Annotated in this window: 99 protein-coding genes, 2 tRNA genes and 1 CRISPR repeat array (1 of these 102 only partly in view); of the genes, 72 read left to right on the forward strand and 29 right to left on the reverse strand. The window is 71.0% G+C overall.

The annotated features are described in order from the left end of the window. The first annotated feature begins 374 nt into the window (after positions 1 to 374). Entirely contained in the window at positions 375 to 1,730 is a 1,356-nt protein-coding gene (locus TBIS_RS02315) for a hypothetical protein (RefSeq protein ID WP_148231435.1), read from the forward strand. Here TBIS_RS02315 and TBIS_RS02320 read toward each other — a convergent pair. From TBIS_RS02320 to TBIS_RS02330, 3 genes are read right to left on the reverse strand one after another with little or no spacing between them, the layout of a single operon-like run. Then, complete coding sequence (locus TBIS_RS02320) at positions 1,669 to 3,357, reverse strand: hypothetical protein (RefSeq protein WP_013130724.1); 1,689 nt, start codon at positions 3,355 to 3,357, stop codon at positions 1,669 to 1,671. The two genes, TBIS_RS02315 and TBIS_RS02320, sit on opposite strands and share 62 nt — an antisense overlap. Continuing rightward, positions 3,357 to 4,034 carry a DUF4352 domain-containing protein gene (locus TBIS_RS02325; RefSeq protein ID WP_013130725.1) on the reverse strand — a complete coding sequence of 226 codons (678 nt, stop codon included), beginning with the start codon at positions 4,032 to 4,034 and terminating at the stop codon, positions 3,357 to 3,359. Before TBIS_RS02325 ends, TBIS_RS02320 begins: the two co-directional genes overlap by 1 nt. Then, positions 4,031 to 4,690 (reverse strand): hypothetical protein, encoded by a 660-nt coding sequence (locus TBIS_RS02330; RefSeq protein ID WP_013130726.1) that lies wholly within the window; start codon positions 4,688 to 4,690, stop codon positions 4,031 to 4,033. The genes TBIS_RS02325 and TBIS_RS02330 overlap by 4 nt, the downstream gene beginning before the upstream one ends. Before the next feature lie 144 nt (positions 4,691 to 4,834). On the opposite strand from TBIS_RS02330, the gene TBIS_RS02335 reads away from it, so the two are divergent. The 4 genes from TBIS_RS02335 to TBIS_RS02350 all read left to right on the forward strand — a co-directional run bounded on the left by TBIS_RS02335 (position 4,835) and on the right by TBIS_RS02350 (position 11,956). Further along, on the forward strand, positions 4,835 to 6,751 hold the full coding sequence (locus TBIS_RS02335; RefSeq protein WP_013130727.1) for a hypothetical protein: 1,917 nt from the start codon (positions 4,835 to 4,837) through the stop codon (positions 6,749 to 6,751). A gap of 111 nt (positions 6,752 to 6,862) precedes the next feature. After that, positions 6,863 to 9,952 carry an ATP-binding protein gene (locus tag TBIS_RS02340; RefSeq protein ID WP_242384300.1) on the forward strand — a complete coding sequence of 1,030 codons (3,090 nt, stop codon included), beginning with the start codon at positions 6,863 to 6,865 and terminating at the stop codon, positions 9,950 to 9,952. Positions 9,953 to 9,984: 32 nt separating this feature from the next. Next, on the forward strand, positions 9,985 to 11,259 hold the full coding sequence (locus TBIS_RS02345) for a Mur ligase family protein (RefSeq protein ID WP_013130729.1): 1,275 nt from the start codon (positions 9,985 to 9,987) through the stop codon (positions 11,257 to 11,259). After that, the gene (locus tag TBIS_RS02350) at positions 11,249 to 11,956 is read left to right on the forward strand and encodes a type 1 glutamine amidotransferase (protein ID WP_013130730.1); all 708 of its coding nucleotides are present in this window, start codon (positions 11,249 to 11,251) and stop codon (positions 11,954 to 11,956) included. Before TBIS_RS02345 ends, TBIS_RS02350 begins: the two co-directional genes overlap by 11 nt. A 373-nt stretch (positions 11,957 to 12,329) precedes the next feature. Here TBIS_RS02350 and TBIS_RS02355 read toward each other — a convergent pair whose 3' ends face one another. Continuing rightward, complete coding sequence (locus tag TBIS_RS02355; RefSeq protein ID WP_013130731.1) at positions 12,330 to 12,692, reverse strand: DsrE family protein; 363 nt, start codon at positions 12,690 to 12,692, stop codon at positions 12,330 to 12,332. Between the two features lie 390 nt (positions 12,693 to 13,082). On the opposite strand from TBIS_RS02355, the gene TBIS_RS02360 reads away from it, so the two are divergent. From TBIS_RS02360 to ygfZ, 10 genes are all read left to right on the forward strand, one after another. Beyond that, positions 13,083 to 13,580, forward strand: coding sequence for a heme-binding beta-barrel domain-containing protein (locus tag TBIS_RS02360; protein WP_013130732.1), 498 nt, complete (start codon positions 13,083 to 13,085; stop codon positions 13,578 to 13,580). A gap of 40 nt (positions 13,581 to 13,620) precedes the next feature. Next, on the forward strand, positions 13,621 to 13,770 hold the full coding sequence (locus tag TBIS_RS19260; RefSeq protein ID WP_158306166.1) for a hypothetical protein: 150 nt from the start codon (positions 13,621 to 13,623) through the stop codon (positions 13,768 to 13,770). A gap of 175 nt (positions 13,771 to 13,945) precedes the next feature. Next, positions 13,946 to 14,356: a Fur family transcriptional regulator gene (locus TBIS_RS02365; protein WP_013130734.1), complete on the forward strand. Its 411-nt coding sequence runs from the start codon at positions 13,946 to 13,948 to the stop codon at positions 14,354 to 14,356. A 97-nt stretch (positions 14,357 to 14,453) separates the two neighbouring features. After that, positions 14,454 to 15,293: an STAS domain-containing protein gene (locus TBIS_RS02370; RefSeq protein ID WP_013130735.1), complete on the forward strand. Its 840-nt coding sequence runs from the start codon at positions 14,454 to 14,456 to the stop codon at positions 15,291 to 15,293. After that, positions 15,290 to 15,652, forward strand: a complete 363-nt coding sequence (locus TBIS_RS02375; protein WP_013130736.1) for an STAS domain-containing protein — start codon at positions 15,290 to 15,292, stop codon at positions 15,650 to 15,652. Before TBIS_RS02370 ends, TBIS_RS02375 begins: the two co-directional genes overlap by 4 nt. After that, positions 15,649 to 16,053, forward strand: a complete 405-nt coding sequence (locus tag TBIS_RS02380) for an anti-sigma regulatory factor (protein ID WP_013130737.1) — start codon at positions 15,649 to 15,651, stop codon at positions 16,051 to 16,053. Before TBIS_RS02375 ends, TBIS_RS02380 begins: the two co-directional genes overlap by 4 nt. Beyond that, a complete protein-coding gene (locus TBIS_RS02385) occupies positions 16,041 to 17,045 on the forward strand; it encodes an ATP-binding protein (protein ID WP_041431120.1) in 1,005 nt (334 codons plus the stop codon). The genes TBIS_RS02380 and TBIS_RS02385 overlap by 13 nt, the downstream gene beginning before the upstream one ends. Further along, positions 17,042 to 18,724: an ATP-binding protein gene (locus TBIS_RS02390; RefSeq protein WP_013130739.1), complete on the forward strand. Its 1,683-nt coding sequence runs from the start codon at positions 17,042 to 17,044 to the stop codon at positions 18,722 to 18,724. Before TBIS_RS02385 ends, TBIS_RS02390 begins: the two co-directional genes overlap by 4 nt. Further along, positions 18,717 to 20,306: a fused response regulator/phosphatase gene (locus TBIS_RS02395; RefSeq protein WP_013130740.1), complete on the forward strand. Its 1,590-nt coding sequence runs from the start codon at positions 18,717 to 18,719 to the stop codon at positions 20,304 to 20,306. The genes TBIS_RS02390 and TBIS_RS02395 overlap by 8 nt, the downstream gene beginning before the upstream one ends. A gap of 10 nt (positions 20,307 to 20,316) precedes the next feature. Continuing rightward, positions 20,317 to 21,375: a CAF17-like 4Fe-4S cluster assembly/insertion protein YgfZ gene (ygfZ, locus tag TBIS_RS02400; protein ID WP_013130741.1), complete on the forward strand. Its 1,059-nt coding sequence runs from the start codon at positions 20,317 to 20,319 to the stop codon at positions 21,373 to 21,375. Between the two features lie 197 nt (positions 21,376 to 21,572). Here the strand turns inward: ygfZ and dtd are convergent, their stop codons facing one another. Continuing rightward, the gene (gene dtd, locus TBIS_RS02405; RefSeq protein WP_013130742.1) at positions 21,573 to 22,013 is read right to left on the reverse strand and encodes a D-aminoacyl-tRNA deacylase; all 441 of its coding nucleotides are present in this window, start codon (positions 22,011 to 22,013) and stop codon (positions 21,573 to 21,575) included. A gap of 225 nt (positions 22,014 to 22,238) precedes the next feature. On the opposite strand from dtd, the gene TBIS_RS02410 reads away from it, so the two are divergent. Continuing rightward, positions 22,239 to 23,177: an asparaginase gene (locus TBIS_RS02410; RefSeq protein ID WP_013130743.1), complete on the forward strand. Its 939-nt coding sequence runs from the start codon at positions 22,239 to 22,241 to the stop codon at positions 23,175 to 23,177. A gap of 144 nt (positions 23,178 to 23,321) precedes the next feature. After that, on the forward strand, positions 23,322 to 24,200 hold the full coding sequence (locus TBIS_RS02415; protein ID WP_013130744.1) for a class I SAM-dependent methyltransferase: 879 nt from the start codon (positions 23,322 to 23,324) through the stop codon (positions 24,198 to 24,200). Between the two features lie 248 nt (positions 24,201 to 24,448). On the opposite strand, the gene TBIS_RS02420 is transcribed toward TBIS_RS02415, so the two are convergent. Then, entirely contained in the window at positions 24,449 to 26,062 is a 1,614-nt protein-coding gene (locus TBIS_RS02420; protein WP_050760410.1) for a DUF2207 family protein, read from the reverse strand. A gap of 60 nt (positions 26,063 to 26,122) precedes the next feature. Here TBIS_RS02420 and TBIS_RS02425 point away from each other — a divergent pair, with 60 nt between their 5' ends. Then, positions 26,123 to 27,091: a magnesium transporter CorA family protein gene (locus TBIS_RS02425; protein ID WP_013130746.1), complete on the forward strand. Its 969-nt coding sequence runs from the start codon at positions 26,123 to 26,125 to the stop codon at positions 27,089 to 27,091. A 15-nt stretch (positions 27,092 to 27,106) separates the two neighbouring features. Here TBIS_RS02425 and TBIS_RS02430 read toward each other — a convergent pair whose 3' ends face one another. The 5 genes from TBIS_RS02430 to TBIS_RS02450 form a co-directional block, all read right to left on the reverse strand. Beyond that, positions 27,107 to 27,448, reverse strand: a complete 342-nt coding sequence (locus tag TBIS_RS02430; protein ID WP_013130747.1) for a DUF2516 family protein — start codon at positions 27,446 to 27,448, stop codon at positions 27,107 to 27,109. 253 nt (positions 27,449 to 27,701) lie between these two features. Beyond that, positions 27,702 to 28,085 (reverse strand): hypothetical protein, encoded by a 384-nt coding sequence (locus TBIS_RS02435; RefSeq protein WP_013130748.1) that lies wholly within the window; start codon positions 28,083 to 28,085, stop codon positions 27,702 to 27,704. Between the two features lie 3 nt (positions 28,086 to 28,088). After that, a complete protein-coding gene (locus tag TBIS_RS02440) occupies positions 28,089 to 28,526 on the reverse strand; it encodes a helix-turn-helix domain-containing protein (protein WP_013130749.1) in 438 nt (145 codons plus the stop codon). A gap of 67 nt (positions 28,527 to 28,593) precedes the next feature. Beyond that, positions 28,594 to 29,493, reverse strand: coding sequence for a M56 family metallopeptidase (locus tag TBIS_RS02445; protein WP_241019842.1), 900 nt, complete (start codon positions 29,491 to 29,493; stop codon positions 28,594 to 28,596). Positions 29,494 to 29,504: 11 nt separating this feature from the next. Further along, positions 29,505 to 29,861: a BlaI/MecI/CopY family transcriptional regulator gene (locus TBIS_RS02450; protein WP_083785199.1), complete on the reverse strand. Its 357-nt coding sequence runs from the start codon at positions 29,859 to 29,861 to the stop codon at positions 29,505 to 29,507. A 51-nt stretch (positions 29,862 to 29,912) separates the two neighbouring features. Between TBIS_RS02450 and TBIS_RS02455 the strand changes: the two genes are divergently transcribed. Then, positions 29,913 to 30,428, forward strand: a complete 516-nt coding sequence (locus TBIS_RS02455; protein ID WP_013130752.1) for an O-acetyl-ADP-ribose deacetylase — start codon at positions 29,913 to 29,915, stop codon at positions 30,426 to 30,428. 67 nt (positions 30,429 to 30,495) lie between these two features. Here the strand turns inward: TBIS_RS02455 and TBIS_RS02460 are convergent, their stop codons facing one another. Beyond that, a complete protein-coding gene (locus TBIS_RS02460) occupies positions 30,496 to 31,362 on the reverse strand; it encodes a hypothetical protein (protein ID WP_013130753.1) in 867 nt (288 codons plus the stop codon). After that, complete coding sequence (locus TBIS_RS02465; RefSeq protein WP_013130754.1) at positions 31,359 to 32,111, reverse strand: SDR family NAD(P)-dependent oxidoreductase; 753 nt, start codon at positions 32,109 to 32,111, stop codon at positions 31,359 to 31,361. The genes TBIS_RS02460 and TBIS_RS02465 overlap by 4 nt, the downstream gene beginning before the upstream one ends. 133 nt (positions 32,112 to 32,244) lie before the next feature. Here TBIS_RS02465 and mshA point away from each other — a divergent pair, with 133 nt between their 5' ends. Genes mshA through TBIS_RS02480 form a run of 3 tightly spaced genes read left to right on the forward strand, consistent with a single transcriptional unit; the run spans position 32,245 to position 34,886 of the window. Further along, complete coding sequence (gene mshA, locus TBIS_RS02470) at positions 32,245 to 33,531, forward strand: D-inositol-3-phosphate glycosyltransferase (protein ID WP_013130755.1); 1,287 nt, start codon at positions 32,245 to 32,247, stop codon at positions 33,529 to 33,531. A gap of 30 nt (positions 33,532 to 33,561) precedes the next feature. Then, positions 33,562 to 34,083: a type III secretion system chaperone family protein gene (locus tag TBIS_RS02475; protein WP_013130756.1), complete on the forward strand. Its 522-nt coding sequence runs from the start codon at positions 33,562 to 33,564 to the stop codon at positions 34,081 to 34,083. 59 nt (positions 34,084 to 34,142) lie between these two features. Then, on the forward strand, positions 34,143 to 34,886 hold the full coding sequence (locus TBIS_RS02480; protein ID WP_013130757.1) for a phosphoglyceromutase: 744 nt from the start codon (positions 34,143 to 34,145) through the stop codon (positions 34,884 to 34,886). Between the two features lie 591 nt (positions 34,887 to 35,477). Here the strand turns inward: TBIS_RS02480 and phoU are convergent. Beyond that, positions 35,478 to 36,134, reverse strand: a complete 657-nt coding sequence (gene phoU / locus TBIS_RS02485; RefSeq protein WP_013130758.1) for a phosphate signaling complex protein PhoU — start codon at positions 36,132 to 36,134, stop codon at positions 35,478 to 35,480. 113 nt (positions 36,135 to 36,247) lie between these two features. Here phoU and TBIS_RS02490 point away from each other — a divergent pair, with 113 nt between their 5' ends. Then, positions 36,248 to 37,423, forward strand: a complete 1,176-nt coding sequence (locus tag TBIS_RS02490) for a sensor histidine kinase (protein WP_013130759.1) — start codon at positions 36,248 to 36,250, stop codon at positions 37,421 to 37,423. A gap of 5 nt (positions 37,424 to 37,428) precedes the next feature. Beyond that, positions 37,429 to 38,109: a winged helix-turn-helix domain-containing protein gene (locus TBIS_RS02495; protein ID WP_482255526.1), complete on the forward strand. Its 681-nt coding sequence runs from the start codon at positions 37,429 to 37,431 to the stop codon at positions 38,107 to 38,109. Between the two features lie 96 nt (positions 38,110 to 38,205). Here the strand turns inward: TBIS_RS02495 and TBIS_RS19265 are convergent, their stop codons facing one another. After that, the gene (locus tag TBIS_RS19265; RefSeq protein WP_158306167.1) at positions 38,206 to 38,814 is read right to left on the reverse strand and encodes a copper chaperone PCu(A)C; all 609 of its coding nucleotides are present in this window, start codon (positions 38,812 to 38,814) and stop codon (positions 38,206 to 38,208) included. A gap of 272 nt (positions 38,815 to 39,086) precedes the next feature. Here TBIS_RS19265 and TBIS_RS02505 point away from each other — a divergent pair, with 272 nt between their 5' ends. The 3 genes from TBIS_RS02505 (at position 39,087) to TBIS_RS02515 (ending at position 40,540) form a co-directional block, all read left to right on the forward strand. Continuing rightward, on the forward strand, positions 39,087 to 39,578 hold the full coding sequence (locus TBIS_RS02505; protein ID WP_013130762.1) for a CarD family transcriptional regulator: 492 nt from the start codon (positions 39,087 to 39,089) through the stop codon (positions 39,576 to 39,578). Positions 39,579 to 39,603: 25 nt separating this feature from the next. Continuing rightward, entirely contained in the window at positions 39,604 to 40,065 is a 462-nt protein-coding gene (ispF, locus tag TBIS_RS02510) for a 2-C-methyl-D-erythritol 2,4-cyclodiphosphate synthase (RefSeq protein ID WP_013130763.1), read from the forward strand. 199 nt (positions 40,066 to 40,264) lie between these two features. Beyond that, entirely contained in the window at positions 40,265 to 40,540 is a 276-nt protein-coding gene (locus TBIS_RS02515) for a GlsB/YeaQ/YmgE family stress response membrane protein (protein ID WP_013130764.1), read from the forward strand. Positions 40,541 to 40,916: 376 nt separating this feature from the next. On the opposite strand, the gene TBIS_RS02520 is transcribed toward TBIS_RS02515, so the two are convergent. After that, a complete protein-coding gene (locus TBIS_RS02520) occupies positions 40,917 to 42,428 on the reverse strand; it encodes a DUF2637 domain-containing protein (protein WP_050760411.1) in 1,512 nt (503 codons plus the stop codon). A 204-nt stretch (positions 42,429 to 42,632) separates the two neighbouring features. Between TBIS_RS02520 and TBIS_RS02525 the strand changes: the two genes are divergently transcribed. The 5 genes from TBIS_RS02525 to TBIS_RS02545 all read left to right on the forward strand — a co-directional run bounded on the left by TBIS_RS02525 (position 42,633) and on the right by TBIS_RS02545 (position 47,026). Beyond that, complete coding sequence (locus tag TBIS_RS02525; RefSeq protein WP_013130766.1) at positions 42,633 to 43,010, forward strand: PPOX class F420-dependent oxidoreductase; 378 nt, start codon at positions 42,633 to 42,635, stop codon at positions 43,008 to 43,010. A 123-nt stretch (positions 43,011 to 43,133) separates the two neighbouring features. After that, positions 43,134 to 44,528: a cysteine--tRNA ligase gene (gene cysS / locus TBIS_RS02530; protein ID WP_013130767.1), complete on the forward strand. Its 1,395-nt coding sequence runs from the start codon at positions 43,134 to 43,136 to the stop codon at positions 44,526 to 44,528. Between the two features lie 22 nt (positions 44,529 to 44,550). After that, the gene (gene rlmB / locus TBIS_RS02535) at positions 44,551 to 45,519 is read left to right on the forward strand and encodes a 23S rRNA (guanosine(2251)-2'-O)-methyltransferase RlmB (protein WP_013130768.1); all 969 of its coding nucleotides are present in this window, start codon (positions 44,551 to 44,553) and stop codon (positions 45,517 to 45,519) included. Between the two features lie 39 nt (positions 45,520 to 45,558). Beyond that, positions 45,559 to 45,631 (forward strand) — tRNA-Thr (locus TBIS_RS02540). Between the two features lie 1,038 nt (positions 45,632 to 46,669). Next, the gene (locus tag TBIS_RS02545; protein WP_158306168.1) at positions 46,670 to 47,026 is read left to right on the forward strand and encodes a PEP/pyruvate-binding domain-containing protein; all 357 of its coding nucleotides are present in this window, start codon (positions 46,670 to 46,672) and stop codon (positions 47,024 to 47,026) included. Between the two features lie 39 nt (positions 47,027 to 47,065). Here TBIS_RS02545 and TBIS_RS02550 read toward each other — a convergent pair whose 3' ends face one another. Further along, the gene (locus TBIS_RS02550; protein ID WP_013130769.1) at positions 47,066 to 47,950 is read right to left on the reverse strand and encodes an NAD-dependent protein deacetylase; all 885 of its coding nucleotides are present in this window, start codon (positions 47,948 to 47,950) and stop codon (positions 47,066 to 47,068) included. A gap of 205 nt (positions 47,951 to 48,155) precedes the next feature. Here TBIS_RS02550 and TBIS_RS02555 point away from each other — a divergent pair, with 205 nt between their 5' ends. The 8 genes from TBIS_RS02555 to TBIS_RS02590 all read left to right on the forward strand — a co-directional run bounded on the left by TBIS_RS02555 (position 48,156) and on the right by TBIS_RS02590 (position 56,362). After that, positions 48,156 to 48,611 (forward strand): winged helix-turn-helix transcriptional regulator, encoded by a 456-nt coding sequence (locus TBIS_RS02555; RefSeq protein WP_041431891.1) that lies wholly within the window; start codon positions 48,156 to 48,158, stop codon positions 48,609 to 48,611. A 355-nt stretch (positions 48,612 to 48,966) separates the two neighbouring features. Then, positions 48,967 to 50,727 (forward strand): glycosyltransferase family 2 protein, encoded by a 1,761-nt coding sequence (locus tag TBIS_RS02560; RefSeq protein ID WP_013130771.1) that lies wholly within the window; start codon positions 48,967 to 48,969, stop codon positions 50,725 to 50,727. A 72-nt stretch (positions 50,728 to 50,799) separates the two neighbouring features. After that, on the forward strand, positions 50,800 to 51,831 hold the full coding sequence (locus tag TBIS_RS02565) for an energy-coupling factor ABC transporter permease (protein ID WP_013130772.1): 1,032 nt from the start codon (positions 50,800 to 50,802) through the stop codon (positions 51,829 to 51,831). Between the two features lie 257 nt (positions 51,832 to 52,088). Next, on the forward strand, positions 52,089 to 52,847 hold the full coding sequence (gene cbiQ / locus TBIS_RS02570; protein ID WP_013130774.1) for a cobalt ECF transporter T component CbiQ: 759 nt from the start codon (positions 52,089 to 52,091) through the stop codon (positions 52,845 to 52,847). A 379-nt stretch (positions 52,848 to 53,226) separates the two neighbouring features. Next, positions 53,227 to 54,042, forward strand: a complete 816-nt coding sequence (locus TBIS_RS02575) for an energy-coupling factor ABC transporter ATP-binding protein (protein WP_013130775.1) — start codon at positions 53,227 to 53,229, stop codon at positions 54,040 to 54,042. A 32-nt stretch (positions 54,043 to 54,074) separates the two neighbouring features. Further along, positions 54,075 to 54,854, forward strand: a complete 780-nt coding sequence (locus TBIS_RS02580; RefSeq protein WP_013130776.1) for an SDR family NAD(P)-dependent oxidoreductase — start codon at positions 54,075 to 54,077, stop codon at positions 54,852 to 54,854. A gap of 11 nt (positions 54,855 to 54,865) precedes the next feature. Beyond that, a complete protein-coding gene (locus TBIS_RS02585; protein ID WP_013130777.1) occupies positions 54,866 to 55,630 on the forward strand; it encodes a crotonase/enoyl-CoA hydratase family protein in 765 nt (254 codons plus the stop codon). 99 nt (positions 55,631 to 55,729) lie between these two features. Then, a complete protein-coding gene (locus tag TBIS_RS02590; RefSeq protein ID WP_013130778.1) occupies positions 55,730 to 56,362 on the forward strand; it encodes a rhomboid family intramembrane serine protease in 633 nt (210 codons plus the stop codon). 498 nt (positions 56,363 to 56,860) lie between these two features. On the opposite strand, the gene serC is transcribed toward TBIS_RS02590, so the two are convergent. Then, the gene (serC, locus tag TBIS_RS02595; RefSeq protein WP_013130779.1) at positions 56,861 to 57,973 is read right to left on the reverse strand and encodes a phosphoserine transaminase; all 1,113 of its coding nucleotides are present in this window, start codon (positions 57,971 to 57,973) and stop codon (positions 56,861 to 56,863) included. A gap of 289 nt (positions 57,974 to 58,262) precedes the next feature. Next, positions 58,263 to 59,369, reverse strand: coding sequence for a citrate synthase 2 (locus tag TBIS_RS02600; RefSeq protein WP_013130780.1), 1,107 nt, complete (start codon positions 59,367 to 59,369; stop codon positions 58,263 to 58,265). Positions 59,370 to 59,542: 173 nt separating this feature from the next. Between TBIS_RS02600 and pdxH the strand changes: the two genes are divergently transcribed. After that, positions 59,543 to 60,187 (forward strand): pyridoxamine 5'-phosphate oxidase, encoded by a 645-nt coding sequence (gene pdxH, locus TBIS_RS02605; protein ID WP_013130781.1) that lies wholly within the window; start codon positions 59,543 to 59,545, stop codon positions 60,185 to 60,187. Positions 60,188 to 60,205: 18 nt separating this feature from the next. On the opposite strand, the gene TBIS_RS02610 is transcribed toward pdxH, so the two are convergent. After that, positions 60,206 to 60,832, reverse strand: a complete 627-nt coding sequence (locus TBIS_RS02610) for a UdgX family uracil-DNA binding protein (protein WP_013130782.1) — start codon at positions 60,830 to 60,832, stop codon at positions 60,206 to 60,208. A 77-nt stretch (positions 60,833 to 60,909) separates the two neighbouring features. On the opposite strand from TBIS_RS02610, the gene TBIS_RS02615 reads away from it, so the two are divergent. From TBIS_RS02615 to TBIS_RS19400, 3 genes are all read left to right on the forward strand, one after another. After that, complete coding sequence (locus TBIS_RS02615) at positions 60,910 to 61,614, forward strand: iron-dependent transcriptional repressor DtxR (protein WP_013130783.1); 705 nt, start codon at positions 60,910 to 60,912, stop codon at positions 61,612 to 61,614. A 123-nt stretch (positions 61,615 to 61,737) separates the two neighbouring features. Further along, positions 61,738 to 63,972 (forward strand): SpoIIE family protein phosphatase, encoded by a 2,235-nt coding sequence (locus tag TBIS_RS02620; protein ID WP_013130784.1) that lies wholly within the window; start codon positions 61,738 to 61,740, stop codon positions 63,970 to 63,972. A gap of 382 nt (positions 63,973 to 64,354) precedes the next feature. After that, positions 64,355 to 64,870: a CRISPR direct-repeat array (repeat unit 31 nt; unit sequence GTTGCGATCCCTCTAGGGGTGATGAGCGGAC). A gap of 302 nt (positions 64,871 to 65,172) precedes the next feature. Then, a complete protein-coding gene (locus tag TBIS_RS19400; RefSeq protein ID WP_013130785.1) occupies positions 65,173 to 65,337 on the forward strand; it encodes a hypothetical protein in 165 nt (54 codons plus the stop codon). Positions 65,338 to 65,526: 189 nt separating this feature from the next. On the opposite strand, the gene TBIS_RS02625 is transcribed toward TBIS_RS19400, so the two are convergent. Beyond that, positions 65,527 to 66,672: an acyl-CoA dehydrogenase family protein gene (locus TBIS_RS02625; RefSeq protein ID WP_013130786.1), complete on the reverse strand. Its 1,146-nt coding sequence runs from the start codon at positions 66,670 to 66,672 to the stop codon at positions 65,527 to 65,529. 223 nt (positions 66,673 to 66,895) lie between these two features. Here TBIS_RS02625 and TBIS_RS02630 point away from each other — a divergent pair, with 223 nt between their 5' ends. The 5 genes from TBIS_RS02630 to TBIS_RS02650 all read left to right on the forward strand — a co-directional run bounded on the left by TBIS_RS02630 (position 66,896) and on the right by TBIS_RS02650 (position 72,759). Continuing rightward, positions 66,896 to 68,338 carry a hypothetical protein gene (locus TBIS_RS02630; RefSeq protein WP_013130787.1) on the forward strand — a complete coding sequence of 481 codons (1,443 nt, stop codon included), beginning with the start codon at positions 66,896 to 66,898 and terminating at the stop codon, positions 68,336 to 68,338. Beyond that, entirely contained in the window at positions 68,319 to 69,425 is a 1,107-nt protein-coding gene (locus TBIS_RS02635; RefSeq protein ID WP_013130788.1) for a class F sortase, read from the forward strand. Before TBIS_RS02630 ends, TBIS_RS02635 begins: the two co-directional genes overlap by 20 nt. 238 nt (positions 69,426 to 69,663) lie before the next feature. Continuing rightward, complete coding sequence (locus TBIS_RS02640) at positions 69,664 to 70,563, forward strand: hypothetical protein (protein WP_013130789.1); 900 nt, start codon at positions 69,664 to 69,666, stop codon at positions 70,561 to 70,563. Between the two features lie 13 nt (positions 70,564 to 70,576). Continuing rightward, positions 70,577 to 71,473 (forward strand): class F sortase, encoded by an 897-nt coding sequence (locus TBIS_RS02645; RefSeq protein ID WP_013130790.1) that lies wholly within the window; start codon positions 70,577 to 70,579, stop codon positions 71,471 to 71,473. Between the two features lie 140 nt (positions 71,474 to 71,613). Beyond that, positions 71,614 to 72,759 (forward strand): acetyl-CoA C-acetyltransferase, encoded by a 1,146-nt coding sequence (locus TBIS_RS02650; RefSeq protein ID WP_013130791.1) that lies wholly within the window; start codon positions 71,614 to 71,616, stop codon positions 72,757 to 72,759. 435 nt (positions 72,760 to 73,194) lie between these two features. Here TBIS_RS02650 and TBIS_RS02655 read toward each other — a convergent pair whose 3' ends face one another. The 4 genes from TBIS_RS02655 to TBIS_RS02670 form a co-directional block, all read right to left on the reverse strand. Continuing rightward, positions 73,195 to 75,066: an acyl-CoA dehydrogenase family protein gene (locus TBIS_RS02655; RefSeq protein WP_013130792.1), complete on the reverse strand. Its 1,872-nt coding sequence runs from the start codon at positions 75,064 to 75,066 to the stop codon at positions 73,195 to 73,197. 840 nt (positions 75,067 to 75,906) lie between these two features. Further along, a complete protein-coding gene (locus tag TBIS_RS02660; RefSeq protein ID WP_041431126.1) occupies positions 75,907 to 76,638 on the reverse strand; it encodes a class I SAM-dependent methyltransferase in 732 nt (243 codons plus the stop codon). 355 nt (positions 76,639 to 76,993) lie between these two features. Next, the gene (locus TBIS_RS02665) at positions 76,994 to 78,172 is read right to left on the reverse strand and encodes an adenosine deaminase (RefSeq protein WP_083785201.1); all 1,179 of its coding nucleotides are present in this window, start codon (positions 78,170 to 78,172) and stop codon (positions 76,994 to 76,996) included. 337 nt (positions 78,173 to 78,509) lie between these two features. Further along, positions 78,510 to 79,715 carry a pyridoxal phosphate-dependent aminotransferase gene (locus TBIS_RS02670; RefSeq protein ID WP_013130795.1) on the reverse strand — a complete coding sequence of 402 codons (1,206 nt, stop codon included), beginning with the start codon at positions 79,713 to 79,715 and terminating at the stop codon, positions 78,510 to 78,512. 267 nt (positions 79,716 to 79,982) lie between these two features. Here TBIS_RS02670 and TBIS_RS02675 point away from each other — a divergent pair. From TBIS_RS02675 to TBIS_RS02720, 10 genes are all read left to right on the forward strand, one after another. Further along, positions 79,983 to 80,055, forward strand: a tRNA-Trp gene (locus TBIS_RS02675). A gap of 76 nt (positions 80,056 to 80,131) precedes the next feature. Continuing rightward, positions 80,132 to 80,389 (forward strand): preprotein translocase subunit SecE, encoded by a 258-nt coding sequence (secE, locus tag TBIS_RS02680; RefSeq protein ID WP_013130796.1) that lies wholly within the window; start codon positions 80,132 to 80,134, stop codon positions 80,387 to 80,389. A gap of 72 nt (positions 80,390 to 80,461) precedes the next feature. Continuing rightward, positions 80,462 to 81,202 (forward strand): transcription termination/antitermination protein NusG, encoded by a 741-nt coding sequence (nusG, locus tag TBIS_RS02685; protein ID WP_013130797.1) that lies wholly within the window; start codon positions 80,462 to 80,464, stop codon positions 81,200 to 81,202. A gap of 127 nt (positions 81,203 to 81,329) precedes the next feature. Continuing rightward, positions 81,330 to 81,761, forward strand: a complete 432-nt coding sequence (gene rplK / locus TBIS_RS02690) for a 50S ribosomal protein L11 (RefSeq protein ID WP_013130798.1) — start codon at positions 81,330 to 81,332, stop codon at positions 81,759 to 81,761. Positions 81,762 to 81,918: 157 nt separating this feature from the next. Further along, a complete protein-coding gene (gene rplA, locus TBIS_RS02695; RefSeq protein WP_013130799.1) occupies positions 81,919 to 82,632 on the forward strand; it encodes a 50S ribosomal protein L1 in 714 nt (237 codons plus the stop codon). Between the two features lie 628 nt (positions 82,633 to 83,260). Further along, positions 83,261 to 84,130, forward strand: coding sequence for an SCO4651 family lipoprotein (locus TBIS_RS02700; RefSeq protein ID WP_013130800.1), 870 nt, complete (start codon positions 83,261 to 83,263; stop codon positions 84,128 to 84,130). 226 nt (positions 84,131 to 84,356) lie between these two features. Then, complete coding sequence (gene rplJ / locus TBIS_RS02705) at positions 84,357 to 84,881, forward strand: 50S ribosomal protein L10 (RefSeq protein WP_013130801.1); 525 nt, start codon at positions 84,357 to 84,359, stop codon at positions 84,879 to 84,881. 75 nt (positions 84,882 to 84,956) lie between these two features. Further along, the gene (gene rplL, locus TBIS_RS02710; protein ID WP_013130802.1) at positions 84,957 to 85,358 is read left to right on the forward strand and encodes a 50S ribosomal protein L7/L12; all 402 of its coding nucleotides are present in this window, start codon (positions 84,957 to 84,959) and stop codon (positions 85,356 to 85,358) included. Between the two features lie 937 nt (positions 85,359 to 86,295). After that, positions 86,296 to 89,763, forward strand: coding sequence for a DNA-directed RNA polymerase subunit beta (gene rpoB / locus TBIS_RS02715; RefSeq protein WP_013130803.1), 3,468 nt, complete (start codon positions 86,296 to 86,298; stop codon positions 89,761 to 89,763). Between the two features lie 24 nt (positions 89,764 to 89,787). Further along, the gene (locus TBIS_RS02720) at positions 89,788 to 93,660 is read left to right on the forward strand and encodes a DNA-directed RNA polymerase subunit beta' (protein WP_013130804.1); all 3,873 of its coding nucleotides are present in this window, start codon (positions 89,788 to 89,790) and stop codon (positions 93,658 to 93,660) included. A gap of 180 nt (positions 93,661 to 93,840) precedes the next feature. Here the strand turns inward: TBIS_RS02720 and TBIS_RS02725 are convergent, their stop codons facing one another. The 4 genes from TBIS_RS02725 to TBIS_RS02740 form a co-directional block, all read right to left on the reverse strand. After that, the gene (locus tag TBIS_RS02725) at positions 93,841 to 95,055 is read right to left on the reverse strand and encodes a coproporphyrinogen-III oxidase family protein (RefSeq protein ID WP_013130805.1); all 1,215 of its coding nucleotides are present in this window, start codon (positions 95,053 to 95,055) and stop codon (positions 93,841 to 93,843) included. A 218-nt stretch (positions 95,056 to 95,273) separates the two neighbouring features. Next, entirely contained in the window at positions 95,274 to 96,446 is a 1,173-nt protein-coding gene (locus tag TBIS_RS02730) for a cytochrome P450 (protein ID WP_013130806.1), read from the reverse strand. After that, positions 96,447 to 97,631 carry a cytochrome P450 gene (locus tag TBIS_RS02735; RefSeq protein WP_241019846.1) on the reverse strand — a complete coding sequence of 395 codons (1,185 nt, stop codon included), beginning with the start codon at positions 97,629 to 97,631 and terminating at the stop codon, positions 96,447 to 96,449. It lies immediately after the preceding gene. A gap of 56 nt (positions 97,632 to 97,687) precedes the next feature. After that, positions 97,688 to 98,377 carry a TetR/AcrR family transcriptional regulator gene (locus tag TBIS_RS02740; protein ID WP_013130808.1) on the reverse strand — a complete coding sequence of 230 codons (690 nt, stop codon included), beginning with the start codon at positions 98,375 to 98,377 and terminating at the stop codon, positions 97,688 to 97,690. A gap of 511 nt (positions 98,378 to 98,888) precedes the next feature. Here TBIS_RS02740 and TBIS_RS02745 point away from each other — a divergent pair. The 13 genes from TBIS_RS02745 to rpsJ all read left to right on the forward strand — a co-directional run. Continuing rightward, entirely contained in the window at positions 98,889 to 99,038 is a 150-nt protein-coding gene (locus TBIS_RS02745; protein WP_013130809.1) for a thiomuracin/GE37468 family thiazolyl RiPP peptide, read from the forward strand. An 84-nt stretch (positions 99,039 to 99,122) separates the two neighbouring features. Next, a complete protein-coding gene (locus TBIS_RS02750; protein WP_013130810.1) occupies positions 99,123 to 101,699 on the forward strand; it encodes a lantibiotic dehydratase in 2,577 nt (858 codons plus the stop codon). Continuing rightward, positions 101,696 to 102,592, forward strand: coding sequence for a thiopeptide-type bacteriocin biosynthesis protein (locus TBIS_RS02755; protein ID WP_013130811.1), 897 nt, complete (start codon positions 101,696 to 101,698; stop codon positions 102,590 to 102,592). Before TBIS_RS02750 ends, TBIS_RS02755 begins: the two co-directional genes overlap by 4 nt. Then, complete coding sequence (locus tag TBIS_RS02760) at positions 102,592 to 103,668, forward strand: thiopeptide maturation pyridine synthase (protein ID WP_013130812.1); 1,077 nt, start codon at positions 102,592 to 102,594, stop codon at positions 103,666 to 103,668. The genes TBIS_RS02755 and TBIS_RS02760 overlap by 1 nt, the downstream gene beginning before the upstream one ends. Then, the gene (locus tag TBIS_RS02765) at positions 103,665 to 105,041 is read left to right on the forward strand and encodes a SagB/ThcOx family dehydrogenase (RefSeq protein WP_013130813.1); all 1,377 of its coding nucleotides are present in this window, start codon (positions 103,665 to 103,667) and stop codon (positions 105,039 to 105,041) included. Before TBIS_RS02760 ends, TBIS_RS02765 begins: the two co-directional genes overlap by 4 nt. Continuing rightward, complete coding sequence (locus tag TBIS_RS02770) at positions 105,038 to 106,921, forward strand: YcaO-like family protein (protein ID WP_013130814.1); 1,884 nt, start codon at positions 105,038 to 105,040, stop codon at positions 106,919 to 106,921. The genes TBIS_RS02765 and TBIS_RS02770 overlap by 4 nt, the downstream gene beginning before the upstream one ends. Then, positions 106,914 to 108,887, forward strand: coding sequence for a TOMM precursor leader peptide-binding protein (locus tag TBIS_RS02775; protein WP_013130815.1), 1,974 nt, complete (start codon positions 106,914 to 106,916; stop codon positions 108,885 to 108,887). The genes TBIS_RS02770 and TBIS_RS02775 overlap by 8 nt, the downstream gene beginning before the upstream one ends. Positions 108,888 to 108,943: 56 nt before the next feature. Further along, positions 108,944 to 110,227 carry an amidohydrolase gene (locus TBIS_RS02780; RefSeq protein WP_158306169.1) on the forward strand — a complete coding sequence of 428 codons (1,284 nt, stop codon included), beginning with the start codon at positions 108,944 to 108,946 and terminating at the stop codon, positions 110,225 to 110,227. A 407-nt stretch (positions 110,228 to 110,634) separates the two neighbouring features. Beyond that, positions 110,635 to 111,009 (forward strand): 30S ribosomal protein S12, encoded by a 375-nt coding sequence (gene rpsL / locus TBIS_RS02785; RefSeq protein ID WP_013130817.1) that lies wholly within the window; start codon positions 110,635 to 110,637, stop codon positions 111,007 to 111,009. 1 nt (position 111,010) lies between these two features. Then, positions 111,011 to 111,481, forward strand: a complete 471-nt coding sequence (gene rpsG, locus TBIS_RS02790; RefSeq protein WP_013130818.1) for a 30S ribosomal protein S7 — start codon at positions 111,011 to 111,013, stop codon at positions 111,479 to 111,481. Positions 111,482 to 111,562: 81 nt separating this feature from the next. Then, positions 111,563 to 113,614 (forward strand): elongation factor G, encoded by a 2,052-nt coding sequence (fusA, locus tag TBIS_RS02795; RefSeq protein WP_050760615.1) that lies wholly within the window; start codon positions 111,563 to 111,565, stop codon positions 113,612 to 113,614. Positions 113,615 to 113,728: 114 nt separating this feature from the next. Then, positions 113,729 to 114,922, forward strand: a complete 1,194-nt coding sequence (tuf, locus tag TBIS_RS02800; RefSeq protein ID WP_013130820.1) for an elongation factor Tu — start codon at positions 113,729 to 113,731, stop codon at positions 114,920 to 114,922. 248 nt (positions 114,923 to 115,170) lie between these two features. Continuing rightward, positions 115,171 to 115,343 carry the 5' portion of a 30S ribosomal protein S10 gene (rpsJ, locus tag TBIS_RS02805; RefSeq protein ID WP_013130821.1) on the forward strand. Its footprint extends 136 nt past the window's final position, so only the first 173 of its 309 coding nucleotides appear in the window; it begins with the start codon at positions 115,171 to 115,173; its stop codon lies off the right edge, out of view.

Consider the following 115,343-nt stretch of genomic DNA (forward strand, 5'->3'; position numbering starts at 1 on the left):
GGCCGCCGCCGGTTCGGCCGCTGCCGGTTCGGCCGGGACGGCATCCCCGGTGGCCGTCTCAGCCGCTCCTCGCGGACCGGGTGGAGTTCTGCGCGTTCCATGGGACGCGCGTTTTCTCAGCGGTCTGATCCGGTCCGAGGGCACGTGCGTCCCGGCGGTACGGCAGGCTCCGTGACCATGCCACGGTCATTCCGGACCGCGGTCACGCGCTCGCCCGTCGTGCAGCTTGACGAGCGTGTCTTCGCCTCGGTGACCAGGGAAATCGTCATGCGCGGCCGGGCCGTCGACCACCGCGACCGGTGCGGAGCGGGGATCATCGGCGGGTCGCCGGAAGCGGTCGCAGCCGGGCAGAGGCGCCCGATAGTATGCGGCAGGTGTCCGGAACATCCGCGCATGCCGTCGCCGACCAGCCCGCCGTGCGCCGGAGACCGGCGTGGCTGCTCTCGCCGTACGCGTTACCGCTCCACGCGCTGCGCATCGCCGGAGCCTGTGCCTTACCGCTGATCATCTGGTTTTCCCTCGGCCGTGTCATCCGGTGGGGGCTCCTGCTCCTCGCGGCGACCATCTCGCACGGCGAGTGGTACCAGGCTCGGCTGGTCGTCGTGATGTTCCTGTTCACCCTGGTCGTGATGGCCTCGCTCGTCACGACCATCGGCATGCTCTACATCCTCCGCGGCGCCCTGATGGAGACCCAGGCCCGCCGCGCGGCGGGTGAGGCGCACGAGAGCCTGCTCAACGCCCTCAACCGGACCGCGCTCGTGTTCTGCGGGATCTACCTGACCTGGGGGTTCCTCGCCGAGGACGCGCGCGACTTCATGAACATCGACCTGCTCCGGCAGCCCGACCGGATCTTCATCGACGCGTTCGCGGGCGAAGAGAGCACCGTGATGCGCGGGCTCATCGGCCTCGACCTCATTGTCTCCGCGGTGACCATGGCCGTGGCCTGGGTGGTGAAGACCCTCTTCGCCCGCCGTCACGAGGCCGGCCGCGGGCGGTTCTCCGGGGTGATCGCCACCTGCGGGGAGCTCGCTTTCGTGCTGTACGGGCTGAACGCGGTGACCACGGTCTTGGGCGCCCGGTCCGACTGGGTCGGCAGCCGGGTGGTCATCGTGGCCTGGCAGGAGTGGATGGAGAAGGCCAGGGAGAGCATCCCCGGGTGGAAGTCGGTCACCGACTTCATCGGGGAGGTCTGGCCGTACGTGGTCGACGCGCTCGTCCTCCCGCTCACCTGGCTGACGGTCGGCATCCTGGTCTACGGCGCGTACGCGGAGGACACCCGCACCACGATCCGGGGGACGCCGCTGGAGCGCGCCGCGGCGCCCCTGGAGCGCCGCACCCACGCCCTGACCCGGCGGGCGCTCGACAGGCTGACCGAGGGGTGGACGAGCCGCTGGATCCCGCTGCTCCATTCACTCCGGCTCACCATGCGCGGCGGCGCCCCGCTGTTCGGCATGTTCGCCCTGTGCTACGTGGGCCTGCACATCGGCGGCATCTACCTCGAGCGCGCCGGCCGGTACCTGCTGGACACCGGCGAGCCGTACTTCTGGATCTTCACCAGCGTGCCCATCGAGTTCGTGTCGGAGCTGATCGTCACGACGCTGAGCATGTGCCTGATCGCCGCGACCTTCGATCTCGCGGCCACCCGGGACCGGCTCGCCCGCGCGCAGGTCAGCGCCGGAAGCGCAGCACGTGATCGTTCCTCTCCTGAGACTTCGCCGCTGCCTTCATGAAGTCTTCCGTCGACTGACCGGGCACGTCCCGGTAGGTGCTCGGCCGTACCAGCAGCTCGACCTCGTCGGCGACCTCAGGCGGGGCCACGCCGATGAACTCCATCCGGTAGGTCACGCCGATCCGGTTCTGCTCGGTCGACGGCGGGGTTTCGTTGCTGAGCTCCTCCATGCGCCAGGTACGGCCGGCCCGGTCGGTCAGCATGACCTCCGGGGTGCCGTGGCGGATGGCGCCCTCCTGGTCGAGCGCGGTCCGGGTGATGACCGCCTTCAGCCACTTGCGATCGGTCGAGCCCGGTGAGCTGTCCGGCGGCGGGATCTCGAACAGGGTGGCCCGCCACTCCACGTGCTGCCAGACCATGGACTCGCCCTTCGGCACGATGTGCACGTGGTCGGCCGGGCGCCCGTACCGGTACACGCTGTAGTGGAACCAGCCGGGCACGCCGACGGCGAGCGCGACGGAGAGCACGGCCGCGCCGCCGAGCAGGATGGTCCGGCGGGCCCGCGACGTGCCCTTTCCGGTGCCGGGGGCCGCGCCCTCCTGGGCGGCGGCGCCGCTCTCCGCCGTGGCCGGCGGCTCCGGCCGCCCCGGCCCCTCGGCCTGCTGCGGCGGCTGCGGTGGCAGGGTCCGGGTGCCGCGCAGCGCGGGGAAGGGCTGGGTGGACCGGTCCTCGTCGTCCTCGGGCGGCCAGACCCGCTTGTCCTGCGGCGGGCGGACCCGGCTGGAGGCCGGTCTCGGCTCCTGGGCGGGCAGGCGCCCGCTGTAGGTGATGTCGGGCGATCCTTGGGACGGCAGCGGTCCGCTGTAGGTGATGTCACCGGGCTGGGGCTCGCCGCCGGGTTGCGGCCCTTGAGCGGGCAGGGGAGCGCCGTAGGTGACGTCGTCCGGTCGTGGTTCCCCGCCGGGCCGCCCGCCCTGCGGCGGGAGAGCGGCGCTGTACGTGATGTCCGGCGGGGGTGGCGTGCCATGAGCGCCCTCGCCCGGCTGGGCGCCCGGGACGGGCGGCGCGGGCTCGTAGGCGGGGTCGCCGGGCTGCGGCGGGAGCGCGGCGCCGTAGGTGATGTCGCCGGGCTGCGGCTCACCGCCGGGGTGTGATCCCTGCGGGGGCGGGGCGGCGCCGTAGGTGATGTCCGCCGGTTGGGTCCCAGAGGACGGCGCAGGAGTGGAATACCCGCCCTCTCCGGGCTGCTGCCCGTGCGACGGCGCAGGGGTGGGGTACCCGCCCTCCCCGGGCCGCTGCCCGTGCGACGGCGACGGGGCGGGGAACCCGCCTTCGCCCGGCTGCGCCGCCAGGGACGGGCCGGGCTGCGCCGCCGGGGGCGGAGAAGCGGGCGCGGAGTGCGGACCCTCGCCGGGCCGGGGGCCGTGCGGCTGCACGGGGAAGTGGTAGCCGAGGTCGCCACGGTGCCCGCCGGGGTGCGGCCCATACGGCAGGTCGGCCGGCCCGCCCTGGGGGTACGGCCCGTGCGCCGGCGCCCCGCCGCCCGGCGGCTGGGCGGGCATGCCGAAAGCGCCGGAGGTCCCGGCGGACGGATCGGCGTCGGACGGCCGGTCCGGCGGGAGGACGTACCACTCCTGCCCCTCCGGCGTGTTCCCGCTCGGTGTCCCGTTCCTCGGCGGCTGGCTCATCACTTCTTGTTCACCAGTGTGTGGTACTCCTCTGCCTCGTCGATCAGCCGAGCGGCGGCGCCGCCGGTGAGCCCGAGATCGATCTCCGTCTCCGGCTGGTACAGGTCCACGACGAGGAGGCCGGCGGGCGGGGCGAAGACCAGCCGCGCCCCCGGGACGGCGTCCTTCGGCACCTCGTAGACGAGCACCCCGCTCGACCAGAGCCCCGGCTGGATCCACTTGCTGAACAGGGTGAGGCTGCTGTCGACCTTGTCCGTCGGCCAGTAGACGCGGTCATCCCTGGTGCGCAGGACCGGAGGGCTGCCCTGCGAGAGCCGGAACGGTTCGCGCACGCCCCGGGCGGAGATGTTCACCACCAGGAACAGGTTGCTGGTCCGGACCTGGATCGTGTCGCCGACGCCGAAGTTCTTCGTGTCGACGGAGAGCGCGGCCTTGATCCAGTTCACCTTGACGCTGTACCGCGAGGTGTGCACCACCTCGCCGATCCGCCCGTGGACGGTCAGGTTGGAGAGCTGCTCCTCGTACGACGGCTCGAAGGTCTGCGCGTAGACCGCGGCCGCGGCGAGGGCGAGGCCGATGAGCCCGCGGGCGATCCTCCGGCCGGCGCCCGCCTTGGCGGGCCGGGCCTCCGCGGCCGGTCCCTCCACGCTCGGGAGCTGCGGCTGCGTGACCGTCATTGCCCCTGCTCCTGCCGTACCGGAAGGGTGATGCGCGCCGCCACGGTGGGCGTGAACTCCTCGTCGTCCAACTCACCGGCGAGCCGCCATTGCCGCGTCTTGTCGCGGAGGCCGATCTCCTCGTACACGAAGCTGCCGACGTCGATGGTGATCTCGGAAGGGGCGGGGTCGGTGGGCTTGAGGTCGTACTTCACCACCACCGTCGTCGTGATGCCCGGGTGGAGCTGCCGGCTCTGGACGCCGTAGCTGAGCACGTAGACGCTCGGGCCGTACTCGGACTTGATCTCCGGGGCGATCCTGAGCAGTGAGCTGGCGAACTCCCCGAACCCCATGGACGGCTTGGCATCGGGCTTGGGGATGCCGCCGACCGGTGCGGTCTCGTTGCTCACGTTCTTGACCTTGAGCACGAGCTGCAGGCTGCGCTTGGGCGTGCCGTACCGGTCCTGTTCCGTGGTGTCGATCGCCTTGATGAACTGCGTGCTGAACCGGCCCTGATCGATGATCTTCCCGGGGGCGACCTCGGGAGGCGGCTTCTCCGGCGCCTCCTGCAGGCCGCCGAGCAGCGCGGTGACGCCCAGGCCGGCAGCGGCGATCGCGATGGCTGCCGGGATGAGGATCGGGCGTCGGCGGCGCTTGCCTCCGCGGGATGAGGTCATGCCAAGGGATGGTAGTACGACGCCCTTGCGGCACTTGCCGGATCTATGGCACGGCCATGGGAGAAATACGTCTGAATGGCGAGAAGCCCACACCGGTGAGGCGTGGAGATCCTAGGCTGGGATCGAGGCGGACATGGAGGGCTCGTGGGCGACCCGCACCCTGATCATGCCCAGCTTCAGGCTGATCGGATATACCTGGGCTGGCAGTATGCGCAGTTATATCCGGATCCCGGACCGCCGCCCAAGCGTCCTCCCAGGGAAGAGATCCCCGAAGAGCCGCTCGACGACGAGTGGTTACGCCGCCAGCGGTTTCAGGAGGATCTGTTCAACCGTCCGGTCCGGCTGCTGCGCACCTCGGCGGCGATGATCGCCGCCCTCATCCTCCTCCTCGGCGTCACCGGGGTGCTGATGTGGCCCCTCGTCCTGCTCGGCCTCGCCGCGGCCGGCGGTGTCGCGCTCATCTGCAGTTACGCGATCTACAAGGGCAGGCGCACCGTGGACGCGCGGATCGAGGAGCGCCGGGAGCGGCTCCAGCGCGAGCGGGAGCGCCGGAAGCGGGAGCTCCTCGCCGCCGAGGAGGAGCACGCGGCGAAATACCGGGAGTGGGCTGAGCGGAAACGCCGGTACGAGGAGCAGGTGACCTGGTATGCGGTTACCGTGCCCGACGACATCGACCGGATCGACGTGGCCGGCGGCACCCTCGCCGGATGGTCCGCCCTGATCACCTTGGTCGGCGCCACCCGGCTCCACAGCGGGGGCGATCTGACCGTCCTCGACCTCTCCGAGGGGGCGATCGCAACGGACCTCATCGAGCTCGCCAGGCGCGGCGGCGACAAGCCGCTCGTCTGGGTGCTCCCGGCCGACCTGCCGCGCCTCGACCTGGGCGCGCGGCTGGGGCCGGAGGCCTTCGCCGACGTGCTCGCGCACGTGGTGAGCGTGAGCGAGGAGACGGGGAGGGACATCGGGTTCGACAACGCGATTCTGGAGCGGGTGCTCCAGGTTCTCGGCGAGGACGCGACCATCAGCCAGGTGACCGCCGCGCTGCGGGCCCTCGCGCAGGTGGGCGACCCGCGCGATGACATGCGGCGCGGCCTGCTCACCGCGGCCCAGCTCGAGCGGATCGGCACGCTCTTCGGCCGCGGGGTGGCCGACCGGGTGGTCATCGAGCGGGCCTGGGCCATGGAGTCCCAGCTCCGGAAGCTGGAGCCGCTCGGCTCGGAGGCGGTGCCCCTGCCCCCCGCCCGCCTGCGGGTGATCAGCATGGACCGGCAGGCGGGGGTGTTCGGGAACCGGGTCCTGGGCACCTACGTGGCCACCGCGCTGACCCACCTGCTCCGCAGGTCGCCGGCGAACCGGCGGCCCTGGGACCACACGATCATCGTCGCGGGGGCCGACAAGCTCCGGGGCGACGTGCTCGACCGGCTCATGGACGCCTGCGAGACGTCGCGCACCGGGCTGGTGTTCACCTACCGCACCCTCACCCCGACCGTGCGGGAGCGCCTGGGCCGCGGCCACGCCGCCGTCGCCTTCATGCGCCTCGGCAACGCCGAGGACGCCCGGGTGGCGAGCGAGCACATCGGCACCGGGCACCGCCTGGAGCTCGCCCGGCTCACCGAGCGGCTCAGCGCGTCCGCGGGCGGGATGGCCGGCCGGTACACGTCGACCGTCGGTCCGCAGCAGGCCTCGGCCGGGGAGCGGAGCGAGGGCGATCTCCGGGAGGACATCACCCGGTCGACCGAGTGGGGGCGGCGGGCCACGGAGGTCGCGCACGGGGCGCCGCACCTGTCGCGCGAGTTCCTGGTGGAGCCGCACCAGCTCCAGCAGCTCCCCACCACCTCGGTCATCGTCACGCACGCCACGGCCGAAGGCCGCCGGGTACGGCTCGCCGACGCCAACCCGGCGATCCTGACGTTCCCCAAGAGCACGCTCCGCGACATCGATGAGGTGTTGCGGGCCCTGCCCGACGGTGGAGAGGAAGAGGCGTCCCCCGCCGGCGCGGACGCCCCGCCGCCCAACCTGGGGCCACCGCCGCCCCGGCTCGACTGGCGGAAGCGACCATGACACCGTTCACATTGGGTAACGGCATCGTCAACCGGGCTGTGTCGGCGTGTTCGGTGAAGGAATCTCTCCCCAGTTCGTCGTCACCTGAGGGGTCTCATGCATCCGTTCCCCTTGAGCGGGCCGTGGTACCGGATCCAGGCGATCACCGCCCCCGCGCGTAGCCCGTCCGCGGAGTGGGACTTCGTCACCGTGCTTCCCGCCGTCCTCTCCGCGGCGCAGCGGAACCGGCCGTTCGTCATCGGCTGGCTGTCGCGAGGGGCGGGGGCGCCGTTAGAGCTGATCACGAACGCGGGGCCGCTGGAGCCGCCCCGCCAGCCCAAGCGCGCCGCCACGACCGGCGACCCGCCGCCCGCGGGCCCGCAGCCGCTGCTCTTCCCCGGCGGCGCGCGGGGCGTGGAGATCGGCGACGACTGGCTCGCCGATCTGGCCGACCTGGTGTGGACGCCGTGCCCGGGCCGGCAGGCGCCGCCGCTGCAGGGCCGGGCGGGGACGGACGCCGAGTCCGGCCGGCCGACGCTGTTCGAGTCGACGCTGGTCACCCTCATGTCCCGGCCGTTCGCCTGGCTGGTGATCGCCGAGCCGACCGACCTGCTCGACGCGGAGATCGCCCACCTGCGCACCCAGCTCAACGTGCTCCGGCAGTACGGCGACGCCTCCGAGCGGTCGCGGTTCGACGTGGAGCGGGCGGAGCGGCGCATGCAGGAGCTCGACGCGTTCCGCGAGGCCGGGCTGTGGAACGTGCGCGTGCTCGCCGGCGCGGCGAACGCCGAGGAGCTGCGGCAGATCGCCCCGGTGCTGGTGGGCTCCGTGGAGATGAGCCACCACCCCTACCGGCTGCGCACCGCCCTGTCCGGGGCGGGCCTGGCCGGGAAGGACTCCGGCCCGGGCGCCGGCCCGGTGTACGCCTTCACCGAGGCGCTCTCCCTCGACCTGCGCGACCCCACCGACGGGGCGGCCACCCCGTTCGCGGCCACGGCCGGGGCGCTCGCCGCGCTCGCCGGGCTGCCGCACCGGGAGGTGCCCGGGGTGCGGGTGCTCGACGCGGGCTTCTTCGACGTGACGAGCGAGGCCGAGGTCGACGGCAGCTCCGAGGTGATCGATCTCGGGACGATCGTGGACGGCCAGGACCGGCCGGTGGGAACGTTCCGCGTGCCGCTCTCCACGATCAACCGCCACGTGTTCGTGACCGGCGCCACCGGGTCGGGCAAGTCGCAGACGGTGCGGCACCTGCTCGAGCAGCTCACCGAGGCGGGGATCCCGTGGCTCGCGATCGAGCCGGCCAAGTCCGAGTACGCGGCGATGGCCGGCCGGATCGAGCACCTCGCCCCGCTGACCGTGATCAACCCGTCGGCGCCCGACAACGTGCCGATCAGCGTCAACCCGCTCGCGCCCGAGCCGGGCTACCCGGTGCAGGCGCACATCGACATGGTCCGCGCGCTCTTCATGGCCGCGTTCGACGCCGAGGAGCCGTTCCCGCAGATCATGTCGCTGGCGCTGCAACGGGTCTACGAGGCCAACGGCTGGGACGTGGTCACCGGGGCCGGCATCCCCGGGGCGGCGGTGCAGCCGGCCGTGCCCACGCTTGAGCAGCTCCAGCAGCACGCCCTCGAGGTGATCCAGGAGATCGGCTACGGCAACGAGGTGCAGGCCGACGTCGAGGGCTTCATCAGCCTGCGGCTGCGCAGCCTGCGGGTGGGGAGCGCCGGCCGGTTCTTCGAGGGCGGCCACCCCGCGGACATCGGCGGGCTGCTCCAGCGGAACGTGGTGCTCGCGATCGAGGACGTGGCCAACGACGAGGACAAGGCGTTCCTCATGGGCACGCTGATCATCCGGATCGTGGAGCACCTGCGGATGCGCGCCCGGCAGGAGCCGCGGGAGGAGCTGGCCGGGGGCCTCCGGCACGTGATCGTGATCGAGGAGGCGCACCGGCTGCTGCGGAACCGCGGCGCGGGCCGGGCCTCCACCCACGCGGTCGAGCTGCTCGCCGGGATGCTCGCCGAGATCCGGGCGTACGGCGAGGGCATCATCGTGGCCGAGCAGATCCCGACCAAGCTCGTCTCCGACGTGGTGAAGAACACCGCGCTCAAGATCGTGCACCGGCTGCCGGCCGAGGACGACCGGCGGCTCGTCGGGGCGGCGATGAACCTGAGCGAGGACCAGTCCCGCCAGGTCGTCTCGCTGCGGCCCGGGTACGCGGCGGTGTTCGCCGACGGCATGGACCGCCCGCTTCGGGTGAAGATCCCTCTGGGGGAGGACCGGGAGCGGCCGATGCTCAGCCCGGTGCCGCCGATCCGGGGCCGCCGGTCGGCCGCCTGCGGGCGCGAGTGCCGTACCGGGAAGGCGTGCACCCTGGTCGAGCTGCGGGAGGCGGACCTGCTCGCCGCCGCCCCCGAGTGGGCGTGGCTGCGGATCTGGACCGACACGGTGATCCTGGCCTTCGTGACGAACCGGCCGCTGCCGGGGGTGCCGCGGGTGCTCGCCGACATCTGGGCCGAGCTGCCGCCGCGGCGCCGGGAGTGCCTGCTCGCCACGCTGATCGAGCGCTCGGTCTCCCGCCGCGCCTGGTCGCTGCGCACCTGGTTCGACCCGGCGCTGCTGACCGAGCGGGCCGCGGAGGTCGCGGCCGGGCTGCTCGACCCGGAGAGCGTGGAGGGCGAGCTGCCGCCCATGCGGCCGGGCGACCGGCCGGGCCCGTCGTGGGTGATCCCGCAGGTGCGCTGGCTGCACGAGGTGGAGCGGCTCTTCCCGTACGGCCGGCCCGCCCCGGACCTGCGCGACCCGGCGCCGCCCATGGAGTATCCGCTGTTCGGCACCGACCCGGCCGGGCGGCCGTACCCGCACCCCGGGGTGAACGGGTCGGTCCAGCCCGAGGGCAAGGGGGAGGGCGCCGTGGCCGTGGGGGCGCGGGTCGAGCTGCTCGGCCACCGGGCCAAGGCGCTCCGCCACCACCCGCTGTCGATGGAGGTCGACCGCAACCGGGCGCTCGCCTGGCGGGTGATCCTCGGCGACGACGAGCACGAGGGGATCCAGCGGGACATCACCATCGTCGCGATCGGGGTCGAGCCGCATGAGCGGCTCCGGTTCGTGGCGCAGACGATGGGCGCCTCGTGGCTGGAGACGGTCCTGTCGTGGCCGCGGCGCTTCGTCCTCCCGTTCGACGGTGACGCGCCGACGGAACTTTCCTTCCCTGATGCGGGATGAGCGGGGGCGGATCGCCGCAATAGGATCTCGACATGAGTCAGCTTCCGTTGCGGGCGCAGCTCGCCACCGCGCTGGGCCGTACCGCCGCGACCCTGTCCCGGGCCACCGGCCGCGGCGACGGCTCGGTGATCGGCGGCAGGATCGGGCTCATGCTCGACCCGGACCTGCTGCGCAAGCTGGCGGCGCACCGCAAGCTCGCCCTGGTCAGCGCGACGAACGGGAAGACCACGACGACCCGCTTGATCGCCGCGGCCCTGCAGGAGCTGGGCGAGGTGGCGACCAACGCCTTCGGGGCGAACATGCCGGCGGGTCACGTGACGGCCCTCGCCTCGGCCAAGAACGCGCCGTACGGCGTGCTCGAGGTGGACGAGAAGTACCTCCCCGAGGTGCTCGACACCACCGGGGCGCAGGTCGTCTGCCTGATGAACCTCAGCCGCGACCAGATGGACCGGGCCGCCGAGATCTGGCTGCTGGCCCAGAAGTGGCGCCGGGCGCTCAGCGGCAAGCCCGCCCACGCGATCGCCAACTGCGATGACCCGCTGGTGGCCTGGGCCGCCAGCACCGCCGCCCGGGTCACCTGGGTGGCGGCCGGGCAGCGCTGGCGGGAGGACTCATGGTGCTGCCCGGAGTGCGGCGGCCCGCTCGACCGCCCCGAGCCGGGGACGATCGGCCAGGGGATCGGGGTCTCGTCGGCCGCCGGCGCCATGTGGGCCTGCCGGGAGTGCACCTTCCACCGCCCGGAGCCGAACTGGGTGCTCGACGGTGAGGAGGTCATCGACCCCCGGGGCACGCGCTGGCGGCTGGACCTGCAGCTTCCCGGCCAGGCGAACCGGTCGAACGCGGCGATGGCCCTCGCGGTCGCGGCCGCCTTCGGCCTGGAGCCCGCCCGGGCCCTGCCCCGGCTGCGCACGGTGACCTCGGTGGCCGGGCGGTACACCACGGTCGAGCGGGACGGCCGGGTGCTGCGGCTGCTGCTCGCCAAGAACCCCGCGGGCTGGCTCGAGGCATTCGACGTGACCGACCCCGCGCTTCCGGTGATCCTCTCGGTCAACGCCCAGGTGCCGGACGGCCGCGACACCTCCTGGCTGTGGGACGTCGACTACGGCGTGCTCAAGGGCCGCCCCGTGGTCGTCACCGGCGAGCGCCGGCTCGACCTGGCGCTCCGGCTCCACGTGGCCGGGGTGCCGTTCCAGCTGTGCGACTCGTTCGGTGAGGCGGTCTCCGCCGTGCCCGCCGGCCGGGTCGACGTGATCGCCAACTACACCGCGTTCCAGCAGATCCGAGCGGAGTTCGGCCGTGCAGTCTGACCTGTGCCTCGTCTGGATCTATCCCGACCTGCTCAGCACCTACGGCGACCAGGGCAACGTTCTGGTGCTCGAGCACCGGGCGCGGGCCCGGGGGATCCCGGCCCGGACGATCCACGTCCGCTCCTCCGACCCGGTCCCCCAGCAGGGGCACATCTACCTGATCGGAGGCGGTGAGGACCGGCCCCAGATCCTCGCCACCGAGCGGCTGCGCCGGGACGGCGGCCTGCACGCCGCGGTCGCCAACGGCGCGGTGGTGTTCGCGGTCTGCGCGGGTTACCAGCTCATCGGCCGGGTGTACGCCGGGGACGAGGGCCAGCCGGTGGAGGGCGTCGGCCTGCTCGACATCAGCTCCGGCCGCGGCCAGCGGCGGGCCGTGGGCGAGCTCGCCGCCGAGCCCGACCCCGCGCTCGGCCTGCCCACGCTCACCGGGTTCGAGAACCACATGGGGGTGACCACGCTCGGCCCCGGGGTGCGGCCGCTCGCCCGCACGGTCGCCGGGGTCGGCAACGGCGACGGCACCGAGGGGTGCTACGCGGGGCGGGTGGTCGGCACCTACATGCACGGCCCGGCGCTCGCCCGCAACCCCGCCCTGGCCGACCTGCTGCTGAGCTGGGTCGTGGGGGCGCTCCCGCCCATGGACGACACGTGGTACGAGCGGCTGCGCCAGGAGCGGCTCGCCGCCGTGCTCTCCAAGTGACGGAACGCCGCGGCCCGGTGGGCCTTCGGTACGGCGCCGCCGGGGAGCGCCGCCGCGCCGTGGCGCGGACCGGCTGAGGCGGCCGCGCCGCGGCCCCGCTCCCGGTCCTTGCCGGCGGCGGAGGCGCGCCGGAGATGCCCCTCCGGGCCGAGGGCGCGCGGGGAGGCGTGGGCAGGCCGGCGCGGCCTCACCCGTGGTCTCTCCATGGCGCCACCGGGCGTACCCGGGAGCTCAGCGCGTGGCCGTCACGGAGCAGCGCGAGCAGGCCGGTGCGGTCCCGCGCGTGGTCCCTCCGCCGCGGTGCCGGGGCGTACCCGGGAGCCCAAGTGCGCGGCCGTGAATGGGCGACCGGGCCGGTGCCGGCACGGCCGCCTCAGTAGACGAGGGCCTGCGCCCCCTCGGCGAGCACCTCTTCGACGAACGTGGGCGCGCCCGCGATCCGGATCCCCTCGATCACGTCGTCCACGGTGATCCCGCGGCGGGCGGCGCACTGGGTGCACAGGGTGACCTTGCCACCGGTGAGCACCGCATCGAGCAGGTCCTCCAGCGGGGTCGCCTCCGGCAGGCGGAACTCCTTCGCCCGGCCGGGGAGCGCGAACCAGGCGGACTCGCCGGTGAGCCAGAGCGAGACCGGGACACCGCTCGCCACCGCGGCCGCCGCCACGGTGAAGGCCTGGTTGCACCGCTCGGGCGCGTCCATGCCCGCCGTCACCTTGATCACAAGAGAGCGTGCCATGCTCGCAGCCTAGTCCGGCCCCGCCGCCCTCGGTGGAGCGGCCGCCGTGTCCGCCGGATCGGCTCCCGGATCGGTGGACGCATGGCATCGGTGGACGCCGGGCATCTGTGAACGCCGGACGGGGGCGGCCGATGGCGTGCGGCCACCGATCCGCGGCATCCAGGCCACCTTTGCCGGTGCTCATGCCCGTGGGCCGGGCGGGATGCCGGTGGGGCGGGCGGGATGCCGGCGCCCGCCGGCCGTACCGCAGCCGCGGGGCGTCCGCGCCGGCGGCGGTGACGTGCCGATCGCGCCCGCGCCGGCGGCGAGGGCATGCGCCGCGTCGCCGGGTCGGCCGTACGGCCCGTAGCCATGCCGCGGGCACCCGTCCGGGCCTCTAGGCTCGGGTGCATGGACGTTCACCCCGAGCTCGAACCGATCGCATTCCTCCTCGGCCGCTGGGAAGGCGCGGGTGTGATCGGTTATCCCACGATCGAGAGCGCGAACTTCGGCCAGGAGGTGGTGTTCGGGCACAACGGGAAACCGTTCCTGACCTACCAGAGCCGCACCTGGCTGCTCGACAGGGACGGCAACCGGGTGCGCCCGCTGGCCATGGAGTCCGGCTTCTGGCGGATGCTGCCCGACCGGCAGGTCGAGGTCTGTCTCAGCCACCCGACGGGCATCGTGGAGATCTACGTCGGCGAGGTCGTCTTCCACAAGATCGAGCTGCACACCGACGTGGTCGCCCGTACCGTGACCGCGAAGGAGTACAACGCCGGGCGCCGGCTCTACGGCCTGGTCAACGGCAACCTCATGTACGCCTTCGACATGGCGGCGATGGGCCAGTCGCTCCAGGCGCACGCCTCGGCCGAGCTGAAGAAGGTGGCGGACTTCGTCCCCGGCGAGTGACCCCGCCCGCGGCGTGGGAAGCGCCGGAGTGGGCCTGCGGGTGGAGAAGCGTGAAGAACCCCGGGCGCGCTTCCGCCGGAGGCGGGCCGGTTGGACCTGGGCCGAGAGCGTGCTCGGCCACCGGCTGCCCGGGGTCCGGTGCCTGCTGTGGATTCGCCGGGACGTCACCGACATCCAGGCGGAGGCCTAGACGGGGGCGTCCTAGCGGACAGTCACCTCGCCGGTCCGATAACTGTCGATCATTGTCTGGACCACCTCCTTTCTGGCGTGCTTGCACGCTATGCGACCGGATCCGGAAGGGCAATCGAATATTCCGCCGATCCGGGCGCAGGACTCCCAGAGGCGGCGAACCGTAAACTCGGGTCATGGCCAAGGCATGGCACGAGGAACTGCGGGCGCGCGGTTACCGGATCACCCCTCAGCGGCAGCTCGTGCTCGAAGCGGTCGCCAAGCTGGGGCACGCGACGCCGGAGGACATCTGTGCCGAGGTCCGGGAGACGGCACGCGGGATCAACATCTCGACCGTCTACCGCACGCTCGAGCTCCTTGAGAAGCTCGGCCTGGTCACGCACACGCACCTCAACCGGAACGCCCCCACCTATCACCTGGCCTCCGAGGCCGATCACGTGCACCTCGTCTGCCGGGGCTGCGGGGAGGTGACGGAGGTCTCGCCGGACATGGCCGCGGGGCTCGTGTCGAGCCTCGAGGAGAAGCTCGGTTTCGAGACCGATATCAGTCACCTCACCGTCTACGGCCACTGCCGTAACTGCCGTTGATTCTTCGTAATTTTTATCTAATTTGTCATGGTTTGTCCTATATTGTCGTGCCTGTACTGTGGCGCCAAGGGGGCATTGCCGGCGCTGAGGAGTAGTAGTGACCGTCCAGGCAGAAGCAGCCATCCGGCGCACCAAGGAACTCTTCCTGGAGCAAGACGGACGGCTGCTCGATCAATGGTCCGAAAAGGCGAACATCTCCGCCGATGAGCTCCGCGAGCTCTACCGTGCCCTGCGCACCGCGCTCTCCGGCAAGGAAGAGGACTTCACCGACGTACGCGGGCTGCTCGCCGAGTTCTCCCGGACCCGGGTCCGGCAGGGGTACACGCCCTCGGAAACCGCGCGGACGGTGTTCGCGCTCAAGGACGCGATGTACGAGATCGTCGAGGCCGACGGCAGCCCCGAGGCGCTCCGCGGGTTCGCGTGGTTCTCGCGGCTCGTCGACGACCTCGGCCTGTTCACCTTCGAGACCTTCTCCAACGCCCGGGAGAAGATCATCCTTGACCAGACCGAGCAGCTCCTGGAGCTCTCCACGCCCGTGGTGAAGCTGTGGGAGGGCATCGTCGCGGTGCCGCTCGTCGGCACCCTCGACTCGGCCCGGACCCAGGTCGTGATGGAGAAGCTGCTGCAGACCCTGATGGAGACGGGCTCACAGCACGCCGTCATCGACATCACCGGGGTCCCGGCCGTGGACACCCAGGTCGCCCACCACCTGCTGAAGACGGTGATGGCGGCCCGGCTGATGGGCGCCGAGTGCGTGATCTCCGGGATCCGCCCGCAGATCGCGCACACCATCGTCACGCTCGGCATCGAGTTCGGTGACATCGTCACCAAGGCCTCGCTCGCCGACGCGCTGGCGCACGCGCTCCGCAGAAGCGGCGCCGAGATCAAGGTCAACGGCCGCCGGCCCGACGAGGAAGAGACCGAGAGCAGCCCATGACCCGCCCGCCGATCCTGAAGCTGGGCGACATCCTGATCGTCTCGATCCAGACCGACCTCGACGACCAGGAGGCCGTGGCGCTTCAGGACGACCTCGCGGAGGCCGCCGTCGCCTCGGGGGCGCGCGGCGTCATCATCGACATCACCGCCGTCGACGTCGTCGACTCCTTCATCGGCCGCACCTTCGCCACCATCGCCGCCATCACCCGCATCCTCGACGCGGAGACCGTGGTGGTCGGCATGCAGCCGGCCGTCGCGATCACGATGGTGGAACTGGGGCTCTCCATGGGCGGGGTGCGCACCGCCCTCAACCTCACCCAGGCCATCGAGATGCTCAACCATGCCCGGAGCCCTGGGTGAGCACCGAGCCGCAGGAACTGACCATCGCCACCAACGGCGACATCGTCCAGGCGCGCCGGCAAGTCCGGATCGCCGCGGCGGAGCTGGGGCTGTCGCTGGTCGACCAGACCAAGGTGGTGACCGTGGCGAGCGAGCTGGCCCGGAACGCCCTGGTGCACGCGGGCGGCGGCCACATGCGGGTCGAGGTCGTGCACAACGGACCCCGCCGGGGCCTTCGGCTGACCGTGGTCGATGAAGGGCCCGGCATCGAGGACATCGAGCAGGCGCTGACCGAGGGCTTCAGCACCGCCAACGGCCTCGGGCTGGGCCTCAGCGGGTCGCGCCGCCTCGTCGACGAATTCGACCTGGTCTCGGCACCCCAGCAGGGCACGCGGGTGACGGTGATCAAATGGGCGCGGTGATGGACGGCCGGGCGGACGTGTGGATCCGCACCGAGGACCCGAGCGCGGTCGGTGCGGTCCGCCGGGCCGCGGCCGAGCTCGCCAGGGAGGCCGGTTTCGACGCGACCCGGACCGGTGAGGTCGGGGTGGCCGTGACCGAGGCCGTCTCGAACCTGGTCAAGCACGCGGTGGACGGCGTCGTCCTGCTCCGCCCGCACCCGGAGATGGCCCGCGCGGTGGAGCTCGTGGCCATCGACAGCGGGCCCGGCATCGCCGACCTCGGTCAGGCGCTGCGCGACGGCTACTCCACCACCGGCACCCTGGGGATCGGCCTGGGGGCGATCCGGCGCCTCGCCTCACGGCTGGACGCCTACTCCCTCCCGGGCCGGGGCAGCGTGCTCGTGGCGGTCTTCACCCCGCACGGCATGCCGGCGCCGCCGCAGCGGTGCAGCGGGCTGTGCCGCCCGATCGGGGAGGAGGTGGTGTGCGGGGACGCCTTCGCGTTCGTGGCGACCGAGGACTCGGTGATCGTCACCGTCTGCGACGGGCTGGGGCACGGCGGTGCCGCGGCACAGGCGTCCCAGCAGGCGGTACGGATCTTCCTCAAGCAGCCGCACATGTCACCCGCCGAGATCCTGGAGCGCGTCCACCGCGGGCTGGGGCAGACCAGGGGCGGCGCGGTCGCGGTCGGCCTGGTGCGGCCGGGGTCGGTGTCCTTCGCCGGGCTGGGCAACGTCTCCGGGTTGATCGTCACCGCCGAGGGCAAGGTGGCGATGACCTCCCAGCCGGGGATCGCCGGCCACCCGGGCGGGCTCACGCACCAGTACGAGTACCCGCTGCCGCAGCACGCGGTCGTGGTCTTCCACTCCGACGGTCTCTCGGACCGCTGGGAGCCCACGACCTTCCCCGGCCTGCTCACCCACTCGCCGGCCGTCATCTGCGCCACCCTGCTGCGCGATGTGGGCACCCGGCGGGACGACGCGTGCGTGGTGGCGGTGAGGGCGCGGCCATGACCGGTGAGGAGATCACCCGGGTCGGCTTCGGGGATGACCAGGACGCCTTCGCCATCCGGCGCCTCGCCCGGGAGATCGCCGAACGGGTGGGGCTGGAGGCGCAGGACCGGATCCGGATGGCCACCGCGCTCAGCGAGATCGTCCGGGAGGTGCTCGCGCTCGGCGGAGAGGGGGTCGTGATCATCAGCCTCACCGAGGAGAGCCTGATCATGACGGTGGACTACCGCGTCGGCGAGGACCTGCGGCAGAGCGAGGGGATGGCGCTCGCCGGGCGTCTGGTCGACGAGGTCGTCCACGCCGAGCCCGGGAGCATCACCCTGGTCAAGCGCGTGCCGGCCCACGTCGCCCGGCGCTCGCCGGCCGAGGTCCGCGCCGGCCTGTCACCCGTGGTGCGGGTCACCGCCATGGACGAGCTGCGGGAGCAGAACCGGGAGCTCGCCGGCACCCTGGAGGAGGGGCAGCGGCTCAACGTCGAGCTGACCGAGACGAACAAGGGCATCCTGGCGCTGTACAACCAGCTCTCGGCCGAGCTGGAGGAGACCAACCGCGGCGTGGTCGCGCTCTACGCCGAGCTGGAGGAGAAGTCCGCCCGGCTCCGGGAGCTGGCCGAGGCCCGGCAGCGGTTCTGGGTGAGCGTCAGCCACGAGCTCCGCACCCCGCTCAACTCGATCATCGGGCTGGTACGGCTGCTGCTCGGCCCGGGCGGGGAGCCGCTCAGCGAGGAGCAGGAGCACCAGATCCGGCTGATCGGCTCCTCGGCCGAGACGCTGCTGGCCATGGTGAGCGAACTGCTCGACATGGCCAAGGCCGAGTCCGGGCGGATCCAGCCGCAGCCGGTGGCCGTCGATGTGGCGGCCCTGGCCGAGGAGGTGTGCACGGCCCTGCGTCCGGCCGCGCCCCACCGGGTGGCCCTGATCGTCGACGTGGCCGCCGACGTGGGCGAGATGTTCGCCGACAAGGCGATCCTCGCCCGGATCCTGCACAACCTGCTCTACAACGCGCTGAAGTTCACCTACGAGGGCGAGGTACGGCTCAGCGTCCGCCTCGACCCGGACGCGGGCGACGTCGTCTTCACCGTCGCCGACACCGGGATCGGCATCCCGGCCAAGTACCTGGAGCGGGTCTTCGAGGAGTTCTTCCAGGTCCCCGGGCCGGTGGCGGTCAAGGCCGAAGGGAGCGGGCTCGGCCTGCCGTACGCGCGGCGGCTCGCCGAGGCGCTCGGCGGCACGCTCACGCTGACCAGCCGGGAGGGCGAGGGCACGACCGCCACGCTCCGCGTGCCGCGGCGGATGGCGCGGCCGGAGGTGAACCGGGTGCTGATCGCGGACGGCGACGCCGGGTTCCGCGCCGCGGCCCGGCGGCTGCTGACCGGCTTCGCCACCCACGTGATGGAGGCCGCCGACGGGATCACCGCCCTGCAGCTCATGACCGCGCACCCGCCGGACGTGGTGTTGATCGACGAGTTCCTGCCGCGGATGGACGGCGCCACCCTGCTGCAGCGGATGGCCGAGGCCGCGCGGCTCCGCGACGTCCCGGTGGTGGTCGTCGGCTACCCCTCCCAGCAGGCGGACCGGGGATTTCCGGTCCTGAGCCGGCAGGAGCTCGACCGGGACCGGCTGCTCGCGACGATCCGGGCGGTCCGGGCCGCCCGAACGGGTGGGGGGCCGGAGCATGGGTGACACGCGGGCCACGGTGCTGGTGGTCGACGACACGCCCACCAAGCGGTACATCCTGTCGAGCTGGCTCCGCCGGGCCGGGCACCGGGTGGTGGAGGCCACCGGCGGCGGCGAGGCGCTGTTCCTCGTCGGGGAGGTCAAGCCCGACCTCGTCGTCCTCGACATCCGCATGCCCGACATCAGCGGATTCGAGGTGTGCGAGCGGATCAAGGGCGACCCGGCGACCGCCGCCATCCCGGTCATCCAGGTGTCGGCGGCCGCGATCGCCGCGTCCGACCGTACCGAGGGCCTGGAGCGCGGGGCGGACGCGTACCTGACCGAGCCGATCGAGCCGGACGAGTTCACCGCGACCGTCGAGGCCACGCTGCGCTACTACTGGGCGCGGCGGCGGGCCGAGCGGATGGCCGCGCGGCTCGCCCAGCTCGTCGAGATCACGCTGCGGATCAACGAGGCGGAGACCTTCGACGAGGTGCTCCGGGTGGCGGCCGGCGGGGCCGCGCAGATGCTGGAGCGGCCCGCGGGCCTGCTCGCGCTCGCCCCGAACGGGAAGACACGCGCCTACATCGCCCGGCCGGGCCGGGAGACCACGGCCATGTCCGCCACTCCGGGCAGCCTCGACCGGCTCACCGGCCGCTCCCTGGGGGAGGCGGCCGGGGTGCGGCTGCTCGAAACCGGCGTGGACGAGTGGACGCGGATCGTGCCGGGCTGCGGGATCACCTCCGGCGTGCGGGGCGTGGTGTGCCGGACCAAGACCGGCCGGCCGCCGGTCTACCTCGGCGTGGCGAGCCGGCCGCCCATGGACGAGGGCGACACGAACCTCCTCCGCCAGCTCGGGCAGGCGCTCGCCCTGGCCGTGGACGCGCTGCGGGCGTACACCGAGGAGCACACGATCGCGCTCACCCTGCAGCGCAGCCTGCTGCCCAGGCGCGTCCCCGACATCCCCGGCCTGCGGATCAGCGTCCGCTACCAGCCGGCCGCCAAGGAGGTGGGCGGGGACTTCTACGAGGTCCTGCCGCTCGGCGAGCGGGTGCTGGTCGCGCTCGGCGACGTCCAGGGCCACTCCCTGCACGCGGCGACCGTGATGGCGGAGCTGCGGCACGCCCTGCGCGCCTCGCTGCTCGACAAGGTCGACCCGGCGCATTCGATGGGGCTGCTCAACACGGTGCTGCGCCGCTACCACCCGCTGATCACGGCGACCGTCTGCCTGCTGCTCATCGCGCCGGCCACCGGGGAGGTGGAGCTGGTCAACGCCGGGCACATCCCGCCGCTGCTCGCCGGGAAGGACGCGCGATACCACCCGTTCGGCGACCTGATGCTCGGCGTCACCGACGAGACCTACCGCGTGGAACGGCTGATCCTGCCCGAGGACGGCACCATCCTGCTCTTCACCGACGGGCTGATCGAGGACCGGGGCCGGATGCTCGACGACGGCCTGGAGACCGCCCGGCGGCTCGCCGAGGACGTGGGCGACGACCTCGACGCGTTCTGCGACCGGCTCATCGGCGCGTTCGGCGCCCGGGAGGACGACTTCGCCCTCGTCGCGGTGCGCCGCACCGGAGAGCGGAAGCCGTACCCGAGCGAATAGCCTGGGAGCCATGCGGAGCCCACTGCTGGACGCCCTAGGCGCGGTCCCCGGTGAGCGGCCGGACGAGACCGTCGCCGCCCACTACGGAGACCCCTACGCCGAGCAGCGCGCGCTCGTGCGCGGGGAGGCGCTCACCGACCGGAGCAACCGGGGGGTGGTGCGCGTCTCCGGTCCCGATCGGCTGAGCTGGCTCAACAGCCTCAGCTCGCAGAAGCTCGACACCCTCCGGCCCGGCGTCCCCACCCAGACGCTGATCCTCGACCCGCACGGCAGGATCGAGCACCACCTCACCCTGGTGGACGACGGGACGGCGGTGTGGGCGCACGTGGAGCCGGGCACCGCGGCGGACCTGATCGCCTTCCTGGAGAAGATGCGGTTCATGCTCCGGGTCGAGATCGAGGACCGGACCGCCGAGTACGCGGTGGTCTCGGTGGGCGCGCCCGGCACCGAACCGGCGCCGCGCACCCTCCCGGAGGGCATCATCGCGATCGGCGGCGACCTGCTCGTGCCGCGCGACCGGCTCGCCGGGATCGCCGATGAGCTCGGGCTGCGGCTCGCCGGGCTGTGGGCGTACGAGGCGCTGCGGATCGCCGCGCACATCCCCCGCCTGGGCTTCGAGACCGACCACAAGACCATCCCCCACGAGGTCGGCTGGATCGAGAAGGCGGTCCACCTCAACAAGGGCTGCTACCGGGGCCAGGAGACGGTCGCCCGGGTGCACAACCTCGGCCACCCGCCGCGCCGGCTCGTCTTCCTCCACCTCGACGGCAGCGTCGACATCCTGCCGCCGCACGGCGCCCCGGTCACGCTCGCCGGCCCGGCCGCGGCCGCCGGGGAGCCCGGGGCGGAGCCGGACGCCGGCGACCGTGGGCAGGTGGGGTTCGTCGGCTCGTCGGCCCGGCACTACGAGCTCGGCCCGATCGCCCTCGCCCTGGTGAAGCGGACGGTGCCGGTCGACGCACCGCTGCTCGCGGGTGGAGTGGCCGCGTCGCAGGAGGTCATCGTGCCGCCGGACGCCGGGCGGAACGTGAAGATCGACCCCGCCCTGGCGCGCCGCCGCCTCCGCTGAGGACCGCCCGGCGGGCGCCTGAGGACCGCCCGGCGGGCGCCGTCCACGGGCGCCCGCCCGCGCGCGGGAGTGCCCGCCGGCGCGGGCCCGCCGGCCGTGCGCCGCGCCGTCGCGCGGCGGTGAGGCGGAGGCCGATCCGGTCCCGCACGTGCGGGCCGCGGCGGTCAGGCATCCCATCCGGCAGGGCCGCGCGGCGGTCAGGCCGAAGGCGCGTCGACGTGGAGGACCAGGGTGACCGGGCCGTCGTTGGTCAAGGTCACCTTCATGTCCGCGCCGAACACCCCGGTCTCCACCCGGGCGCCGAGCGCGCGCAGCTCCTCGACCACCGCGTCGACCAGCGGCTCGGCCACCGGGGCCGGCGCCGCCGCCTGCCAGGTGGGCCGGCGGCCCCGCCGGGCGTCGCCGTACAGGGTGAACTGGCTGATCACGAGCAGGGGCGCGTTCAGGTCGGAGCAGGACTTCTCCCCGTGGAGGATGCGCAGCCCCCACAGCTTGGCCGCGAGCCGCGCCGCCTCCGCCCGCCCATCGGTGTGGGTGACTCCGACGAGGACGAGCAGGCCCGGCTCGTCGATCGCCCCCACGACCTTGCCGTCGACCGTCACAGACGCCGAAGTGACCCGTTGCACGACCGCACGCATGGCCCCGAATTGTGCCACGCCATGCCGTACGGCCATGCGGCCGGCCGGGTCCGGGATCCGGGGCGCCGCGCGCCGGTCCCGGATCCCCGGGCGTGGTCACCGGTCCCGGGTGCCCTGAGGCCGGCCGCGGCCGGCTCGGTGACCGCCGGCGCAGCGATCGGCAGACCGGCCGCCCACCGGGAGCGGCCGGACGGGTCCCCTCGGCGCGTGCATAGACTGCTCGGCATGCCTGAGCTGGTCGTCGAGGTGGTCCGTTCGGGGTTCGTGGAGTGCGTGCACCGCGTGCGGGTGCACGTCGTGGACGCGCAGGGGGAACCGGTCATGGTGCGCGGGGACACCGCGGCCCTCGCCTCCCCGCGCTCCGCGATGAAACCCCTGCAGGCGCTCGCCATGCTCCGCCACGGCCTGCCGCTCACCGGCGAGCTGCTCGCGCTCGCCTGCTCCAGCCACTGCGGGGAGGCCTTCCACGTCGACGGGGTGCGGAAGATCCTGGCGTCGGCCGGGCTCGACGAGTCCGCCCTGCGCTGCCCCCCGGACCTGCCGTACGACGAGGAGTCGCGGCTGCGGGTGATCCGTTCGGGCGGCACCGCGGAGCGGATCTACATGAACTGCTCCGGCAAGCACGCGGCGATGCTCGCCACCTGCGCGGTGAACGGCTGGCCGCTCGACAGCTACCTGCACCCCGGCCACCCGCTGCAGCGGGCGATCCGCGCCGCCGTGGAGGAGTTCACCGGGGAGCGGATCGCGGCGACCGGGGTCGACGGCTGCGGGGCGCCGCTGCTGTTCGTGTCGATGACCGGGGTGGTGCGGGCCTACCGCCGGCTCGTGCTCGCCGAGGGCGGGCCGGAGCGGCGGATCGCGGACGCCATGCGCGCCCATCCGGAGTGGACCACGGGTACGGCCCGGCCGGAGACCGTGCTGATGCGGGCGATCCCGGGGCTGCTGGTCAAGTCCGGGGCCGAGGGGTTCGTGGTCTGGGCGCACTCCGACGGCCGCGCCGGCGCGGTGAAGGTCGAGGACGGCGGGGAACGGGCGCGGATGCCGGCGACCGTGGCGGCCCTGCGCGCCGCCGGGCTGGACGCGCCCGAGCTCGCCGGGCTCGCGACCGCCCCGCTCTTCGGCGGCGGCGAGCCGGTCGGCGAGGTCCGGGTCCGGCCGGCCTGACGGAGCCTTCGGCGTACCGCTCGCGCGGCCGCGCACCGCACCTCTTCGATCGGTATCAAATGGATATTTGATATATGTCGAAAAATTTTTTATTCAATGATATGATAGCCAAAATTACAAAAATTAGGCGGTAGTTTCTCCGTCATGCGAAATGACGGAGAACCGAGCATGACCGCGCTCATGGCCGCGGCGGCCCGGGCGGCGCATCTGATCGTCGATGAAGAGCCGCACATCTTCCGCGACACCCTGGCCTACCGGTTGCTCGGCGAGCGGGCCGAGACGCTGGTGGGCTTCCACCGTGCCCATGGCACGGAGCCGGTCCTCGCGGGCGCCCGGACCGCGGCGGTCACGCGCAGCCGCTACACGGAGGACCGGCTGACCGAGGCGATCGGCCGCGGAATCGGCCAGTACGTGATCCTCGGCGCCGGGCTGGATTCGTTCGCCTACCGGTCCCCGTACGCCGGGAAGATCCGCGTCTTCGAGGTCGATCACCCGGACACCCAGGGGTGGAAGCGCGCGCTGCTCACCGCGAGCGGGATCCCCACGCCGCCCTCGCTGCGCTTCGTCCCGGCCGATCTGGAAGAGCAATTCGACCGTCTCGCGTACGGCGGGCTGGACCCCTCCCGGCCGGCGTTCGTGAGCTGGCTCGGTGTCACCATGTACCTCACCCGCGGTGCGGTGGAGCGGACGCTCGCGTGGCTCGGCCGCCTCGCGCCCGGCACGGAGCTCGTCGTGGAGTACCTGCTCCCCGAGGCGCTGTGGGACGCCGCCGGCCGGGAGTACGCGGAGCACGTCCGGGCGGCCGCGGCCGGATTCGGGGAACCATGGGTGACCTTCTTCGCCCCCGAGGAGATGTCCGCCCTGCTGGAGAGGCACGGGTTCGAGGTGATCGAGCAGGCACGGCAGCGCGAGGCGATCGACGCCGCCCTGTGGCACCGGTCCGATTCGCTGAGCGCCTGCGACCTGTCGGTCTTCGCCCATGCCCGGGTACGCCGCGATCCGGCCGCGGGCGGCGGCGCCTGACTCCTCCGCGGCCGGCGCCGGTTCGCCGATCCCGCCCACCGGCGTCGGATGTGGCGCGCCCCACCGGCGCCGGCCGGGGCGCCGGTGGGACGGGCACGCGCTCGCGACGCCGCACCGCCGCGCGCGGGCTCGCCGGCCGCCGGCCAGGCCCGGGCGCCATCGCCGGCCCGGCGGCCTCCGCCGGCGCGCCGGGCGGACCTCCCGGCCGCAGGCGCCCGCGCGGGCGGGTTCGCCGGCCGCGGCGCGGGCTACAGCGAGCGGAACCGGCGGCTGGCGGAGATCGCGCCGGAGGTGGTCACCGTGAACGTCCGCATCGAGTCGGCGAACTTCGACAGATCCCACTCGGCGGGGCCCTGGTACCAGTACAGGTGGTCCGCCCGCTCGCCGTTGCCGGTGAACGAGCTCACCACCCTCGCCCAGGGGTCCACGTTGTCGAAGATCACGGCGTACGGCAGATAGCGGGAGAACAGCTCGATCCGTCGCTCCGGCGGCACGTCGTCGATACCGCCCTCCGCCAGGTACCGGCGGAAGCCCAGGGTGTGCGCGAGGGCCGCCGACCCCTTCGCGGTCTTCGCCGGCATGAACTGCCCGCCGTACGCGAGCGCCGCGCCGGCGATGATCACGGCGAGGCCGAGCAGTCCGTACGTGGTGAACCAGGCGAGCAGCACGGTGCCCAGCACGCCGATCACGATCGTGATGATCCCCAGGGTGGTCCACCGGGAGCGGACGGAGTCGGGCCGCCTGGCGAACCAGCCCTGCCGTACCACGTCCTCGTAGAGCGCGTCCCGGACCGCGTCGAGCCTCTCGGCGAACGAGCCGTGGAGCTCCGACAGCAGCACCGAGTCCCGGCCGTCGAAGAGCGCGTCGTAGAGGGCGCGCTCGTAGGGGAGGAGCTCGTCGACCCGGGCGCCGGGCAGCTTGACCAGCCGCCAGTCCGGGGCGTCGTACGCCTGCCGGGGCTGCTCGTCGATCCGCAGGTAGCCGCGGACCGCGAGGTCGAGGATGGTGGCGGTGACGTCGACGACGTCCGCCTGCTCGTCGATGAGGGTGCCGATCTGTCCCGGCCGCACGCCGTCGGGCGGGGTGAACACGCCGTTCCGGTGCCCGCTCAGCGGGCCGGACTCGGTGCTGATCACCCGGGCGTCCCGGCCGCGGGTCCAGTAGAGGAGGCCGACGCCGCCGAGGAGGACCACGAGCAGCGCGGCGAGCGCCGTACCGGTGACCGCGTTCAGGGTGAAGGCGGTGGAGAGCTCGAACCGGCGCTCCAGGATCGGCTGGGCCTTGGCCGCCCCCTGGGGGAAGCCGACGGCGACGGTGAGGAGCTCACCGGCGCGGAGGTTCTGCTGCTCGAACGTGGCCGAGGCGCCGGTGTGGTCCATCGAGGCCGAGGTGCAGCCGATGACGGAGGACGGCGGCCCGGCGAAACAGGACAGGTGGTGGATGGGCTGAGGGCCGGTGACCGTGACCGTGGCGCTCTCGGCGGGGCCCGCCACGGGGAACCAGCGCAGCTCCACGCTGCCGGGCAGCGGGGTGACCGCACCGGTGACGTCGTACTCCACCGTGCCGCTCTTGGCCATCGTCAGGGTCTGCCCGTCGAACGAGGCGCCCTTGACGTTCGAGATCCGGTAGAGCCGGTCGCGGGTGTCGTCGTACCGGGTGCGGGTGATGAGCTTGCGCTGGACCGGTCCGCCGGCGAGGGTGACCGACTCCTTGACGTGGAGCACGCCGTCGGTGCGCAACTCCATCGTCACCTCGGTGGCGGTGATCCGGCCCGGCGCCTCGTCGGCATGGGCCGGAGCCGCCGCAAGGACGGCAAAGGGGAGCAAGATCAACAATCTTAATCGGCGTGCCAAATTCACCACGAGGTAGCACCTTAGCGTCGTCCCGCCCGGCGGGCCGGGATCTCGATAGGCTTGCCGGACGTGGCACGTTCCCGGCTGTACCGCAACGGGGCGCTGGCGGCGGAGGGCTTCCCGGCCGCCGAGGTCGCCGGCCTGATCCGGGATCCGTCGGCGGTGGTGTGGCTCGACCTGTGCGCGCCCGGCCGGGAGGAGCTCGAGGCCCTCGGCGCGGAGCTGGGCGTCCACGAGCTCGCCGTGGAGGACGCGGTCAAGCGCCGGCAGCGGCCGAAGCTCGACGCCTACGACGGGCACCTCTTCCTCAGCGTGCACGCCGCCCGGTTCGACGCGGGGTCGGGCGGGCTGCGCGTCGCCGAGGCGGCCGCGTTCGTCGCCCGCAACGTCCTGGTGACCGTCCGGGAGCCGGACTTCCCGATCGACGAGGTGGTCCGCAGGTGGGACGAACAAGCGGGCCTCGCGGCGCACGGGGTGATGTTCCTCCTGTACGGCCTGCTCGACTACGTGGTGGACACCCACTTCGACGCGGTCGAGCGGATCGACGACGAGGTCGAGGCGCTGGAGGAGACGGTCTTCGGCGACGGGCCGGTGACCCCGGCGGATCAGCGGCGCGCGTACCGGATCCGCAAGAGCCTGGTGCGGCTGCGCCGGATCGTGGTGCCGATGCGCGAGGTGGTGAACGGCCTCATGCGGCGGGAGGAGGAGCTCGGCGACGGCCGCATGCGGCCGTACCTGCTGGACGTGTACGACCACGTGCTGCGGGCCACCGAGTGGACGGAGTCCCTCCGCGAGCTGCTGGCCGACATCCGGGAGGCGCACCTGACCATGCAGGGCAACCGGATGAACATGATCATGAAGCGGGTGACGAGCTGGGCGGCGATCATCGCCGTGCCCACGCTGATCACCGGGTTCTACGGGCAGAACCTGCCCTTCCCCGGGTTCGGCCAGGTGTGGGGGTTCTGGGTGTCCAACGCGCTGATCGTGATCGCCTCGGTCACCCTCTACCTGACGTTCCGCAGCCGCGACTGGCTGTGACCCGTTCCCGGGCGATCACCAGGGGCCGTACGGGCCCTCGCTTCCGCCGCTGCGGTACATGGTGACCGCGGGCTTCACGTCGGCGAGGTAGATGCCGGAGGCGATGATGGCGGCGATGGTGAAGATGTTCGGCAGCCCGGTCCCGATCCCGCCGTAGTTGACGGCGGCGGCGAAGGTGAACAGCGTCGCGAAACCCAGGATGATCAGCCAGAGCTGCTTGGTCTGCTTGCCCGCCGCGGCGAAGGCTCGCGCCGGAATCCGCACCGCGTGCACGAGCGCCCAGACGGACATGACGAAGGCCGTGACCGAGATCAGCCAAAAGATAAGGCTCAAAATGCTGTTCACCGGTCCGAACATGGACTCTCCCGCACGGTCATGGTCATGGACGTCCCCAAGACTAATGCGCGCTCCCAGGAGGTGCGCCAGACCGGATCCCGTGGCGGGAGCCCGGGACACCGGCCGGATCGCGCGGGCGGGCCGCCGCCTCCGGAACCGGATCCGCGCGGTCCCCGGCGGCGGGGCACACGGAGGACGCAGGGCGGCACGGCCCGCCGCCCGGAACGCGAACGACCCGCCCCGGAGGGCGGGTCATCCTCAGTTCCGGACCACGTCAGCGCCGCGACCCGGCCTTGGCGCGGGTGCTCTTCTTGCTCTGCTCGGCGGCGCCGCGCTCGGCCTCCTTGGCGGCCGCGGAGAACTCGCGCGCGGCGGACTGGGCGACCTTGGTGAGCTCGCGCGCGGTCTCGCCGCTCACCCGGCCCACGACCCGCTGGCCGCGCGCGGCCAGCTCGTCGTAGAGCCGCGTGAGGCGCTGCGCCGCGGAGTCGGCGTACTTGCGCGCCTTCTCGGGCATGTCCCGGGCCACGGTCTCCGCCTTGCCCTGCACGGTGAGCGCGTACGACCGCGCCTTCTCCAGGGCGAGATCGCCGGCGCCGGTGAGGGCGTAGAACGGTTTCGAGCGTGTGATCTTCTTGACCTCGGTCGCGAGGGTCATCGGCTATCCTTCCTGCGATTCCGGTGTGACGCCGTCACGCGAGGAGGCCGGGTCGCCATCCCCGAGAGGCTCAGCCGATGGCCGCGGCTGAGCGGAGGCGGCCCGGTTCTCCTTGCGGAACGATTCGTAGATGTCGATGAGGACCTGGCGCTGCCGGGGGGTGAGCGTCATGTCGGCACGGATCGCGGTCAGCACGTCGCTGGTGCCGTCGCCGTTCTCGATGAGGCCCGCCCGCTCGTAGAGCGCCTGGGCCGAGATGCTCAGCGCCTTGGCGATCTGGTTCAGGATCTCGGCGCTGGGCTTGCGCAGACCTCGCTCCACCTGGCTGAGGTAGGGGGTGGACACGCTCGCCTGGGCGGCGAGCTGGCGCAGCGAGATCTTCGCCTGCTGCCGCTGCTGACGGATGAACTCACCAAGCGAGCCGACCTTCGGCAGTTCCATGCCTCCAGTCTGCCTCGCCCTGTTTGCAGTTGCAACCGTAATGTATAACTAAAGCAAACGCTGGCGTTCAGCCGGGGAGGAACCACAGGGCCGGCGCGGAGGCGGCGAGGGCGACCGAGGCGGCGAGCAGCAGGAACCGCTGGGCCGGCGGCAGCGCGGACTGCGGACGGAGCAGCCGCTCCACCCGGGCCATCACGCTCTCGGCGGCCGAGGCGCCGAGCGCACCCTGCGGAACGGGCACCGCGGCCGTGCCGAACCGGAGCAGCGCGCTGGCCAGCCGCTTGGGGCAGCACCGCTGCCGGGCACGGTCGTCGGCGGCCATCTCGACCAGCAGCTCGACCGAGGCCTGCGCGTCCCGGACCAGCCCGGACCAGGGCAGGGCCCGGCGGAGCGCGCCGAACGGCAGCAGCACGAGGTCGTGCCGCTCGCGCACGTGCGCGGCCTCATGGGCGAGGACGGCGTCCAGCTCGCCGGGGGAGAGCAGGCTCAGCGTGCCGTCGCTGATCACGACCTGGGACTTCAGCCCGGGCACGCAGTACGCGGCCGCGGCCGGGAAGTCCACGACGCGCACGCCGGGGACCGACGGGTCCTCCCGCGCGATCAGCGCGAGCAGGTCACGATGCCGCCGCCGGGCCCGCAGCGTCTGCACCGCCGCCACGATCGGCACGGCGATCAGCACGGCGAGCAGGGCCAGGCCCAGGACCAGGGCGGTGAGCCGCGCCACGTCGTGCGGGCTCTCCACCCCGCCGTACTCCGGCGCGGTGACCATGGCGGCCATGCCGTAGAACACGCCCTTGCCGTACGGCTCGAGGGCGAACGCGAGCAGCGCGCCGATGGTGGCGAGCCCCCAGGCGACGCCGATCGCCTGCCACAGGAGGATCCCGATGTGCGGGGCTCGGTGGGTCCACTTGGCCGCGGTCAGCCGCTTGGCGGCGAGCACACAGCCCATCGCCAGCGCAGCTAACACAGCCGCGGCTATCACCGCTTCTCCAGCTCCATCAGTGCCTTGCGCAGGACCTCGGCCTCCGCCCCGGAGACCGAGCGGGCGAAGTGGGTGAGCGCGGCGTGGCGGTCACCGGTGAGGTCGAGGGCTTCGAGCATGAGCTCGGCGACGTACGCGTCCCGGCTCGCCGCCGGCTGGTACCGCCAGGCGCGGCCGTCGCGGGTGCGGTTGAGGAACCCCTTGCGGACGAGCCGGTCGAGAACGGTCATCACCGTGGTCGGCGCGAGTTCGCGGTCCTCGATCCGGCGGCCTACCTCGCGGGCGGTCAACGGAGTCTCCGCCGCCCACAGAATGTTCATGATGACGCGCTCGAGCTCACCCAGTCCTCTCACGTTAGTTAGGGTACCTGCGTTTCCGCACCCTCCGGCTGGGAGGTTTCCGCAATGGCGCTCATTCTCGTTCAGGGCGATATCACGCAGCAGCGCGTGGACGCCATCGTGAACGCGGCGAACTCCTCGCTTCTCGGCGGCGGCGGCGTGGACGGGGCGATCCACCGCCGGGGCGGCCCCCAGATTCTCGAGGAATGCCGCATCTGGCGCGCGACCCAGTACCCGGACGGCCTGCCGACCGGGAAGGCCGTGGCCACCACGGCGGGGCGGCTGCCCGCGCGGTGGGTGATCCACACCGTGGGGCCCGTGTATTCGCGGAGCGAGGACCGTTCGCACCTGCTCGCCTCCTGCTACCGCGAATCGCTCCGCATCGCGGACGCCCTCGGCGCGCGGACCGTTGCCTTTCCCGCCATCTCCACCGGCGCCTTCGGCTGGCCCATGGAGGACGCCGCCCGGATCGCGCTCACGACCGTACGGCGGGCCGACCCCGGCATCGACGAGGTGCGGTTCGTGCTTTTCGACGCCGAGGCCTATTCCGTGTTCGAGCGCGTGCTGAAGGAGATCAAATGAGCGGGCGGGGAATTCCCCGGTCCGGCGCGCCCGGGAATTCCCCTCGCGATTGATCTCCGCGGGCCGGTCACGGGGCCACGGCCGACCAGGGGAGGGTGAGCTCGCCGAGCCGCCACCGGGAGCGCCCGCCGAGCGGGGGCGCGGTGGCCACCGGCCAGTCCCGCGCGAGCAGCTCGGCCGTCTTGATCCACCGCTGCCGCATGCCGAACGCGCCGAACGGCGCGCACGCGGCCCACGCCCGGTCCCAGTCGGTGAGGAAGGCGTGGATCCGCTCCCCGGGGACGTTGCGGTGGATCAGCGTCTTCGGCAGGCGCTCGGCGAGATCCGACGGGCGCTCGAAGCCGGTGAACCGCGCCGCGAACGTGAGCGTCCGTGGCCCCTCGGCGCCGAGGGCCACCCAGGTGGCCCGGTGGCCGACCTCCGAGCAGGTGCCCTCGACGATCACGCCGTCCGGGTGGATGCCGGAACGCAGCAGGTCCCAGTGGGCCCAGGCCGCCTCCTCCTCGTACTGCCGCAGCACGTTGAACGCGCGCACCAGCAGCGGCGGCCGGCCGACCGGCAGCTCGAAGCCCCCGAGGGTGAACGAGAGCCCTTCCCGCTCGTACGGCTTGGCCGCGGCGACCCGGGCCGGGTCGATCTCGACGCCCACGACCTCCACGCTCGGGCACACCCGCCGCAGCCGGGTGAACAGCTCCAGCGTGGTGACGTGGGACGCGCCGAAGCCGAGGTCCACCACGAGGGGCGGCGCGGCCGAGCGCAGCAGCGGGCCGTACACCGCGGCGATCCACCGGTCGCAGCGGCGGAGCCGGTTCTGCCCCGTGGTGCCGCGGGTGATCATCCCGATCGGGCGGGCCCGCGCACCGGCCCGCGATCGTGGATCGAGGACGTGCGCGCCCCGGCCGGCCCGCCGGTCCGCCGGTGCGGTGAGGCTCATGCGTCCTGGGTCACCCGGTGCACCTTGTGCTGCGCCGCCTGGGCGCGCGGCCGTACCACGATCTGGTCGATGTTCACGTGCGGGGGACGGGTGACCGCGAAGGCGATCACGTCGGCGATGTCGTCCGCGGTGAGCGGGTCCGGCACGCCCTCGTAGACCTTGGCCGCCCGCTCGGCGTCGCCCCGGAAGCGGGTGAGCGAGAACTCCTCGGTCTTCACCATGCCCGGGGCCACCTCGATCACCCGGACCGGCCGGCCGCACAGCTCGAGCCGGAGCGTCGCGGCCATCGAGGCCTGGGCGTGCTTGGCCGCGCAGTATCCGCCCCCGCCCTCGTACGAGACGTGCCCGGCGACCGAGGTGACGAGCACCAGCACGCCGTCCCCGGACTCGATCAGCTTCGGCAGCAGCGCCCGGGTCATCCGGAACGTGCCGAGCACGTTCACGTCGTACATGCGCTGCCAGTCCTCGACGCTCCCCTCGGCGACCGGCTCCAGCCCGATCGCGCCGCCCGCGTTGTTCACCAGCACGTCGCAGCGGTCGAGCGAGGCGGCGAGGGCGTCGACGGACTCCTGGGAGGTGACGTCGAGCGTCACCGGGATGATCCCGTCGACCTCGGCGGCGAGCTTCTCCAGGCGATCCCGCCGCCGCGCCCCGGCCACGACCTGGTACCCCTCGGCGGCGAGCCTGCGGGCCGTCGCCGCGCCGATCCCGCTGCTCGCGCCGGTCACCACCGCAGTCTTCTTCGTCACCCCACAGTCCTTCCGCGTCGTCTTCCGCTCCGGCTGAGCCGATCCTCCCATTGGCCGCTTTCCGAGCGATCTGACGGTCCAGGGGAATCTCGTGAGACTTCTTAGGGTTATCAGCCTTTCGGAGGTGGTTCGGGTGGCGGCCAGACGGCGTCGGGTCAACCGAGTGGCGACGATCAGCGTACACACGTCCCCGCTGGACCAGCCCGGGACGGGCGATGCGGGCGGAATGAACGTCTACATCGTCGAGGTCGCCAGACGCCTCGCCGACCTCGGCATCGAGGTGGAGATCTTCACCCGCCGGACCGCCCGCGACCTGCCGCCGGCCGTCGAGCTCCACCCGGGCGTCCTCGTCCGGCACGTCACGGCCGGGCCGTACGAGGAGCTGGACCGGGCCGACCTCCCCGGGCAGCTCTGCAGCTTCCTCTCCGGCGTGCTGCGCACCGAGGCGATGTACGAGCCCGGGCGCTACGACGTGATCCACTCGCACTACTGGCTCTCCGGGCAGGTCGGCTGGCTCGCCAAGGAGCGCTGGGGCGTGCCGCTCGTGCACACCATGCACACCATGGCCAAGGTGAAGAACCTGCGGCTCGCCGAGGGCGACAAGCCGGAGCCCGCGATCCGCGTGCTCGGCGAGGAGCAGGTCGTCGACGTCGCCGACCGGCTGGTCGCCAACACGGTGACCGAGGCGCGGGAGCTGATCGAGCTGTACCACGCGCCGCCGGAGCGGGTCACCGTGGTCAACCCGGGCGTCAACCTGAACATCTTCCGGCCCGCACCGAAGGCCGCGGCCCGCCGCCGCCTCGGCCTGCCCGCGGACGCGCGGGTGCTCCTCTTCGTCGGCCGCATCCAGCCGCTCAAGGCCCCCGATGTGATGCTCAGGGCCGCCGCCATCATGATCGCCGAGCGGCCCGAGCTGCGGTCCCGGCTGATCGTCGCCTGCGTGGGCGGCCCCAGCGGCAACGGGCTCGCCCGCCCGTCCCTCCTCGCCGACCTCGCCGCCGAGCTCGGGATCGCCGACGTGGTGCGGCTCGAGCCGCCCGCCCCGCAGCCCGAGCTGGCCGACTGGTACCGGGCCGCCGACCTCACCGTGGTGCCGTCGCACAACGAGTCGTTCGGGCTGGTCGCGTTGGAGTCCCAGGCGTGCGGCACGCCGGTCGCCGCGGCCTCGGTCGGCGGGCTGCGCACCGCCGTACGGCACGGCGTCTCCGGCGTGCTCGTCGACGGGCACGACCCGCGGCAGTGGGCCGCCTCCCTCGCCGAGCTGCTCGACGACCCGGACCGCCTCGCCGCGCTCTCCGCCGGCGCGGTACGGCACGCCGCCCGGTTCGGCTGGTCGGCCACGGCCGCCCGGCTCGCCGAGGTCTACACGGAGGCCCTGGAGCGGGTCCACCGCACCGTCCCGGTCGGGGCCAACTCCTAGCGGTTCAGCGCCGGCTCGTAGGGTGGAACCATGAGGTCGGACCTGGAAGGCGTGATCGAGTCGGCGCTTGCCGCGGCCGTGCTCTCGTACGAGCGCCCGAGGCCCGGGGCCTTCCTCGTGAAGCTCCCCGGGCAGCACAAGCTCGCCACCATGACCTGGCTCATCCTCGGCGACCAGGCGCTCAACATCGAGGCGTTCTTCTGCCGCAAGCCGGACGAGAACCACGCCGAGTTCTACCGGTGGCTGCTCCGGAAGAACGGGTCGATGTACGGCGTGCACTTCGCCCTCGACGAGATCGGCGACGTGTACCTCGTCGGCCGGATCCCGATCGACGCGGTGACGCCGGAGGAGATCGACCGGCTGCTCGGGTGCGTGCTCACCTACGCGGACGAGTCGTTCGAGCGCGCCATCGAGCTGGGGTTCGCCTCCTCGATCCGCCGCGAGTGGGAGTGGCGCGTCAAGCGGGGGCGAGTCTTTGGCCAACCTCCGGCCGTTCGCCCGGGTCGTCGAGGCCGGCTCGGGGAGTTGACGCCCGGACGATCGATCCGGTGAGCCGCGGGCCGATCGACCCGTCAGGCCGCGGGGAGGCGCGTCCCCATAGGATGGGCGCCATGGCGACTTTGGTCCTGCTGCGGCACGGCGAGAGCGAATGGAACCTCAAGGGGCTGTTCACCGGCTGGGTGGACGTCACCCTCTCACCGGCGGGTGAGGAAGAGGCCCGCAGGGGCGGGCGGCTCCTCGTCGAGAAGGGCATCTACCCGGACGTGGTGCACACCTCCGTGCTCACCCGTGCGATCAAGACGGCGAACCTCGCTCTCGAGGCGGCCGGCCTGCTGTGGCTCCCCGTGAAGCGCTCCTGGCGGCTGAACGAGCGTCACTACGGCGCGCTGCAGGGCAAGGACAAGGCGCAGACCCGCGCCCAGTTCGGTGACGAGCAGTTCATGCTCTGGCGCCGCTCCTACGACGTGCCGCCGCCGCCGATCGCCGACGACGACGAGTTCTCCCAGCGCGGCGACCGCCGGTACGCGAACCTGCCGCCCGAGCTCATCCCGCGGACCGAGTGCCTCAAGGACGTGGTCGCGCGGCTGCTGCCGTACTGGTACGACGAGATCGTCCCGGACCTCGCCGCGGGCAAGACCGTGCTGGTGGTGGCGCACGGCAACTCGCTGCGCGCCCTCGTCAAGCACCTGGAGGGCATCAGCGACCAGGACATCGTCGGGCTGAACATCCCGACGGGCATCCCGCTCCGTTACGAGCTCGACGAGAACTTCCGGCCGAAGGGCCCGGGCGAGTACCTCGACCCCGAGGCCGCCAAGGCCGCGATCGAGGCGGTCGCCAACCAGGGGAAGAAGTAACCGCCGCGACGGCCGGCCCAGGCGCGGGGCGGGCGGGCCCGGGCCGGCCGATGATCATCACGCCCCGCGCGGCGGGGCGCATCGGCTCGTCTCCCTCGCCGCGGAGCTCGCGGTACGGCGTGCCCACCCGGCCGGTGGCGGAGATGAGCGCCACGGCGAAGCCGGACCGCCGGCCGGATGCGGCGCGCCGGCGGGTGGCGCGCGCACGCGATCGTTGGGCTGCGCGCAGCCGATCGTGAGGCTTCGGTGGTGGGGCGGTCCCCGGTGCGTCGCGTGGCCCGCCCCACCGGGCCGGGCGTGGGCGAGGCGTGTTCCGAAGTCCCAGCCCCCGAACCAGGGCTTCGCCGGGGCCGCGTCCCGCGGGTCGCGGCCGCCTCGGTGTCCAAGGTTCATTTCTCCGCGGCGCGACCGGAGGTGCGCCGCGCCGAGTGAGGTTGGGTTCCCCGCGGCGGCCGGGGATGCCGGGATCCCCTGCGGCATCGCGGGTGGAGGTCAGGCGTCGCCGGCCGGAGAAGGCTCAGCCGGATGGCCTCGCCTCCGGGCCGTACCGGCGGGCCACCGGCGCCGGGCCGCCATCGCCCGTGAGCGGGCTCAGCCCGCGCCATCGGCGTCGCGGTCGCCGGTGGCCAGGTAGATCACGTCCTGGGCGATCCGCACGGCGTGATCGGCGTACCGCTCGTAGTACCGGCCGATGAGCGTGACGTCGATCGCCGCCTCGACGCCGTGCGGCCAGTCCGCGGAGAGCAGGACGCGGAAGAGCCGCCGGTGCAGCCGGTCCATCTCGTCGTCTTCCTTGACCAGCCGCCTGGCGAGATCCACATCGCGCGACTCGATCACGGAGGCGGTCTTGCTGATCAGATCCTCGGCGATCGCCCCCATCTCGGCGATGGTGTCCCGCACCTCGGCCGGGACCGCCGGCTCGGGATGGCGCATTCGCGCGATCTTGGCGATGCGCTCCGCGTGATCGCCCATCCGCTCGAGATCCGCCGAGATGCGCAGAGCGGTGATCACGGTGCGCAGATCGACCGCCACGGGCTGCTGGGTGGCGAGCAGCAGCTGGATCGAGGAGTCGACCTCCGCGTAGCGCCGGTCGATCTCCGCATCGTCGGCGATCACGCTCTCCGCCAGCGCCAGGTCGGCGCCGAGCAGCGCCGTCGTCCCCCGGGACATGGCCGACCGCACGAACCTGCACATCTCGAGAAGGCGCGCGGTGAGGGCATTGAGCTCTTCGTGATAGGCGTCGCGCATGCCGCCACGCTATTCAGGAAATGGTTAACGCCACCTGACCGCAATATGAACATTTCCGGAAACGCGTGCGGGGCGCCATTTGCACGTGATGATCAGCGAAAAAGCGGCATAGCATGCTGAGAGTGAATGAGTTGCTGGCGAGCCTGGCGGCGATGGGCGGATTCCTCGTCGGCGCGTTCGTCATGCTCGCGATCGTCCGGACCCTGGAGTTCAGCATGCGCCAGCGCGATCGGGGGGACGACCTGGCGCCGGGGGTCGCCTCCGTCCTCGCCGTCCTGCCATCCTCCGCCGTGGTGCTCGACCGCGACGACCGCGTGCTCCGGGCGAGCCCGGCGGCACGCGCGTTCGGCCTGGTGCGCGGCGACACCCTGATGGCCGCCGAGCTCCTCGCCATGGCGCGGAAGGTCCGCCGGGACGGGGAGATCCGGGAGAGCGAGATCGAGACCAGGGGCGGCAGGTTCGGGCAGGACACCACGACCTTCGCGGTCCGGGTGGCCCCGCTCGGCACCGACGGGCAGGTGCTCGTCCTCGCCGAGGACCAGACCGAGCGGCAGCGGGTCGAGGCGGTCCGCCGGGACTTCGTGGCGAACGTCAGCCACGAGCTGAAGACCCCGGTCGGCGCGCTCAGCCTGCTCGCGGAGACGGTCATGGCGGCGGCCGACGACCCCGAGGCGGTGCGGCGCTTCGCCGGCCGGATGCAGCACGAGGCGGCTCGCCTCACCAACCTCATCCAGGACCTGATCACGCTCTCCCGGATCCAGGGCGGGGAGCCCATCCCCTCACCGGCCCCGGTCCTGGTCGACGACGTCATCCGGGAGGCGATCGACCGGTGCAACACCAAGGCCTCGGCCAAGGGCATTCAGCTCGTCACCGCCGGTGCCCAGGGCCTGCAGGTGTGGGGCGACGATGACCTGCTGGTCACCGCGCTCCGCAACCTGATCGACAACGCCATCGCGTACAGCCCCGAGAAGACCCGGGTCGTGGTGAGCTCCCGGTCCGCGCACGGGCACGTGGAGGTGAGCGTGGCGGACCAGGGCATCGGCATCCCCGAGGAGGCCCAGCAGCGCATCTTCGAGCGGTTCTTCCGGGTGGACGCCGCCCGGTCGCGGGCCACCGGCGGCACCGGGCTCGGGCTCGCGATCGTCAAGCACGTCGCCGTCGCGCACGGCGGCGAGGTCACGGTGTGGAGCAAGGAAGGCTCCGGATCGACGTTCACCCTCCGGCTCCCGGCGTACGCCGGTGAGCCCGCCTCATCCCGAACCGACACCCCTGTGGAGGCCGCTCAGTGACCCGCGTGCTCGTCGTCGAGGACGAAGAGTCGTTCTCCGACGCCTTGTCGTACATGCTGCGCAAAGAGGGGTTCGAGGTCGCGGTCGCGGCCAGCGGACCCGAGGCGCTGGAGGTCTTCGACCGCGAGGGCGCCGACCTCGTCCTGCTCGATCTCATGCTCCCGGGCCTGCCGGGGACCGAGGTGTGCCGCTCGCTCCGGCAGAGGTCGAAGGTACCGGTGATCATGCTCACCGCGAAGGACAGCGAGATCGACAAGATCGTGGGCCTGGAGCTCGGCGCGGACGACTATGTGACGAAGCCGTTCTCCTCCCGGGAGCTGGTGGCGCGGATCCGCGCCGTGCTCCGCCGCCGGGGCGACGCCGAGGAGCCCTCGTCCTCGGTGCTCGCGGCCGGTCCGGTCCGGATGGACGTCGACCGGCACGTGGTGACCGTGCGCGGGGAGAAGGTCCAGCTCCCGCTGAAGGAGTTCGAGCTGCTCGAGGTGCTGCTCCGCAACGCCGGGCGGGTGCTCACCCGCGGCCAGCTCATCGACCGGGTCTGGGGCGCCGACTACGTGGGCGACACCAAGACGCTCGACGTGCACATCAAGCGGCTGCGGGCCAAGATCGAGCCCGATCCGTCCAAGCCCCGGTACATCCTCACCGTCCGCGGCCTGGGCTACAAGTTCGAGACCGCGGAGAACTGACCCCGGAAACGCGGAGAACCGACCCCGGAAACGATGAGGGGCGTACGGCGGTGCCGTACGCCCCAGGCCGTTCAGATCTCGCCGCCCGGTGCGGCCTCACGGCTCGGTGGTCGGGGAAGGCGAGGGCTCCGGGGTCTCCGTCGGGGTGGCCGCGGTCTCGGTCGGCTGGGGCGCCGGCGGGAGCGTGGCGAACTCACGGCTGCGCGTCACGACCGGCACGGTGAGCGGGATCTCGCCGGCGTTCTGGAACTGCAGCCTGAGCTGGATGTACTCACCGCCCCGCAGCGGCTGCTTCAGACCCTGCAGCAGCGCCCCGGTCGTCCGGGCGAGCCCCTCCGAGGTCACCTGGACCGGGCCGGGCAGCGTGACCTGCGTGGCCTTCTGCTCGTCAGGGGTGACCGCGGTCAGGGTGTCCGTGCCCCCGCTGGTGGTGAGGGTGAGGTAGAGCGGAGCCGAGCCGCCGGCCGCGATCTGCGCCCCCGAGTCGGGCCCGAGGATGAAGGCCTGGGGCACCTGGATGCCCTTCACTTCGTACGGATTGCTGAACGGTCCGTCGGACTCGGCGCTAATCAGGACACCGGCCTCGGTGGGAGCGTACGGTTTGTTGGTGTTGGCGGTGAAACCGGCGCCACACGCGGCCAGGGCAGGGATGACGGCGGCGAGAAGCGCTCCTGCGGCGATCGCCCTGCGTCTGCTGCTGGTCACGGTGCAAGTCTCCTTGGTACGCACGTAGATGGGCAGCACACACCTTATCCACGCCCACGGGAGGTCTGGTGGGCGCTCCCCGCCGGTACGGCGGTCGCGCCCCGGGTTGACAGCGGTGCAGGTCACGCCATGTACCGAAATGCCGGTTCACATCGTTGACGGCCTGTCAAGACCCAAAACGCGGCTTTGACCTGCAGTTATGTTCCTTTCACTGTTCCGGGGGGCGCGAGGCGCGTGGTACTCTCGAGTACAGCGGAAGGGGTACTCGTCACATGACTTTCAAGGTCGGCGACACGGTCGTCTACCCCCACCATGGGGCTGCTCGCATTGAGGCCATCACCACCCGCACCATCAACGGTCAGGAGAAGACCTACTTGGTGCTGAAGGTCGACAAGGGCGACCTTACCGTGCAGGTTCCCGCGGAGAACGCAGAACTCGTCGGGGTGCGCGATGTCGTGGGCCAGGAGGGCCTCGAGCGCGTCTTCGACGTGCTGCGGATGCCGCACACGGAGGAACCGACCAACTGGTCGCGGCGCTACAAGGCCAACCTTGAGAAGCTGGCGTCCGGTGACGTCAACAAGGTGGCCGAGGTCGTCCGTGACCTGTACCGGCGGGACAAGGAGCGCGGCCTCTCGGCCGGTGAGAAGCGAATGCTCGCTAAGGCGCGGCAGATCCTGGTGAGCGAGCTGGCGCTGGCCGAGAACACCAACGAGGACAAGGCCGAGGCCCTGCTCGACGAGGTGCTGAACTCGGCGAGGTGCTGATCTCCTGAACGCGACGGCACCACGGGTGGGTATCGGAGTCGATGTCCATCCGTTCTCTCCCGGAAGAGAGCTCTACCTCGCCGGTCTGCACTGGCCGGGTGAGCCCGGACTGGCCGGTCACTCCGATGGGGATGCGGCGGCACACGCGTGCTGTGACGCCCTCCTCTCCGCCGCGGGACTCGGCGACCTCGGCGGATTGTTCGGTACGGCCGACCCACGCTGGGCGGGGGCGTCCGGTGCCGTGCTCCTGGAGGAGACGGCCCGGAGAGTGCGAGCCGCCGGATTCGAGATCGGCAATCTGGCGGTCCAGATCATCGGCAACCGCCCTAAGGTGGCGCCACGCCGTGCCGAGGCGGAGAAGGCCCTGGGCGCGGCCGCCGGTGCACCGGTGAGCGTGGCCGCGACCACCACGGACGGCCTTGGCTTGACGGGAAGGGGCGAGGGCATCGCGGCGATCGCCACCGCCATCGTCTTCCCCCGGTCTTAAGGACCTAACCGCATACGTCAACCGCATCAACGCCTGGGTGTCCTCTTAAGGCGTGAGGCGGCGGCTCAACGAGGCGCGGGACGAGCCGTCGCCTCTTTTCTTTTTCCCGGTTTCTCCTCTCCCATCGGCATATTTCCCGGGCTGGGGGTACATCCACACCGCGGCCCTCAGGGGCGCCCCTGCAGACCGGGAGGTCGAGATGACGGCGATTATCGGCGCGATCATCATAGGCGCCATCGTTGGCGTGATCGCGCGCTTGCTGCTGCCGGGTAAGCAGCAGATCACCTGGGTGTGGACGATCGCCATCGGCATCGTCGCCGCCCTGATCGGCACCGCCCTCGCTCAGGTCATGGGCGTGGCGACGACCCCTGGCATCGACTGGATCGAGCTCTTCATGCAGATCCTGCTCGCGGTCGTGGGTGTCGCCCTGTTCAGCGGAATCCGGGGCCGGAGCCGGGGCAGGTCACGCGTCTAACCGGCAGTGACGGGTGTCCGGCGGGCAAGCGTCCGCCGGGCTTTCGTATGTGAGCGGGTCACGCGGATCCGGGCGGCCGGCGATGCCGGCCCGCCCGGTCACGGCGGCACGCACCCCGGACGCCCGGCGGTCGTCGAAGCGGTGCTCGGCGCCAGGGCGGCCCAGAACGAGCCGATGGTCACGGCCTGGCAGGCCTCGGCGGACGCGGGCGTCGTGCGGCGTCGCCCGGCGGCCCGGCACATCCGAGACCCGCAGGGGACGCCCCCCGAAGACCTGGCCGGCCGGCCCAGGAGACCCGGTCGCCCGGCACACCGGCTTCGGCGACCTTCTGACGGACCGGCCCCGGTTCACCACCAGCCAAGCCGCCCGCGACGGCTCAGCGGGGCGGCCGGGGCGTGCTCCGCATCCGGCCCGAGGGCGGCTGGAGCGGGACCGTGGGCTCTGCGGAGGAGTCCTCGGGCTGTGCGCCGGGTTCTTCGGTGGCGGGCTGCGCCGCCTGCTCCGCCTTGGCGGCCCGTCCCCGGCGGGGCCTCCGGACCGGCTGGGTGTCCTCTGCCTCGGGCTGCGCCGGTGCGCCGCCGGTCTCCGGATCCGCGGCCGAACCGGACGCGGTCTCAGCCCTCGCGGACGGGGATGCCGCCGGCTCCGTGGACGAGGCCGGTGCCGACGGGGAGGCATCGGCCGTGGCCTGCTCCGCGGCCTCCTGGGACCGCTTCGGGTAGACGAGCACGTCGCCCTTGGGCGGGCGCCTGAGGTCGCCCCAGCGGAGCGGCCGGGTACGCCCGGGCGCCTGGGCCGGATCCGGCTCCGGGGCCTCGGCGGCGGCCTCCGGGGCTTCGGCGGCGGCCGCAGACCGGCGCGCCCTCGCGGACCGTGCCCTCGCAGACCCCGTGTCGGACCCGTCCTCGCGGCGATCCCCGCCGGCCGGCTGAGCCTCCGCCTCGGGCGCCTGCGGGGATTCCGGTTGAGGCGCGGTCCGGGCCGCGCTCTCGGCCGGCTCGGCGGCCTCGGGCTCGGGTGACGGCGTGCCCGCATCCGCCACGGGGGCGGTGGCCGGGGCCGGCTCCGCACCGGGCGTGGCGGCGTCGTGCGGCTCCTGCCGGCCGGGGGAGGCCGTGCCGGTCTCCGCCGCCGGGTCCGCCGGGGCCGGGCTCTCCGCGCCGGACGGCTCGTGGGAAGGGGGCTCCGTGGCGTCCGGGCCGCCGGCGGGCCGGTCCGGGGGCTCGGCCGCGGCGTGCTCGTCTCCGGAGGGCTCTGAAGCGGCGAGGGCGGTGCCGGAGGCGGTGGGCTCATCCGCCTGCGCCGCCGGCCGTACCTCTGCCGTCTCGGCGTCCGCGGTGCGGTCGCCGGCCGGTCCCTGCGCGTCTCCGGCGTCCCGCGCCTGCGGGCCGGCCTGCCGTACCTCTGCGGGCGGCTCGGCGGGCTCCGGCCGCGCGGGCTCGAACGGCAACAGGTCGTCGGCGCCGGCCGTACCGTCCGGCTCGACCCGGTTCGCCCGCGCGTGCGCGAGCAGGAGCAGCAGCAGCCATAAGCCGATCGCGAGCATCACCCACGGCAGGAGCGCGATCACGATCGAGGCGGTGTGGGGGTCGAGGGTGAGGCCGGCCGCCATGGTGCTCGTCGTCGCGGCGGCCGCGACCAGCAGCACGCACAGGACGAACCCCGCCTGGAACAGCAGCAGCCGGGACCCGCCGCGCACCAGTGGCAGGGTCAGCAGCGCCACGGCGAGGAGGACGTCGAACGCCGCGGGGTAGAGGGCCGCGAGCTCGGCCGGGGCGCCCCCGGCCAGGGCGAACGCGCGCAGGTCGTCGAAGGAGAGCGCGCAGGCCGCCACGGTCAGCGCGGCCAGGGCGAGGGAGGCGGCGCCGATCGCGAGGCGCCGCAGCACCGTTGCGAACGCGGACGGCCGGCGTGCGGGGGGTTCGGCGACGCCGGGTCGAGCGGGGGGGATGGCGTCCATGACGATGGGAGCCTACAGAATCGGACCGATAGATCCAGCGTTCCCAAGACACCGGATGCGCCGATGACCCGGGCGAGGCCTTCGGGGCGGTGGCATGATCGGGCTTGTCGGCGCCGATCAGAGGGAGGAACGTTGCTGCCGGACTCCGCCCGTGAGCTCTTCGACGGTGTCAACCACGCGACCGTCGCGTGCCTCAACCCGGACGGCTCGCCGCACACCTCGGTGGTCTGGGTGAAGACGGACGGCGGCGACATCCTCTTCTCCACGGTGAAGGGCCGCCGCAAGCACCGGAACATCCTCCGGGACCCGCGCGTGTCGATCCTCGTCATGGACTCCGGGAATCCGTATCGGTACGCCGAGGTCCGCGGAATCGCGACCATGATCGACGATCCGGAGGCGGATCTGATTCAGGAGCTTTCCCGCAAGTACACGGGCCGGCCGTGGGATGTCCACCCGGACGGCGAGCGGGTAATCGTGCGAATCACGCCGAAAAAGGTATTCGTGCGTTGAGTGGTGCCGATGGGCAGGTCGAGGGCTCCCGGGGTGGTGTGACGCGGCCCCGGACGCCAGCCGTCCGGGTCATGACTCCACAAGTAGGCCTGTCCTGTGCGAATAGGCATTAGCCTTGCCTTTGTGAGCCTGCACCTCTACGACACCAGCACGCGTACGGTCCGCGAATTCGTGCCGATCAACCCGGGACGGGTCTCGATATATCTGTGCGGCGCGACCGTTCAGGCTCCGCCGCACATCGGCCACATCCGGTGCGGCGTCGCCTTCGACGTGCTGCGCCGGTGGCTGATGCGGCTGGGGTACGACGTGACGTTCTGCCGGAACGTCACCGACCTCGACGACAAGATCATCAAGGTGGCCGCCGAGGAGGGGGTGCCCTGGTTCGTCGTCGCCGAACGGAACCAGCGCCTGTTCACCTGGGCGTACGACCAGCTCGGCTGCCTGCCGCCGACGGTCGAGCCGCGGGCGATGGGCCACATCCCGGAGATGATCGAGCTGATCAAGCGGCTCCTCGACAAGGGGCACGCGTACGTCGCAGGCAACGACGTCTACTTCGACGTGCGCTCCTTCGCCGACCGGTACGGCAGGCTCTCCAACCAGAGGCTGGAGCACATGCGGCCGGCCGGGGACACCGAGAACGAGTCGCTCAAGCGCGATCCCCGCGACTTCGCCCTGTGGAAGGGCGCCAAGCCGGGTGAGCCGAGCTGGCCGACGCCGTGGGGCCGGGGCCGCCCGGGCTGGCACCTCGAGTGCTCGGCCATGGCGACCAAGTACCTCGGCGAGACCTTCGACATCCACGGCGGCGGGGTTGACCTGATCTTCCCGCACCACGAGAACGAGATCGCCCAGTCGCAGGCGGCCGGTGACGGGTTCGCCCGCTACTGGGTGCACAACGGCCTGCTCAAGGTCGGCGGCGAGAAGATGAGCAAGTCGCTCGGCAACTCGCTGCTGATCTCCGAGATCCTCCGCAAGGTGCGGCCGATCGAGCTGCGGTACTACCTCGTCGCCGCCCACTACCGCTCGGAGCTCGACTACTCCGAGGAGGCGCTCAAGGAGGCCGCCGCGGCGTTCCGGCGGATCGAGGGGTTCGTGAACCGGGCGGCCGAGATGATCCACGACGTGGACGCGGCCGCGCCGCTCCCGCAGCCCTTCGTCGACGCGATGAACGACGACCTCAACGTGCCCCAGGCGCTCGCCGTGGTCCACGAGGTCGTCCGCGAGGGCAACATCGCGATCTCCCAGGTCAACAAGGAGCAGGTCGCCCGGCTGCTCGCCGAGACGCAGAACATGCTCGACGTGCTCGGCCTCGACCCGCGCGCCGAACCCTGGCGGTCGCGGAACGGCTCCGCGATGCGGGAGGTCGTGGACGCCCTGGTCTCCATCGCGCTCGAGCAGCGCCAGGCCGCCCGGGCGAGGAAGGACTACGCCACCGCGGACGCGATCCGCGACCGGCTCGCCGCCGCCGGCATCGTGGTGGAGGACACCCCGCAGGGCACGCGCTGGGAACTGGCACGCTAGCGCCGGCCGTAGGCTAGGTCCCATGGCGCGAAAGACTTCAGGGAAGCCCGCGAAGAAGCAGAAGGGCTCCGGCGGCAAGATCAGGGGCTCCCTGGAGGGCCGTGGGCCGACGCCGCCCGCTCACATGCGGCACTGGTACAAGGAGCGGGTCCGGGCCGCCGAACGGCAACGCAAGGCCGCAGCCGCCGCTCAGGCGCCCGCCCTCGCCCGCACGCCGAGCCGTCCCTTCCTCGAGGAGGGGGCGGAGATCATCGCCGGCCGCAACCCGGTGGTCGAGGCGCTGCGCGCGGACATTCCGGCCCGCGTGCTGTACGTGGCCTACCGCATCGACACCGACGACCGGGTCCGTGAGGCGATCAAGATCGCGGCGGACCGGGACATCCCGATGGTCGAGGTCTCCCGGGACCGGCTCGACCAGCTCACCGGCGGCGCCGTGCACCAGGGCATCGGGCTCGAGATCCCGCCGTACGAGTACGCCCACCCGGACGACCTGGTGGAGGCGGCCCACCAGGCGGGCGAGGTGCCGCTGATCGTCGCGCTCGACGGCGTGACCGACCCCCGGAACCTCGGGGCGATCGCCCGCTCGGCGGCGGCCTTCGGGGCGCACGGGATCGTCGTGCCCTCCCGCCGGTCGGTCGGGGTCACCTCCGGGGCGTGGAAGACGTCCGCCGGCACCCTCGCCACTCTCCCGGTCGCCCGCGCCTCCAACCTCACCCAGACCCTCAAGGCGTACCGCAAGGAAGGCCTGTTCGTGGTCGGGCTGGACGGCGACGCCAAGGAGGAGATCGCGGACAACACGCTCCTCACCGAACCGCTCGTGCTGGTCGTCGGCTCGGAGGGCAAGGGCCTCTCCCGGCTGGTGCGCGAGACCTGCGACATGCTGGCCCGCATCCCCATGGGGGAGAGGGTCGAGTCGCTCAACGCCGGCGTGGCGGCCGGGATCGCGCTCTACGAGATCGCCCGGCGGCGTCGTCAAGCGGTGACACAGTGACGTGGCCTTCCTCGGCCTACTAAACTCTTGTGATGACACGCCGCCTTAGCTCAACCGGCAGAGCATCTGTCTTGTAAACAGAAGGTCTGGGGTTCGAGTCCCCAAGGCGGCTCTCGCAGGTGAGGCCCCTGGCCCGTGGTCCGGGGGCCTTTATTCGTGTCCGGGATCTTTGCGCGCCGCTCATGCGATCCGCCGGCATGGCGGACCTGATCGTGAGCGTCCCCTGCAGTTGAGGATCACGGCGTTCGTCCGGGCGACGATGGTGTGGGCGCGGCCGGGCCGAGCGGTGTGGGCGCGGCCCGGCCGAGCGGTGTGGGCGCGGCCCGGCCGAGCGGCGATGCGGGGATGCCCGAGTCTGCCGGGCGCGGCCTCGACGTGATCCGTTCAGCGGTTCATCGCCGTGTCCCGGTGGCGTCCGGAGCGCGGTGCCACGTCAGCGCGGTCGCGAGACCTGACGGCGGATCGGCTTTCTCGTCTCTGTGAAACGCCCATCATGATCCGTGCATGTGCCTAAGCTCCCGCTAAGTCCACGAAGAGGGGCATTTCCGCCCGCCGGCTGTGACCTCTGATTCGGCAAGCTTTACGGGCGACCATGGGTGCTCAAGTCTGTCTCGCGGCCGGGCCCCTGTGCAGAGATGTGGTCTGTATTTCGGATCACCGCTGGGCCACAGCTCGCTGACCATGATCTGCCCCGGTGGTCGCCAGGCAGCACAGGTCAGGGATGACGGTTCAGGGTCACTCACCCCTGAGCCGATGAGCTCGGTCGGGCGGAGAGCCGCATAGCGGCTGGTAGGTGATCATCTACCGGGCCGGCGTGCGCTGCATCACCCTTGATCAGCGGTGGGTGGCCTTCAGAAATGCACGCTGGAAGACGCCGCGTTCCGCCCCGGTCGGCCTATCCGAGATTCGCGGCTGTGGGATCGCGACGTGGCGGCCTTGATTCGTCCCTTTTCGCTACTCCGGTTCGCCATTTCCGGGGGATCTACCCCGGATGTCGTTGGAAGTTCTGCTCACCGGCCGGTGAAACACGGGCGAACCGCCGCGTCGCGGTAAATCGAGCGGCGGCCGCGCATCGGCGATGCCGGTGAGCCGTTGTCCCCGGGCTTCATGTTCCGCCCCGATCGACGTGATCGGAGCGAGCCCTCAGCCGGTGAGACCTTGGGTGATCGAGGCGGTGCGCGGCCTGTGCGCACCCCTGGTCGACGGCCGGGTGGTGCCCGAGCACGTGGAACTCGCCCGCGACGGCTCCGTGCGGAGACGCCGGCCCGCCCGCCAGGCCTTCGCGGCCAGGTTCGACCCGGTACGACGGGCGGTGGTCGAGGAGGAGACGGCTGAACCGCCCCATCTGGACACCGAGCGGCTCGACGCGGTCCGGGTGAGCGTGCTACGGGCCGCCCAGGTGCTCGGCACTCCGGTGGACATCGAGTGGAGCTGGCACCCGGCCACCGGGTTGACCATCCTGCAGGCCCGGCCGATCACCGGCCGCCGCAGCGCCCTGGGCCCCTGAACGCGGCCGCGCCGCGCCCGGGCGCCGGACGGCGCCTCCTCACCAGGCCGCGTCGAGCCTGGCGAGCAACCGGGGGAGCGCCGAGCCGAGCCGGGCGTCGATGGTGACCAGGGCGTGGGCGTCGCCCCGGGTCGGGCCCTGATTGATGATCGCGATGGGGATCCCGTGATCGGCGGCGTGCCGTACGAGCCGGTACCCGGACATCACCGCGAGCGAGGAGCCGAGGACGAGCAGCAGCCCGGCGCGCTCGGCCAGCTCCAGACAGGCCGCGACCCGGTCCCGGGGCACGTTCTCCCCGAAGAACACCACGTCGGGCTTGAGCACCCCGCCGCAGGACGCGCAGTCCACCACCCGGAAGCCCGCGATCTCCTCGTCGGAGAGCTCGACGTCCCCGTCCGGGTTGACGGCGCCGGCCCGGGCGGTCCACCCGGGGTTGGCCTCCCGGAGCCGCCGGTCGAGCACCTCCCGCGGGGTGCGCTCACCGCAGCCGAGGCACCGCACCCGGCTGAGGCTGCCGTGGAGCTCGATGACGTCCCGGGCTCCGGCCGCCTGGTGGAGGCCGTCGACGTTCTGCGTGATGATCCCGGCGACCAGGCCGCGGCGCTGCAGCTCGGCCACGGCGTGGTGGCCGGCGTTGGGGCGGGCCTCGGCCATGTGCCGCCAGCCGAGGTGGCTGCGCGCCCAGTACCGCCGGCGGGCCGCCGCGCTGCCGATGAACGTCTGGTACGTCATCGGCTGGGACCGGCGCAGCCGGCCGTTGACCCCGCGGTAGTCCGGGATGCCGGACTCGGTGGACAGGCCGGCCCCGCTCAGCACGACCACCTCGCCGTCCGCGACGAGGTCGGCGAGCAGCCCCATGGGATCGACGGTGCACGGCCGCGCGTGCGCCGTGCCGACGCCGCCGGCCGCGAGTCCGTCCGCCACCTCGGTCACCGCTCCATGGTGCCCCAGGTTCGCGGCAGGAGGTACCCGGCAGGCCGCTCACCGGGCGAACCGCCAGGTCTCACCGCCCCCTCCCGGCGGCATCCCCACCGTGCCGCATATCGCGGAAGAAGTGACCGTCCGCATGGTGGGACGCATGGGCCTCAAGCGACGGGAGTGGTTCTCCCGGGTGATTAAGCTACGGAACGTGCCAAGGGAGGCTCGGCCGCGCGAGTGCTCCATTGCCGACACATTGGACCTGGTCGGCGAGCGGTGGAGTCTGCTGGTGATCCGCGAGATCAGCTACGGCGTGCGGCGCTTCGACGGCATCGTGCGCCACACCGGCGCTCCCCGGGACATCCTCACCACTCGCCTGCGCAAGCTAGAGGCCGCCGGGGTGATCCGGCGGGAACAGTACCGGGATCACCCGGTTCGCTACGAGTACCACCTGACGCCCGCGGGTGCCGAGCTGTTCGACGTCCTGCTGATGCTGATGAAGTGGGGCGACCGGCATCTCAACTCCGGTGACCCGCCGGTCCGGTGGCACCACTCCTGCGGGGAGGTCCTCGACCCCGTGGTGGTCTGCCGCCACTGCGGCGGCGAGGCCCGTACGGGTGCGCATTCCCCCATCGGCCGGGGCGTCGCCACCCCGGAGCGGATCTGACCGCGGAGGGAACGGCGCGAGGCCCCGCGGCCACCGGGCCCACCCGAGGCGGCCCGGCGTGCCCGCGTGCACCCGGGTAGGCAGCCCACCATGCCCCGGCCGCCGGGCGCACCCGGCGCCCGGGATGATGCGCGCCACATTTGTGATCTTCGCGGATCCGGCGCCGAGCGCGGTTCGTCGTAATTGATGTGGGGGACGGCACGTCCGGTACAAAGCGGACGGCCGTGCGGCTCACCGGCTCGGGCGGCGTTCCGGAGAACTCCGCGCGCCGCTCGCTTGGCGACGGGTTTGCCCGCGGCACGCCGGGCCTTGAAATCCCAGGTCGGGGCAGTGGGGCGGCACATAATGGGGGGCGATGGAGGCGGAGGGTGTCGGCGCGGTCGACGTCAGCGTGGTCGTGCCAGCGTACGGCTCCCGCACGTCTCTCGACCGCTGCCTGACCTCGCTGCTGGTGCAGCGCGTCCGCAAAGAGATCATCGTGGTCGATGACGGCGCGTCCGAGGAGGTCCGCCGTCTGCTCCGGCTCTACGCGGTGTACCACCCGGGCGTGGTCCGGGTGATCCAGGAGCCGGGCCCCGGGCTGCCGGGCCGGATGCGCAACCGGGGCCTGGACGCGGCGCGCGGCCGCTTCGTGTACTTCGGCGATCCCGAGGAGGAGCTCGGCCCCGAGGTGCTGGGCCGGATGCTCGCGGTGGCGGACGGGCAGGGCGCCGACATCGTGCTCCGGGCGGCCGAGGGCCGGGCGTTCCCGCGGGCCGCCGCCCGGGAGGCGTTAGCGGACGGCTCGGTCTACGACGACCTCACCTGCGCCAAGCTGTTCCGGCGGTCGATGCTCGAACGGCATCGCATCCGCTTCGACGAGACCCTCCGGATCGGCGAGGACATGGTCTTCGCCGTCCACGCGTACTGCCACGCCGAGGTGATCTCGGCGGTGGCGGTGGGGGAGCGCGGCGGCCCGCCGTCCCGCCGCGAGGAGCCGTCCGGGGACCCGCTCGCCTGGCTGCAGATGATCCGTGTCCCGCTCGCGGTGCTGGGGCGGCACGTCCCGCCCGGCCCGCTCCGCGACCGCCTGCTGGCGCGGCACTTCCGGCTGGACGTCCTCTCCCAGCTCGGCGCCCCGTTCCTGGCGGCCCGGGAGGAGGACCGGGAGAAGATCGTCGCCGAGACGGCGGACATCTGCGCGCAGTGGCTGACCCGGGGCGTGCTGGACCTGCTGAGCCTCACCGACCGGGCCCGGGTCGAGGCGCTCGACGACATCACGCACCTGGTACGGCTGGCCGAGGTGGAGCAGGCGCGGCTCACCCACCGGCTGACGGGCCTGGAGTGGCAGGGCGACCGGTTGCTGATCTGCGGGCGGGTCGCGCTCGACGGCATTCCGGGCCGGCCGGGGCTGATCCTGCGGGAGCGGGCCTCCGGCCGGGAGTGGCGGCCGGGGGTGACGAGCGTCGCGGACCTGATCTGCGCGGTGATCCCGGCGCGGTCGCTCCCCGCTGGGGTGTGGGACGTGCACGCGGTGGTCGAGTGCCACGGCACCCGCCGCACCGCCCCGTTCGGGCAGGTGCGCGACGCGAACGTGACTGTGCCGCGCCTGCGGTTCGCCGGCCGCCGGGTGGTGGGGCCGTTCTTCACCCCGGACGGCCGCCTGGGGGTGGACGTCGGCGGGCACGTGATCCGGGTCCCGGGTTCGGTACGGCTCACGCGCACGGAGTGGGTCGGCCGGCGGTTGCGGGTGGACGGCCGGGTGCGGGTGGCCAAGGCCCCGGCCGCGCCGGCGGTGCGGCAGCTCGTGTGGCGGGAGCGGACCTCCGGGCTGGAGGTGCGCGAGCCGGCCGCGGTGACCGGGCCGGGGACGTTTAGCGCGCAGACGTGCGGGTTCTGGCCCGGGGTGTGGGACGCCTACCTGGAGCTCGACGTGGGCGGCCCGCCGCTGCGCTTCCCGGTGAAGGTGGACTGCCCGGAGAACCTGGGCCGATCTTTGCGCTGGTGGCGTGGGCCGGTGCGGTGGACGGCCCGGCCGTACGCGACGGCGGTGAACCGGCGGCTCAGCACCTCGGTGGTGGTGTCCTCCCCGCGGGTGGTGTTCCGCAGGCTGGTCCGCCGGATCCGCCGGACCTAATTGCAAAGACTTTGCAACTGCAAGCGATCGCCCTAGAGTTGGGACAAACCGCCCACTCGTAGGGGATGAGACATGCACGTTCCAGACGGATTCTTCAACCTTCCCGTGTCCGTGGGCACCGGGCTGGTCGCGGCGGCCGGGGTGGCGGTGAGCCTCCGCGGCGCCCGGCGCGAGCTCGACGACCGGACCGCGCCGATGGCGGGCCTGGTGGCGGCGTTCATCTTCGCCGCGCAGATGCTCAACTTCCCGGTCGCCGCCGGGACGAGCGGGCACCTGCTGGGCGGGGCGCTCGCCGCGATACTCGCCGGGCCGTACACGGCCGTGTTATGTCTCGCCGTGGTCCTCCTCGTGCAGGCGGTCTTCTTCGCCGACGGCGGCCTGACCGCGCTCGGCGTCAACATCACCCTCATGGCCATCGTCGGATCCGCGGTGGGCTGGGGCGTCTTCCGGCTCGTCACCCGCGGCCGGCCGCGAAGCCGCGCCGTGGCGGTGGCCGGTTCGTTCCTCGCCGCGCTGGTCTCCGTGCCGGTGGTGGCGCTCGCGTTCACGCTGCTGTTCTGGCTGGGCGGCACCGCCCCGATCGACGTGGCGGCCGTGGCCGCCGCGATGGGCGGCGTCCACGTGCTGATCGGCATCGGCGAAGGCCTGATCACCGCGCTCGTGGTGAGCGCCGTGCTCGCGGTGCGGCCGGACCTGGTGTACGGCGCGCGCGGGCTGGCCGGCCCGCTGGTGCTGCGCACCTCCGAGGGGGAGAAGGTGGTCACCCCGGAGCAGCCCGACGCGCAGCCCGCCCGGACCGGCCTGCGCCCGTTCCTCCTCGGCGGCGGGCTGGTGGCGCTGCTGCTCGCCGGCGTGGTCTCCCTCTTCGCCTCCTCCGCCCCGGACGGCCTGGAGCGCGTGGCGGAGGACAAGGGCTTCGACACGGTGGCGCAGCCGCACCCGCTGGAGGACGGCCCCATGGCCGACTACGCGGTCAAGGGCGTGGAGAACGAGATGCTCGCCACCGGGGCGGCCGGGGTCATCGGGGTCGGGATCACGGTCGTGGCCGGCGGCCTGATCTTCACCGCGGCGCGGCGCCGGAACCGGGACAAGGCGGCGGCATGACCCCGCCCATGGGCGGCGCGACCCCGTGGACGCGCGGAACGCCCCCGGGGGTGGCCGGCGCGGCCGTGAACGGCACCGCGGGCCCCGCCCACGCCGGCCGCGATGACACGCCGAGCGCCGCCGTGCGGCCCGGCGCGGTGAGCCCCGTTCGCGTGGTCCGGCCGTCCCCGTCCGGGAGGCGCGGATGAGCGCCCCGTACATGGCAGGGAGACGCGGATGAGCGCCGGTCGCGTGCCCTACGTGGCCGGGAGGCGCGGATGAGCGCCGGGCACCGGCTCCACCTCCCGGGCGACACCCCGGTCCACCGGCTGCCCCCGCAGTGCAAGCTCGCCGCCACCCTGGCCTTCGCCGTCGCGGTGGTCGCCACCCCGCGCGAGCGGTTCTGGGCGTTCGGCGTGTACGCGCTCCTGCTCGCGGGCGTGGCGCTCGCCGCCCGGGTGCCGGCCGCGTTCCTGCTGCGCCGGATGACGATCGAGGTGCCGTTCGTCCTCTTCGCCGTGGCGATCCCGATCATCGGCATGGGCGAGCGGGTCGAGGTGCTGGGCGTCCCGCTGAGCGTCGAGGGCCTCTGGGCGAGCTGGAACATCCTCGCCAAGGCGACCCTCGGGGTGGCGGCCTCGATCCTGCTGGCCGCGACCACGGAGCCGCGGATGCTGCTCTACGGCGCCGAGCGGCTCCGCCTGCCGCAGCTCATGGTGCAGATCGCGATGTTCATGCTCCGCTACCTGGACGTGATCCTCGATGAGATGCGGCGGATGCGGATCGCCCGGGAGTCGCGGGGCTTCGTGGCCCGGGACCTGCGGCAGGCCCCGGTGCTGGCCAAGTCGCTCGGCGCGCTCTTCATCCGCGCCTACGAGCGCGGGGAGCGGGTGCACATCGCCATGCTGAGCCGCGGCTACACCGGCCGGATGCCGGTGATCGACGAGCTGCCCGCGTCGGGCCGGCAGTGGGCCGCCGCCGCGTCGGTCCCGGTGCTCGCCGCGGTCACCGCCGTGCTCGCGTGGACCCTGCCGTGACCGGCACGCCCGCCGGCGGCCCGCACCGGGAGGCCGCCGGCCCGGCCGGCACGTGACGGGCAGGCAGGGCGTCCAGGCGCGGACCGGTGCGAGTGAAGGAGCCGCTTCCCGGCCTTGGCCCGGCGGGTCACGGTCTCGCGGGCCCGGTAGCGCGCGAGGGAGCCGGCCCGGTCCGCGACGGAACCGGCACGGCGCCGACCGAAGGAGCCCGCCCCGGCCGGGCCGTCCAGGCACCCGCCCGGCGCGGGAACGCGGAGGAACTCATCCGGCGCAGGGAAGGAGCCCGATGGTGACCACCCGGGAAGCCGCGGTACGGCCGGGCGCATACCCTGGTGACGTCCCCGCCGGAGGCGGCGGAGAACCGGACAGGAGAGGGAGAATGAGCGGCCCGGCCGGTGAGCGGCACGCGGAGGGCGCGGAGCGCGCGGCGGGCGCGCCGCCCTCGCTCGTCGTACGCGACCTCGCCTACGCCTACCCGGACGGCACCCAGGCCCTGTTCGGGGTGAACTTCACGATCCGGCGCGGCGAGCGGGTCGCGCTGCTCGGCCCGAACGGGGCGGGCAAGACCACGCTCGTCCTCCACCTCAACGGCATCCTCACCCCCGGGCACGGGACGGTGGAGGTGGCCGGGATCCCGGTGCGCAAGGACACGCTCCGGGAGGTCCGCCGCCGGGTGGGCCTGGTCTTCCAGGACCCTGACGATCAGCTCTTCATGCCCACCGTGCGGGAGGACGTCGCCTTCGGCCCGGCGAACCTCGGGGTGCGCGGCGCCGAGCTGGAGCGGCGGGTGCGGGACGCGCTGGCCCGGGTCGGCATGCTCGACGCGATCGACCGGCCGCCGCACCACCTGTCGTTCGGGCAGCGGCGCCGGGTCGCGGTGGCGACCGTGCTCGCCATGGAGCCGGAGATCCTCGTGCTCGACGAGCCCTCGTCCAACCTCGACCCCGCCTCCCGCCGCGAGCTCGCCGAGATCCTGAAGAGCCTGGACGTCACCGTCCTGATGGTGACCCACGACCTGCCGTACGCGCTGGAGCTGTGCGAGCGGTCGCTCATCCTCTCCGGCGGGGTGATCGTCGCGGACGGGCCCACGGCCGAGCTGCTCGCCGACGCCGACCTGCTCGCCGCCCACCGGCTCGAGCTGCCGTACGGCTTCAGCGTCCCGGCGGCGCAGCGCTCGTTTACCCACCCCGCGTAGAACTTGATTCGGTCGTCGGTTATGGTCGCGGTATGGATCTGAACGGAGCAGCTGCGATCGTCACGGGCGGCGCGAGCGGCCTCGGTGAGGCCACCGCCCGTGAGCTGGCACGAATCGGCGCCACGGTGCTCGTCGCGGACATCAACGCGGAGCGGGGCAAGAAGATCGCCGACGAGATCGGCGGTGTGTTCGCGCAGACCGACGTGGCCGACGAGGCCTCGGTGCAGGCCGCGGTCGACGCCGCCGTCGCCACCGGCAAGCCGCTGCGCGCGGTGATCAACTGTGCGGGCATCGGCTGGGCCGAGCGGACCGTGAACCGGGACGGCTCGCCGCACAGCCTCGCCTCCTACCGCAAGGTGATCGACGTCAACCTGATCGGCACCTTCAACTTCATGCGGATCGGCGCGGCCGCCATGGCCAAGACCGACCCCGTGGACAGCGACAACTCCCGCGGTGTGATCATCAACACCTCGTCGGTCGCCGGCATCGAGGGCCAGACCGGCCAGGTCGCCTACTCCGCGTCCAAGGGCGGCATCATCGGTATGACCCTGCCGGCCGCCCGTGACCTGTCGGTCATCGGTGTCCGCGTGCTCACCATCTGCCCGGGCATCATCGACACCCCGATCTACGGCACCATCGGCAGCAAGGACGTCGAGGAGTTCAAGGCCCGGCTCCTCGCCCCGGTGGCGTTCCCGAAGCGCATGGGCCGCCCGGAGGAGTTCGCCCACCTCGTCCGGTCGCTCATCGAGAACGACTACATGAACGGCGAGGTCATCCGGTTCGACGCCGGTATCCGGTTCCAGCCCAAGTGAGGGTGGCGCCCATGGCTGACGAGGTTCTGGTAAGCGTCGACGGCGGGGTCGGCGTCATCACCATCAACCGGCCGCAGGCCAAGAACGCGGTGAACGCCGCCGTGGCCCGCGGGATCGCCGACGCCATCGACGATCTGGACGCCCGCAAGGACGTGTCCGTGCTCGTCCTCACCGGGGCGGGAGGCACGTTCTCCGCGGGCATGGACCTGAAGGCCTTCCTCGCGGGCGAGCTGCCGATGATCGAGGGGCGCGGCTTCGGCGGCATCACCGAGGCCCCGCCGAAGAAGCCGATCATCGCCGCCGTCGAGGGGTACGCGCTCGCCGGTGGGTTCGAGCTGGTCCTCTCCTGCGACCTCATCGTCGCCTCCGAGGAGGCGAAGTTCGGCCTGCCGGAGCCCAAGCGCGGCCTGGTCGCGGCCGCCGGTGGGGTGATGCGTCTGCCGCGGCGTATCCCGTACCACATCGCGATGGAGATCGCCCTGACCGGTGACTTCTACCCGGCCACCCGGCTCCACGAGCTCGGGCTGGTCAACCGGATCACCCCGGCGGGCAAGGCGCTGGAGGAGGCGACCGAGCTCGCCAAGAAGATCGCGGCCAACGCCCCGCTCGCTCTCGCGGCGACCAAGAAGATCATGGTCGAGTCGATCGACTGGTCGCTCGACGAGATGTTCGCCAAGCAGGACGAGATCACCGGTCCGGTGTTCACCTCGAAGGACGCCATGGAAGGCGCGGCCGCCTTCGCCGAGAAGCGCGCGCCCGTCTGGAAGGGCGAGTAACCGTCGCCTCCCCGTTCCCCCGCGGGCCGCGCACCCGTCCCGCGGGGGAACGGGACCCCGGGCCGCCCGCGATCCGGCCCGGCTGCGTACGGTAAGGGTATGGGAGATTACTGGCCGAGCGTCCCGCCTCCGCCGCGGAACCCGGGCAACCGCCTCGCACACGGCCTGGGTGGGGCACTGGGCGGTATCAGCCTGGTGGTCCTGCTCGTGGCGGCGATGTGGGTCATCGAGATCGTCGACACGCTCTTGTTGGGCCAGCTCGATCAGCTCGGCATCATCGCCCAGGAACCGTACGGCCTTCCGGGCATCCTGTTCGCGCCGTTCCTGCACGCCGGGTTCGGCCACCTGATGGCGAACTCGGTGCCGCTGCTCATCCTGGGCTCGCTCGCCGCGATCCGGGGGGTCGGCAAGTTCGTCACGGCGAGCTTCCTGATCACCATGGTGAGCGGGATCGGCGTCTGGCTCACCAGCCCGCCGAACACGCTCACCCTGGGTGCGAGCGGCCTGGTGTTCGGGTACTTCGGCTATGTCGTGGCCCGGGGCCTGTTCGACCGGCGGCCGCTCGACATCGTCCTGAGCGTGATCGTCGTCCTGCTGTACTCGTCGCTCCTGCTGGGCGTGCTGCCCGTGCAGCCGGGCGTCTCCTGGCAGGGCCACCTCTTCGGCCTCATCGGCGGTGTGCTCGCCGCCTGGCTGCTGCGCAGACGGCGATACCGGCCCCTCTACTACTGATCGGGGCGGTCCCGCCCTCCCAGGGCCTGAGTGACGGCGCGGCCGGCGCGTCCGCGGCCGTGGGCCGCCCGGCCGCCATGACCGCCCGGATGCCATGACCCGCCCAAAGGGTCCGGTCGCGCGTGTCCGCCGCCAGGTCCGGGGCACGTGATCTTCGAATCGTGAAGCCACCCGTCCCGTACCCGGCCTGCCCGCGGGCTCAGCCCTCCAGCGCGTACCGCATGAACAAAAACCCTGGCGCTCGCCGCCGGGAATGGCCTTCTACGGCCCGTAGACGCCCCTACGGAGCCGTTTCCGGCGGTTCGGGTCCCTTCCCAGCCGAGGCGGCGGTACGGGGTGCGTGGAAACGCTCAGACGCCCGGCGGGATCCGTGCGCTCACGGTCTGACCGGGCGCTGCCGTACCTCCGGCGCGTCGCCGTGCCGGCCGCGGCGGTCGCGGCCGGCCGGAGCGTACGCGGAGCCCCGCGGCCGGTGGCGTCCCGGCCGCGGGGGTGAGCTCAGAGCCGCTCGACCACGTAGTCGATGCAGGCGGTCAGCGCCTCGATGTCGGCGGGGTCGATCGCCGGGAACATCGCGATGCGGAGCTGGTTGCGGCCGAGCTTGCGGTAGGGCTCGGTGTCGACGATGCCGTTCGCCCGGAGGACCTTGGCCACGGTGGCGGCGTCCACCCCATCGACGAAGTCGATGGTGCCGACGACGTTGGACCGCTGGGCCGGGTCGGCCACGAACGGCGTGGTGTAGGAGGTCTTCTCCGCCCACGTGTACAGCCGCGACGCCGAGTCGGCGCAACGGGCCGTGGTCCACGCCAGGCCGCCCTGGGAGTTCATCCAGTCGATCTGCTCGGCGAGCAGGAAGAGCGTCGCGACGGACGGCGTGTTGTAGGTCTGGTCCTTCTGCGAGTTGTCGATCGCGGTCGGCAGGCTGAAGAACTCGGGGATGTACCGCCCGCTGCCGGCGATCTCCGCGGCGCGCTCCAGCGCCTTCGGCGACATCAGCGCGATCCACAGGCCGCCGTCGGAGGCGAAGCACTTCTGCGGCGCGAAGTAGTAGACGTCGAACTCCTCGGCGCTCACGGGCAGGCCGCCGGCGGCGCTGGTCGCGTCGACGAGCACGAGCGAGTCGTCATCGGCGACGCGCTTGATCGGCATGGCGACGCCGGTCGAGGTCTCGTTGTGGGTGAGCGCGTAGACGTCGACGCCCTCCTCGGCGACGGGCGTCGGGTGGCTGCCGGGTTCCGATTCGATCACCGTGGGCTCGCTCAGCCACGGCGCCTTCTGCGCCACCTTGGTGAACTTGCTGGAGAACTCGCCGAACTTCAGGTGCTGAGACTTCTGCCTGATCAGCCCGAACGCGGCGATCTCCCAGAACGCGGTGGTTCCGCCGTTGCCGAGGACGACCCGGTATCCGTCGGGCAGCGAGAACAGCTCGGTGAGCCCGGCCTTGATCCGGGCGATCAGGCTCTTGACCGGCTTCTGGCGGTGGGACGTTCCGAGCACGCTCGCCCCCGACGCGGCGAGGGCTGCGAGCTGCTCGGGGCGTACCTTGGAGGGCCCGGAGCCGAACCGGCCGTCCGCGGGCTTGATGTCGGCGGGAATCACTATGTCAGCCACGGATGCAAGCCTAGTGACCTCGCCAGATGCTCTGGACGCAGGGCAGCCGGTTGCGCCAATATAAGAAGCCCTGATTTCTCGAGCCGGAAACTTCGGAGATATTTCCGATCGGGGCGGCCTTCCCGCCTCCGCGGACCGTGGATCACGGCCGCCGAGGCGTCGCGGCCGTCGCCGGGGAGGCGGGAAAGGCCGGACTGCGCGAGCCGTACCCGTCAGCGGCCCCTCCCGGGGCAGAGCCGCTGATCGAGACGGCGGGAACGGGTGTGATGCCGGTGAGGCCCGGAGCGGATCAGAGCTTGCCGATCACCTCGGCGGCGCCGGGCACCTCGTTGATCGAGCGCTGGGACGGGCCCACGTACCGGGCGCTGGGGCGGACCAGGCGACCGGTGCGCTTCTGCTCGAGGATGTGGGCGGCCCACCCGGCGGTCCGGGCGCAGGTGAACATCGACGTGAACATGTTCGCGGGCACCTCCGCGAAGTCGAGCACGACCGCGGCCCAGTACTCCACGTTGGTGGCGAGGACGCGGTCGGGCTTGCGGGCCTGCAGCTCCTCGAGCGCGGCCTTCTCCAGCGCGGCGGCGACCTCGTACCGCGGCGCACCGAGCTCCTGGGCGGTACGGCGGAGCACCCGGGCCCGCGGGTCCTCGGCGCGGTAGACCCGGTGGCCGAAGCCCATGAGCCGGTTGCCCTTGTCCAGCTCGCTCTGGACGTACTTCTTGGCGTCGCCGATCCGCTCGACCGCCTCGATCATGTGGAGCACCCGGGCGGGGGCGCCGCCGTGCAGCGGGCCGGACATCGCGCCGACCGCGCCGGACAGGGCGGCGGCCACGTCGGCGCCGGTGGAGGCGATCACGCGCGCGGTGAAGGTGGAGGCGTTCATGCCGTGCTCGGCGGCGGAGGTCCAGTAGGCGTCGATGGCCTTGACGTGCCGCGGGTCGGGCTCACCGCGCCACATGATCATGAACTGCTCGACGATGGTCTTGCCCTCGTCGACCAGCCGCTGCGGGACCATCGGCTTGCCGAGGCCGCGCGCCGACTGGGCGACGAAGGAGAGCGCCAGCATCGAGGCGCGGGCGAGGTCGTCCCGGGCCTGCTGATCGTCGATGTCGAGCAGCGGCTGGAAGCCGAAGGCCGGCCCCAGCAGGGCGAGCGCGCTCTGCACGTCCACCCGGACGTCGCCCGAGCGGACGGGCAGCGGGAAGGCCTCCATGGCCGGCAGGCCGGGCAGGAAGCTGTTGTCGACGAGGAGGCCCCAGACGTGGCCGTACGAGACCTTGCCTACGAGCTCCTCGATGTCGACGCCCCGGTACCGCAGGGCGCCGCCCTCTTTGTCCGGTTCCGCGATCTCGGTCTCAAACGCGACGACGCCTTCGAGCCCGGGTTTGAAGTCGGACATTCTCGGCCGCCTCCCTCTCTGAGTTCAGAGCCTTGATGTCGAGATACCGGCGGGTCAATTTAACCCTTTCGGTTCGGATGCGGCTCCGCCACCCCTCCCTATAAGCGCTCTCCCAGGTCGGATGGTGGTACCCCGGATCCGGCCAACTCTGAGGCGCGCGAGAATACCTTCTCGTGGACAGCGCTTCCCACCTGCCCGGACTCCGCAGCGCTTACGACGGTGAGCCGCTGATCGAGTCCGACATGGCCGACGATCCCCTGGACCAGTTCACCGAGTGGTTCGCCGACGCCGTCGACGCCCGCCTGCCGGAGCCGAACGCCATGGTGCTCGCCACCAGCTCGGCCGGGGGCCGCCCGTCGGCGCGGCTCGTGCTGCTGAAGGGCTACGACGAGCGCGGCTTCGTCTTCTTCACCAACTACGAGTCCCGCAAGGGCCGGGACCTCGCCGAGAACCCGCGCGCCTGCCTGCTCTTCCCCTGGCACGCGATCCGGCGGCAGGTCCGCATCGAGGGCACCGTGGTACGGCTCCCGCGCGAGGAGAGCGAGTCCTATTTCCATTCCCGCCCGTACCGCTCCCGCATCGCGGCGTGGGCGTCCCGGCAGTCGGCGGTGCTGGAGTCCCGGGCGGTCCTGGAGGAGCGGTTCCGGCGGCTCGCCGAGCGGTGGCCGGAGAACCCGCCCATGCCGGACTTCTGGGGCGGCTTCCGGGTGATCCCGCAGGAGATCGAGTTCTGGCAGGGCGGGGCCGACCGCATGCACGATCGGATCCGCTACCGGCGCGGCCGTGACGCGTGGATCCGCGAGCGCCTCGCCCCGTGACCGGTTCCCCGTCCGCGTTCACCGGCCGCCCAGCCGGGCGGCGACCCGGACGTCGGCGAGGAACCCCTCGTAGGCCGGGCCCCGCTGCCCGGACGGGGCGCGCAGCACCGCGGACGGGTGGATCGTGGCCACGTAGTACGACCCCACGCCCCGGGGGATCGGCTCGCCGCGGCGCCGGGTCACCCGGAAGGCCGGGCCGAGCAGCGCCCGGGCGGCGGTCGCGCCGAGCACCACCGTCACCACCGGATCGACCACCCGCAGCTCGGCGGTGAGCCACGGCCGGCACGCCGCGATCTCGGCCGCGGAGGGCCGCTCGTGGATCCGCCGTTTGCCGCGCGTCTGGAACTTGAAGTGCTTGACCGCGTTGGTGAGGTAGACCCGGTCCCGGTCGATGCCCGCCTCCTCGATCGCCCGGGCGAGCACCCGCCCGGCCGGCCCGACGAACGGGGCGCCCTGCCGGTCCTCCTGATCACCGGGCTGTTCGCCGACGAACATGAACGTTGCATCGGGCGGCCCGGTGCCGAATACGGTTTGGGTAGCGTTGCGGTAGAGGGAGCACCCCTGGCACCGGCGCGCGGCCTCCCGCAGCGCGGGCAGGCTCGGCTCACCATCCGGAAGGAATCTCTTATCTCCGCTGTTTCCCATTGAAATCGCTTTCCCCAATAAGGTCGGCTGCGAGCGCGGGGAGGTCGTAGCATCGGTTAACAAGGGCTGGAGGAGTCTTGACCTCGAACGGGCTGATCGACACGACGGAGATGTACCTCCGGACGATCTTCGAGCTGGAGGAAGAAGGCATCGTTCCCCTGCGTGCGCGCATCGCCGAGCGGCTTCAGCAGAGCGGGCCGACGGTCAGCCAGACGGTGGCCAGGATGCAGCGCGACGGCCTGGTGATCGTGCACGACGACCGTCACCTCAGCATGACCGAGACCGGCCGCCTGCTCGCCACCCGCGTGATGCGCAAGCACCGCCTCGCTGAGTGCCTGTTGACCCAGGTCATCGGCCTGCCGTGGGAGGAGATCCACATCGAGGCGTGCCGCTGGGAGCACGTCATGTCCGAGCAGGTGGAGAGGCGCCTCGTCGATCTCCTCAACGCCCCGCGCTACTGCCCGCACGGCAACCCCATCCCGGGGCTCGCCGAGCTCGGCGTGCCGGAGGCGGAGCCGGCCGGGGAGGAGAAGATCTCCACCATGGCGAGCGTCGCCACGCAGGAGCCGACCAAGGTCGTCATCCGCCGAATCAGCGAACAGGTGCAAAGCGATCCCGCCCTCATGCTTAAACTCAAGCAAGTTGGGATACAACCCGGACGCGAGGTAACGCTTGCGACGAGCGACGACGGTGTGCGGGTGACGGGCGATGACCAGGCGGGCGGCACTGATATGGACCTTCCGCGCGGTGTCGCCGCACACCTTTTCGTCGCCAGCGCATGACGGAAAGAGCTGTGCCTGCTTGAATTCGATAGGTAACCCCGTTTCTCCAACCACACCACTACCCCGAGCAGGAGCGACCGTGGCCGTTGATGCGAGCGCGCTGCCCCGAGGGGTGGTCGTGGAATGAGATCGTGGGGTGACCTGCCGCAGGACATCACGGAGCGGATGACCGCCGAGGCGATCCTCGAGCAGACGGACATGGCGGTCGTCGTCGCCGACCGGTTCAGCAACATCCTGTACTGGAACCCGTTCGCCGAACGGCTGTTCGGCAAGTCGGGCAAGCCCACGGCCAAGGACTCGCTGGCCAACCTCGGGATGGCGGACAAGGACCGCCCGGTCGCCGGCGAGCTCGCCCGGCACGTGCTCCGCGGCGGCGTCTGGGAGGGCACCTTCGACGTCATCCGCGGCGACGGCACCATGGTCTACGTCCGGGCCCAGGCCGTGCCGATGCGCCACCCGTCCGGGTCCGTCTCGGGGATCGTGCTCACGGCCCGCGAGGCCATGCGCAGCAACGAGCGGGAGAAGGACCGCATCGGCCTGCTCGAGCGCATCGGGGAACGGCTCGCCGGCTCGCTCTACCTGGAGGAGACGCTCGACCGGGTCGCCGACGTCCTCGTCCCGCAGTTCGCCGACCACTGCTTCATCGAGCTCTTCGAGGGCAACCGGCTGATCCGCAAGGTCTCCCGGCACGCGCACGGGTGGCAGCCGCCGGCGGACGCCTGGAAGGGCGTGGGCGACGAGATCAACTACCCGCCCGGGCACTATGCGGAGAGCGCGCTCCGCTACCAGGAGACCGTCCTCGTCGAGGACTTCTCCCAGGTGAGCTTCCCCGCGACCAGCGAGGCCGCGGCCCGGGTCTGCGCGGAGGTGGGGATCACCTCGGCGATCGCCGCCCCGCTCTGCGCGCGCGGCGAGGTGCTCGGCCTGCTGTACCTCGCCCTGTCCAACCTCTCCGACCGGAGCTCGCACCACTACGACTCCTTCGACCGCGACCTGGTCGGCGCGATCGCCACCCGGGTCGCGCTCGCCGTCGACAACGCGCTGCTGTTCGAGGAGGAGCGGCACACCGCCGAGTCGTTCCAGAAGCACCTGCTGCCCCGGGACTTCCCGGAGTTCGACGGCCTGCAGGTCGCCGCGTGGTACTACCCGGCCGCACCCCTTCCGTCCCGCGGCCAGGGCATCCAGACCCAGGTCGGCGGGGACTGGTACGACGTGATCCCCCTCTCGGCCGGCCGGGTCGGCATCGTGATCGGCGACGTGGAGGGCCGGGGCGCCAAGGCGGCCGCGATCATGGGCCAGCTCCGGGCCGCGCTGCGGGCGTTCGCCACCGACGACAAGCCGCCGGCGGACATCCTCACCAAGCTCGACGAGTGGACCCGGATCGTGGTCGAGCCCGAGCGCGACGAGTACGGCGCCGACGTCAGCAGCCCGCCGATCGTCACCTGCCTGTACATGGTGTACGACGCGTGGTCGCGGCAGCTCTCCTACGCCAATGCCGGGCACGCGCCACCGCTGCTCATCGTCGACGGCACCGTGCAGGAGCTCGACATCAGCGAGGTCGGCCACCCGCTCGGCGTACGGGCGAAGGGCATGCACGCGGACCTCGTCTACAAGGAGGAGACGCGGACCCTGCCCCCGGGCGCGACGCTGCTCCTCTACACGGACGGCCTCGTCGACCGGCGGCCGCCGCGGGACGCGGACGGCACCCCCATGTCCGACGACGACGCGCTGCGCACGCTCTGCGACACGCTCGCCAAGGTCGCCAACGAGCCGGTCGAGCGCATCGCCGAGGCGGCGAGCCGCGCCATCCCCGGCGAGATCGACGACGACATGGCGATCCTCGTGGTCCGGTCGGTCGACGACGATCTCGAGTTCGAGGAGCGGACCTTCCCCGCGCAGCCGATCATGGTGGGGGAGGCGCGCCGGATGGCGGCCGAGGCCTTCGCCAGCTGGCAGGTCCCCGAGGAGCGGGCCGAGCTCGCCTGCCTGCTCGTCTCCGAGGTCGTCACCAACGTCGTGCTCCACGCGGCGAATTCGAACGTGCCACGCCGGGCCCTGGTGCTCGACGGTCCGCCGCTGCCGTTCGACGAGTCCTGGGACACCTGGGACTTCCCGGGCGCGGACGACGAGGTCGTCGGCGACAAGGAGTTCACCCTCCGGCTCCGCCGGGGCAAGAAGTCCATCTGGGTCGAGGTGTTCGACCAGGACCTGCGCCTGCCGCGGATCCGCAGCGCCGGGGAGAACGACGAGGGCGGCCGCGGGCTCTACCTCGTCGACCAGCTCGCCGCCCGCTGGGGTTCCCGCCCCACCCGGGACGGCAAGGCCGTCTGGTTCGAAATCAACATCAGCGGCCACTGACCGGGCGCTTTCACCCGCTTAGCTGATTCTGCGGCTTCGGGTGACCATCTGCGGTGGTATTTGGCTTATTAAGTCTACTTTGAGGCATTTCGTGTTTTATTTTTGGTGCCCTGCTTTTTGGAATTGCATTCCTGTAGCGTAATGAGAGGACTCGCCAGCGTGGCCGACCGGTACGACCAGGTGCTGATGTTGCGATCCCTATAGGGGTAATGAGCGGACGACAAGGCAGCCCGGATCGTGAACGGGTACCTGTGTTGCGATCCCTCTAGCGGGTTGATGAGCGGACCCGGGTCCGGCAACGTCTGGTACGTCGGCAGGTGCAACTGGTTGCGATCCCTCACAGGGACTGGCGCCCCGCATGGGCGCTCGCACTCACCAGGTAGTTGCGATCCCTCCAGCGGTAATGAGCGGACTTGTACTCGCGTTGGCGCAGCTTGACGAAACCGCTCCATTCGTTGCGATCCCTCTAGGGGTAATGGGCGGACAGAAGGGCAAGAGCGCGGCCGCGGCGGGCCGGATCATGTTGTGATCCCTCTAGGGGTGATGAGCGGACTGGAGTCCGAGGACGGGCAGCGGCACACCCGAATCGAGGTGCGCGTGTTGCGATCCCTCTAGGGGTGATGAGCGGACCTGCGGATCATCGCATATATCAACGCCTCCAAGTCGTTGCGATCCCTCTAGGGGTGATGAGCGGACATGACAAATTTTTCCGGATCCATCGCGTACCATGAGATGTTGCGATCCCTCTAGGGGTGATGAGCGGACCCGCACCTGCTGGGACCTGGGCGACCCTGCCTCGCACCGTTGCGATCCCTCTAGGGGTGATGAGCGGACGCTGACCGTCCTGCCCGTGCTCCCAGTAGCCATGTTGCGATCCCTCTAGGGGTGATGAGCGGACCCCAAGGTAAAGTCGCAGGTCGCGACCGGTGTGGGCGGGTCCGCTGGGCCCGGATTTGCAGCAGACCGGCGGTTGTGCAGAAGTGCAGGTCAGAAGGGTCAATTGTCCGGTCGCCACGGCTCACAAGCTAGCGTTGTCGATCTTCCCTCGGCGGCAGGTCACGGGTGCGAGCTCCCCCCAGGGGTCGGCGGTCCCCGTGGCCGGCCAGGTCACCCGGCCGGCGCGGCCGGTGCCGCCACCTGGCCGCTGTGATCCGGCAATGGCCGTGACCGGGCGGCAGGGCGGGCCCCATACTGGATCAAGTGGACTCCGGACTCATCCTCCTGGTTTTCTTAGCGTTTCTGTTCGCCTGGGCGCTCAACCGGGTGCGCAGGTTCTTCAAGCTGACGCCGTTGCGCTACGCGGGCGTGATGGTGGTCTTCATCGTCGTCATGCTCCTGCTCTGGGGGCAGGAGCAGATCCGCTGACCGAGCGGCCCGCGACCGGCTCGTGGTCACGAATCTCCGGCGCGCACGCCCGGCGATGAGCGCACCGGACCGCTGGACCGACCAGTGACGCTGGTACGGCACGCCGGGACGTCGATGGCACGCCGAGACGCCGGCGGTGCGGTCCACCGGCGCCCCGGCCAAGCCCCTACGTCGGTCAGATCCCGCGGGTCAGAAGCCGAACGAGCGTCCGATGATCTCCTTCATGATCTCGTTCGTGCCGCCGTAGATGCTCTGCACCCGGCCGTCGAGCCAGGCCTTGGCCACCGGGTACTCGAGCATGTAGCCGTACCCGCCGTGGAGCTGCAGGCAGCGGTCGATGACCTTGTTCTGCAGGTCGGTGGTCCACCACTTGGCCTTGGCCGCGTCCACGGCCGTGAGCTCCCCGGCGTTGAGCGCGCGGATGCACTTGTCCACGTAGTGCCGGGCGATCTCGACCTCGGTGGCGAGCTCGGCGAGGACGAACCTGGTGTTCTGGAAGCTGCCGATGCTCCGGCCGAACGCCTTGCGGTTCCGGCAGTACTCGATGGTCATCTCCAGGACGCGCTCGGACGCGGCCACGGCGGCGACCGCGATCGACAGCCGCTCCTGCGGCAGGTTCTGCATGAGCTGGATGAAGCCCTGGCCCTCCTCCGGGCCGAGCCGGTTGGCGACGGGCACCCGGACGTTGTCGAAGAACAGCTCGGCCGTGTCCTGAGCGTGCAGGCCGATCTTCTCCAGGTTCCGTCCCCTGGTGAAGCCCTCCATGCCGCGCTCGACCACGAGCAGGGTGATCCCACGCGCCCCGGCGGAGGGGTCGGTCTTGGCGACCACGATGACGAGGTCGGCGTTGATGCCGTTGGTGATGAACGTCTTCTGGCCGTTGAGCACGTAGTGGTCGCCGTCGCGGATGGCGGTGGTCCGGATGCCCTGCAGGTCGCTTCCCGCGCCGGGCTCGGTCATCGCGATCGCCGTGATGAGCTCGCCGGAGACGAACCCGGGCAGCCAGCGCTCCTTCTGCTCGTCGTTGGTGAGGTCGAGGAGGTACGGGGCGACGACGTCGTTGTGCAGCGAGAACCCGAGGCCGCTCGCACCGGCGCGGATGATCTCCTCGTCGAGCACGGCGTTGTAGCGGAAGTCCCTGATGCCGGATCCGCCGTACTGCTCCGGCACGGACAGCGCGAACAGCCCCAGCTCGCCGGCCTTCTTCCAGACGTCGCGGGGGACGATCCCGTCCTTCTCCCACTGGGCGTGGTGGGGGACCACCTCGCGGGCGAGGAACTCGCGAACGGTGTCGCGGAAGAGCAGGTGCTCTTCCTCGAAGAGGTCGCGCTGCATCGGGTTACGCCTCCTTGGGTCGTTCGGCACGACCAGAATACTGTTCTGGTTTCGATCGGTCGATCGTCCCGGTTTGGATACGTCCTGGTGAAAGGTCTCAACTAAGCCACCTTTGGCGGATGTGGTCATGCCGTGAGGCGTACCGGCCTAAGATCTACTGACGCTTTACCGTTTCTCGCTTTACGTCGTCAGCCGGTCGGCATCGCGAATCACGGAGCATGCGGTGAGTCAGTGGACAGCGAGGCGGCGCAGAGGTCTCGCCGCCGCGGTGGCGAGCGTGGTCGGCGGGATGCTCCTGGCCACCCCGGCGACCCCGGCCCAGGCCCAGACCGCCGAGATCGACCTCACGTATCGGTGCCGAGGGGGCCTCGTCAGCAGCACACCGGTTCAGCTCAAGGCCACCCTCACCGTGCAGACCGCGCTGACCGTCGGGCAGCCGCTCGACATCCGGTGGGACATCAAGTACGCGGACACGTCCCGTTTCGTCTCCCCTGACTACTTCGCCGCCGGCGGTCGGCTCTCGGCGACCGGGGCCGTGAAGGTCACCGGCCAGCAGTGGTCCGGAGAGCTGCACTCCTCCGGTGCGCAGGAGCAGGAGCAGCTGCGCAAGGGTGATGCCCTGACCCTGCCGTCGCTCATCTCGGGCGCGGTGAGCACGACCCAGCCCGGCACGTTCGAGATCGTCCCGGAGCGGCTCACCCTGGGGTTCATACCGCCCGCGTCGGAACGGATCGTCAACGACGACGACCCCGCGGTCACCTATCACGGGGATCATTGGCGCGACGACAACGACCGCCCCGCCCACTTCAACGACATCCACAACGACGTGCACGCCACCGACAAGGCGTGGCATCGGGTGGAGTTCAAGTTCACCGGGACCGGGGTCGATTTCATCACAGAGCAGGACCACCGGGCCGGGCGGCTGGAATTCAAGATCGACGGGCGGCCGGGCGTCCCGCAGCACGCCGACGCCTCCAAGGACGAGAACGGCAACCCGGTCACCGTCGTGAACCGCGGCAACCACACCCTCTGGAGCGTGCGCGGCCTGCCGTACGGTGAACACACGCTCGAGATCACGAACACCGAGGACAAGTGGGCGATCGTCGACGGCTTCCGGGTGGTCACCGAGGAGCTGCTCGACCCGCCGAGCCAGTTCCGGGTCACCTGCACCGCGGTGAACAAGCCCACCGCGATCCGCGTGGTGATCAGTGAGGGCGGCGCCGGGAGCCCGTCGAACGGCCCGGGCAACGGCGGTCCCTCGTCCACGCCCAGCGTGTCCCCGAGCAACGGCAACGGCGGGAACGGCGATGGCGGCGGGAACGGCAACGAGAGCCCGTCGCCGGGCCCGTCGGACGGCGGGCAGAGCCCGAGCCCGGGCACGTCGGGGAGCCCGACCCCGAGCGGCAGCCCCAGGCCGACGGTGACGACCACGGTGACCGCGACCGCCACCCCGACCGTCGCCCAGGTGCTGGTGACGCCGCGGGGCGGGGTGCAGACCGGTGAGGCCCCGGCCGGGAACGCCGCGGGCGCGGCCATGCTCCTCGGCTCGGGTGGTCTGCTGCTCGCCCTCGCCGCGGGCAGCGGGGTGGCGCTGGCTCGGCGCCGGGCCGCGCACGCGACCGGACCGGCGGCCGGAGAGGGCGGCGATGAGCACCACACCGGGTGACGCGCCCACCCCGGAGGAGCAGCCGGCGGCCTCGGGTGAGGGCGTGACCCCCGGTGCCGCGTCCGGGGAGAGCGCGTCCGCCGGGCCGACCGGGCATCCGGCCCACCGGCCCGCGGATCCCGCACCCGCCGGTCCGTACGGCACGGCCGAGGGGAGCCCGGGCGCGCCGCAGACTCCGGCACCGCCGCAGTCCCCGGCGGCGCCGCAGATGCCGAGCTCGCCGCATGTGCCGGCCGTACAGCACGTACCGGCCGCCCAGGCGATGCCGGCCGCGCAACCGGTGCCTGCCGCGCAACCGGTGCCGGGTGCGGCGCCGGGCCGCAGGTCGCTGCCCCAGCCGGTGCTCGCCGGCATGCTGATCGCCGGATCGCTCGGCGGGATCGTCGCGGTGATGGCCGGGACGCTCGCCCTGCTCTCGCCGTCCGCCGAGGAGGCCGATCCGGTGAACGCCCAGCGGGCCGGGGTGAGCGGGGCGGCCCTCGCCCCGACCGTCGGCCCGGGCGGCACCGATCAGCCGCTGACCGCCGCCGCGGCGACCGCGCCGCCGCCGGATCCCGCGGCCCGGCCGCGCCGGCCGCTGACGCTGACTCCGAAGAACGCCTCGGCCGCGCGGATGACGCTGGCGCGGACGAAGGGCAGGCCGGTGCGGATCCGGATCCCGGCGATCGGCGTCTCCGCGCCCGTGGAGCCGGTGGGGGTGGACGCGAAGGGCGAGATGCAGGTTCCGCCGCTCAGCAAGCCGAACCTCGTCGGCTGGTACCGGCTGGGCCCGGCGCCCGGGGAGCAGGGGCCGGCCATCCTGCTCGGCCACGTGAACACGCGCGCGGGCGCGGCCGTGTTCTACCGGCTGCGCGAGCTCAAGCGCGGCAACAAAATCGCGATCCGGCGGGCCGACGGGAAGACCGCGATCTTCACGGTGGACGGGATCGAGCAGGTGAGCAAGCTGACGTTCCCGACGAAGCGGGTGTACGGCAACACCGCCACCGCGTCGCTCCGGCTGATCACCTGCGGCGGGCTCTACGACGCCAAGACCCACCACTACACCGACAACGTGATCGTCTACGCCACGCTGACCTCGGTCGTCTGAGCCGGCCCGGGGCCTCGCCCTTGCGGGTCCGGCCGCGCGGCCCCGTGCCGGACGTCCTTCCGGGCCCGGCCGTACGCCGCGCCGTCCTGTGATCTTCAGCGATCTTCGGGTGATCTGTGACGTTCCAGCAGGCTTCTGGGACGATCATTAAGAGATGCCGATTATCATCACTTTTCTTTAGGATCTGACGACGGGAAGACCATTTCGTCAGATCGTGGCAGGCCCACGGATGACGGGGATGGGAGCGAGGTCAGTGCGCGAGTCGAAGGCGACCGGCCGGATCGCCGCGCGGGCGGCCCTGGCCGGCGCGATCGGTGCGAGCGTCCTGCTCGGCGGTGGTTTCCTGATCGAGGCGGATGCCGCCCCGGTGACCGTCGCGTACACCTGCACGGCGGCGCAGTCCAGGGCCACCCACGCGCCCGAGCTGACCGTCTCCCTGGCCGGGCCGGCGAGCGCCGCGCCGTCCCAGCCGGTCACCGTGGTCTGGGCGAACACCCAGCCGACCGAGCCCGGGAAGTTCCTGCCCGCCCCCGGGCCGATCCCCGCCACGCAGCCGATCACGCTCACCGGCCAGCTCGTGGTCGCCGGCCCGTCGGCGACCACGACCGCGCAGGCGGCGGGGAGCTCCACCCCGGGCCTCGAGGTGCCGAGCGGTGTGCCGGTCCCGTTGCCGCCGATGACCGCCACGGTGACCCCGGCGGCCGCCGGAGCCATGACGATCACCGCTCAGGCGTTCACTTTGCAGCTCAGCACCGGTGACACGCCGGTCACGTACTCCTGCACCCCGGCGCCCGGCGCGACGCCCGCGTCGCACGTGGTCACCGTGGCCGCGGGGCCGGTCACCTCGCCGACACCGTCGGGATCGGCGTCACCGTCCCTCCCCACCTCGCCGAGCCCGACCCCGAGCCCGACCACGCCCCGGCCGACCCGGACCGTGTACAAGACCGTGACCATGCAGCCCACCCAGGGCGTCCAGGTGACGCGCACGCCGAAGGGCGGGGCGAACACCGGGGGCGGCGGTGAGGCCGGCCCGGACGGCCGGGTCCTGATCCTGACCGGTGGCGCGCTGGTCCTCGCGTCCGCGGCGGGCGGTCTGGCGCTCCGCGCGCGGACCCGGGGCGTACGGCAGCGCTCGTGACGGGGAGGCCGCCATGACCATGCCTCCCGCTGGTCAGTACCCGCCGGGCCCGCCCCATGGCGCGCCGATCGACCCGAACCTGCCGGCCGGGCCACCACCGGTCCTCCAGCCGGTCGTCCTCCCGCCGGTGGTGCCGCAGGCACCGGTGCCGCCGGAGCCCGAGCCGGTGGCCGGGAGCGCCAGCCTGGCCCTGCGCGGGGTGCTCCTCTTCGCCGCGGTGGCCGGGATCATCACGGTCATCATCGGGGTGATCTCCGTGGTGAGCTCGCCCGAGGAGTACGCCGCCCCGGATCGCTCGACGATCAGACTGCAGCGGGAGGAACCCGGCGGGCTCGCCCCCTCGGTGGGGCCGGGCGGTCCCGGGGAGCCGCTCACCCAGGCGGCCGCCACGGCACCGCCCCCGGTCCCGGCCGAGCCGCCGGCCGCGCCCCTCCAGCCCGCCACCCCGAAGCGGCTGATCATCCCGAAGCTCGGGGTGGACGCGCCGATCATCTCGGTGGGGACGGACCGGAACGGCGAGCTCGAGAGCCCGCCCATGGACGAGCCGAACCTCGTCGGCTGGTATAGGGGCGGGCCGACCCCGGGCCAGGCCGGCCCGGCCGTACTGCTCGGGCACAAGGACACCCGCACCCGGAGCGCGGTCTTCAGCCGGCTGCACGAGCTGCGGTACGGCGACCGGATCGAGGTCGTCCGGATGGACGGGACCGTGGCGGTCTTCACGGTCGGGGGCGTGGAGCAGGCGAGCAAGGACACGTTCCCCACCGAGCGGGTGTACGGCCGGACGGAGTACGCCGAGCTCCGCCTCATCACCTGCGGCGGGGTGTACAACCGGGTGAGCGGCCACTACCTCGACAACGTCATCGTGTACGCCCGGATGACCGCCACCGAGCGGGTGGACCGCGCCTCCTGAGGATCGCGCCTGCCGAAGCCCTCCGGCCCGATGGCCGTGGTTTCCGGTCGTCCGGTATCGGATCGGATTCGACCGTTTGCCGGCGGAGTGCCGAGGGGTACGCTTCAAACCGAATACTGCTCGGTTTCTATGGAGGCATCGTGGCAGAGGCGTACATCGTGGGCGCGGTCCGCACCCCGGTCGGCAAGCGGAACGGCGGGCTGTCCACGATCCACCCGACCGATCTCGCCGCTCACACCCTCGCCGCGCTCATCGAGCGCACCGGCGTCGACCCCGCCGCGGTCGACGACGTGATCATGGGCTGCGTCTCGCAGATCGGCCCTCAGTCCCTGGACATCGCGCGCAACGCCTGGCTGAGCGCCGGGCTGCCGGAGAGCGTCCCCGGGGTCACGATCGACCGGCAGTGCGGCTCCTCGCAGCAGGCCATCCACTTCGCCGCCCAGGCCGTGATGTCCGGCACGCAGGACCTCGTCGTCGCGGCCGGTGTGGAGTCGATGTCCATGGTGCCGATCGGCTCCAACGTCACCATCCCCCTGGAGAAGGGCATGCCCTTCCCCTACGGCGAGAAGTGGGTGGAGCGGTACGGCAACCAGGAGATCTCCCAGTTCCGCGGCGCCGAGCTGATGTGCGAGAAGTGGGGGTTCTCCCGCGAGGACCTGGAGAAGTACGCCCTCGAAAGCCACCAGCGGGCCTCGAAGGCGATCGCCAACGGTTACTTCGCCGAGCAGATCGTCCCCATCAACGGGGTCGAGCACGATGAGGGCCCCCGGCCCGACACCAGCCTGGAGAAGATGGCCGCGCTCCCGACGCTGCGCCCGGACGGCAAGATCACCGCGGCCACGTCGTCGCAGGTCTCGGACGGCGCCGGCGCCGTGCTGATCGCCTCGGAGCGGGCGGTCCGCGAGCACAACCTCACCCCGCGGGCCCGGATCCACACGCTGGCGCTCGCCGGCGACGACCCGGTCTACATGCTCACCGCGCCGATCCCGGCGACCAAGAAGGCGCTGCAGAGGGCCGGGCTGAGCATCGACGACATCGACGTCATCGAGATCAACGAGGCCTTCGCCCCGGTGCCGCTCGCCTGGCTCCGGGAGATCGGCGCTGACCCGGCCAAGACCAACCCGAACGGCGGCGCGATCGCGCTCGGCCACCCGCTCGGCGGCACCGGCGCCATCCTCATGACCAAGCTCCTGCACGAGCTGGAGCGCATCGGCGGCCGGTACGGCCTGCAGACCATGTGCGAGGGCGGCGGCCAGGCCAACGTCACGATCATCGAGCGTCTCTGAGCGGGACGGACGTGCCGCCCTGCCATGACCGGAGACCGGCGGGGCGGTAGGCCTACGGGCCCGCCGCCCCGCCGGTCGCGTCTTGTGGCCGGGTCGCGTGTGGTGGCCGGTCGTGTCTCATGTGGGCTCGGGCGCACCGGAACCGGCCCGGCCGAGGGCCTCTCCGCCACCTCGGGAGGCCCACCTCGGGCGGGCCGTCGCGCGGCCTCCGGGCCCCGGAGCGGCCGCGCCGGCCGTACGGCCCCGCCGTACGCCGGCCGCCGCAGCCGCGATGGTCCGTCTTCGTACGGATGGCCCGTTCGGCCGGCACGTGGCCCGCCGGGCCGTGGACCGGCCGGCCCCCGTCCTTGGCCGGTCCGAGTGATCGGCCCGCGCCGGCCGGGCCGTACCGCCCGGGGGAGGGGCGTGGCGCCCCTGCTCGCCCGGGCGCCCGGTTCAGCCGATGTGCCGGTGGACGTCCGGCCGCTCGGACGGCCCCGGCCGGGCCGGCGCCACCCACGGGCCCTCGATCGACGGGTCGAGGATCCCCTCCTCGACGAACAGGTAGTCGCCCTCCAGCACCCGGCGCGCCAGCCCGGTGTCCTCGGCGTCGGTGTTCACCCACAGCCGGCGGAAGAGGTCCTTCACCCGCAGCCGGGCCTGCCGGCAGAACACGTCGGCGATCGCGTACGCGCCCGGGCCCGCCTTCGCCGCGTCCTCCTTGGCCCGCACGCACACCGCGGTCATCGCGTACAGCTCAGCCCCGATGTCCACCAGCCGGGCGAGGAACGCCTGCCGGTGCTCCAGCCGCCCCTGCCAGCGGGACATGCCGTAGAAGGTGTTCCGGGCGAGCTTGCGGCTGGTCCGCTCGACGAAGCGCAGGTGCCGGGCGACCGGGCCGAACGCGGCGTACGCCGAGGGAAGCTGCCCCGACCCGGCGAGCAGGCTCGGCAGCCACTTCGCGTAGAAGCCGCCCGCCTTCGCCGCCGCCCGGCCCTTGGTCTTCAGGTCGGCCTTCGGGTCGATGAGCGCGCCCGCGACCGAGAGGTGGGTGTCCACCGCCTCGCGGGCGATGAGCAGGTGCATGATCTCGGTCGAGCCCTCGAAGATCCGGTTGATGCGCAGGTCGCGCAGGAACTGCTCGGCCGGCACCCCGCGCTCGCCCCGGGCGTGCAGCGACTCGGCGGTCTCGTACCCGCGCCCGCCGCGCATCTGGACCAGCTCGTCCATGGCGAGCCAGGCCATCTCGGTCGCGTACAGCTTGGCGAGCGCCGCCTCGATCCGGATGTCGTTGCGCTCGTCGTCGGCGAGCCGGCAGGTGAGGTCGACGATGGCGTCGATCGCGTACGCGGTGGCGGCGATGAAGGCGATCTTCTTGGCGATCGCCTCGTGCCCGCCGATCCGCTTGCCCCACTGGACCCGCTGATCGCCCCACTCCCGGGCGATCTTGAGCGCCCACTTCACCGCTCCCGCGCAGGTGGCCGGGAGCGACAGGCGGCCGGTGTTCAGCGTGGTCAGCGCGATCTTCAAGCCCTGGCCCTCGCGGCCGATGAGGTTCTCCGCCGGGACCCGGACCTGGTGGAACCGGGTCACGCCGTTCTCGATGCCGCGCAGGCCCATGAACGAGTTCCGGTTCTCCACCGTGATCCCGGGGGAGTCGGCCTCGACCACGAAGGCGGAGATCTTCTCACCGGTGCGGGCCATGACCACGAGCAGATCGGCCACCACCCCGTTGGTGGTCCACAGCTTCACGCCGTCGATGACGTACGAGTCGCCGTCACGCACCGCGGTCGTGGACAGCCGCGCCGGGTCGGAGCCCACGTCCGGCTCGGTGAGCAGGAACGCGGAGATCTCACCGCGCGCGCACCGGGGCAGGAACCGCCGCTTCTGCTCCTCCGTGCCGAAGAGCTGAATCGGCTTGGGCACCCCGATCGACTGGTGCGCGGAGAGGAGGGCGCACAGCGCGGGGGAGTACGAGGCGGTGAGCGCGAGGGCCTTGCAGTAGTGGTAGTGGCTCAACCCGAGCCCGCCGTACTCCTCGCCGATGGTCATCCCGAACGCGCCGATCTCCGCCAGCCCTTTGACCACCTCGTCGGGGATCATGGCGTTCCGCTCGATGGCCATGGGGTCGACCCGTTCCCGCAGGAACTCCGTGAGCACCCGCAGGAACTCCTCCCCCTTGGCGACCGCGGCCTCGGGCTCGGGCGGTGCGGGGTAGACGAGATCGAGCCGGAAATCACCCAGGAACAGCTGCTTGCCGAAGCTCGGCCTGATCCACTGCTCGCGGGCCTCCTCGGCGACTTCCCGCGCCTTGGCGTAATCGGTCATCACGACCTCCTCAGCGGCTGGCATGCCCCGCCGAATCGCGTGCCGCCTCCGGCGGGCCGGCGGCCGCCTCGCGGCGTGTGGTCCCCCTGGGCGGGGCACCAGGTACCGCTATGTTTACCCGCGAGTAGCTTGATCAGCCCTTCCCCGATGCCGGACTGGCGGCATGGCTGACCTGCGAGAAGAGCCGGACGACGGGGCGGTGGGCACACTCCGGAACCGCCCGTGTGGCCGCGCCGGCGATGGGCGGTGAAAGGTTCACGAGCGGGTGCGGCCGCATTCCCAGCGGAGGTACGGCCGAGCCCTCAGAGCGGTACGGCCGCCGGCCAGGGGAGAGCCGGCCAGGGGAGAGGAGCACCCCGGCGGTACCGGCCCGGGCCGGTCAGGGAGGCCGGGCCGTTCGGAGAGGCCCGCGCGGGGGGCGGCCGTGCCGGTCGAGAGCGCTCATGTGGTGCCGGGAACGCCGCCGGTCGGCGGTACGGCGAGGCCGGGTGTGGGTGTGCGGGACCACGCTCTGGAGGGATGCCAGCGGCGCCGGCCAGGGCGCCCATCAGGCGGATGACCTGCCAGGGAGGAAGGGGTAGGCGGGTAAGACGGCCACGCGGGCGGTCAGCCCGGGCCGCAGGCCATGTGGGAGGTCGGCTCTGGCCACCGAGCCATGGGGATGACCATGCCGGGGAACGGCCGGGCGAGCGGCCGATCGATGAGGCCGGCCAGGTGGACGGTCAGCCGGGGACGCGGGCCATGCGGACGGGGTCGGCTCTGGACACCGAGCCATGCGGATGACCGTGGCGGGGAACGGCCGGGCGAGCGGCCGATCGATGAGGCCGGCCAGGTGGACGGTCAGCCGGGGACGCGGGCCACGCAGAAGACGGTCTGCCCGAAGGGCGGCCGGATGAAGCGCTCGATGAACCGGGTGAGCGGCACCACCGTCCGGTCGTAGATCTTCACCAGCCGGGGGTCGGGGTAGCCCACGCCGCCCCGCTTGACCGCCGCCCACCAGGCGATGCCGCCGAGGAAGTTGATCGGCTTGAGGACCTCGATGTCGAGCCCGGCCGCGGTCACGGTCCGGCGCAGCGTGGTGGGGGTGTACCGGGTGACGTGCCCCACCTTGCGGTCGAAGTCGCCGTAGAGCTGCATGTACCCGGGGACCCAGATGACGATCCGTCCGCCGGGGACCGTCACCTTGGCGACCGACCGCAGGGCATCGACGTCCTCCGCGATGTGCTCGAGGACGTTCATCATCACGACCGACTCCACCGGCTCGTCGAGCGGGACCTCGGCGGGCAGCGCGAACTGGAGCACCGAGACGTTGCCGTGGCCGGCGAACCGCTCCCGGAGCCGCTCCACGCAGTAGGGGTCGAAGTCGCTCACCACGAGCCGGTCGACGCGCGGGAGGAACTGCTCGGCGAAGTGCCCGAGGCCGGACCCGATCTCCAGCATCGACCGTCCGACATGCGGCGCGACCATGTCGAACTCGTACCGCCGGTAGTTCTTCGCCTCGTCCCCACCGAGGTGGTTCTCCAGGGCGTCGTCTCCGGCCGCCGGCTGAACTACCCGGTCATATCCAGACATCAGATCCTCATTCACGCGCTGACGGTCGTGGCAAGTGTAGTTGGCGATCATCGAGGAGCCCGGATCGCCGGCACGGGTTCGATACCCGCCTGCAAGCCGGGCCGTACGCCCGGCACCGGGGGAGGGGCGCATCGCCGGACGCGCGGGACGAGCTCCGCCATGGCCCGCCGGGCGAACCCATCCCAACCGTAACGCGAACCGCGCCCCGGGACCGGGTGGCTCCGCCGGCGAGCGACGGGCCGCCGTCCCCGAGGTGGGCCGGACGAGGCACAACGCGCCCATGCTCCGCGGGCCGTTCCCGATCTCGGCGAACCCGCCGGACGGCCGGAAAACGCGCCCGCGCTCCGCGGGCCGGTCACGCCGGTTGCGCCATGAGACCCGGGGCGGGTGCCGGCACGGGAGACCCGCCCGGGGCTGGCCCGGCCGCGGCGGGTTCCGCGGGGACGGGCTCGGCCTGCGACGGTGCGGCGGGGACGGCCTCGGCCGGGGAGACGGGCTCGGGCGGGGAGACGGGCTCGGGCGGGGAGGCGAGCCACGCGTCCACCTCGGCGAGGAGCTCCTTCTTGACCGAGTCCGGGGCGGCCGACGCCCGGATCGACTGCCGGGCCATCTCGGCGAGCTCGGCGTCGCTGAAGCCGTACACCTGCCGGGCCAGCTCGTACTGGGGCAGCAGCCTGGCCCCGAAGAGCAGGGGGTCGTCGGCGCCGAGCGCGATCGGGACGCCCGCGTCGAACAGCCGCCGCAGCGGCACGTCCTCGGGCCGCTGCGCCACGCCGAGGCTGACGTTGGAGAGCGGGCAGACCTCGCAGGCGATCTGCCGTTCGGCGAGCCGCTCCATGAGCCAGGGGGACTCGGCCGCGCGCACGCCGTGGCCGACCCGGTCGGCCTGCAGGTCCTCGACGCACTCCCGCACGCTCGACGGGCCGAGCAGCTCGCCCCCGTGCGGTACGGCGAGCAGGCCGGCGCGCTTGGCGATCCGGAAGGCGTGATCGAAGTCCCGGGCGCGACCCCGGCGTTCGTCGTTGGAGAGCCCGAACCCCACCACGCCCTTGCCCACGTACTGGGCGGCGAGGCGGGCGAGCGTCCGCGCGTCGAGCGGGTGGCGGGTGCGGTTCGCCGCCACGATCACCGCGATGCCGACGCCCGTGTCCTTGGAGGCCCGGTCGGCCGCGTCGAGGATGAGCTCCAGGGTCGAGGTGAGCCCGCCGAACCACTGGGCGTACCCGGACGGGTCGACCTGGATCTCCAGCCAGCGGGAGCCCTCGCGCGCCTCGTCCTCGGCCGCCTCCCGGAGCAGCCGCTGCACGTCCTCGGGGCGGCGCAGCACCGAGCGCGCGATGTCGTAGAGGCGCTGGAAGCGGAACCAGCCCCGTTCGTCGGTCGCCCGCAGCCTGGGCGGCCACTCCCGGACGAGCGCATCGGGCAGATGGACGCCGTGCTTCTCGGCCAGCTCGATCAGCGTGGCATGCCGCATCGAGCCGGTGAAGTGCAGATGCAGATGGGCTTTGGGAAGCCTGTCGAGCGGACGAGCCATTCGCTTATCGTGCCGCATCCCGGCGGCGGCCCGTGGCGCGTTTCGGCGAAAGCCCGGGCGCCGCCCGACCGGCGCGCCCGGACCCCGGCCGGGTGATCACCGAGCGCGTCACCGGGCCGCGCGCCTTCCCGGGCGCACCGGGGCGGGGCGCCCGGCGGAAACGGCCACCGGGGACGGCGGCGCGGCACGTGCCTCACGCCCCGGGCTCAGGGAGAACGGGCTCAGGGAGACCGGGACCGGGGAGCCCGGGACCGGGGCGCGGCGGAGCACACGGGGCGCGCGTGGACGGCACACGGGACGGCCGTGCGCTCCGCCGGTCCGTTCCGCTCGCCAGGGCTCAGCGGGCCTCGGCGAGGAGCTTCGCCACCCGGCTGACCCCCTCGACCAGGTCCTCGTCACCCAGCGCGTACGACAGGCGGAAGTACCCGGGGGTGCCGAACGCCTCGCCCGGCACCAGCGCGACCTCCGCCTCCTCCAGGATGAGCTCGGCGAGCTCGGTGGTGGTCTGCGGGCGCCGGCCGCGGATCTCCTTGCCGAGCAGCGCCTTCACCGACGGGTAGGCGTAGAACGCGCCCTTCGGCTCGGGGCAGACCACGCCCGGGATCTCGTTGAGCATCCGGACCATCGTCCTGCGCCGGCGGTCGAACGCCTCGCGCATCCGCTCCACCGCCGACAGGTCGCCCGAGACCGCGGCGAGCGCGGCGGCCTGGGCCACGTTGCAGACGTTCGAGGTGGCGTGCGACTGCAGGTTGGTCGCGGCCTTCACCACGTCCTTGGGGCCGATCAGCCAGCCGACGCGCCAGCCGGTCATCGCGTAGGTCTTGGCCACCCCGTTGAGCACCACGACGCGGTCGCGCAGCTCGGGCACGAGCGTGGCGATGCTGGAGAACTTCGCGTCGCCGTACACGAGGTGCTCGTAGATCTCGTCGGTGACGACCCACAGGCCCTTCTCCGCCGCCCAGCGGCCGATCTCCGCGACCTGGTCCGGCGAGTAGACCGCGCCGGTCGGGTTGGAGGGCGACACGAACAGCAGGGCCTTGGTGCGCTCGGTGAGCCTCTCCTCGAGCTGGTCGACCGAGGCGAGGTAGCCGGTGCTCTCGTCGGTCACCACGTCGACCTGCACACCCCCGGCGAGCTTGATCGCCTCCGGGTAGGTGGTCCAGTACGGCGCGGGTACCAGGACCTCGTCGCCCGGGTCGAGCAGGGTGGCGAACGCCTCGTAGACCGCCTGCTTGCCGCCGTTGGTGACGAGCACCTGGGACGGCTCGACCTCGAAGCCGCTGTCCCGCTTGGTCTTCGCGGCGATCGCCTCCTTGAGCTCGGGGAGGCCGCCGGCCGGGGTGTACTTGTGGAACCTGGGGTTACGGCAGGCCTCGACGGCCGCCTCGACGATGTAGTCCGGGGTCGGGAAGTCGGGCTCACCCGCGCCGAAACCGATCACCGGGCGGCCCGCCGCCTTCATCGCCTTGGCCTTGGCGTCCACGGCCAAGGTCGCCGACTCGGAGATTGCGGAAATGCGCGCAGAGATGCGAGGACGGGTCATGCGTCCATCGTCCCAGACGCGGTGGCCGCACGGCCCGGATACCCCGTCTTCTGTGGATCGTTTTCCCGGAATTCCGGCATCCCGCCTGAACTGGGAAAACACGCGCCGGGACAGCGGGACGGCCGGGCGCGCGCGGCGGTAGGGTGAGTTCCGCGGACCGCAGGGTTCGACGAAGTGGCGGATTCCCCGTACACTTCAGCGTCTAGCGGGCCACGTGAGGAATGTCGCCCAGCGCGGAGATTCCTCGGGTATCGTGGTTCCTGGCTTAGGGCACTGGCGCAAGTGGTAGCGCACCGGTCTCCAAAACCGGCGGTTGGGGGTTCGAGTCCCTCGTGCCCTGCGGAGTGCGGTCCGCGCACGTGGGCGTGGCGAGCGCGCCGCAAGCTGCGACGGACACGACGGATCAGGTGAGGGCTGTGGCTATCGACACCCGCGGCGAGACCGCCGGCAAGCCTGGCAAGGCGGCCGGACAGAAGAAGGCCAAGCGCACCTCTCCCGTGCTCTTCTACCGGCAGGTCGTCGCCGAGCTGCGGAAGGTCATCTGGCCCCGCCGCAACGAGCTCATCACCTACACGGCGGTAGTGCTGGTCTTCGTGCTCATCATGGTCGGGATCGTCTTCGGGCTCGACACCCTGATGGGGAAGGTAGTGTTGATGGTCTTCGGCGGATCCTGATCCGCCCTCCGAGACTTCCACCACACGCCACCGCATCGATCGAGAGGGAAGAGTCCCGTGCCCGAGTCCCAGATGCCGGCCGAAGGCTCCCGCACAGAGTGGGAGGCCGAGCAGGACGAGGTCGTGGAAGAGGCTGGCACCAGCGCCGCCGATTCGACCGCGGGTGAAGCGAACTCGGCTGAGGACGCGTCCACGGCCGATGGCGAGGGTGAGAGCGCCCCGGATCCGGTCGAGGAGTTCAAGGAGAAGCTTCGCGGGCTGCCCGGCGAGTGGTACGTCGTGCACTCGTACGCGGGCTATGAGAACCGCGTCAAGCAGAACATCGAGAGTCGGATCATCTCCCTCAACATGGAGGACTACATCTACCAGGTTGAGGTGCCGACTCACACCGTCACCGAGATCAAGGGGGGCAAGAAGACCCCGGTCAAGGAGCGCGTCCTCCCGGGCTATGTGCTGGTCCGCATGGTGCTGACCGATGAGTCGTGGGCCGCGGTCCGCAACACGCCCGGTGTGACCGGTTTCGTCGGCCTCTCGAACAAGCCGAGCCCGCTCGGTCTCGATGACGTCGCCCGGCTGCTCGCGCCGGAGCCGGAGGAGGAAGAGGCCGCTGCGAAGGCGTCGGCCAAGTCGGCGGCTCCCGCCGTCGAGTTCGAGGTCGGCGAGTCGGTCACCGTGATGGACGGGCCGTTCGCGACGCTGCCCGCCACGGTGAGCGAGGTCAGCCCCGAATCGCAGAAGCTCAAGGTGCTCGTCTCGATCTTCGGTCGGGAGACGCCGGTCGAGCTCTCGTTCGACCAGGTCGCGAAGCTCTGACGTCTCGCCGATCCGTCGCCTCGCTTAGACTCGATAGCCGTTCTCGCGTCCTCACGGGAGCCGGTCTGCGGACCGGTGCCACCTGCCCGTGAGGATTTGTACGACCAAAGGACCCGGAGAAGGACAAATGCCTCCAAAGAAGAAGGTCGCGGCCCTGGTGAAGGTCCAGCTCCCCGCTGGGCAAGCCACTCCCGCGCCGCCGGTCGGTACCGCTCTCGGTCCGCACGGCGTCAACATCATGGAGTTCGTCAAGCAGTACAACGCTGCGACGGAGTCCCAGCGGGGCAACATCATCCCCGTTGAGATCACCATCTACGAGGACCGCTCCTTCACCTTCGTCACCAAGACGCCGCCGGCGCCGGAGCTGATCAAGAAGGCCGCCGGTCTGCAGAAGGGGAGCGCCAACCCGCACCGCGAGAAGGTCGGCAAGATCACGCGGGAGCAGCTCCGCCAGATCGCCGAGACCAAGATGAAGGACCTCAACGCCAAGGACCTCGACGCGGCGGAGCGGATCATCGCGGGCACCGCCCGGTCCATGGGCGTCACCATCGTCGACTGAGACCCTCGGGTGGGCCCCCGCGAGCGGGGCAGGCGGCGCGAGGGGAGCGGGGTGCGACGCCCCGGCCTCGAGCACGCTCCGCCGAGGATGAGAAAGCCGAGATCCCGGTGGCAGGGCCGGCGCTGGCCCGGACCACCAACTCCTTGAGGAGCATCACGTGAAGCGCAGCAAGAACTGGAGGAACGCGGCGGCGCTGGTCGACCGCGAGCGCCTGTACAGCCCGCTGGAGGGCATCCGGCTGGCGAAGAAGACCGTGACCACGAAGTTCGACCCCACGGTGGAGGTCGCCATCCGGCTGGGGGTCGACCCGCGCAAGGCCGACCAGATGGTCCGCGGCACCGTGAACCTCCCTCACGGCACCGGTAAGACCGCCCGGGTCCTGGTCTTTGCGACCGGTGAGCGTGCCGAGGAGGCGCGCGCGGCGGGCGCCGACATCGTGGGCGGCGACGAGCTCATCCAGGAGGTGGCCAACGGCCGCCTCGACTTCGACGCGGTCGTCGCCACCCCTGAGCTGATGGGCAAGGTCGGCCGCCTCGGCCGCGTGCTCGGCCCGCGTGGGCTCATGCCGAACCCCAAGTCCGGTACGGTCACCACGGACGTGGCCAAGGCCGTGCGGGACATCAAGGGCGGCAAGATCGAGTTCCGCGTCGACCGCCACGCGAACCTGCACCTCATCATCGGCAAGGCGTCCTTCGACGAGCGCCAGCTCCTGGAGAACTACGCCGCCGCCATCGACGAGGTGCTGCGTCTCAAGCCGTCCGCGGCGAAGGGCCGCTACATCAAGAAGGTCACCGTGGCGACCACCATGGGCCCCGGCATCCCGATCGACCCCAACGTGACGCGCAACATCACCGCGGAGCTGGGGTCCTGAGCGGACGGTCGTCCGGGTGATCCCGTAATCTTGACCCCTGCCTGGGTGTCACGACCGACGTCGCAGAGAGCCTCCACCGGTCTCGGTGGGGGCTCTCGTGTTTCTCGCCCGGTCGTGGCCCGGCGCTGCCTCCCGCGGTGACCGGTTCCCACTGTGATCGGCGGTGTTTCCCTCCGTGACCGGTGGCCTTCCCCTGTGACCGGCGGTGTCTCCCGCCGTGACCGGCTGATCCGTCCCGTGGCGACCGGCGGTCTTCCCGCTGTGATCGGCGCTGCGTCCCATGGCGACCTGCGGTGCTTCTCCCGCCGCGCCCGGGCCTCCTTCGCCCGCCCGGAGCCGGCCGTCTCGTTTCCCGCCGGAACCGGCCGTCGCGGCGCCTGAGCCGTGCGTCAGCGGCGCCGGCGCCCTCTTCTCGGCCCTCCGCCTTCCAGCCGTCCCGCGCGTCTACCCGGCCTGCCCGTCCTGTCTGCGCCTTCCCGGTCCGCCGCGGCCTGCCCGGCCGGCCCGTGCCCGCGCCGCGTCGCCCGGCCCCGGAGCCGGGCCGTACGGCCCGCGCCGAACTTGAGACGTACCGTCCGCGTCATAGATCAATGACGGCTCTATCGGGAAAGAGAAGGGAATGTTTCGTATGCGGCGACTGCTCGGTGCCGCCCTGGCGGCGGCGGCGATCGTGACCGCCGGATGCGGCGCGGACGGCACGTCATCCGCCCCGAAGACGTCATCTCTCGGGAACTACGAGCTCACCGCAGCTCAGGCGCTCCAGCGCTCCGCCGAGCGGGCCGACGACGTCACCTCCTACATCGCGAGCCTCAACTTGGACATCCCCGACTACAAGGAGGGGCCGGTCAACGCCCAGGCCACGGTGCGGTACCAGGAGCACCCGCGACTCGCCTGGGAGATCACGCTCGACCGCTCTGCCGTCAACGGCAACGAGGTGCCCGGCGGGGTGCGGGTCATCCTCTTCGAGGATGTCGCCTACGCGCAGATCGAGATGCTCAAGGGCCTCCTGGACACGGACAAGCCCTGGTTGAAGATCGACCTCAAGCAGCGGCCCGCCGACCGGGCCAAGGTCGACCGGATCTTCGAGCAGTTCCGGTCGGCGGACCTGAAGTCCAACCTCGCCATGCTCACCGCGTCCAAGGACGTCGAGCAGGCCGGCCGTGAGCCGGTGGGCGGGGTGGAGACGACCCACTACAGCGGCACCTTCCCGGTCGAGGAGGCGCTCCGGCTGCTCCCCGCCGAGCAACGGGCGAAGGTCACCTTCCCGCCCGGCGGCGAGAAGGTGAAGTTCGACGTGTGGGTCGATGACGAGGGCCTGCCCAGGAAGCTCCAGCTCAGCGAGGTGCAGACCGGCATCGGCACGGCCACCGCGACCGTGTTCTTCAAGTCGTTCAACGAGCCCATGTCGATCGAGGCGCCGCCGGCCGACCAGACCGGGGAGCTGCCCGAGGAGCAGGTGCCCTCCCTGGAGAGGTTCGAGGTGCCGCAGCGCGGCTGATTCGACACGCCGGGAATCCGCACGTATCCTTGCTCCTGCCGAAGACCGCCGGTCGTCGCCGGGCGCATTCCGGTGACCGAAGGATCCACGTGAGTGGACGGCCTGCGTAGGCGTGGAGTGAGCTTCACGACGCGGAATCCCGCGCGTTGCATGTGAGCCCCGTGCCTACGCCGGGGCTTGTCTGTTTTCGTGGTCCTTCGCCGGCGGCATAGCTGGAAGGAGACCCATGGCGAAGGCGGACAAGAACGGCATCATCGCCGAACTCACGCGTGAGTTCGAGGGGTCCAGCGCCGCCGTTCTGACCGAGTACCGCGGTCTCACCGTTGCCCAGCTCAAGGAGCTGCGTGGCTCTCTCGGTGGGCATGCGAAGTTCGCCGTGGCGAAGAACACGCTTGCGAAGATCGCGGCGAAGCGAGCCGGGATCACCTCCCTCGACCCCCTGCTCCAGGGGCCGACCGCCATCGCGTTCGTCAAGGGCGATGTGGTCGAGGCAGCCAAAGGCCTGCGTGATTTCGCCAAGGCCAACCCGCTCCTCGTGATCAAGGGGGGTGTCGTCGAGGGCAAGTCGATGACACCCGAGGAGATCACGAAGCTCGCCGACCTCGAGTCCCGTGAGGTGCTCCTCGCGAAGCTGGCCGGTGCGCTGAAGGCGAAGCAGTCGCAGGCTGCCGCCGTCTTCGCCGCGCTGCCCACCCAGATGGCTCGACTGGCCGAGGCCCTGCGCGCCAAGCGCGAGCAGGCCGGGGAGTAGCCCGCACGCGGCGGGGAAAGCGCGCGACCGCGGTTCACTGTCAACGTTCGTCGGATTCACTGGAGGAACACCACCATGGCGAAGCTCACCACCGAGGAGCTGCTCGAGGCCTTCAAGGAGATGACTCTCCTTGAGCTGTCCGAGTTCGTGAAGGCCTTCGAGGAGGCCTTCGACGTGAAGGCCGCCGCTCCGGTCGCCGTCGCCGCCGCCCCGGCCGCGGGTGGCGCCGCCGCCGGCGCCCCGGCGGAGCAGGCCGAGGAGCAGGACGAGTTCGAGGTCATCCTCGAGGCCGCCGGCGACAAGAAGATCCAGGTCATCAAGGAGATCCGCGCGCTCACCAACCTGGGTCTGAAGGAGGCCAAGGACCTGGTCGACGGCGCTCCGAAGCCCGTCTTCGACGGCAAGGTCAACAAGGAGCAGGCTCAGAAGGCCAAGGAGGCGCTGGAGAAGGTCGGCGCCACCGTCACCATCAAGTAATCACTCGCGCGTGGCAGAAGGGCGGGATCGACGGTCCCGCCCTTTTCGCGTGCCCGGCCGTACGGCCCGGGCGTGCCGGGCCGTCAGGGCTGGCGTTCCCCGCGGGCACCGGGCGCGCGGTCCGGGCGGTCCGGATCTCCGGCGGAGCGGCCCGGCCGTGGCGATTCGGCGAAATCGCGGCGGATTCCGGCCGGGAGGCCGGCCGGCGGGTGGGCGGCGCGCCGCCGGGGGAGTACGATCGGCCGGGGCTTCGCGGGAGATCCGCACCGACGCGCCGCACCACGGCCGGGCGTCCCCGGGGATCGCTGCCACGGCCGTCCGGTACGGCCGGCGTCGCCGGTCACGGGTGGGGCCGGTGGATCCCAGTGGGAGATCCGGGTGTTAATGTGGCATCCCCGCCCATGGCGAGCGGGCCGTGGCCGGAACCCGGCAGCGCGATCCGGCCGAGGCGCGATCAATGGGGAGACCGGCATACCGGTCACCCGGGGATGATCGCCACGGCGGGGCGGTCCCATGCGGCGGGACCCGCGGCGGCGGCTGCGGCCGTTATTAAAATGTTGCTAGATAAGTGGTTTAAGGCTGCTATGCACCGGGAATAGCTCGCGTGTCGGGTTGACCTAACGGTGCAACCGGCGCATGACGGGCACCTCTCGCATGCTCGGTCTCGACCGAGCGCGTCGCGCGTCGTACCATCGGGAAGGCCCGGCTGGATGCCCTGTGGTAGGCGAAATGTCGGCTCTCGGGCTTGACGTTTCGGCTCTGACGGGTGATGCTGCCACCAGCGTGGCGTGTAGCGTGAGAGTTGACTGGACAGGTGTATGCCGTTCGGCTACACTGCCCCTTTGCGCTGCCCTTTGACGACCGTTTCTGCATAGCCGCTAACCTCGGTCGTCTGGCGTGCGTGTAGTCAGTCCGCGAGCCCTCGGAAGGACATCTGTTGGCAGCCTCGCGCAACGCCTCCGCCGCATTCGCCAGTCCTCGCTTGTCGTTTGCACGCATCCAGGAACCCCTGGAAGTTCCGGATCTTCTCGCCGTACAGATCGAGTCCTTCGACTGGCTGATCGGCAACGAGAGATGGAAGGCCCGGGTCGAGGCAGCTCGCAAGGCCGGGCGCAAGGACATCCCGATGCAGTCGGGGCTCGAAGAGGTCTTCGAGGAGATCAGCCCCATCGAGGACTTCTCCGGCACCATGTCCTTGTCGTTCCGGGACCACCGGTTCGAGCCGCCCAAGCACACCATCGAGGAGTGCCGGGACAAGGACATGACCTACTCCGCCTCGCTCTTCGTGACGGCGGAGTTCATCAATAACACCACGGGGGAGATCAAGAGCCAGACGGTGTTCATGGGCGACTTCCCGCTCATGACGCCGAAGGGCACGTTCATCATCAACGGCACCGAGCGTGTCGTGGTCTCCCAGCTGGTGCGCTCGCCGGGCGTCTACTTCGATCGGACGGTGGACAAGACGTCGGACAAGGACGTCTACAGCTGCAAGATCATCCCGTCCCGGGGCGCTTGGCTCGAGTTCGAGATCGACAAGCGCGACAGCGTCGGCGTGCGTATCGACCGGAAGCGGAAGCAACCGGTCACCGTGCTGCTCAAGGCGTTGGGCTGGACCAACGATCGCATCCTCGAACGGTTCGGTCAGTACGAGTCGATGCGCGCGACCCTGGAGAAGGACCACACCACCGGCCAGGAGGACGCGCTCATCGACATCTACCGCAAGCTGCGTCCGGGTGAGCCGCCGACCAAGGAGTCCGCGCAGGCGCTGCTCGAGAACCTCTACTTCAACCCGAAGCGCTACGACCTCGCCAAGGTCGGCCGCTACAAGCTCAACAAGAAGCTCGGGGTCGACGCCGACATCACCCAGGGCACGCTGACCGAGGACGACATCGTCGCGACGATCGAGTACCTCGTCCGGCTGCACGCCGGCGAGGAGACGATGATCGGCGCCAACGGGCGCGAGGTGATCGTCGAGACCGACGACATCGACCACTTCGGCAACCGCCGCCTGCGCACGGTCGGTGAGCTGATCCAGAACCAGGTCCGGCTGGGCCTCGCCCGGATGGAGCGGGTCGTGCGCGAGCGCATGACCACGCAGGACGTCGAGGCGATCACGCCGCAGACCCTGATCAACGTCCGGCCGGTCACCGCCTCGATCCGGGAGTTCTTCGGCACCTCCCAGCTGTCGCAGTTCATGGACCAGACCAACCCGCTGGCCGGTCTGACCCACAAGCGGCGGCTGAACGCGCTCGGCCCGGGCGGTCTGTCCCGGGAGCGGGCCGGGTTCGAGGTCCGCGACGTGCACCCGTCGCACTACGGCCGGATGTGCCCGATCGAGACGCCGGAAGGGCCGAACATCGGTCTCATCGGCTCGCTGGCCACGTACGCCCGGGTCAACGCCTTCGGCTTCGTCGAGACGCCGTACCGCAAGGTCGTCGACGGCCGGGTGACCGACCAGATCGAGTACCTGACCGCGGACGAAGAGGACCGTTACGTCGTCGCCCAGGCGAACACGGTCGTCAACCCTGACGGCACCTTCGCCGAGAAGCGCGTGCTCGCGCGGCGCAAGGGCGGTGAGTTCGAGGCCGTCGACCCGTCCGAGGTCGACTACATGGACGTCTCGCCGCGGCAGATGGTGTCCGTCGCGACCGCGATGATCCCGTTCCTCGAGCACGACGACGCCAACCGGGCGCTCATGGGCTCGAACATGCAGCGCCAGGCGGTGCCGCTGCTCAGGAGCGAGGCCCCGCTGGTCGGTACCGGCATGGAGTACCGGGCGGCCACCGACGCCGGCGACGTGATCATCGCCGAGAAGTCGGGCGTGGTCGAGGAGGTCTCCGCCGACTACATCACGGTCCTCAACGACGACGGCACCCGGACCACCTACCGGGTCGTCAAGTTCAAGCGCTCCAACCAGGGCACCTGCTACAACCAGAAGCCCATCGTCGAGGAGGGCGACCGGGTCGAGCAGGGCCAGGTGATCGCGGACGGCCCGTGCACCGAGAACGGCGAGATGGCGCTGGGCAAGAACCTGCTCGTCGCCTTCATGCCGTGGGAGGGGCACAACTACGAGGACGCGATCATCCTGTCCCAGCGCCTGGTGCAGGACGACGTGCTCACCTCGATCCACATCGAGGAGCACGAGGTCGACGCCCGCGACACCAAGCTGGGGCCCGAGGAGATCACCCGGGACATCCCGAACGTCTCCGAGGAGGTCCTCGCCGACCTCGACGAGCGCGGCATCATCCGCATCGGTGCCGAGGTGACCACCGGTGACATCCTCGTCGGCAAGGTCACCCCGAAGGGGGAGACCGAGCTGACCCCCGAGGAGCGGCTGCTGCGCGCGATCTTCGGTGAGAAGGCGCGCGAGGTCCGCGACACCTCGCTCAAGGTCCCGCACGGCGAGTCGGGCAAGGTCATCGGCGTCCGGGTGTTCCGCCGCGAGGACGGCGACGAGCTGCCCCCGGGCGTCAACGAGCTGGTCCGGGTGTACGTGGCGCAGAAGCGCAAGATCACCGACGGTGACAAGCTCGCCGGCCGCCACGGGAACAAGGGCGTCATCGCCAAGATCCTCCCGGTGGAGGACATGCCGTTCCTCGAGGACGGCACGCCGGTCGACATCATCCTCAACCCGCTCGGCGTCCCCGGCCGGATGAACCTCGGCCAGGTGCTCGAGACCCACCTCGGCTGGGCCGCCAAGCAGGGCTGGGACATCTCCGGCGTCGAGGAGGAGTGGGCCAAGCGGCTCCGCGAGAAGGGCATGGAGAAGGTCGGCCCGGACACCAAGGTGGCCACGCCGGTCTTCGACGGCGCCCGCGAGGAGGAGATCGTCGGCCTGCTCCAGCACACCCTGCCCAACCGGGACGGCCAGCGGCTGGTCGGCCCGAACGGCAAGGCGATCCTGTACGACGGCCGGTCCGGTGAGCCGTTCCCGTACCCGGTCTCGGTGGGCTACATCTACATCCTCAAGCTGGCCCACCTGGTCGACGACAAGATCCACGCCCGGTCGACCGGTCCGTACTCGATGATCACCCAGCAGCCCCTGGGCGGTAAGGCGCAGTTCGGTGGGCAGCGCTTCGGCGAGATGGAGGTGTGGGCCCTCGAGGCGTACGGCGCCGCCTACGCGCTGCAGGAGCTGCTGACGATCAAGTCGGACGACGTCACGGGCCGTGTGAAGGTCTACGAGGCCATCGTCAAGGGCGAGAACATCCCCGAGGCGGGTATCCCCGAGTCCTTCAAGGTCCTGATCAAGGAGATGCAGTCACTCTGCCTGAATGTCGAGGTCCTCTCGAGCGACGGCATGTCGATCGAGATGCGCGAGGCGGAGGAGGACGTCTTCCGCGCCGCCGAGGAACTCGGCATCGACCTGTCCCGGCGCGAGCCGAGCAGTGTCGAAGAGGTGTGAGCTCAGAGCTAAGGGGACCGTAAAGTGCTGGACGTCAACTTCTTCGACGAGCTGCGGATCGGCTTGGCGACCGCTGACGACATCCGGCAGTGGTCGCACGGTGAGGTCAAGAAGCCGGAGACGATCAACTACCGGACTCTCAAGCCCGAGAAGGATGGCCTCTTCTGCGAGAAGATCTTCGGCCCTACCCGGGACTGGGAGTGCTACTGCGGTAAGTACAAGCGGGTCCGCTTCAAGGGGATCATCTGTGAGCGCTGCGGCGTCGAGGTGACCCGCGCCAAGGTCCGCCGTGAGCGCATGGGCCACATCGAGCTCGCCGCTCCGGTGACCCACATCTGGTACTTCAAGGGCGTCCCCTCCCGCCTCGGCTACCTGCTCGACCTGGCCCCGAAGGACCTGGAGAAGGTCATCTACTTCGCGGCCTACATGATCACGTGGGTCGACACCGAGGCCCGGGAGCGCGACCTGCCCTCGCTGGAGGCGAAGGTCTCGGTCGAGCGGCAGCACATCGAGCAGCGCCGGGACGCCGAGATCGAGGCCCGCCAGAAGAAGCTCGAGGCCGACCTCGCCGAGGCCGAGGCCGAGGGCAAGTCCGCCGCGGACCGCCGCAAGATCCGCGAGGCCGCCGACCGGGAGATCCGGCAGATCCGGGAGCGGGCGCAGCGCGAGCTCGACCGCCTCGAGGAGGTCTGGACCCGGTTCAAGAACCTCAAGGTCCAGGACCTGGAGGGCGACGAGCAGCTCTACCGGGAGATGCGCGACCGGTTCGGCCGCTACTTCCGCGGCGCCATGGGCGCGCAGGCCATCAAGGAGCGGCTCGAGAACTTCGACCTCGAGGCCGAGGCGGAGAAGCTCCGCGAGATCATCCGCACCGGCAAGGGGCAGAAGAAGGCGCGCGCCCTCAAGCGGCTCAAGGTCGTCGCCGCGTTCCTCAACACCAAGAACTCGCCGAAGGCGATGGTCCTCGACTGCATCCCGGTCATCCCGCCGGACCTTCGCCCGATGGTGCAGCTCGACGGTGGCCGGTTCGCGACCTCGGACCTGAACGACCTCTACCGCCGGGTCATCAACCGGAACAACCGCCTCAAGCGTCTGCTCGATCTCGGCGCCCCCGAGATCATCGTCAACAACGAGAAGCGGATGCTGCAGGAGGCCGTCGACGCGCTGTTCGACAACGGCCGGCGCGGCCGCCCGGTCACCGGTCCCGGCAACCGCCCGCTCAAGTCCCTGAGCGACATGCTCAAGGGCAAGCAGGGCCGGTTCCGCCAGAACCTGCTCGGTAAGCGAGTCGACTACTCCGGCCGTTCGGTCATCGTCGTCGGCCCGCAGCTCAAGCTGCACCAGTGCGGTCTGCCCAAGCAGATGGCGCTGGAGCTGTTCAAGCCGTTCGTCATGAAGCGCCTGGTCGACCTGAACCACGCGCAGAACATCAAGTCGGCCAAGCGCATGGTCGAACGGGCCCGCCCGGTCGTGTGGGACGTGCTCGAAGAGGTCATCGCCGAGCACCCGGTCCTGCTCAACCGAGCGCCCACGCTGCACCGCCTCGGTATCCAGGCGTTCGAGCCGCAGCTCGTCGAGGGCAAGGCCATCCAGATCCACCCGCTGGTCTGCACCGCGTTCAACGCGGACTTCGACGGCGACCAGATGGCGGTTCACCTGCCGCTGTCGGCCGAGGCCCAGGCCGAGGCCCGGATCCTCATGCTGTCCACCAACAACATCCTCAAGCCGGCGGACGGCAAGCCCGTGACCATGCCGACCCAGGACATGGTCATCGGCCTGTACTGGCTCACCAGGGAGCGGGCCGGCGCGAAGGGTGAGGGCCGGGTCTTCTCGTCCGTGGCCGAGGCGATCATGGCGTTCGACCGCCGTGAGCTGGATCTCCAGGCGAAGATCCAGGTTCGGCTGCAGGACGTCCCGCCGCCGCGGGACTGGAAGGCGCCCGAGGGCTGGGAGGAAGGCCAGCCGTACCGCCTGGAGACCACCCTGGGCCGGTGCCTGTTCAACGAGACCCTGCCGGACACCTTCCCGTTCGTGAACTACGCGGTCGGCAAGAAGGAGCTCTCCGGCATCGTCAACGAGCTCGCCGAACGGTACCGGAAGGTCGAGGTCGCGCACGCCCTCGACGCCCTGAAGGACGCCGGGTTCTACTGGGCGACCCGCGCCGGTGTGACGATCTCGATCGAGGACATCGTCGCGCCGCCGAACAAGGCGCGGATCATGGAGGAGTACGAGCGGCGCGCCGAGAAGGTCCAGCGCGAGTACGAGCGCGGCCTCATCACCGACGAGGAGCGCCGGCAGGAGCTCATCGAGATCTGGACCCACGCCACGGCGGAGGTCGAGGCCGACATGGTCAAGGCCTTCCCGGACGACAACCCGGTCTGGATGATGGTGAACTCCGGTGCCCGTGGTAACCGGATGCAGGTCCGGCAGATCGCGGGTACCCGTGGCCTGGTGTCCAACACCAAGGGTGAGACGATCCCGCGGCCGATCAAGTCGTCCTTCCGCGAGGGCCTGTCCGTGCTGGAGTACTTCATCTCCACCCACGGTCAGCGGAAGGGTCTGGCGGACACCGCGCTCCGTACCGCCGACTCCGGTTACCTGACCCGGCGCCTCGTCGACGTCGCCCAGGACGTCATCGTCCGGGAGCTCGACTGCGGCACCGACCGGTACGTCCAGCTCCCCGTGGCCCAGCGCACCTCGGACGGCCGCCTGGTCAAGGCGGAGTACGCCGAGACCAACGTCTGCGCCCGGAACCTGGCCGAGGACGTCGAGGTCGACGGCAAGCTCATCGCCGCCAAGGGCACCGACATCAACGACGCCGTGCTCACCAAGCTGGTCGAGGCCGGTGTCGAGACCGTCAAGGTCCGCAGCGTGCTGGTCTGCGAGTCCAAGATCGGCGTCTGCGCGATGTGCTACGGCCGCTCGCTCGCGACCGGCAAGCTCGTCGACGTCGGTGAGGCGGTGGGCATCATCGCCGCCCAGTCGATCGGTGAGCCGGGTACGCAGCTGACGATGCGTACCTTCCACACCGGTGGTGTGGCCGGTGCGGACATCACCCACGGTCTGCCGCGTGTCCAGGAGCTGTTCGAGGCGCGGGTGCCCAAGGGTGTCGCGCCGATCAGCGAGGTCGCCGGCCGGGTGCGGATCGACGAGACCGACAAGACCCGGAAGATCGTCATCATCCCGGACGACGGCTCCGAGGAGGTCGCCTACCCGGTCTCCATGCGGGCGCGCCTGCTCGTGTCGGACGGTGACCACGTCGAGGTCGGGCAGCAGCTCATCGCCGGTGCCAAGAACCCGAACGAGGTGCTGCGGATCCTCGGCCCGCGTGCGGTCCAGCTCCACCTCGTGGAGGAGGTGCAGGCGGTCTACCGCTCGCAGGGTGTGTCGATCCACGACAAGCACATCGAGATCATCGTCCGGCAGATGCTCAAGCGCGTGAACGTGCTCGAGTCGGGCGACACCGAGCTGCTCCCCGGCGAGCTGGTCGAGCGGCCGAAGTTCGAGGCCATCAACCGCAAGACCGTCGCCGAGGGTGGCCAGCCCGCCTCCGGCCGTCCGGTGCTGATGGGCATCACCAAGGCCTCGCTCGCCACCGAGTCGTGGCTGTCGGCCGCGTCGTTCCAGGAGACCACGCGGGTGCTCACCGACGCGGCGATCCACGCCAAGTCGGACCAGCTCCTCGGCCTCAAGGAGAACGTCATCATCGGTAAGCTCATCCCGGCCGGTACGGGCATGCCGCAGTACCGGAACATCCGGGTGGAGCCGACCGAGGAGGCCAAGGCCGCGATGTACTCCGTCGGCGGTTACGACTCGTCCGGCGAGTACTCCTTCGGCACGGGCACCGGCGAGTCGGTGCCGCTGGAGGACTACGACTTCGGTCAGTACAACCGATGATCGCGGTCCGGTAGGCCGCCTACCGTGAGCGACGGAGCGGGCCCGGGGCGTCGCCCCGGGCCCGCTTCCTTTTACCAGACCGAGGATGGGTGGGCCGGGCGGTTGTGCCGTGGCTCAGGCCGGCCCATTCACGCGGCCATCCCGGTACGGCACGGCCGTGATGGGCGGCAGCCGGGGCGGCTAAGAGGTAGCGGACACCGGTGTGAGCCGGGTGACTTTTTGATCGCCCCCGGGAGTATCGATCCAGTTCAGGGCGATAATGACTCGCGCGATGTCCTCGCGGTGGATACGGATGCCGTTCCGGTCGATGATGAGACGGCCGTGCTCGCTCATCCGCCTCAGGTAGGCCTGCACCTCAGGTTCCTCACAGGCGACCCGGAGGGGTGTGCCCGTACGCTCCTGGTAGACCCGCGCATCCATGCCCTCCACCGTGGTCAGCGCCTGGGAGAGCCAGTGCAGCGTGAGCTGCGGTGACGACGCGGGCGCGTTGACGTCGAAGCGGAGGGGATTCTGGTTATACGCGTGCAGCCTCCCTTTTCGGAAGGCGAGGTAACGGTGGCCGAGCAATGAGTTGGCCCCGGACCCGAATCCGATCCAGTCCATGGTCAGCCGGTAGTAGGCCTGGTCCGCTTCGCACCGGGGTGCGCCGAAGTACGACATGGCGTACTCGGGGAACCCGGCCTCCTCGAGCAGATCACGGGTGATGTAGTAGGCCGCCAGTTGCCGGTTGAGGTCGAGGTGCCCTCCCCGTTCCACCTGCTTGCGGAGGATGGTCCCCGGGCTGGCGCGATAGGGATAGATCGAGAAGTGATTGATGGGCAGGGTCAGCGCCGTGCGCACTGACTCGGCGACCTCGGCGTCCGTCTGACCGGGAAAGCCGACGATGAGGTCGATGTTGATGTTGCGGAACCCTGCCGCGTGGGCGTTCTTCACGACCTCAACGGCCTGCTCGGCGCTGTGCGCCCGGCCGAGCCGTCGCAGCCGCTGATCGTCGAACGACTGGACCCCGATGCTGATCCGATCGAATCCGAGCTCGCGCAATCGGCGGAGCTTCTGCGGGGTGAGCGACTCGGGGCTGCCCTCGATCGTGGTCTCCCGGACGTGACTGAGATCGAACTCGCTCCGCAGGCACGTGTACAGAGACTCGATCTCTGACTCGCCGAGGATGCTGGCCGTGCCGCCTCCCCAATAGATGATCGCCGGCTGATAGTGTTCCCGTAACACCGGCGCCTGACCCCGGATCTGAGCGCGCACCGCGTCGAGATACGCGATCCGGCCGGGTGCCTGCTGGTCGAGCCGCAGGTCCCTCACGGGGATCTGGACGACCCAGTCGCAAAAGTGGCATTTGGAATTGCAGAACGGGATGTTGACGTAAAGCAGCAGCGGCCTGGTCATCAGCAACCTCCGACCGGTCGTGTCTTCGACGGTGCTTCACTGGCAACGGTGGGAAGAACGCGGAATCGATCCGGTGAACCCGTCATCATCCGGTACCGGTGCCGCCGGGGAGACGCCGTAGCGCTCCAGCCATGCCAGGCCGTTCCGGTCGGTCGGGCGGAGCTCGGCGAGGCGGTACGGCGACGCGGGACGCCGTATCGAGGGCGCGGAGCGCGGGATCAACCGCAGCGGACGGGCATTCTCGACGCCCCGAATATGGCGCTCTGGTAGAACGAGATCCCCTCCCGAGGCCACGGGTGGATCTCGGTGAAGCGGCCGAGCAGCCGTTCCAGCGCGATCCTGCCTTCCAGCCGGCCCAGCTGCGCCCCGAGGCAGAAGTGAACGCCATGGCCGAACGCGATGTGTCCGGTGGTCTGCCGGTGGAGGTCGAAGCGCTCGGGATCGGGAAACCGGCGGTCGTCGTGGTTTGCCGACAGGATCCAGGCCATCACGAACCGGTTGGCCGGGATGGTCTCGCCGGCTATGGTCACATCACGCGTGGTCACCCGGCCTGCCTGCAGGAACGGGGAACGCAGCCGGAGACTCTCCTCCAGAGCGGCGGGGATCAGCGACGGGTCGGCGCGCACGGCCTTCTCGGCCTCCGGATGGTCCCAAAGGCAGAGCATGGTGTTCCCGATCAGGACGGTGGTCGTCAGGTGGCCGGCGAGCAGCAGGAGGCTCGCCGTGTTGACGACTTCCTCCAGGTCGAGCCGCTTCCCCTCGACCTCTGCCTGAACCAACCGGGTGAGCAGATCGTCCCGGGGGTGGGTGCGCCGGCTCCGGCAATGCTCCCGCAGGTAGTCGTTCATCTCCGTCATGGCCGCGGCGACCGTCCTGGCCAGTTCCGGATCGGCGTAGTTCTCCACCTGCAGGGACATCAGCCGGTCGGACCAGGTGCGGAACAGATGCCTGTCTCCGGGCGGCACACCGAGGAGCTCCGCGATGACGATGACCGGCAGGGGATAGGCGAAGTGTTCGACGAGGTCGAACTCAGGGCCGGGGAGCTCGTCGAGCAGGTGGTCGGCGATCTGCCTGATGCGGGGCTCCATCGCCGAAATCGACTGCGGTGTGAACGCGTGGGTGATCAGTCGGCGCTGATGCCGGTGCTCAGGGGGATCGATCATTGTGATCCCGCCCTTGCCGAAGCCCTGCGCGGTCGGCATGAGCCTGGTCCGATCAGAAGAGAACGTCTGATAATCGCCCAGGATCTGCCGTACGTCGTCGTAGCGGAACACGTGGTAAATGCCGAACTGGTCACGCCAGACGGGATGTTCGTTCCGCATCGTGCGGAGCCAGGCGAACAGCGCCGCTCCGCCGTCGGTAAGAGAGGGCTGTCCCGGTAGTTCCATCATCTAGGCGGCCCTCCTGACTCGGACGGGGAGGCTCTTCACCCCGAACATCGGGTCCTCGTAGTACGAAAGCTCGGCGTCGGGGTCGATGGTGATCTCAGAGAAGCGGCGGAGCAGCAGCTCGAGCGCCACTCTTCCCTCGACCCTGGCGAGCGGCGCTCCGAGGCAGTGATGGATGCCGTGTCCGAACGCGAAGTGCCGGTTAGGGGAGCGGGTGAGGTCGAAGCGGTACGGGTTAGGGAACTGACGCTCGTCGTAGTTCGCGGAGAGCAGCCAGTTGATCACCAAGGACCCGGCGGGGATCAGCGTGCCGGCAACCTCAACGTCGGTCGTGGTGAGCCGGGCCGCCTGAGTGAGCGGCGGCCGGAGCCGGAGCACCTCCTCGAAGGCGGGGCCGAGGAGCGAGAAGTCCGCGCGCACCGCCCGCTCCGCATCCGGGGCGTCGCGGAAGCACAGGAAGGTGTTGCCGAGCGCCATCGTGCTCGTGATCTGCCCGGCGAGCAGCAGCAGGCAGGAGGTGTTGACGATCTCGGCGTCGGTGAGCCGTTCGCCGTCGACCTCCGCGGCGATGAGCTTGCTGACCAGGTCGTCCTGGGGGTCGGCACGACGCTTGCGGACATGGGTCTGCACGTACTCGCCCATCTCCCGCATCGCCTCGCCGACCATCCGCCCGATTTCGACGTCGGTCGGATCGTCGACGTGGAGGGCGATGAGCCGGTCAGCCCAGGTGCGGAAGAGGCCTCGATCGTGGATCGGGATGCCGAGCAGCTCCGCAATGACCATGATCGGCAGAGGGTGGGCGAACTTCTCGACCAGGTCGAACTCGTCTTCCTCGATGTCATCGAGGAGTTCCTCGGTGAGCTCGGCGATGCGCGGCTTCATGTCGGCCGACATCTTCGGGCTGAACGCCTGACTGATCAGCCGTCGCAGTTTGCGGTGTTCGGGCGGGTCGGTCAGCATCAGGCTTCCGGCGCTGAACGGGTCACCACCAGGCCGTAAGCGATTGATGTCCGAAGAGAAGGTGGCGTAGTCCGCCATCACCCGTTGTACGTCCGCGTGGCGGAAGACGTGGAAGATCCCGAAGCCGTCCCGCCACACCGGCTGGCTTTCCCGCATCTCGTCCAGCCACTTCAGCAGCGCCTGGCCGCCGTGCGAAATCCTCGGCCGCTGAGCGGCCGGCATCGTCATCGTCGGAGTTCCCTGGGCTGTTAACGGCTCGTTCATGGATCGCCTCCTTTCTGGTCCTATGCCGACGCGGTCGCGGTACGGGTGCCAAAGAACGGGACGCCGAGCATGGCCCGATATTCGTCGGCAGCCGCTTTGAAGATCTCGGCGGTCTTCCGGCTGATGGTTTTCAAGGTGGCCGCCGCAGGTGTTCGCCACGGGCCGAACGACCGCCGGACCAACTCGGCGAGATTGGCGGCGCTGTCATTGATGCTCGCCTCCGTGCTGGAAAGCAGGTGGAGCTTGATGAAGCCCCACATCAGCGCATCCAAGGAGAAGTACTGAGAATCACGGCCCGTGGTGCCGTCGAGGGCACGATTATCGGCGAGCATCCCAAGGTACTTGCGAAACGGGGTGAACGTGGTGATCCGATAGGACTGGAAATTCAGCGACGGATCATCGCATGTTCGCCCCAGGATATACCTGTCCCGGGTATAGAGCGCCCGGAAGAGCGGATACTTGAAAATAAGGGTGAACATGCGGCGGGACAGTGAGGGCAATGTGGGCGCATCGGATTCGGTTCCCGCCCAATTCGACACGTCATCGCAGACGTCGATGATGTCGTGAATGACCAGCGACCTGATCAGGTCGTCCTTGGTATCCCAGCTGAGATAGACCGTGCCCTTACCGATGTCGGCCTTTCTGGCGATCTCATCGATCGTCGTCCGTTTGTACCCGGACTGCAGCAGCAAAGCCCGGGTGATGTCCATGATGCGCCGAACTCGATCCCCTTGCGACCCGGACATCGGCCGGCACGTCGGCATTGCTTGCCTATTCGACATCGTTTCCTTCCCCCCGGTGCGGACGATTCGGCACTTACGACGGCCGCGGGACCGGATGCGTGCGGCCCATAATCCGCTGCCGGTGCCGGGAACGGCACCCAGCGGCATTTTCGCTGGTCGTCGTGATGGTGACGGCGGTGTGAATCTCCCCGTACGTCCTACGCCCCCCTCTTAGGCCGGCCGATCGCCTCTAATGGCACGAAACGCCGTGATTGTCAACCCTCAGAGGCGGCTTCCCTGTTGTACGCCGGTTCTACTGACTGGTTTTCAATTTCAGTCATCGGGTTCGAACTGTTGACTCTTCCTATATCTACACCTAGCGTAAGCGATGCCGCAAGGGTGAGGTTAGCGCCTTTTGCGGTGATATGGCGTGTAACGCACTTGAAACACGTGCGCTTACACACCGCCGTCCACCGAAAATCGCAGGAAGGAGGATCTCGTGGACCTGAACGACCTGCCCATGGACGTTTTCGAGCTCGCCGACAGCGGCGTCGCGGTCGAGTCCCTGACCGCGGGCCACGGCATGACCGAGGTCGGCGCCTCGTGCAACTGCTTCTGCTACATCTGCTGCTCCTGCTCGAGCGCTTGATGTGGCAGCGTGGGCGCCTCCCCGAATGGGGCGGCGCCCACGCCCCTCTCGCGCCGGCCAAGCGATATTAAGGAGCCTTTCTTAATGAGACTTGTGGAGCGCCGTTTTCCGGTCGCCATGACGTCCACTGCGCCCAAAGTCGCCGTTCGAGAATGCGGTCTTCCGGTATCCGCCATCGAATCACTATGCTGTACCGATTCGTTCGCCCTGATCCGTCGTCAGGTCAGGGAGACCGCGTGGCTTAAGGGCGAAGGAAAACGGCTCGCGGTCGATTTGGGCCTGCTCATCGGTGAGCGGGGGGATGGCGACGACGGGCTACGGCCCGTTCTGGTCGGCCTGCGCCGGGCTCTGCACACCGGCCGCCTGCCCGATGCACGTGAGTGGACTCCGCGCGTCGCCTCCGCACTTCCGGCCGAGCTGGCCGCGCGCGTGGCCGACTGGGTGACGCGGATGCGCGCGCTCACCAGAGCGCGACGGGAACTGCCCGAGCTGTTCGCCGCCGAGGCCCGGGTCAAGGAGAAGGTGCTGGCCCAGGTCGCGGCCGACCCGGGCTTCCGCCGGGCGCTTTCGCTGGCGAGCCCTGAGCTCGCCGCTGACCTCGACCGCTGGCTCGCCGAACCGGCCCGCCGTCCCAAGACGCAGAAGCTGCTCCGGCTGGCCAAGTACGTCGCCCGGGCCGCCGTCAAGACGAGCCCGTACAGCACGTTCACCAGCATGGGAGTGGCCGTCTGGGAGAACGGGGAGGATTGGGCGGACGGCGCGATCGTCCGCTTCGCGCCGCGCGAGCCCCCATCGGTCATCCTCGAACCCAGCGGCGAGTGGCTGCACGGTGCGCTGCGCGCCTGGCTCGCTCGGCCCGAGAACCTCGTCCGTTCCAGGTTGCGGCTCAACCCTTCACTGGTGATCCGGGCTGACAAGGCGGAGTTCCTTGGATTCCCGCCACGCGAGCCGATCATCCGGATGGGCCTCACTCCGGTCGTCGCCACTGTCCTGCGTTTGGCCGAACCGGCAGCGGACGCTGACGGCTGGATCGATCCGATGGGGTTCCGCGATCGGCTCGCGCGCGACCTGCCGGCCGAGCCGGAACAGGTCGATCGGCTCCTTCGCTCGCTGATCGAGGCCGGGGTGCTGGAGGCGCACCCCCTCACCAGGGCCGGGCTGCCGGAAACCGGCGAGTGGGCCGAGATCCGCGCCGCACTCCGGCACGATCCCCATGGCGAGGATCCGGAGGCGTATCGCGTACGGCTCGCGCGGTTGAAGCGGGCCATGACCATGATGTGGCCGCAGGGCGACACGACCGCCCTGCTCCACGAGACCGCGGTGGTCACCCGGCCGGTCGCCTCCCTGAATCCCACCGCCTGGGGCCGCGGGCTGAGCGACCTCGACGTGGTCAGGCGATGGCTCTCGGTCTTCGACGGGAAGCTACCGATCCGGATCGTGGTCGCCGAATACCTGCGCGCACGGTACGGCGAGCACGCCCGGGTACCGTTCCTCACCTTCCACCGGCACGTGCAGGAGGAGATCGCCGGGGACGCGCCCTCCGGCGCCGACCTGCGGACGTTCGTCGGCCGTTCCGCCGCGATATGGGCGCCTCCACTGGCGCACTCCCGGCTTCCGAGGCTGCGTGAGCTGGCCAAGCTCCGGGAGGCCGCACGTGAGCTCGCTCTGGGGCGACCGGAGCACGACGGCATCCAACGGGTCGACCCGGAGGAGCTCATCAAGCAGATGGCCACGTGGCCGGAGTGGATCGTGGTGCCCCGCTCCTGTGCCTGTTACGTGCAGCCGGCTCCGGAGGGCCGTCTGGTGCTCAACGTCGTTCACGGCGGGCACGGGCGCGGGCTGCGCCGGCTCAGCCATCTCATCGGCAGGGTGCGCGGCGAGGCGGTCGATCATCCGATGGTCGCGGACGAACCGGAGGGGACGGTCTATGCGGAACTCTCCGGATCCCTCGGCTCGACGCTCAACGTCCACGTGCCCGGTACCCGATACGAGATCGACTACCCGTTCTCGCCAGGCGACCGGTCCCGCGATCGCCGGCTGCCGCTGTCGGATCTCGAGGTGGTGCTCGCTCCCGAGACCGGGCTGGCCGAGCTGCGCTCCCGGCGGCTCGGTTTCCGGGTGATCCCCCTGCATCTCGGCATGGCGGCCGAGTTCCAGTTACCGCCCGCCGCTCGCTTTCTGGAACGCGCGTTCGGCGTCACCTACCTCCTGCACCCGAGTGCACCACCGCTGCTGCGCATCGGTGAGGTACCGCCGCCCCAGGAGGTCACCCGCTATCCCCGCGTGGAGGTGGGCCGAGTGGTGGTGCAGCGCCGCAGGTGGCTGGCTCCCGCAGGCACCCTCCCGATCCGGGCGAAGGGGGAGGACGACGCCTCGTACCTGCTGAGGCTGGTGGCGTGGACCGATGCGAACGGCATACCGACCAGATCGTTCGTCCGCGCCTGGCAGGAGCGGATGGTGCAAGCGGGGCAGGACAAGGCGCGTAAGCCCCTCTTCCTCGATCTGGCGAACCCGTTCCTGGTCAAGGTCTTCGAACGCCAGATCCGTGATTGCGCGTTCGTGCTCTTCGAAGAGGCGCTGCCGGACCCGGCCGACGCGCCGCCAAGAGAGGGCTCCGACCTGCCCCGTGTGATCGAGTTCCTCGTGGAGCTGGGCGAATGACGCCGCATGAAGCCGAAGTGATCTGGGTGAGCGCCCACATATTCCATCAAGGCCCGCTCGATCGGCTCGTCACCGAGGTGGCCGGTCCGCTCTTCGTTGAGCTGGCGGCCGCCGGGCTGAGCACCCAGGGCTTCTTCTTGCGCTACTGGGAGGGCGGCCCGCACCTCCGGTTCCGGGTCCGGCTGCTTCCCGGGGCGGATGCCGCCGAGACCCGCCGGCTGATCAGGGAACGCGCCTGCGCTTACCTGCGGCGGTATCCGTCGCAGGATGTCCTCGATCGCGAGGAGTACGCCAGGCTGGCGGAGGTGCTCGCCGCCCGGGAGGGGCTGACCGGCCACGCCCGTGAGCTCTATCCGAACGACTCGGTGCAGTTCATTTCCTACCGGCCGGAACACCACAGATACGGCCGCGGACCATCGCTCGAGGCCGTGGAACGGCATTTCGCGGAGTCCAGCCGGATCGCGCTGGAGCTGCTCCACGCCGGGCTGACGATCCCGCAGCGAGGGGCGGTATGGCTGACCATGCTCATGGCCACCTGGCTGCTCGCGGGCTCACGAGGCGAGGACGCGTTCCGCCCGTGGCCGGACGCCCGCAAAGAGCAGGCGTTCGACCGTGAGCGGGAACGGTTGACCGGCCTTGCCCGGCATGCCCGGCAGCTCACCCTGCGGCCGCCGGATCCGGAGGCGCAGGGCGTGCTAGCGGCGTGGCACGGTTCCGTGGCCCGGCTCGCCGACGCGCTGGCCGCGTCCGGCTTCACCGCGACGCGGACCGCGACCGTGCTGGACCTGTGCGCGCACCTGCTCGCCAACCGTCTGGGCATCCGGATCCAGGACGAGGCGAGGCTGCGCTATCTGGCGTCCCGGGCGCTCGATGAGGCGGAGGTGACCGTGTGATGGCCGCCGGCGAGCGGTGGTGGCGGTTCCGGGTGGACTACCACGCGGGCCCGATGGACGACCTGATCCTCGACGGTGTGCGACCGGCGTTCGCCGCCTTCGCCGCGCAAGCACCCATGGCCTACTTTCTCCGCCACTGGCGGCGAGGTCCGCACCTGCGGATCTATGTCAGCACCACGCGGGAGGCTCTGGAGGCCGTGGTACGCCCGGCCATCGAGCACGTCGTGGGCGGTTACCTGCGGGCCCGGCCTTCCCCCGGGATGGCCGACCCGTCGGCCTTTCTCCCGCTGCACGAGCGGCTTGCCGAGCTGGAGGGTGAGGACGGCCCGCTCATGCCGTGGTCTCCGGACAACACGATCCACGCAGAGGGGGAGAGACCGGAGCCCTTGACGGTGCGGGACGTGCTCCTAGCCGACTTCTATGCGGACACCACCCCCTCCGTCTATCACGCGCTCGAACGGGTGAGATCCGGGGCCTCGCTGCCCACGATCGCCTTCGACCTGGTGGTCGCGACCGCCCACGCCCTTTCCACCGGGGGACTTCCGGTGGCACGGACCTCACTCCGCTCACATGCCGAGGCGTACCTGGCCCGGCGATCGGACGGCGTTCGGCTGCGCGAGCTGTGGCGCGACCATTACGCGCGCAACCGTGAGGCCTTCACCGAACGGCTGATCGCGGTGGCGTCGTCAGCGGAGAGCGCGGAGAACGGGGCGCACTTGCCGCATGTCCGGGAGTGGGTGCGGCGCTTGCGCCCGATCCGGGAGCGGGCCCGGGCGCTCCTGGAGTCGGGTGAGCTGACGCTGGAGTACGCATCCCCGGCAGAGGGCGCACGGGACCTGCCGTCGCTCGCCGAGGTGTCCGCGTTCCACCGGGAGCTCGAGTCGCGTCCCGAGTGGGCGAGACTGCGCGACTCCCCTGCCTTCGGCGCTTACCGATTGGTGATCAACTGTACGTACCTGCACCTCACCCGGCTGGGGCTGACGCCGCATCAGCGGTTCCTGGTATGCCATCTCGCCGCCGATGCCGCCGCCGACGTCTATGGGATCGCCGCGCACGAGGAGGTTGCCACCCGATGACCATCCCCCCAGGGCTCACGGAGCGGTATGCGCTGCGGGCGGGCGTGCACAGCGCCGTGCTGCCGGACGGCGTGATGCGGCTGTTCGCCTGGCCCCACGCTGAGTCGATCGGCGCCCTCAGCGCGGATGAGACCACGCTGCTGAAGGAGCTGGCGGAAGGACCGCGGGAGATCGCCGATCCCGCGCTGCGGCCTTTCGTGGAGCGGTTGTTCCGGGGCGGCTGGCTCAAGCGGACCCTCAGCCGGGGAGAACACGACCTGTACACGCTCGATCCGCTGCGCCGACCGGGATCGCGGCCCGCCCCACCCGACGATCCGGTGCTCTCCCGGTTCGCCGCAGTACGCCGGCGTCCGTCCGGGTTCGTCATTGAATCGCCATTGGCCTGGTGCGACGTGCACGTCCACGACCCCGCGCTGCTGCCTGACCTACTCGAGCCGGCAGGCGGGCGGGCGGGCCGGTCCTCGCTGGCCCCGCAGATCCGCCGCCAGGCGCTTGCGGACCTTGCATGGGCGGGCCTGGTCGTACCCCGGGGCGCGGAGGACGGCGCTCTGCGGACCCGGCAGTGGGCGCCGCACGAGCTCGACTTCCATCAGCGCAGCAGGCTCTACCACCGGGGCTACCTGGGTGACGGGTTCGGCGGCACGTTCTGGGCTCGGGGCACCTTCGACCCGCCCCAGGCTCGGCCGCAGCGGTATCCCGGGGATCCGATCCCGCTCCACCGGCCGGATCTGAACGCGTTACGCGCGGCCGATCCACCGCTCACCGCGGTCCTCGAGGACCGCCGGTCGGTGCGGGAGTACGACGACGACGCCCCCATGACCGTGGAGCAGCTCGGGGAGCTGCTGTACCGGTCGGCCAGGATCCGGGACGTCAAGGTGATCGATGGCGTGGAGTACGTCAGAAAGCCGTACCCGTCCGGTGGCTCCGTCTACGAGCTGGAAATCTACCCGGTGGTGCGGCACGTGGCCGGTCTGGCGCCCGGCATGTACCACTACGACGCCTACGAGCATGTGCTCCGGCCGGTCCGCCCGGCCGGCCACCCAGCGGTGCGCCGGATGCTCACCGTGGCATCGCACGGATCCGCGGTCGGCATCCGCCCGCAGCTCCTGCTCGTCGTGTCCGCCCGGGTCGGCCGGGTGATGTGGAAGTACGAGGGCATGGGTTATGCCCTGATCCTCAAACACGTGGGCGTGCTGTACCAGACGCTGTACTGCGTGGCGACCGCGATGGGACTCGCCCCGTGCGCCATCGGCAGCGGCGACTCCGCCGCCTTCAGCGAGGCGACCGGGCGTGACCCGCTGGAGGAGTGCGCGGTGGGCGACTTCCTCCTCGGTAGCCGTCCGGCATCCGGCTCCACCGTGGAGGAATCGTGATCCCGGCGCGGCCCGTGCTGACCCCCGGCGTCCGGTACGCGCCGACCTCGGACGGGGTGGCATTCCTCACCCGCGACGGCATCGTGTCGATCACCGGAGTCTCGATCCACCGGTGGATCGACCGGATCGCCCCGCATTTGACCGGTGAGCGGAGCGTGGCGGAGCTGACGGACGGGCTGGCACCGGAGCGCAGGGCCTTCGTGCTCCGCCTGCTCCAGGCGCTGGCCGATCGCGGCCTGATCATCGACGCCGCGGGCGGCCGGGAGCCACGCCTCGAGCGTGGCACCGCCTGTGCACTGCACGTCACCGAAACCTGCGGACCGTACCGTGAGTCGCTGCCGAAGCTCGCCCGTTCCCTCGCCGACGCCCTCACGAGGGCGGGCTTGGACGTGCGGCTGGCGTCGGCGAGCGAACCGTGCGATCCGGAGCGGTGCCATGCGCTCGTCCACCTGACTGCAGCCGATGAGGTGGGGCTGGCCGCGGCGGAGCGGCTCGACCGACTGAGCGAGCGATGGGGGGTGCCGATCGCCCATGTCGTGGTGTGGGGCGGGGAGATATGGCGGACCGAGGCGGGCACGGTGGGGGAGGACGGCCTGCCGCTCGCCGCGGGATGGCGCCGGCTGACGGCCCTCCGTCCTGACACGGAGGAGCGCGTCCCGATCTCCCCTACCGCGGCGGTCGTGGTCGCCGGTCAGGTGGCCGCTGATGTCCGCGACCGCCTCACGACCGCCACACGGGCCGGGCGCCGGCCCCGGTTGCACGTGGTGGAGCCGGCGCGGCTCACGTGCCGCGCCCACCATTTCATCCCGCACTTTCACACCATGCCGCTCACCGGGGACGCGCCGCTGGCCGAAGAGCTGACCGAGGAGGAGTTCTCCCGGCGGGCGGCCGCGCTGATGGACGACCGCACCGGGGTGTTCACCGAGATCGCCGAAGGTGACTTCGGCCAGCTCCCGCTGCACGTCGCGGTGACCACCGTCGCCGATCCGGTGGGACTGCTCGGCCCGGCCGGGGATCGGCCGCGCGTGATCGGGGTGGGGCCGGACTTCGCCACCGCCCGGTATCGGACGGCGCGTGCCGCGATCGCCCTCTACGGTCTGCTCGCGGTGGATCCGCGCCGCCTGGTCGATGCGGACGGTGAACCGCTGGCCGGGCCACGGACCTCCGCGGCGGAGCTGGAGGATCTGCTGGGCAGGATCCGCGCGGGCGGGCTGCCGGCCTTCGTGCGCGCCGAGGACGTGCGCGGCGGCCCGCCTCGGCTCCTCCCCGCGTCCTCGGTCTTCCCCTTTGCTACGGCGCGTGCCCTCCTCGCCGGAACCGTCCCCACGGGCACCGCCGTCGGCTACTCGGAGGAGGGCGCCCTCCGGGCCGCACTGCTCGATCACTGCCGCGAGCGCACGCTCGCCGATCTTGCCAGCCGTCGGGTCGCCCGGCTCACTCCCGATACCGCTCCATCGGATCCGGTCACCGCCCGCTACCTGGCGTTCCTGCGCGCGATCGGCCTGCCGTTCGACGTGCTGGACGCGACGGGTCCGCTGGGCGTCCCGGTGTACGTCGGGGTGCTCGACGGCCGGGTGGTGGCGGCCGAGGCCGGCGCCTCGCCCGGGGAGGCGTTCCGTTCGGTGCTGGAAGGCATCCTCCGCGGTCTCCAGGGCATTCCAGCGGCCCGTTCGCTCCCGGACACGCTCCCGCCGGTGCTCCCCGAGGCGATGGCCGTGCCCGACGGCTCCCCGTTGAGCGCGGAAGCGCTCGCCGCCGCCTTGGCGCGGGCCGGGCTGTCGGTGTCGGTCGTCCGGCTCGACCACGATCGGCGGGTGCACGCCCTGATCCCGCATTGTGTCCGCGTCATGGTGACCGGTGAGGAGAGCGCACATGTCTGATGCCCTGGCCGCGGCGATCATCGGGGCCGGCCTGCTCGCCGATGAGCTCGCCGCCGCGTTCCGGCCGTACGGCGAGGTGATCAGGCTGGACGAGGTGGAGCGGGCCGAAACGGAGGCGCACCGGTTGCGGGCGCTCGTGATGGCGTGCGACGGATGGGATACCTCTATTTATAGGGAGACCCGCGAACGCTGCCGGAGGCTCGGCATCCCGTGGCTGCCCGTCCGGACCGAACACGGGATTGCCGTGATCGGCCCGCTCGAACGGCCCGGGGAGCCCGGGTGCGCGCACTGCTTCGAGCTGCGCAGGGAACGGGCGCGCCCTGACGCGGCGGCCTACCGGGCGATTCTCAACCACCACGGACCGGAGCTCGCCAAGCGGCCGTCGCCCTATCTCGACGAGCTGGCGGCCGCAACCATCGCGGCGCTGGGCGTACGGATGATCGATCAAGGCTCCGGGTGTCACGTCTGGTACGTGAGGCTCAACGGTCTGACCGTGGAACGCCACGCCTTCCTGCCCGAGCCCCTCTGCCCTGAATGCGGGTCACTGCCGATGGACGATCGGGACTCGGCGGTGATCGTCCTTCGGTCCCAGCCGAAGCGCGCCCCGGACGACTACCGCACCAGGGACATCGTCGATGAGCTCGACGCGCTCGTGGCGGATTACGTCGACGGCGAGTCGGGATTGATCCGGCCGCTGGTCCGCGACACGCAGGGCGGCCTGGTGATAGCCGGGGCGATGCTGCCGTTGCGGTTCGCCGGCGGCTCGGAGCCAGGGGTCGGCCGGACCCGCGGCTACCGCACCAGCGAGGTGACCGCCATCTTGGAGGCGCTGGAGCGGTGGGGCGGGGTCGAGCCCGGAGGCAAGCGCACCGTAATCCGGGCGGCCTTCCGCGACATCGCCGCGGACGCGCTCGACCCGCGGACGCTCGGCGTGCATTCCCCCGAGGCCTACGCGGCCGAGGATTTCCCGTTCCGGCCCTTCACCGAGGACGAGGAGACCGAGTGGGTCTGGGGATACTCCTTCGCCCGTCGTTCCCCGATCCTCGTCCCGGAGACGGTGGCCTATTACTACGTGCACCGCGACCGGCCACGACAGGAGCGGCCGTTCCTGTACGAGATCTCCAACGGATGTGCACTGGGCAGCGGCATGGAGGAGGCGATCCTCTACGGGATCCTGGAGGTCGTGGAGCGCGACGCCTTTCTCATGACCTGGTACGGCCGGCTCGGTGTGCCACGGATCGATCTCGATTCGGCGAAGAACAGGATGGTCCCGCTGCAGGCCGCCGCGATCAGCGCGGAAACCGGCTACCGGATCGAGGTCTACGACACCACGATGGAGCACGGGATCCCATCGGTGTGGGCGCTCGCGATACGAGGCGGCGAGGAGCCCACGGCGGCCCCGCGGCCGCGCATGGTGTGCGCGGCCGCGGCTCACCTCGATCCCGAGCAGGCGGTGCTCAGCGCACTCAGCGAACTGGGACCACTGCTCGCCGACTTGCTTCGCCGTTACCCCGACGAGGCCGAGCGGGCCCGGCGCATGGTGGACGACCCCGGCCTCGTCACCACGATGCACGACCACTCGACCCTGTACGGCGCCGACGAGGCGTTCGGCCGGCTCGAGTTCCTCACCGGCACGGCCTCGACCAGGGATCTCGCCGCCATGCGGGAGTCCACCGTGGCGTTCCGGTCGGCGGACCTCCGTGACGATCTCCTCGAGGTGATCGGCCGCATCCTGGCCGAGGGAATGGACGTCATAGTCGTCGACCAGACCACTCCCGAGCACCGGGTGCACGGCTTCACCTGCGTCAAGGTCCTGATCCCCGGGATGATCCCCATGACCTTCGGCCACCGTAATCGCAGGCTCGACGGCCTCACCCGGCCGCTGGTGATCCCGTACCGGCTCGGGTATCGCCCGGCGCCGCTCACCCCCGAGGCGCTCAATCCGCACCCGCACCCTTTCCCGTGAGGAGCGCCGCGGTGACATCACGGCAAAGATCTGCGCCGGCTTCGATCCTCCAGGGGGTGGAAGCGCTGCTGAGGCCGCTCGCGGTGTTCCGGGCAGACCTGCACCGGAATCCAGAGCTGTCCGGCCAGGAGCGGCGCACCGCCGAGCGGCTCGCCCGGTGGCTTGGGCACGCCGGGTGCGAGGTCTTCACCGGGGTGGGCGGCCATGGTGTCGTGGCACGCCTGCGAAACGGCGAGGGGCCGCTCGTCCTGCTCCGCGCTGAATTGGACGCGCTCCCGGTCCGGGAGGAGACCGGTCTGTCCTACGCCAGCACGGTCACCGCGGCGCGGCCGGACGGCCGGGTCGTTCCCGTCGCGCACGCCTGCGGACATGACATCCACATGACCTGCCTCGCAGGGACCGCCGAGCTGCTCGCCGCCAACCGCGCATCCTGGCGGGGGACCGTGCTACTGGTGGGGCAGCCTGCAGAGGAGACGCTGACAGGGGCGGCGGCGATGCTCGACGATGGCCTCTACCAGCGGTTCGGCGTGCCGGACGTGGCGCTCGCGCAGCATGTGGCGCCCCTGCCCGCGGGCGTGGTGGCCCATGCGCCACCCGGGGAACCGCTCACCGCCGCCGGGGCGGAGCTGCGCATCGTGATACGCGGCCGGGGCGGGCACGGCGGGATGCCGCACCTCGCCGTGGATCCGGTGGTGGTGGCCGCCTCGGTGGTGCTGCGGTTGCGGGCCATGGCCGTCCAGGAGCGCAGGCCCGGTGAGCACGTGGTCGTGACGGTCGGGGCGCTGCATGCGGGAGAGCGGGCGAATGTGATCCCGGACTCCGCCGTGCTCGAGGCGATCGTCCGCGCTCCGTCGCTGGCGGCCGTGGATCGGGTGGTGGAGGTGGCACGCCGGGTGGTGGAGGATGAGTGCCTGGCCGCGAGGTGCCCCGATCCGCCCGAGTTCACCGTGGTCACCAGGGTTCCCGCGGGGATATCCGATCCGGTCGCGGCCGCGCGGGTACGGCGGGCGCACCTCGCCGTGTTCGGCGCGGGCCGGGTGGTGGAGGTGCCGCAGGGCCAGGCCAGCGAGGACTTCCCCCTGTTCGGGGCGGATGGGCGTGTGCCCACCGTCTACTGGTATGTGGGCTCGGTGCCACCCGCCGTCTGGGACCGCGCGCCTGGAGCGGGGCCGCTGGAGAAGCTGCATTCTCTTCCGGCCGCGCATTCTCCGAAGTTCAGTCCTGACCCCGTGGCCACGCTGCGGGCGGGCATCACCGCGCTGGCGGCCGGCGCGCTCGCCTGGCTCGGCACCGGACCGCTGGGAAATGGTGAGATCATGTCCTTCGGCTCGCTACCATGAAAGGAGCCATCGGCCCAGCCCGCCTACGGTCTGCAGCAGGTTGATCCAGCGGCGCGCCGTACGCCTGCCGTACGGAGCGCCTCTGTTTTGACGTGAAGTGCGGCGGTAGGTAGGCTGAGCCTTCGTGCCCATGGTTCGTGGGCCCGCACGTGCGTTCTGACAAGCCGTTCTCACGGCGATCCGGAGAGCGCCGTGCGTCCTCCCCCGGCTGGATCCCTCCGTTTCGGAGCTGCGTCTTCAAGGCGCGACACGCCCGAGCGCGGGGGTCGGAGCGAGGGGAGAAATCGCAGGTCAGAGCATATGCCGACCTGCGAAGAACACGAGGGAGAAGTAGCTGGGCTGAGCGTGGCCGAGCGTACTCGACCCGAAAAGACGTAGCACCGGCCAAGGCGCGAAATGGAGACGTAGTGCCTACTATCCAGCAGTTGGTCCGTAAGGGCCGACAGGACAAGGTTACGAAGACCAAGACCCCGGCGCTGAAGGGAAGTCCTCAGCTACGGGGCCACTGCGTGCGCGTCTACACTACGACTCCCAAGAAGCCCAACTCGGCGCTGCGCAAGGTGGCCCGTGTTCGGCTGACCAGCGGCATTGAGGTCACCGCATATATCCCGGGCGTTGGGCACAACCTTCAGGAGCACTCGATCGTGCTCGTGCGTGGCGGTCGTGTGAAGGACCTGCCAGGCGTTCGCTACAAGATCATTCGTGGGGCGCTTGACGCTCAGGGTGTCCGCGGTCGTAAGCAGGCCCGGAGCCGTTACGGCGCGAAGAAGGAGAAGAGCTGAAATGCCGCGCAAGGGATCCCCTGGTCGCCGCCAGCTGCCGCCTGACCCGGTGTACAACTCACCGCTGGTGACCGCGCTGATTAACAAGGTTCTCCGGGACGGTAAGCGGTCGCTCGCCCAGAAGATCGTTTACAGCGCCCTGGAGGGTTGCCGGCAGAAGACCGGTAATGACCCGGTCGTCACTCTCAAGCGGGCTCTCGACAACGTGAAGCCCACCCTCGAAGTGCGCAGCCGGCGTGTCGGTGGTGCCACCTACCAGGTGCCCGTGGAGGTGCGCGCCGCCCGCAGCACGACGCTGGCGCTTCGCTGGATCGTTCAGTACGCCCGGCAGCGCCGCGAGAAGACGATGATCGAGCGGCTCACCAACGAGCTGATCGACGCGAGCAACGGCCTCGGTGCCAGCGTGAAGCGGCGCGAGGACACGCACAAGATGGCCGAATCGAACAAGGCCTTCGCCCACTACCGCTGGTAGTCGGCCCCGACGACGTAAGGACGCACAGAAGTGGCCACCACGACCGCTCTTGACTTGGCCAAGGTCCGCAACATCGGGATCATGGCCCATATCGACGCGGGCAAGACCACGACGACCGAGCGCATCCTGTTCTACACCGGCATCAACTACAAGATCGGCGAGACCCACGAGGGCTCGGCGACGATGGACTGGATGGAGCAGGAGCAGGAGCGTGGCATCACGATCACGTCGGCCGCCACGACCTGCAAGTGGCTCGATCACACGATCAACATCATCGACACGCCCGGTCACGTGGACTTCACCGTGGAGGTGGAGCGTTCGCTTCGCGTCCTCGACGGTGCCGTTGCCGTGTTCGACGGTGTCGCCGGCGTGGAACCGCAGTCGGAGACGGTCTGGCGGCAGGCGGATCGGTACGGCGTCCCGCGTATCTGCTTCGTCAACAAGATGGACCGGGTCGGCGCCGAGTTCCACCGCTGTGTGGACATGATCGAGTCCCGGCTCGGCGCGGTGCCGCTCGTCATCCAGCTCCCCTGGGGTGTCGAGGCCGACTTCAAGGGCGTCATCGACCTGGTGCGGATGAAGGGTCTGTACTGGCGCCCTGAGGCGGTCAAGGGTGACATGTACGACCTCACCGACATCCCGGCCGAGCACCTCGACCTCGCGCGCGAGTGGCGCGACAAGCTGATCGAGACCGTCGCGGAGCACGACGACGAGATGATGGAGCTCTTCCTCGAGGGCGAGGAGCCCACCGAGGAGCAGCTCCGGGCTGCGATCCGGCGCGCCACGATCAAGGGCGCCGTCACCCCGGTCCTGTGCGGCAGCGCCTTCAAGAACAAGGGCATCCAGCCGCTGCTCGACGCGATCGTCTACTACCTCCCCGCTCCCACCGACATCCCCGCCTTCCAGGGCCACGCGGTGGGCAACGAGGATGAGGTCGTCGAGCGGCACGCGGACCCGAACGAGCCGTTCGCGGCGCTGGCGTTCAAGATCACGAGCGACCAGCACCTCGGCAAGCTCACTTACATCCGCGTGTACTCCGGCAAGATCGACGCCGGGACCACGGTCATCAACTCGACCAAGGGCAAGAAGGAGCGGATCGGCAAGATCTACCAGATGCACGCGAACAAGCGCGAGGAGCGCCCGTCCGCGTCGGCTGGTCAGATCGTCGCCGTGATGGGCCTGAAGGACACCACCACCGGTGACACCCTCTGCGACCCGAACGCTCCGGTGGTCCTGGAGTCGATGAACTTCCCGGCTCCGGTCATCAACGTGGCGATCGAGCCCAAGACCAAGGGCGACCAGGAGAAGCTCGCCACCGCGATCCAGCGGCTGGCCGAGGAGGACCCCACGTTCCAGGTCCGCCGGGACGAGGAGACCGGCCAGACGGTCATCTGGGGCATGGGCGAGCTCCACCTGGAGATCATCGTCGACCGGATGCGCCGCGAGTTCAAGGTCGAGGCGAACGTCGGTCGCCCGCAGGTGGCCTACCGGGAGACCATCCGCCGCAAGGTCACCGGCGTCGAGTACACGCACAAGAAGCAGACCGGTGGCGCCGGTCAGTTCGGCCGCGTGGTCATTGACTTGGAGCCGCTCGGCGAGGGCAACGACGGCTACGAGTTCGTCAACAACATCACGGGTGGCCGCATCCCGCGGGAGTTCATCCCGTCGGTGGACGCGGGTTGCCAGGAGGCCGCCGAGTTCGGTGTGCTCGCCGGCTACCCGATGGTGGGCGTCAAGGTCACGCTCCAGGACGGCGCCTACCACGAGGTCGACTCGTCCGAGATGGCTTTCAAGATCGCCGGGTCCATGGCCTTCAAGGAGGCCGCCCGCAAGGCGGAACCGATTCTCCTCGAGCCGCTGATGGCCGTCGAGGTCACCACGCCCGAGGAATACATGGGTGACGTCATCGGTGACCTCAATGGTCGTCGTGGGCAGATCCAGGCGATGGAAGACCGGACCGCGGGTATCAAGGTCATTCGCGCCCTCGTCCCGCTCGCGGAGATGTTCGGGTACGTGGGTGACCTGCGGAGCAAGACCCAGGGCCGGGCCGTCTACAGCATGCAATTCCACTCCTACGCGGAGGTGCCTCCGGGCATCGCCAAGGAGATCGTCGCGAAGGCTCGGGGCGAATAGTCCGCTCGAGGGCGAAAGCCCTCTGCGTACGAGGCACCCGCGGGTGCCACGCCGTACGGAGCCGGAGTAAGCAGGACGGAAGTCAAGTCAGAAATCTCTTAAGGAGACAGACCAGTGGCCAAGGCCAAGTTCGAGCGGACTAAGCCGCACATGAACATCGGCACCATTGGGCACATCGACCACGGCAAGACGACTCTGACCGCGGCGATCACCAAGGTGCTGCACGACCGGTACCCGGACCTCAACGTGGCGACCCCGTTCGACAAGATCGACAAGGCGCCTGAGGAGAGGGCCCGCGGTATCACCATCTCCATCTCGCACGTCGAGTACCAGACGGAGAAGCGCCACTACGCGCACGTCGACTGCCCCGGTCACGCCGACTACGTGAAGAACATGATCACCGGTGCCGCCCAGATGGACGGCGCCATCCTGGTGGTCGCCGCGACCGACGGCCCGATGCCGCAGACCAAGGAGCACGTCCTCCTCGCCCGCCAGGTCGGCGTGCCGTACATCGTCGTCGCCCTGAACAAGGCCGACATGGTCGACGACGAGGAGATCCTGGAGCTGGTCGAGCTCGAGGTCCGCGAGCTGCTCAGCTCGCAGGGCTTCCCGGGCGACGAGGTGCCGGTCGTCCGCGTCTCGGCCCTCAAGGCGCTCGAGGGCGACCCCAAGTGGGCCGAATCGATCATCGAGCTGATGAACGCGGTGGACGAGCACGTCCCCGAGCCGCAGCGTGAGGTCGACAAGCCGTTCCTCATGCCGATCGAGGACGTCTTCTCGATCACCGGTCGGGGTACCGTCGTCACCGGCCGTATCGAGCGCGGTGTCATCAAGGTCAACGACACCGTCGAGATCATCGGTATCCGGGACAAGAGCCTGTCCACCACCGTCACCAGCATCGAGATGTTCAACAAGACCCTCGACGAGGGTCACGCCGGTGACAACGCGGCGCTCCTGCTCCGGGGTATCAAGCGCGACCAGGTCGAGCGCGGCATGTGTGTCATCAAGCCGGGTTCGACCACGCCGCACACCGAGTTCGAGGCGCAGGTCTACGTCCTCTCCAAGGACGAGGGCGGCCGGCACACGCCGTTCTTCAACGGCTACCGCCCGCAGTTCTACTTCCGCACCACGGACGTGACCGGCGTGGTCCAGCTCCCCGAGGGCACCGAGATGGTGATGCCGGGCGACAACACCGAGATGCGCGTCCAGCTCATCCAGCCGGTCGCCATGGAGGAAGGCCTGAAGTTCGCGATCCGTGAGGGTGGCCGCACCGTCGGCGCGGGTCGCGTAACCAAGATCATCAAGTAGTGACCGCAGGGCGGCGGTCGGGCCCGTGAGGGCCTGACCGCCGCACCACGCAGGGGCCCGAACGGGTCCCGACCCACGGGCGACGCCACCGTGATCTCGCAGTGGCTTCGGTTGTTCCGGCCGAAATCACTGCCAGGTCACGGATAACACCGGACCGGGTTCCGGTGCGTCGGCCGTGTGGCCTGACACCAGCGGCAAAGGGCCGCGCGAAGCTTTATAGGACGACAGCGAAGGACACCGAGGCCATCATGGCGGGACAGAAGATCCGCATCCGGCTTAAGGCGTATGACCACGAGGTCATCGATAGCTCGGCCAAAAAGATCGTCGAGACGGTGACGCGGACCGGAGCCAAGGTCGCTGGCCCGGTGCCGCTGCCGACCGAAAAGAACGTGTACTGCGTGATCCGGTCGCCGCACAAGTA

Origin of the sequence: Thermobispora bispora DSM 43833, from assembly GCF_000092645.1 — a bacterium.
In the GTDB taxonomy this organism is placed as follows: domain Bacteria; phylum Actinomycetota; class Actinomycetes; order Streptosporangiales; family Streptosporangiaceae; genus Thermobispora; species Thermobispora bispora.

Excerpts from the sequence above, each read along its gene's own strand:
- TBIS_RS02725 (WP_013130805.1), bottom strand. The coding sequence starts at position 95,055 with ATGACCAGGCCGCTGCTGCTTTACGTCAACATCCCGTTCTGCAATTCC.
- TBIS_RS02475 (WP_013130756.1), top strand. The coding sequence starts at position 33,562 with ATGAGGTCGGACCTGGAAGGCGTGATCGAGTCGGCGCTTGCCGCGGCC.
- TBIS_RS02735 (WP_241019846.1), bottom strand. The coding sequence starts at position 97,631 with ATGACGATGCCGGCCGCTCAGCGGCCGAGGATTTCGCACGGCGGCCAG.
- rplJ (WP_013130801.1), top strand. The coding sequence starts at position 84,357 with ATGGCGAAGGCGGACAAGAACGGCATCATCGCCGAACTCACGCGTGAG.
- TBIS_RS02365 (WP_013130734.1), top strand. The coding sequence starts at position 13,946 with ATGGCCAAGGCATGGCACGAGGAACTGCGGGCGCGCGGTTACCGGATC.
- TBIS_RS02775 (WP_013130815.1), top strand. The coding sequence starts at position 106,914 with ATGTCTGATGCCCTGGCCGCGGCGATCATCGGGGCCGGCCTGCTCGCC.
- TBIS_RS02460 (WP_013130753.1), bottom strand. The coding sequence starts at position 31,362 with ATGAGCCTCACCGCACCGGCGGACCGGCGGGCCGGCCGGGGCGCGCAC.
- TBIS_RS02625 (WP_013130786.1), bottom strand. The coding sequence starts at position 66,672 with ATGCAGCGCGACCTCTTCGAGGAAGAGCACCTGCTCTTCCGCGACACC.
- TBIS_RS02360 (WP_013130732.1), top strand. The coding sequence starts at position 13,083 with ATGGACGTTCACCCCGAGCTCGAACCGATCGCATTCCTCCTCGGCCGC.
- TBIS_RS02600 (WP_013130780.1), bottom strand. The coding sequence starts at position 59,369 with ATGTCCGACTTCAAACCCGGGCTCGAAGGCGTCGTCGCGTTTGAGACC.
- TBIS_RS02635 (WP_013130788.1), top strand. The coding sequence starts at position 68,319 with ATGAGCACCACACCGGGTGACGCGCCCACCCCGGAGGAGCAGCCGGCG.
- TBIS_RS02640 (WP_013130789.1), top strand. The coding sequence starts at position 69,664 with ATGGGAGCGAGGTCAGTGCGCGAGTCGAAGGCGACCGGCCGGATCGCC.
- TBIS_RS02320 (WP_013130724.1), bottom strand. The coding sequence starts at position 3,357 with ATGAGCCAGCCGCCGAGGAACGGGACACCGAGCGGGAACACGCCGGAG.
- TBIS_RS02480 (WP_013130757.1), top strand. The coding sequence starts at position 34,143 with ATGGCGACTTTGGTCCTGCTGCGGCACGGCGAGAGCGAATGGAACCTC.
- rpsG (WP_013130818.1), top strand. The coding sequence starts at position 111,011 with ATGCCGCGCAAGGGATCCCCTGGTCGCCGCCAGCTGCCGCCTGACCCG.
- TBIS_RS02515 (WP_013130764.1), top strand. The coding sequence starts at position 40,265 with ATGACGGCGATTATCGGCGCGATCATCATAGGCGCCATCGTTGGCGTG.
- rlmB (WP_013130768.1), top strand. The coding sequence starts at position 44,551 with ATGGCGCGAAAGACTTCAGGGAAGCCCGCGAAGAAGCAGAAGGGCTCC.
- TBIS_RS02345 (WP_013130729.1), top strand. The coding sequence starts at position 9,985 with ATGAGTCAGCTTCCGTTGCGGGCGCAGCTCGCCACCGCGCTGGGCCGT.
- TBIS_RS02325 (WP_013130725.1), bottom strand. The coding sequence starts at position 4,034 with ATGACGGTCACGCAGCCGCAGCTCCCGAGCGTGGAGGGACCGGCCGCG.
- TBIS_RS02395 (WP_013130740.1), top strand. The coding sequence starts at position 18,717 with ATGGGTGACACGCGGGCCACGGTGCTGGTGGTCGACGACACGCCCACC.
- TBIS_RS02505 (WP_013130762.1), top strand. The coding sequence starts at position 39,087 with ATGACTTTCAAGGTCGGCGACACGGTCGTCTACCCCCACCATGGGGCT.
- TBIS_RS02385 (WP_041431120.1), top strand. The coding sequence starts at position 16,041 with ATGGGCGCGGTGATGGACGGCCGGGCGGACGTGTGGATCCGCACCGAG.
- TBIS_RS02610 (WP_013130782.1), bottom strand. The coding sequence starts at position 60,832 with ATGGGAAACAGCGGAGATAAGAGATTCCTTCCGGATGGTGAGCCGAGC.
- TBIS_RS02750 (WP_013130810.1), top strand. The coding sequence starts at position 99,123 with ATGAGACTTGTGGAGCGCCGTTTTCCGGTCGCCATGACGTCCACTGCG.
- TBIS_RS02645 (WP_013130790.1), top strand. The coding sequence starts at position 70,577 with ATGACCATGCCTCCCGCTGGTCAGTACCCGCCGGGCCCGCCCCATGGC.
- TBIS_RS02585 (WP_013130777.1), top strand. The coding sequence starts at position 54,866 with ATGGCTGACGAGGTTCTGGTAAGCGTCGACGGCGGGGTCGGCGTCATC.
- rplK (WP_013130798.1), top strand. The coding sequence starts at position 81,330 with ATGCCTCCAAAGAAGAAGGTCGCGGCCCTGGTGAAGGTCCAGCTCCCC.
- TBIS_RS02665 (WP_083785201.1), bottom strand. The coding sequence starts at position 78,172 with ATGGCTCGTCCGCTCGACAGGCTTCCCAAAGCCCATCTGCATCTGCAC.
- TBIS_RS02330 (WP_013130726.1), bottom strand. The coding sequence starts at position 4,690 with ATGACCTCATCCCGCGGAGGCAAGCGCCGCCGACGCCCGATCCTCATC.
- TBIS_RS02455 (WP_013130752.1), top strand. The coding sequence starts at position 29,913 with ATGGCGCTCATTCTCGTTCAGGGCGATATCACGCAGCAGCGCGTGGAC.
- TBIS_RS02410 (WP_013130743.1), top strand. The coding sequence starts at position 22,239 with ATGCCTGAGCTGGTCGTCGAGGTGGTCCGTTCGGGGTTCGTGGAGTGC.
- TBIS_RS02730 (WP_013130806.1), bottom strand. The coding sequence starts at position 96,446 with ATGATGGAACTACCGGGACAGCCCTCTCTTACCGACGGCGGAGCGGCG.
- TBIS_RS02430 (WP_013130747.1), bottom strand. The coding sequence starts at position 27,448 with ATGTTCGGACCGGTGAACAGCATTTTGAGCCTTATCTTTTGGCTGATC.
- TBIS_RS02415 (WP_013130744.1), top strand. The coding sequence starts at position 23,322 with ATGCGAAATGACGGAGAACCGAGCATGACCGCGCTCATGGCCGCGGCG.
- TBIS_RS02620 (WP_013130784.1), top strand. The coding sequence starts at position 61,738 with ATGAGATCGTGGGGTGACCTGCCGCAGGACATCACGGAGCGGATGACC.
- rplL (WP_013130802.1), top strand. The coding sequence starts at position 84,957 with ATGGCGAAGCTCACCACCGAGGAGCTGCTCGAGGCCTTCAAGGAGATG.
- dtd (WP_013130742.1), bottom strand. The coding sequence starts at position 22,013 with ATGCGTGCGGTCGTGCAACGGGTCACTTCGGCGTCTGTGACGGTCGAC.
- TBIS_RS02490 (WP_013130759.1), top strand. The coding sequence starts at position 36,248 with ATGCTGAGAGTGAATGAGTTGCTGGCGAGCCTGGCGGCGATGGGCGGA.
- TBIS_RS02565 (WP_013130772.1), top strand. The coding sequence starts at position 50,800 with ATGCACGTTCCAGACGGATTCTTCAACCTTCCCGTGTCCGTGGGCACC.
- ygfZ (WP_013130741.1), top strand. The coding sequence starts at position 20,317 with ATGCGGAGCCCACTGCTGGACGCCCTAGGCGCGGTCCCCGGTGAGCGG.
- TBIS_RS02355 (WP_013130731.1), bottom strand. The coding sequence starts at position 12,692 with ATGGCACGCTCTCTTGTGATCAAGGTGACGGCGGGCATGGACGCGCCC.
- TBIS_RS02560 (WP_013130771.1), top strand. The coding sequence starts at position 48,967 with ATGGAGGCGGAGGGTGTCGGCGCGGTCGACGTCAGCGTGGTCGTGCCA.
- TBIS_RS02655 (WP_013130792.1), bottom strand. The coding sequence starts at position 75,066 with ATGACCGATTACGCCAAGGCGCGGGAAGTCGCCGAGGAGGCCCGCGAG.
- TBIS_RS02575 (WP_013130775.1), top strand. The coding sequence starts at position 53,227 with ATGAGCGGCCCGGCCGGTGAGCGGCACGCGGAGGGCGCGGAGCGCGCG.
- TBIS_RS02440 (WP_013130749.1), bottom strand. The coding sequence starts at position 28,526 with ATGGAACTGCCGAAGGTCGGCTCGCTTGGTGAGTTCATCCGTCAGCAG.
- TBIS_RS02435 (WP_013130748.1), bottom strand. The coding sequence starts at position 28,085 with ATGACCCTCGCGACCGAGGTCAAGAAGATCACACGCTCGAAACCGTTC.
- TBIS_RS02755 (WP_013130811.1), top strand. The coding sequence starts at position 101,696 with ATGACGCCGCATGAAGCCGAAGTGATCTGGGTGAGCGCCCACATATTC.
- TBIS_RS02660 (WP_041431126.1), bottom strand. The coding sequence starts at position 76,638 with ATGTCTGGATATGACCGGGTAGTTCAGCCGGCGGCCGGAGACGACGCC.
- cbiQ (WP_013130774.1), top strand. The coding sequence starts at position 52,089 with ATGAGCGCCGGGCACCGGCTCCACCTCCCGGGCGACACCCCGGTCCAC.
- TBIS_RS02580 (WP_013130776.1), top strand. The coding sequence starts at position 54,075 with ATGGATCTGAACGGAGCAGCTGCGATCGTCACGGGCGGCGCGAGCGGC.
- nusG (WP_013130797.1), top strand. The coding sequence starts at position 80,462 with ATGCCGGCCGAAGGCTCCCGCACAGAGTGGGAGGCCGAGCAGGACGAG.
- TBIS_RS02590 (WP_013130778.1), top strand. The coding sequence starts at position 55,730 with ATGGGAGATTACTGGCCGAGCGTCCCGCCTCCGCCGCGGAACCCGGGC.
- phoU (WP_013130758.1), bottom strand. The coding sequence starts at position 36,134 with ATGCGCGACGCCTATCACGAAGAGCTCAATGCCCTCACCGCGCGCCTT.
- TBIS_RS02765 (WP_013130813.1), top strand. The coding sequence starts at position 103,665 with ATGACCATCCCCCCAGGGCTCACGGAGCGGTATGCGCTGCGGGCGGGC.
- TBIS_RS02740 (WP_013130808.1), bottom strand. The coding sequence starts at position 98,377 with ATGGACATCACCCGGGCTTTGCTGCTGCAGTCCGGGTACAAACGGACG.
- TBIS_RS02375 (WP_013130736.1), top strand. The coding sequence starts at position 15,290 with ATGACCCGCCCGCCGATCCTGAAGCTGGGCGACATCCTGATCGTCTCG.
- TBIS_RS02700 (WP_013130800.1), top strand. The coding sequence starts at position 83,261 with ATGCGGCGACTGCTCGGTGCCGCCCTGGCGGCGGCGGCGATCGTGACC.
- fusA (WP_050760615.1), top strand. The coding sequence starts at position 111,563 with ATGGCCCATATCGACGCGGGCAAGACCACGACGACCGAGCGCATCCTG.
- TBIS_RS02760 (WP_013130812.1), top strand. The coding sequence starts at position 102,592 with ATGGCCGCCGGCGAGCGGTGGTGGCGGTTCCGGGTGGACTACCACGCG.
- TBIS_RS02390 (WP_013130739.1), top strand. The coding sequence starts at position 17,042 with ATGACCGGTGAGGAGATCACCCGGGTCGGCTTCGGGGATGACCAGGAC.
- TBIS_RS02670 (WP_013130795.1), bottom strand. The coding sequence starts at position 79,715 with ATGACCCGTCCTCGCATCTCTGCGCGCATTTCCGCAATCTCCGAGTCG.